Source organism: Rhodoferax ferrireducens (assembly GCF_003347515.1).
Classification (GTDB): Bacteria; Pseudomonadota; Gammaproteobacteria; order Burkholderiales; family Burkholderiaceae_C; genus Rhodoferax.
In genome coordinates, this window is record NZ_QEII01000315.1 from 1 (window position 1) to 115,343 (window position 115,343).

Below are 115,343 nucleotides of genomic sequence, written 5' to 3' on the forward strand. Positions count from 1 at the left end.
GGCCGGTCCCTGTTTGCCGCCGTCTTTCCTGAGTTCATCGCCCGCGAAAAACCGGGCCAGCGAGGGACTGGCTGTCAAGGAAGAAGCGCAGGGTTGGTGCGGCCCACAGCACAGCGAGGACTCGGCCCTGCGCGCCTTGACGGCCTGGCACTGCGGGCTACGGTCGCGGGAGAAAGCGATGGACTTGGGGAAAGACGAACAGCGGCCGATGGGCCAGGGAATGCGCCGAAACCAACGCCGCGCGGCGAGCGCCCTTGCGTGCCAGCAGCACGCCTAGATGGATGGCTGTTGGCCGATCAGGCGTAGCCTGTTCGGCGACTGTCAGGGGCGACAAGCAAAGCGCGGCGGGGTGGGCGTCAGCCGACCCCTGGAGGCAAGCGCAGCGCGCAGCGGCATACGGACGAAGCAAAAAAGGGGGCGATGCCCCCTCGGGCTACAGCAGCCCGCGTTCCGCGAAACTCATGACGTCGTTGCCTGCCACGATCAGGTGATCCAACACCCGCACGTCCACCAGCGACAGCGCGGTTTTCAGCGTCTGGGTCAACACCTCGTCCGCCCGTGACGGCTCGGCGACACCCGACGGATGGTTATGACAAAAAATCAATGCCGCAGCATTGAACGCGAGAGATTCCTTGACCACCTCGCGCGGATACACCGATGCCTGACTCACCGTGCCCCGGAACAGCTCGACGTATTCGATCAGGCGGTTCTGCGCATCGAGCATCAGCACCGCGAACACCTCGTGCTCCAAACCACCCAGTTTGACGCGCAGGAAGTCGCGCACCGCCTGCGGCGAAGTCAGAACCTCACGCCCGCGCAGTTGCGCACCCAGTAGCCGCTGAGCGGCCTGCAACACCTCGTCGGCATTGGCCGGACGGTAGTCGCCCGCGACATCGCGAACGAGAAGGGAAGAATCGAGGGAAAGAGAAAGTTGCGACATGGTCTGCTCCGGTCTGTAGCGGGCGGAATTGCCCGAGACCGGCTCCAGCACGCTGCAGCGCAGTTGTCAGGGTTCGCAGACGGCCGCAAGGACGCAAGCGCACACCGTGCGCGCAGACCTTGACAGCGAGAACAGCGTGGTACGTTGAAGGGAACAGCAAGGCCACCCCACCACCACACTCCGTTGCCCTTGGGCAAGCGACGCGCGCAGGCCGGGAACGCAGAGACGGCCGGAGGTGTCAGGGATCAAAGCCGCATGGCCGCGACTCGGCACGAGGCGCGGGGCAACGCCCGCGAGCCCGACGGCGGCACGCCGGGACACCAAGTCGCTTATGACAGAAAGTAAGTGACCCAATGGCATAAATGAGCCACAATGTAGCTACAAACACTTAGAGCATATGCAATGGCGAGTACCGATGTCGTTCGTGCCCGGATTGACGGGCATATCAAAGAGGAAGCGACCAGCGTCCTGGCCGAAATGGGTCTATCCGTTTCGGATGCCATCCGAATGCTGCTAACCCGCATCGCGGCGGACAAAGCGCTGCCATTTGACGTCAATCGTGTGCTCCCCCATTCGGATCGGAAGACACCATGAGGTTGTGCCTGAAGACATTTAACCGTTCTTGGCTCTGAACCGCATGGATCGCGTACAACAGCTCAGCTACGAAAAAGATTTCCGAATCATCTTCCTTGAAGCCAAGGGAGACGGATTTCAGCGCCTATTCGAAAAACTGATGGCGAAGGCCCACCCTAACGATTTCATGGCCTGCCGACCATGGGGCAATGTCGGCGACCGGAAAAACGATGGATACCTGCCATCGGCCCGAATCCTATTTCAGAGCTATGCGCCCAATGAGTTGAGTGCTGCCGAAGCCATCAAGAAGATCAATGAGGATTTCGAGGGCGCACAAGAGCATTGGGAAGAATATTTTGATGAATGGACCTTTGTCCACAATGCACCCGATGGGCGCCTGGGTCCCCACGTCATCGAAGCGCTGGCCAAGCTCGCGCAAGAAAACCCAAAGATCAAGATCGGCCACTGCGGCTGGGAAGAAATGCTGGCGAAGTTTCGCCAGCTCAACCTGCAGGATCTCGAATCCTGGTTCGGCCCATCGCTGACCATGGAAGCAAACGTCAATCTGGGCTATAGCGATTTGATGGCCGTACTCACACATATCAGCGTTGCCCCTGCGCCAGCAACGAGCGAAGTCAAGGACGTATCGCGAGGAAAGATCGAGGCAAACCTTCTGTCTCAGGTGGTCGCCGCTTTTTTGAAGATCGGTATGCAGAAGTCGCCGCTAGTCATGCAGTTCTTCGATAACTGGAAGAACCCCGTGTATGGCGAACAAATTGCCTCGGCCTTCAAGAGCCAATACGTGTCTCTGAGGGATGCGACACCCGCGCTTCATCCCGATGAAATCTTTGGACAACTTGAAACCTGGGCGGGGGGAGTCGTGAACACGACACCCACCCACAAGGCGGCAGTGCTGGCGGTCATGGCTTACCTGTTCGACAAGTGCGAAATATTCGAAGACGCTCAAGCAGTGAGGTCAACATGATCTTGCCGTCCAAGCATCTCCCGCAAGATCGCGCGCTGCTTACTGTGGGAGGTCATGTTCTGACTTTTCTCGCACGTCCCAAGACGGTCTCCGCACTGTGGGAAGAATTGAACCAACAGGACCAAGGGCTGGGTGCCACGCGTCCTCGGCGAATCACCTACGACTGGTTCGTGCTGGCGCTGGACCTGCTGTACTCCCTTGGAACCATTGAACTAGAAAGCGGCCTTGTTGCACGGAGGACAGCTTGATCCATAACCTATTCAGCACGCTGCCCACCTTCAAGAATCTCGGTGACCTGAAGCCGGGTCTGAACGTGCTGCTGGCCCAAAAAACCGAGGGTTCAACCAGTAAGCAAACCCGCAATCGTGCAGGTAAAACCAGTTTTATTGAAGCTATTCATTTCCTGACGGGCTCGGAAGCCGGTCCTGACTCCATCTTCCGCACGCCAGAATTGGCCGAATACACCTTCGGCATGGATTTCGATTTGAAGGATGCGCGCACCGTCGTCGAGCGCAGTGGCAGTGCTAAAGCCAAGATCTACGTGACGACACCACCAGCGGCCAAGCGCAAACTGTCGGCAACCGATTGGGTCACGTTTCTCGGAGAGGAGATGTTCGGTTTGAGCAGCCTCGAAGCGGCAGGCAGCAAGCCCCCTTCATTCCGGTCACTGTTCGCCTACTTTGTGCGTCGCCAGATGAGCGGAGCATTCACCACACCGGAGAAGCAGGCCACTATGCAAGGAACAGGCGACATGCAAATGGCGCTGATGTTCCTCCTCGGGCTGGACTGGCAGATCGCGCGCGACTGGCAGGCCGTTCGCGATCGTGAAAAGACATTGGATGAGCTAAAAAAGGCAGCCGGTACGGGCGCATTCGGTTCGATCATCGGCAAGGCTGCTGACTTGCGCACGCAGTTGACCCTGCAGGAGGCCCGTCTCAAGAAACTTTATGCGGAAACCGAGTCCTTCCAGGTGTTGCCCGAATATCGGGAACTGGAAGTCGAAAGCGCCAAGCTGACACGCCAGCTCAATGAACTGGCCAATGCCAATACCATCGATTTCGCTGCCATCCGGGATCTCGAAGGCGCGCTGGCCTCCGAGATCCCTCCCGATCTGGAAGACCTGCAAGCGGTTTATCAGGAAGCCGGTGTTGCGCTTCCCGGTCTCGTGAAGCGCCGTTATGAGGATGTGAAGAGTTTTCATCAATCGGTGGTGCGCAACCGCAAGGACTACCTGTCTAGCGAACTCGAAGCGGCCAAGCTGCGCATCGAGCTTCGCGACAGCAAGAAGGCGCAACTCGACCAGCGCCGCGCGGAAATCATGGGCATTCTCAGGAGCCATGGCGCGCTGGACCAATTCCTCAAGTTGCAGGGAGAGCTAGGCCGTCTGGAATCAGAAGTGGAATCGCTGCGGCAGCGGTTCGAAGCAGCGGAGCAGCTCGAAGGCACAAAAAACGAACTGGAAATCGAGCGCAACCGACTCACGATCCGACTGCGACGCGACTTTGCCGAACAGAATGACCGACTGGCCGAAGCCATCGTCGCCTTCGAGGAAACATCGCAGCGGCTCTACGAGTCGGCCGGCAGCATGACTGTCGACGAAACCTCCAACGGCCCGATGTTCAAGTTTCCGATGCAGGGCCAGCGCAGCAAGGGCATCAAGAACATGCAGATCTTTTGCTTTGACATGATGCTGATGCGCTTGTGCGCCAAGCGTCAGATCGGTCCGCGTTTCCTGATCCATGACAGCCATCTGTTTGACGGCGTAGACGGTCGGCAAGTGATCAGTGCCTTGCGCCTTGGCTCGGAAATTTCGCAGGAACTTGGTTTTCAGTACATCGTGACGATGAACGAAGACGACGCCTTCAAAGAAACCATTGAGGGCTTCGATCTCAATGACCATGTGCTTACAACGCGCCTGACCGATGCCACGGAAGATGGTGGGATGTTTGGCATTCGGTTTGGTTGAAGAGGAATATCCACTTGAAGCCCCAGCTATTCACGCAAAAAATTATTGTCGCAATCAGCGAATTTCCAAGTTCGATGTCACGTCAATCTACCTTTCTCAAGGGGAACGCCTACCTCCAGGAACAGGACGCGGATATCGAGAGCCCAGGCGATGCGCGTAGCGAGAGTTATCAATGACAGAACCAACAATTATCTGCCCGAATTGTAAGACTGAGATTCGGTTGACCGAGTCGCTCGCAGCTCCGCTGATTGCCGCAACGCGCCAACAGTATGAGCAGCAGCTCCTGCAAAAGGATGAAGAGGTTGCCAAACGCGAACAGAGCATTCGCGAGAAGGAAAAGCAGGTCATAGAGGCAAAACGCACTCTTGATGAACAAGTTGCGGATCAGGTAGCGGCACAATTAATAACTGAACGCACACGCGTAATAGCGGAAGAGGCTAAGAAGGCAAAACTCGCCAGTGCAGCGGAGCTTGACGCGAAGGCGCGTGAGCTTGTGGAACTGCAGGAAGTATTGAAGGTGCGTGACGAGAAGTTGGCCGAGGCTCAGAAAGCGCAGGCCGAGCTGATCAAGAAGCAACGAGAGCTGGACGATGCCAAGCGCGAATTGGAACTCACGGTTGAAAAGCGGGTGCAGGACGGCCTAAGTGAAGTTCGCGCCGCGGCGAAACGAGAAGCTGAGGATGGGTTGAAGCTCAAGGTGATGGAGAAAGACCAGACCATTGCGTCGATGCAGCAGAAGATCGAAGAACTGAAGCAGAAGGCGGAGCAAGGCTCCCAGCAGATGCAAGGTGAAGTCCAGGAAATGGATCTTGAAAATCTGCTGCGCGCGAAGTTTCCGTTCGACTCCATTGAACCCGTCGCGAAAGGCGAATTTGGCGGCGATGTGCTGCAACGGGTGATCAGTCAGGCTGGTCAGCAAAGCGGAGCGATCCTCTGGGAGTCAAAGCGTACAAAAAACTGGAGCGACGGGTGGCTGACCAAGCTGCGTGATGATCAACGAACGGCCAAGGCTGAAATATCGGTTCTCGTGAGCCAAGTTCTTCCGAAGGGCGTCGAAGCCTTTGACGTGATTGATGGTGTCTGGGTGACCAATCCGCGGGCGGCACTGCCGGTGGCAACCGTACTTCGTCATACGTTGCTGCAGGTGAGTATGGCCCGCCAAGTCAACGAAGGACAGCAAACCAAGACGGAGATGGTGTACCAATATTTAACCGGCCCACGGTTTCGCCATCGCGTGGAAGCGATCGTGGAAGCCTTCTCGTCGATGCAGGAAGACTTGGACAAGGAACGCAAAGTCATCATGAAGCAATGGGCCAAACGCGAAGAGCAAATCGAGCGTGTCATGGGTGCCACGGTGGGAATGTATGGTGACCTGCAAGGCATAGCGGGGAAGACGTTGCAGGAAATTGAGGGCTTGAGCTTGGAAGCATTGCCGGGGCCTAGCGAAGAAACTTAAAGGATATGAATATCGTGACAAAAAACCAAAGCGCAAGCACTGCCCCGGTTCCGGTACCCGCCGCTGCCGCTGCACCGACATCGGCAATCCCATTACCTGCGCTCCACGACGCAGCGCAGCAAGCAAGAAATCTGCGGCAGGTGCTTCAAGATGACAAGCAGCGTATCGGCTGTTTCCTTGGTGCAGGTTGCCCGCTTGGAATCTACGATGCGGCAGGAAAAAACAGTGTCGTGCTGATCCCTGCCGTCGTAGAACTTACGAAGCGTGTTGCCGCCGGGCTGCAGGCAAGCGACAGCGCCGTTGGATCAACATCAAAATTCAAGACAAATTGGGATGCATTGTGCGTGGAATGCAAACCAACCGATGGCAAAGATCCAACCGTTGAAGACGTGTTGACAGAACTACGTACTCTGGCCAATCGGCGCGGGAGTGCGGAAATTTTGGGGATGTCGAAGAAGGATTTGAGCGACCTCGACGACGAAGTCTGCGCACTGATCGCAACTGAGATGCGTAAGCCGTTACCCGCCTACCGCAGTTCATACAACCGCTTCGCATCGTGGATCGGTGGCGTTCACCGTGATTCTCCAGCAGAAATATTTACGCCTAACTATGACCTGCTTTTTGAACAGGCGCTTGAACAGCATCCGCTGCCGCACTTCGATGGTTTTGTTGGTTCACGAGAGCCATGGTTCGACCTGGCATCGATAGAGCACGACGTAATTCCTGCCAGGTGGACGAGGCTGTGGAAGCTACACGGCTCCATCAATTGGGAGAAGAGCGAGGAAATCGTGAACGGGGCGAAGATCACGCGTGTTGTTCGCGTCACACGCGAGGCCGCAGCGGGCAAGGTAATGATCTTCCCATCGCATCTCAAGTACGACCAAAGCCGCCGCATGCCATACCTCGCAATGCTCGATCGACTAAGAGCATTTTTCCACGGGAAGGATGCTCCCAGACTAGTTGTGTGCGGCTATTCCTTTCTCGACGATCACCTCAATGAAGTTTTGCTAGATGGACTGCGGGGCAACCGGAACGCTCAATGCTTCGCGCTGATGTATTCGGATCTCGGACAACATTCGAGGGTGGTCGATTACGCAGTAAAACAGAGCAACCTCACGGTTCTTGCTTGGGACGGAGCAGTCGTAGGAACTCGCGTGGGGCTCTACCGGCCCGGAACCATTGGCGGCCACGAGCACACGCCGTGGCTGATGGAAGAAGCGGTGACCGGTGGCGATCCCAAAGAATTACAGCCGCGCAGCCGTCTCGGAGACTTCCACTATTTTGGTCTTTTCCTCGAACAACTTTGCGGTGGGAGCAATCATGATGCGCAGCCCGTCGTCTAATCCCGATCCTTCACGGCTCGGTTCCGTCGAGGATGTAAACGGTTCAAGCGTGAGCGTGAAGCTTGCGGAGAGCACTCCGGGCGGACTTCTATTTGTCAATGGTGAGGCATATCGTGTCGGACAAGTCGGGGGATTTGTCCGTATTCCATCAGGATACGTAGACCTCTATGGGGTGATCTCACAGGTTGGGGCCGGAGCGGCCCCTGGGCCACCGGAACTCGCCCCTCAGTTTGGCAATCGATGGCTCAGGATTGAACTCGTCGGTCAAGGACGCCGCGGCACAAAATTTGAACGCGGTATCGCGCAGTACCCCTCCATCGGCGACTCTGTCCATGTCGTAACCGAATCGGACTTGAAAACTGTCTACGCGCCTGGAGACGAAGATGGCTATGTTGCCGTTGGGCGCGTCGCCAGCGCCGAGTCGATCCGTGCGTACCTCGACATGAACCGCTTGGTTAGCCGTCATTCTGCAGTAGTGGGAAGCACGGGCTCTGGGAAATCGAATGCCGTGGCGAATCTGCTTGGTGCTGTTTCTGATCGAACTCTGTTCAAGTCCGCTCGCGTCGTATTATTTGATCTTCACGGCGAGTACGCGAAGGCGTTTGGTGATCAAGCCCGAGTATTTAGGGTTGGAGCGGATACCGCCGCAGGGGAGCGGGAACTTCATGTTCCATTTTGGGCGCTCACAGCGGAGGAGTTTATTTCGCTAGCCATGGGCCCCGTATCGGGGACGCCTCTGACGTTGCTACAAGAAAGGCTGTTGTCCGGCAAGAGAGCGTCGAAGGCGGGGGGTGTCCCCCATGGTTTGCCTGATCTCACTGTCACGGTGGATACTCCGTTACCATTCTCGGTGTATCAGCTCTGGCACGATTTGTACTCACTGCATTCTTCGACGCACAGTGTCAGTAAAAACCAAAATCAGACCGAAGCGACGCGAGCATATATTCAAGATGGCGCTCCTCCAATAAATGCGGTTGGCGATTCAGACAAGCTTGAGCGTCCTCGATTTCGTCCGCTCAAGGATGTAAAGGAAGATCCTGACAAGGTGTATGCAGGTCTTTATGGTGATCTGCCCCGCGCGCACCTTGATATTTTGGAGAGCAAGCTACGTGACCCCCGCATGCAGTTTCTCTTTCGCCCTGGCGAATGGGCGGTCGCAAAGGATGGCACAACCCAAGCTGATCTAGATGCATTACTTGCGGCGTGGATAGGGGCGGATGCACCCATTTCTGTCTTTGATTTGTCAGGCATTCCCACCGCAATCGTCGACGACCTTGTTGGGGCTGTCTTACGAATTCTGTATGACGCTGTGTTCTGGGGACGGCTGAAGCAGGAAGGCGGTCGGGAAAGGCCTTTACTTATCGTTATGGAAGAAGCGCACGTGTATCTCGGTGCTCAGTCAAAGAGTCGTGCAGCTACTGCGGCCCGGCGCATCGCGAAAGAGGGACGAAAATACGGGGTTGGGCTAATGCTAGTCAGTCAGCGTCCTTCTGAGGTTGACACAACGATCCTTTCACAGTGTGGCACGATCATCGCGTTGCGCCTCACCAATGATTCGGATCGCACTCAAGTCACGTCATGTGCGTCAGACAACCTCAAGGGCCTCTTCTCGATGCTCCCTGTTCTTCGTACTGGCGAAGCGTTGATCGTCGGAGAAGCAGTCAACATGCCGATACGCGCAATCATTGACCGTCCCCCGGAAGGCCGGCGACCTGATAGCGACGATCCGGTGGTCGTTGTACCAAAAGGAAATGATGGGAAGCGTATAAAGAGTGGGGGCTGGACTGAGCCGGTACAGAATGAAGACTACAAGCCTTTAGTTGAAGCTTGGCGTAAACAAGATCCAACCGCCGGCGGTATAAAGCAGCCGGTGAAGCCCAAAGTTTGATTTACAACCGACGGAGACAATACTATGGAACGTACACCAGTTTCTTCAAGCAATCTCAGCGCAGTTGGCTATGACGTAGATAGACAAGCCCTTGAAGTGGAATTTAAGAACGGAGCTGTGTATGAATACTCAGGAGTACCTGATGGCGAACACGATGGGCTGATGAGCGCGGGCTCCAAGGGCACGTACTTTAACGCCAATATTAAAAATCGATATCCGTTTGTGAAGCTTTGATCCTGCGAGGGATTTCATTCGCTAAATTTCTTTTACGCCGTTGGCACTGCGGGCGCAGCCAACGGCTGCACCGCCAGCCGCAGCCCCATCGCCTTGAGGATCGCCAGCAAGCTGTTGAGCGCCGGATTGCCCTTCGGAGAAAGCGTGCGATAAAGCTGGGTCGGGTTCAGATGCGCCTGTTCGGCCACCGCCTGAACGCCACCGAAGGCTTCGGCCATCTGACGCAGCACGATCAACAGTTCGGCCTGGTCGCCGTCTTCCAGAATGCCATTGACCACTTCCAGCGCGAACGTGGGGTCGTTGCGGTACAACTCGGCCATCGCATCGTCATGGGGTCTACTTCTCATCATCTGATCTCCGTTGCCAGTCCTGCCAGTAATCCACTGCCCGAGCAATGTCCGCGTCCTGAGTCCTCTTGTCGCCGCCGCACAGCAGCAACACCGCACGCCGGCCCGACAAGGCGTAGTACACCCGGTAGCCCGGCCCCACATCGATGCGCAGTTCCCAAACGCCCTCGCGACAGAACTTGTGGTCACCGAAGTTGCCTTGCTCGATGCGAATGACGCGCCGTGCTACCGCAACCTTGGCCTGCCCGTCGCGTAACCGCTTCAGCCAGTCGATGTACAAGTCCTTCTGCTCACCGGGGCTCAGGTAGTGCTCAATCTCGTAGAGCGTCATTTTCGTCTATAAACGAATAACAGTCAAGATGCAGAAACCGGCACGGCAACCGTACCTGCCACCACCGACTTGCGCCTGTTCGCCACCAGTTCGGCGGCTTGCCGCACGGGGCCATCCTCGGTGTGGACATAGCGCATGAACATCGCCACCGTCTTGTGCGCGGTGAGCATCATGCCGACCTTCACCGGAATGCCCGAGTTGGCGATGTCCGTGGCTGAACGATGGCGGATGCCGTGTGTGCCGACGTGCGCCACCCCAGCGGTCTTCAAGGCGCGGCTCCAGCCGTTGTAATACTCTCCGGTGGTCAGGTGCTTCATCCGGTCGCGCGGCGAGGGCAGCACGTAGAGCGACCCTTCGTAACGGGGTGCTGTCGAAAGCAGCCGATAGGCTTCCTCGCTTATGGGTTTGGACATGCCTCCGGTCTTGCTGTCGGGCCAGACCACGCGCCGCTGCTCCAAATCGACCCATGCCCATTCGAGCAGAACAATTTCGGAACGGCGGGCGGCGAACTCGAACTGCAAGCGAATCGCCAATGGGATGACGCAGGACTCCAGCCCCTCGGCCTCCAACTGGTCAAGATGCCGGAACAGCTTGCCCATTTCCTCATCGCTGATGAGGTGTGTGGATTTTCCGGCAGGGAACATCGGAACATGGCGGCAGGGATTCGTACCATCAGTCCGATGCCCCCAGACCTCGGCCAGGTTGAACATCTTGCGCATGACGCTGAAGGTGCGGTTTGCATCGGCTGGCTTGTGGGCCATCTTCTTCATCATCGCCGCCACATCGGGCCGCTTCACGTCCTGAACCTTCATCCGCCCCAGGAGCGGGACGATGTTGCGGTCAATCACAGCCTGGTAGCCGTCCTGCGTGCTGGGCTTGTTGCGCTGCTTGGAGTAGTCCTCCATGAACTTCGTGCACAGTTCCTTGACCGTGGGTGCCTGACGCGCCTGTGCCTTGTCGCCGCCAGGGTCTCCGCCCCGGCGAACCTCGGCCAGCCAGTTCTGGGCCAGCGAGCGGGCCTGTTCGACGGTCAGTTCCCCGTACAAGCCCAAAGCGGGCTTGCGCCGCTCACCGGCATTCGTGCGGTACTGGAGCATGAACACCTTGCGACCTGCTGGTGTAATCTTGCACAGGAAGCCGGGCACCAGCGTATCGCGCAGTTCGACGGGCTGCGCCTGGGGTTGTGCCGCATCGACTGCGGACTTGGTGATCTTGATCTTGGCCATGACGAATCCTAGAGAAACCCCGATTTCCAGGTGTCGGCTGGGAGCCAAGCGAAGGAAAAGCGGAGCGGGTTGCGGAATGCACCGGCATATGGTGAACCCGCTTGTTCCCTAGGGAAACTCGCTGTGGCGAGCCTCAGCGAACGTCAGCCAAATTCGGTGCTAACGTCATGGTGAAATAAAAAACCCCGCATGAGCGGGGTTTTTTATTGAAGCGGCCTTTACAGACCGCTTCTTGGCATAAGTGCCTATTACTTGGCAGCGGCGCGGGTACCGACCACTTCGATTTCAACGCGACGGTTTTTCGAGCGACCTTCTTTGGTCTTGTTGTCAGCCACTGGCTGCTTCTCGCCCTTGCCTTCGGTGTAAACGCGGTTCTTTTCGATGCCCTTGGACACCAAGTAAGCCTTCACGGCTTCAGAACGCTTGACCGACAGTTTCTGGTTGTATGCATCCGAGCCAACAGAGTCGGTATGACCCACAGCAATGATGACTTCCAGATTGATGTCCTTGACTTTACCAATCAGGTCATCCAGTTTGGCCTTGCCTTCAGGCTTGAGCACGGACTTGTCGAAGTCAAAGAATGCATCAGCTGCGTAGGTCACCTTGGTCGCTGCGGGTGGCAGGGGTGCGGGCGCTGGTGCAGGCGCTGGTGCAGGTGCTGGTGCGGCTTCAGGGGCTGGTGCAGGAGCTGGAGCAGCGACAGGGGCCACGATGGCACCATCGCAACCGACGGCTGCAGTAGCAGGTGTCCAGTTGGAATCGCGCCAGCACAGTTCATTGGTGCCGTTTTTCCAGGTAATACCATTGGAACTGACCCAGTTGTCAACAGATTGTGCGCCAGCGACGGTTACGAGTGCTGCGGAAGCAATCAGCATTGCCACTTTGTTTAATTTCTTCATGGTTCTCCTTAGGGGGGAAAAAGCCGCAGCAGCGCTGCGATTATTTTTTGGACGCTCTAAATGCCTATCACCTAAAACGTTCATGCAATTGTGCCACAGCCATATTGAGCCTTAAACTCAAAACCAGTCTAAAGCCGATCCCTTGGTATTTCGGATTCAAAAACAGCGGAAATTGCGTTCAGTCGTTGCGGGGACGCCACAAGGCACGCCCTTTAGAATCGGGGGTTGCCTTTGACATTGCCTTAGCCACGATCCCCCATGACCCAATTCGCCAAAGAAACCTTGCCCATCAGCCTTGAAGAGGAAATGCGGCGCAGCTACCTCGATTACGCCATGAGCGTGATTGTGGGTCGCGCCCTGCCCGATGCGCGGGACGGCCTGAAGCCGGTCCATCGTCGCGTGCTGTTTGCCATGCATGAACTCAACAACGACTGGAATAGGCCGTACAAGAAATCGGCCCGTATTGTGGGTGACGTTATTGGTAAGTACCACCCGCACGGCGACAGCGCGGTGTATGAAACCATCGTTCGCATGGCGCAGGACTTCTCTCTGCGCCACATGCTGGTAGATGGCCAGGGCAATTTCGGCTCCGTGGACGGCGACAACGCTGCAGCCATGCGGTACACCGAAATCCGCATGTCCAAGATCGCCCATGAGTTGCTGGCCGATCTGGATAAGGAAACGGTGGATTTCGGCCCCAACTACGACGGCAGCGAGCAAGAGCCACTGGTCATGCCCGCCCGCTTTCCCAATTTGTTGGTGAATGGTTCCTCTGGCATTGCGGTGGGCATGGCCACCAACATTCCACCGCATAACCTGAACGAAGTGGTCGATGGCTGCCTGCATCTGCTACGCAACCCACAGGCCTCCATCGACGAGTTGATGGAAATCATCCCTGCGCCCGACTTCCCGACGGCGGGCATCATTTACGGCATCAACGGCGTCAAAGATGGCTACCGCACAGGGCGCGGGCGCGTTGTCATGCGCGCCAAATGCCACTTTGAAGATATTGACAAGGGCCAGCGGCAAGCCATCATCGTGGACGAGCTGCCCTACCAGTGCAACAAAAAGACCTTGCAAGAACGCATGGCCGAGTTGGTGCACGAGAAAAAAATCGAAGGCATCAGCCACATCCAGGATGAGTCGGACAAATCCGGCATGCGTCTGGTGATTGAACTCAAACGCGGCGAAGTGCCCGAGGTGGTGCTGAACAATCTGTACAAACAGACGCAGCTGCAAGACACATTTGGCATGAACATGGTGGCGCTGATCAACGGCCAACCCAAACTGTGCAACCTCAAAGACCTGATTGAAGTCTTCCTGGAACACCGCCGTGAAGTGATAACGCGGCGCACCATCTTCAACCTGCGCAAGGCCCGCGAGCGCGGTCATGTGCTGGAAGGACTGGCGGTCGCCTTGGCGAACATCGACGAATTCATCCGCATCATCCGCGAATCACCTACGCCACCCGTGGCCAAGGCGGAGTTGATGACCAAGCTGTGGGACAGCAAGCTGGTGCGCGAAATGCTCACTCGGACACGAGCCGATGGTGGCTTGGTGAATGCGGACGACTACCGCCCCGATGGTCTGGAGAAGATGTACGGCATGGGCAGCGATGGCCTGTACCGTCTCTCTGACACGCAAGCCCAGGAAATTCTGCAAATGCGTCTGCAGCGCCTGACCGGGCTGGAGCAGGACAAAATTGTGGCGGAATACAAAGAGGTCATGGCCGAGATTGACGACCTGCTCGACATTCTGGCCCGACCCGAACGTGTCACCATCATCATCAGCGAAGAACTCACCGCCATCAAGACCGAGTTCGGCCAAACCAAGCTGGGCGCGCGTCGCAGCCAGGTCGAGCACAGCTCGTTTGATCTGAGCACCGAAGACCTGATCACCCCGACCGACATGGTGGTCACGCTCTCGCACAGCGGCTACATCAAGAGCCAGCCGCTGAGTGAATACCGGGCGCAAAAGCGTGGCGGACGCGGCAAACAGGCCACCGCCACCAAGGAAGACGACTGGGTCGACCAGCTCTTCATTGCCAACACGCACGATTACATCCTGTGTTTCAGCAACCGCGGCCGCCTCTACTGGCTCAAGGTGTGGGAAGTGCCGCAGGGTTCGCGCGGTTCGCGTGGACGCCCGATTGTCAACATGTTCCCGCTGGCCGAAGGTGAGAAGATCACCGTGGTGCTGCCACTCACTGGCGAGAAGCGCACCTTCCCCGCCGACCAGTATGTGTTCATGGGCACGAGCATGGGCACGGTCAAGAAGACGGCGTTGAATGAGTTCAGCAACCCGCGCAAGGCCGGCATCATTGCCGTGGACCTGGACGAAGGCGACTTTTTGATTGGTGCCTCGCTGACCGATGGCAAGCACGATGTGATGCTGTTCAGCGACGGCGGCAAGGCCGTGCGCTTTGACGAGAACGATGTGCGCCCGATGGGTCGCCAAGCACGCGGCGTGCGCGGCATGATGCTGGAAGAGGGCCAGGGCGTGATCGCCATGCTGGTGGCCGAGGATGAGCTGCAAAGCGTGCTGACGGCGACCGCGAATGGCTTTGGCAAGCGCACCAGCATCACCGAGTACACGCGCCATGGCCGCGGCACCAAGGGCATGATTGCCATCACCCAATCCGAGCGCAATGGCAAAGTGGTGGCCGCCACGCTGGTGCATGCCGATGACGAAATCATGCTGATCACCGACAAGGGCGTTTTGGTGCGCACCCGGGTCAGCGAGATTCGTGAACTGGGTCGTGCCACGCAAGGGGTCACGCTGATCGGTCTGGACGAAGGCTCCAAGCTGAGCGGCCTGCAGCGCATTGTCGAAAATGACGCGAATCCCATCGTTGACGACATCGCGGATGAAGGCGAAGACGACGCTGGCACGACCGCCTGATTACTTCTATTTTTATAGCTACTCACGCTTATTAAACGGGGGCTAGAGCCCAATTTAGCATATAAAGTTACGGATGAACCGACCCTTTAACTTCTCCGCCGGACCGGCGGCCATGCCGCAGGAAGTTCTGACCGAGGCGGCCGCAGAGATGCTGGACTGGCATGGCAGCGGCATGGGCGTGATGGAAATGAGCCACCGCGGCAAAGAGTTCATCGCGATCTACGAGCAGGCGCAGGCGGATCTGCGCGAACTGCTCGCGGTGCCCGACAACTTCAAGATCCTGTTCATGCAGGGTGGCGGCCTGGCGGAAAATGCCATCGTGCCGCTGAATATCTCGCGCGCTGGCACGGTAGACTTTGTCGTCACTGGCAGCTGGAGCCAGAAGTCGCAACTGGAAGCGCGCAAGTACTGCACGGTCAACGTCGCCGCCAGCAGTGCGCCGAATGGGCACACGACATTGCCCGAGCCGGCCAGCTGGCAACTCAGCCAGGACGCCAGTTACGTGCAGGTGTGCACCAACGAAACCATTCATGGCGTTGAATATCACGCGCTGCCGGACCTCAAAGTGCTGGGCAGTAACGCCCCGCTGGTGATTGACTTCTCGTCGCATGTGGCATCCCGTCCGGTGGACTGGTCACGGGTCGGGCTGGCGTTTGGTGGCGCCCAGAAAAACCTGGGGCCAGCGGGCCTGACACTGGTGGTCGTCCGGGAAGATCTGCTGGGCCATGCGCTGGCGGTTTGTCCCAGTGCCTTTGACTACAAAACAGTGGCCGATCACCAGTCGATGTACAACACCCCACCAACCTACGCTATCTATATAGCAGGGCTGGTGTTCCAGTGGCTCAAACGCCAGGGCGGCATGACCGCCATGGAGACGCGCAACAGGGCCAAGGCCGCCTTGCTGTACGACGCCATTGACAATTCGCAGCTGTACCTGAACAAAGTAGCCGCCAACTGCCGCTCGCGCATGAACGTGCCGTTCTTCCTGCGTGATGAAAGCCTGAACGAGACCTTCCTGACGGGTGCCCGCACGCGTGGATTGCTGCAGCTCAAGGGCCACAAATCGGTGGGCGGCATGCGTGCGAGCATCTACAACGCGATTCCGATCGAGGGCGTGCAGGCGCTGGTGGACTACCTGCGAGAATTTGAAAAAACCCAGGCCTGAACCATGACAAACCCCGCCACCCCACTGCCGAGTCTGTCTGACTTGCGCGTCCAGATTGACGCCATCGATCAGCAGTTACTGACGCTTCTCAATGATCGCGCCCTGGTGGCCGAAAAGGTCGGCGAAGTCAAAAAGCGCGAAGGCACGGCGTTTTTCCGGCCCGACCGCGTGGCGCAGGTGATTGAAAAAATCCAACTGGCCAATCCAGGGCCTCTGAAAAATCCACATGTCGCGGCCATCTGGCGCGAAATCATGTCGGCGTGCCTGGCACTTGAAGCGCCGCAGCGAGTGGCCGTTTTGGGGCCCGCCGGCACATTCTGCGAACAAGCCGCGATTGAGTTCTTTGGTGGCGCTGCCGACCTGATTTACTGCGCCAACTTTGATGAAGTGTTTCACGCGACGGCAGCGGGCAGCGCGCAATACGGGGTCGTGGGGGTCGAAAACTCCACCGAGGGCATGGTGACGCGCTCACTCGACCTGTTTTTGCACTCTCCCACGCATGTGATCGGCGAGGTCACGCTGCTGGTTCGTCACAATCTCCTGCGTCTGGAAAATTCACTGGATGGCATTGAAGTCGTCCTGGCCCACCCCCTGGCGCTGGCCCAGTGCCAGGCCTGGTTGTCCAAGCACCTACCCCACGCCGAGCGCCGCCCCGTGTCGAGCAATGCCGAAGGAGCCCGACTGGCCACCACGAATCCCGCTTGGGCGGGCTTGGCCAGTGAGCGCGCGGCAACCCAATTTGGTCTGCACATTGCCGCCCACGCGATCCAGGATGAGGCTTACAACCGCACCCGCTTTGCCATCATCTGCCTGCCGCAAACCGTGGGAACGCCGCCCCCTTCAGGGAACGACTGCACCAGTCTGATTGTTTCAGTCCCCAATAGGCCTGGCGCGGTACATGACTTGTTGATGCCGCTCAAGACACACGGTGTGTCCATGACCCGGTTTGAATCCCGTCCGGCGCGTACGGGCCAATGGGAATACTATTTTTACATCGACATCCAGGGCCATCCGTCACAGCCGCATATCGCCCTGGCGCTCAAGGAACTTCAGGGATTGAGTGCGTTCTACAAAGTGCTTGGCACCTACCCGGTGGGCGAATGATGTTTGAACAACTTGGCATTATTGGTTGTGGCCTGATGGGCGGCTCGTTTGCGCTGGCGCTCAAGCGCGCCGGATTGGTGAAACGGGTGGTCGGCTACAGCAAGTCGCCCTCGACCACCGAGCGTGCCCGCAAGCTGGGGGTGATTGACGTGGAGGCCCCCTCCGCCTTGCTGGCCGTGTCCGGCGCCGACATTGTCCTGATCGCGGTCCCCGTGGCGGCCACCGAAGCCACCTTCAAGTCCATCAAACACCTGGTGACCCCGCAGATGCTGGTGATGGACGTCGGCTCGACCAAGCGCGACGTGGTTGATGCCTCTCGCCGGGCTCTGCGCGAGCAAGTCGGGTCCTTCGTACCCGCCCACCCCATTGCGGGCAAGGAAGTCTCGGGGGTAGAACACGCGGACGCGGACCTGTACACGGGCAAGCAGGTCATTCTCACGCCGATTGAACGCACCCTGACGGTGCAACTGCAAAAAGCGGTCGATGTCTGGACAGCGCTGGGCTGCCGCGTGGTCAAGATGTCGCCCGAGTCGCATGACGCGGCGTTTGCCGCCGTCAGCCACCTGCCGCACCTGATTTCATTTGCGCTGATGAACGCCATCTCGGGCCAGCCCCACGGCAAAGACTATCTGTCGCTGGCGGGCCCCGGTTTTCGCGACTTCACCCGCATTGCCGCCAGCGACCCCAAAATGTGGCGCGACATCATGCTTGCCAATCGCGAAGAACTGTTGGCCCAAGCCAAAATATTCCAGCACAACCTCCAGGCGCTGGAACTCATGATCTCCAGTGGCAACAGCGACGCCCTTGAAGGCTTGATTGAGCAGGCCAGTCAAACCCGTGCCCACTGGAGCATGGCCAAACACCAAAAATAATGTTTTCCACCGCGTTTCTTGATATTCCACCGCTGGCAAGTGCCGGCGGCACCATCGTTCTGCCCGGCTCCAAGAGCATTTCCAACCGCGTGCTGCTGCTGTCGGCCCTGAGTCAGGGCACGACCACGCTGCACGATCTGCTGGACTCCGACGACACGCGCGTCATGCTGGATGCCTTGCGCCTGCTCGGCTGTGGCGTGCGGCAAAGCGGCAGCACGGTCGAGATCGACGGACTGGGCGGACAACTTGGCAAGCGCCAAACCGAGCTCTTCATGGGCAACGCCGGCACCGCCATCCGCCCGCTCACCGCTGCGCTGGCGGTGATGGGAGGCAACTTCGAATTGCGCGGGGTGCCGCGCATGCACGAACGCCCGATTGGTGACCTGGTGGATGCACTGCGCCAGCTCGGCTGCCACATTGACTACCTGGGAGAGGACGGCTACCCCCCGCTGAAAATCGGCGAACCGACCCTGAAGCTGGACGCACCGATCCAGGTCCGTGGCGATGTGTCGAGCCAGTTTCTCACCGCGCTGTTAATGGCACTGCCTCTGGTGGCCCGGCAGGACATCGTTATTGAGGTGGTGGGCGAGCTGATCTCCCGACCCTATATTGAAATCACGCTCAATCTGCTGGCGCGCTTTGGCATTGCGGTGGTGCGTGACGGCTGGCAAAAATTCACCATTCCGGCGGGCAGCCAATTCACATCACCCGGCGTTCTGCACGTCGAGGCCGACGCCTCATCCGCTAGCTATTTCATAGCGCTTGGCGCCCTAGCGACGGGGACTACAGGCCAAAAAAGCATAAGAGTCGAGGGTGTGGGCGCAGACTCCATCCAAGGCGACATCCGCTTTATCGAGGCCGCACAACTGATGGGCGCGCAAGTGGTGAGCGGCCCGAGCTGGCTGGAAGTGTCACGCGGCAGCTGGCCGCTCAAGGCCATCGACCTGGACTGCAACCACATCCCCGATGCGGCCATGACGCTGGCCGTGATGGCCCTGTACGCCCAAGGCACGACCACGCTGCGCAATATTGCCAGTTGGCGCGTCAAGGAAACCGACCGCATTGCCGCCATGGCCACGGAGCTGCGCAAGCTCGGCGCGACAGTGGAAGAAGGCGCCGATTTCATTTGCGTTACACCACCGGCCAGCCCCGCCGACTGGCGGGCTGCCAGCATCCACACCTACGATGATCACCGCGTCGCCATGTGTTTTTCGCTCGCCGCCTTCAACCCGGCCGGACTTCCGGTGCGCATCGAAGACCCGAAGTGCGTGGCCAAGACCTTTCCCGACTACTTTGAAGCGCTATTTTCCCTGGTGCAGACGCCGGACAGCGCCATTCCCGTCATTTGCGTGGACGGCCCGACCGCCTCCGGCAAAGGCACGCTGGCAGCCGTTTTGGCAACGAAGCTGGGCTACCACTTCCTGGATTCGGGCTCGCTCTACCGCATCACCGCCCTGGCCGCCATGCAGGCCGGCATGACATTGGATGCAGCGCATGAACAAGCGATCGCGGACATGGTTCAAACACTGTCCATCCAGTTTATCGAAGGCCGGGTCCGGCTCAACGGCACCGATGTCAGCGACACCATCCGCACTGAAGAGGCCGGCATGAACGCGTCCCGCGTCTCGGCATTGCCCAAGGTCCGGTTGGCACTGGTTGACTTGCAGCACGGTTTTCGGCAACTGCCCGGACTGGTGGCCGATGGACGCGACATGGGAACCATCATCTTCCCGGGGGCCCCACTCAAGGTGTTTTTGACCGCCAGCACCGAGAAGCGGGCCCAGAGACGCTATAAACAATTGATTTCAAAGGGAATTTCAACTACACTCCCATCTCTTCGCGCCGATCTGGAAGCACGCGATGCGCGGGACTCATCCCGCAGCGTCGCACCTCTCAGGCCAGCAGAAGATGCCCGGTTGCTGGACAACTCGGATTTAACGGTTGAAGAATCGGTTGATCTGGTGTTGAAATGGTGGCAGGACATACAGCCTTTCAAATCAGTTTGAGAGGCTGAAAAGCAAAGTCTCCTGGATTTTGCGTCGGTCCACACAGGCCTTCTCGCGCTGCTTTGGCGCCCTCCTTGTGTGGTTCAACAAACTAACCCGCGGATAAAACCGCAAATTACCCTGCGGTTAATGCCGCATCAAAAAATGTCAGAATCTTTTGCCGCCCTATTTGAAGAGTCCTTGACACGCACAGAAATGCGTCCAGGCGAAGTTATCACTGCTGAAGTGGTACGTATCGAGCACAGCTTTGTGGTTGTCAACGCTGGCCTCAAGTCTGAAGCCTACGTGCCGCTCGAAGAATTCAAGAGTGACAAGGGCGAAATCGAAGTTCAGGTTGGCGACTTTGTGTCGGTGGCCATTGGTTCCATCGAAAACGGCTATGGCGACACCATTCTGTCGCGCGACACCGCCAAGCGTCTCGCTTCGTGGATGAGCCTGGAAAAAGCCCTGGAAACCGGCGAGTTCGTCACCGGCACCACCAGTGGCAAAGTCAAGGGCGGCCTGACCGTGCTGGTCAATGGCATCCGCGCCTTCCTGCCAGGCTCGTTGGTGGACACACGTCCTACCAAAGACCTGTCCCCGTACGAAAACAAGACCCTGGAATTCAAGGTCATCAAGCTCGATCGCAAGCGCAACAACGTCGTGCTGTCACGCCGCGCCGTGGTCGAAGCCAGCATGGGCGAAGAACGCGCCAAGCTGATGCAAACCCTGAAAGAAGGCTCCGTGGTTCAAGGTGTTGTCAAGAACATCACCGAATACGGCGCATTCGTGGACCTGGGCGGTATCGACGGCCTGTTGCACATCACCGACATGGCATGGCGCCGCGTCCGTCACCCCTCTGAAGTGGTGACCGCTGGTCAAGAAATAACCGCCAAGATCCTGAAATTCGACACCGAGAAAAACCGCGTGTCACTGGGTCTGAAACAAATGGGCGACGATCCCTGGATGGGCGTCAACCGCCGCTACCCCCAAGGTACGCGCATGTTCGGCAAGATCACGAACATTGCCGACTACGGCGCATTTGTGGAACTCGAACCCGGAATCGAAGGCCTGGTCCACGTGTCCGAAATGGACTGGACCAACAAGAATGTGGCTCCTTCGAAGATCGTTGCTTTGGGCGACGAAGTCGAAGTCATGGTTCTGGAAATCGACGAAGACAAACGCCGCATCTCCCTGGGCATGAAGCAATGCAAGGCCAACCCTTGGCAAGAATTTGCGCAGAACACCAAGCGCGGCGACCGCGTGAAGGGCCCGATCAAGTCGATCACCGACTTCGGCGTGTTTGTGGGTCTGGCTGCCGGCATCGACGGTCTGGTTCACCTCTCCGACCTGTCCTGGAACGAGCCCGGCGAAACCGCTGTGCGCGAATACAAAAAGGGCCAGGAAGTCGAAGCCCTGGTGTTGGCCGTGGACGTGGACCGCGAACGCATCTCCCTGGGCATCAAGCAGCTGGATTCCGATCCATTCACCACCTTTGCCACGATCAATGACAAGGGCCAGGTTGTGACCGGCAAGGTCAAGACCGTGGACGCCAAGGGCGCTGAAATCGATCTGGGCGACGACATCATCGGCTACCTGCGCGCCAGCGAAATCTCCCGCGACCGCGTGGAAGATGCACGCAACGTGCTCAAGGAAGGCGACGAAGTCACTGCTGTGGTTGTCAACGTGGATCGCAAGACTCGCAACATCCAGTTGTCCATCAAGGCCAAGGATGCAGCTGATCAGAACGAAGCCATGTCCACCTTGAGCCAGCAATCGGCTCGTGAAAATGCTGGCACCACCAGCCTGGGCGCATTGTTGCGTGCCAAACTCGATAACAACAATTAATTGTTGATTCGCCATTAAAAGAACGACCGGCTGCGTAAAGCGCCGGTCGTTTTTTTGTCCGGATTTATTTATCTCATGACTCGCTCCGACCTTGTCGAAGAACTGGCCGCCCGGTTCAGCCAGCTCACCCACCGCGATGCCGAATTCGCCGTCAAGGCCATTCTTGACGCCATGAACGACGCATTGGTACGCGGACATCGCATTGAAATTCGGGGGTTCGGCAGTTTTTCCGTCAACCACAGACCGCCCCGCATGGGACGTAATCCACGCAGCGGCGAAAGCGTGGCCATCCCGGAAAAACGCGTGCCTCACTTCAAACCCGGCAAAGCCCTGCGTGAAGCAGTCGACCTGCGCACGGCCGAACTGGAAGCCAAGACCCAGGTCTGACGCAAGGCATTGAGCGCGGGGACATGACGCCAGGACGTTAGAATCGTTACGTCACTGGGGAGATCGATGAAACACCTCATGTGGCTGCTTAAGTGGATACTTAAAGCAGCCATTTTTTTTACCCTGTTTGCCTTCGCGCTGAACAACCAGCAGGACACCACTGTGCATTTTTTCTTTGGTACGCAGTGGCGTGCGCCCCAGGTCCTGGTCGTCCTGACCGCTTTTGCGACCGGGGTGGCCGTTGGCGTGCTGGGCATGGTACCTCGTTGGTGGAAGCATCGCCGCGCCAGCGCCCTGACGACATCGACCACGGCAGACGTCCACAAAACGCAGGCCACGCCACCGCCCATCCCGCATGGACTTTGACCTGAGTTGGATACTTCTTGGCCTGCCTTTTGCATTTGTGCTGGGCTGGGTCGCCTCCCGGCTTGATCTTCGCCAGTTGCGCATTGAAAACCATCAAGCGCCCAAAGCCTATTTCAAGGGCTTGAACTTCTTGCTCAATGAGCAGCAGGACCAGGCGATTGATGCTTTTATCGAAGCCGTACAGAACGACCCGGACACGTCGGAGCTGCATTTCGCGCTGGGCAATCTGTTTCGTCGACGGGGCGAATACGAACGCGCCGTGCGCGTCCACGAGCACCTGCTGTCGCGCGGCGATTTGAGCCTGGCCGACCGTCAGCGCGCGCAGCATGCACTGGCACTGGACTACCTCAAGGCAGGTCTGCTCGACCGCGCTGAAGCGGCCTTGCTCAAGCTGGAAGGAACGCCGTTTGAGGCCCAGGCGCGCTTGGCCTTGCTCGCCAACTATGAGCGCAGCCGGGACTGGACCCAGGCAGCCCAAATTGCGCAAAAACTGGCCCACGCGAATCAGGGCAGTTTCAGCGGCCGTCTGGCGCATTACTTGTGTGAGCAGGCTGCTTCTTGTATTGCCAATCAGGAACCCGAGCAAGCCCTCTCCCTGCTTCAGGAATCAATCGAAACGGCGCCAGATGCGCCGCGACCCCGCATAGATCTCGCCAAGCTACTGAATAGCCAAGGCAAGCCGGGAGAAGCTTATGCAGCACTTCAGAAGTCTCTTGAATCCTCACCCGCTGCCACGCCCCTGATCGCCGGACCTTTCGCCGAATATGCGCTTGCATCCGGGCATTCATTCGAAGCACTTGAATTGCTCAAAACAAATTACGACCTGGCCCCCTCACTGGATGTTCTGGATGCCATCGTGGCGCTGGAGGCCACCGTGCAGGGCCCCTCGCCCAGCGCACGCGACTGGTACGTGCGACATCTGGAACGAGAGCCATCGCTGGTCGCCGCAGCCAAATGGATTGCGGGCGAAAAGCTCGAACACGAGCAGTTTCATCCGCAGGTACAACGGGCCTTGGACCATGCCGTCAAACCGCTGACACGCTACCGCTGTGCTGCCTGCGGCTTCGAGGCCAAACAACATTTCTGGCATTGTCCGGGCTGCCAGGCGTGGGACAGTTACCCGACCCGACGGGTTGAAGAGCTATGACAGACACATCTAATTTCATGACCGTTTCAAGAGAAAAATTATCGAAGGCGCGCGTGCTCGTGGTTGGCGACGTGATGCTGGACCGCTACTGGTTCGGCGCCGTCGACCGTATCTCACCCGAAGCACCGGTGCCCATTGTGCGCATCACGCGCGAAGAAGAACGCAATGGCGGGGCGGCCAACGTAGCCTACAACGTGGTTACGCTAGGTGCCCAATCCTCGCTGCTTACCGTCGTGGGCGATGATGAAGCCAGCCACAAGCTCGAAGCCCTGGTTGCCGGCACCGGCATCCGCACGCATTTTGGCCGCGATGCCGAACTGAAGACCACCGTCAAACTGCGGGTCATTGGCCGCCAGCAGCAACTGCTGCGCCTGGATTTCGAAAACACGCCCAAGACGGAAGTGCTGGCCTCGCAGACAACAACCTTCGCCACGCTGCTGCCCGAACACGATGCCGTCCTCTTTTCGGATTACGGCAAGGGCGGCCTGGCCCACGTGAGCAACATGATTGCGCGTGCCCGGGCGGCCGGCAAACCGATCCTGATCGACCCCAAAGGCACCGACTTTTCCCGCTACAAAAATGCCAGCGTCATTACACCGAATCGCGCCGAGTTGCAGCAGGTCATCGGTCCCTGGCTGGACGAAGCTGACCTCCAGACCAAATGTCAAAACCTGCGCGAACAACTCGGCCTGGACGCCGTGCTGTTGACCCGCAGCGAAGAAGGCATGACACTGTTCGACGCGCAGGGGCAGCTCAGTGTGAGTGCCCAGGCCCTTGAAGTGTTTGACGTGACCGGCGCTGGCGATACGGTCATTGCCACCATGGCAGCGATGGTGGCTGCCGGTTTGAGTATGCGGGAGGCCCTGCCGTTGGCGAATCGGGCCGGCGGGCTGGTGGTGGGCAAGTTTGGTACGGCCACGGTTTCTTATGAGGAGTTGTTCGCATGACCCGAATCGTTGTTACGGGTGCTGCCGGCTTTATTGGCAGCAACCTGATTAAGGGCCTGAATGCGCGCGGCTTCGACGACATCATTGCCGTCGATGACCTGACGCAGGGCGACAAGTTTCGCAATCTCGCCGATCTGCAGATTGCAGACTATGTGGATGCCGGCGTGTTTTATGACATGTTCGCCCACGGTGCCTTCGGCCAGATCGAGGCTGTGTTTCATGAAGGTGCCTGCAGCGACACCATGGAAAGCAACGGCAAGTACATGATGGACAACAACTACGTGACCTCCGTCAGTTTGTTCCAGGCGTGTCAAAAACGCGGCGCGCGGCTCTTGTATGCGTCCAGCGCCGCCACTTACGGCGGTTCCAACACCTTCAGGGAAGAGCCCGCCTTTGAGCGGCCTCTCAATGTGTACGGCTACTCCAAACTATTGTTTGACCAGCGCATGCGGCGCGAGTGCGGTGTCGATTTCCAACGCTCCATCGTCGGCAAAACCGGGCAGGTGGTGGGTTTTCGTTACTTCAATGTGTATGGTCCACATGAGCAGCACAAAGGCCGCATGGCCAGCGTCGCCTTCCACCAGTTCAAGCAGTTTCAGCTTGAGGGCAAGGTCAAGCTGTTCGGTGACTACGGTGGCTACGCCCCGGGGGCGCAGATGCGTGATTTCGTTTTTATTGACGATGTGGTGGCGGTCAATCTCTGGTTCTTTGACCACCCCGGTGTGTCTGGCATCTTCAATCTGGGCACCGGCCGGGCCCAGCCCTTCAACGACGTCGCCAGCTCCGTGGTGAACGCGATGCGGGCCATCCAGGGCGAGGCCGCATTGCCACTTGAAGCGATTGCTGCAGCGGGTCTGATTGAATACGTTCCCTTCCCTGACGCCCTGCGTGGCAAGTACCAGTGTTACACCCAGGCCGACCTGACTGCCTTGCGGGCCACGGGCTGCGACCACAGCTTCGCTGACGTGCAGAGCGGCGTGTCGAAATACGTTCAATGGATGGCCAGTCAGGCCTGAGTTCAACTATTTGTCCTACCTGCAACAGGATTTTCTGACGGCGCGTCAACGCATCCTGTCTTGTGCTCGTTGTGTTGCTGGCCTTGTTACAAATACGGGGCCCACATTTTTGTGTGTTTCTCATTCACCTTCAGGAGTTGATTCATGTTGAAGAAAATTCTGGCCATCGTGGCCATGTTGTATGCCGCAGCCTGCTTTGCCGCCGTGGACGTCAACAAGGCCGGCGCAGCCGAACTGGACAGCATCAAGGGCATCGGGCCAGCCATGTCCACCAAGATTCTGGACGAGCGCAAGAAAGGGAACTTCAAGGATTGGAATGACTTCATCGAGCGCGTCAAGGGTGTGGGCGAAGGCAATGCGGCCAAGTTTTCCACAGAAGGCCTGACCGTGAACGGGTCCGCGTTCAAGGGCGCTGCGGCGGCACCCGCTGCCAAGGAAGAAAAGAAAGACCTCAAGGCTGAAGCGAAAACCAAGACAGACGCCAACAAGGTATCCAAGGCGGATGAAAAGCAGAAAAAAGCTGGAGCGACCACACCCGCCGCCAGTGCAGCCAGTGCTGCCAAGAAGTAATTCAGAGTTGATCAATAAAAAACCCGCTTCGGCGGGTTTTTTATTGATCAGCGCCCGCTCAAGCCGTACTACTGCAGACTCATCTGCCCAGTTGACTTGCACTCGTACATGGCGCGGTCGGCAACACACAGCAAATTACCCATATCAGCACCGTGATCCGGGTACAGACCCAGACCTAAGCTGGCACTGACACGCACAAACACACCGGGGTCCAGTGTGATCGGATCGGATAGTGTCTCAATCAGTTTCATACCAATTTGAACAAGCTCCTGCGGATCGTCAAAGGATTCAACAAGCAGGACAAACTCGTCCCCGCCCAACCGGGCAACCGTATCGGACGCCCGAACCGCGCCCACGAGGCGCCGTGCCATGGTGATCAGAACCGCGTCCCCGGCAGCATGGCCATAGTCATCGTTAATGGTTTTGAAATCATTCAAGTCAATCATCAACAGCGCAAAAGATTTGCCGCCGCGTTTGGCCCGTTCCACCGCAGAATGGAAACGATCTGCCAGGAGTATTCGGTTGGCCAGGCCGGTCAGATTATCGTGATGGGCCTGAATTCTCAGCGTCATCTCACTGGCGCGAAGGTCCGAAATCTCGCGCTGCAAAGCTTGCACCCGTTGTGCCACACACTGCTCCACGCGAAGATCCTGGCTAAGCAACAGTTCGGATACCTGCCGGCGCATCGCGCTCGCCCGGGCCAATGCCCGGTCTCGTTGAGCACGTACCAGCTGCAATCGGCGACTCAACATGAGGACGATAGCGACCATCATCAACACACCAAGCACCAGCGATGCCGACATGGCGGCGTCGGTCAGTTCATGACCGATCCACGCCAACCCACCCAGGCCCAACACCAGCGCAACACTGCGCCCCAGCCAGAGCCGCTGAGGTCGATGGATATACCCTGCGTGATTACCAAGGCCAGACATGATCTTTTCCAGAATTTGGCAAGAACAACAATGTGACATCCTGCCTACCCGAGTCGAGCGGGTTGCACAGATGCGTTGAGGGTCACATTTTGCCGAGCGATCCTGCCAGCGTCCATCCCCCAAATGGGGGATATGCATCACGTCATTGGCTTGGCGCGTGCCAAGGGATCAATCGATGGACAACAATGCCATCTGTGTCACGCCAGCAAGCGATGCAGGCCGCTCAGCTTCGCGATCAAGCTTGAAGGTGCTGACCGTCGCCGCGAGTTGTGCCGCCTGGTCTCGCAAGCTCTCTGCGGCGGCGGCACTCTGCTCCACCAGGGCGGAGTTCTGCTGTGTCATCTGGTCAAGTGAGGCAATGGCGGTGTTGATCCGGGAGATGCCCTCGCATTGCGCCGACGCGGCGACGGTGATCTCGCCCAGTGTGTCCGTCACCCGCTGAACCGAGTTCACGATGTCATTCATGGTGTCACCGGCATCGGCCACCAGTCGCGTGCCACGGGCCACCCGATCAACGCTCGCCGCGATCAAAATCTTGATCTCCTTGGCCGCCTGCGCCGAACGCCCGGCCAGAGTGCGCACTTCGGCCGCCACCACCGCAAAACCCCGTCCCTGCTCACCTGCGCGCGCGGCTTCCACGGCCGCATTGAGTGCCAGGATGTTGGTCTGGAAGGCGATGCCGTCGATCACGGTGATGATGTCGGCGATCCGGGCCGAACTGGTGTTGATCTCGCCCATGGTGCTGACGACTTCCGCAACCACCGTGCCCCCGCGCGCCGCCGCGCTGGCCGCCGATGCGGCGAGCTGACTGGCCAGCCGGGCGGAATCGGCACTGTTCATCACGATGCCGGTGAGATGGTCCATGGACGACGCCGTCTGCTGCAGGTTCGATGCGGCGTCCTCGGTACGCTGGCTCAAATCCTGATTGCCTGCGGCCACCTCGCTGCTCGCCACCTGAATCGAATCGGCCGCATGGCGAATCCCGCCCACCAGAGTCTTTAACTTGTCCTGCATGGCCGCGATGCCCTGCAACAGTCGCCCGGTTTCGTCAAAAATCCGGACCTCGACCTGTGACGACAAATCACCCGTGGCGATTCGCTCCGCCACCACCACGGCGCGGCTGATCGGGGCCGTCACACTGACCGTGATGCGCCAGGCGATCAGGCCGCCCATGACGAGAGCCATCAGCACCAGAGCGCCCACGACGACAAACATGTTGTGCTGCAAGGCCGCCACCTCGACGCTGGCGGACTCACTTTGATGGCGCTGCAGTTCTATCAATTCCACCACATGGCCGCGCAACACGATTTCCGCCGGCCGCACCCGGTTCATCAGGGTCAGCACCGCCGCCACCGTGTCACCGTCCACGGCCTGCTTCAGGGAATCCCTGAACTCCGGCAGCACCTTCTCGCCGGCGCGGGAAATGTCGGCCATCAGTTGGCGCTCCTGATCGCTGGCCTTGTCGCCAGCCAGCAAAGCGGTGAGATCGCGCTGTGTCTTGACATACGACGTCTCTGCAGCCCGCGTACCCTGGGCTTCAACTTCCAGCTGCTTGCGGTCCAGGTCGGCAAACAAGGCGGCCGAACGTGTGTGAACCGCCAGGTCGTTGAGACTGCCCATCAATTCATTGGCCAGCGCCGTTTTCAGGTTGTTCACCTGAACGATGCGCTGCACTTGCGCCCCGAGCAACCGTAACGCGTACGAGCTGGTGATTGCGACCGCCAGCAGCAGCACCAGGATGCTGACAAAGCCCAGCGCCAGTCGGCGCGCCAGGGACATCGACCGGAATAAGTGCCTGGACATAGCGGATGCCAATCTTTATGCGCTTAGGCGCCGAAGCCGCCACCACCCGGCGTGCAAATCTCAAACACATCGCCGGCTTGCATCTCGGCCTGGCCGATGTGGCCCAGCGCTTCCACCCGTCCATCCGTCCGCAACACCCGATTCACGCCGACTTGCCCCGGCTGGCCGCCCGCCATGCCAAAGGCACCATGCAGGCGACCGTTGGACAGAATGCTGGCGGTCATGGCTTCCAGGAACCGGACGCGCCGCACGCCGCCGTTGCCGCCGTGCCAGTGCCCGGACCCGCCCGAGCCCGGGCGGATCTCATAACTTTCCAACCGCACCGGAAAACGGAACTCGAACACTTCCGGGTCGGTCAGGCGGGAATTGGTCATATGGGTTTGCACCACGTCGGTGCCGTTGAAGCCCCCGACGAGAGCCCCGTCGGCGCTCGTCATGCCACCGGCACCCGAGCCGCCCGAGATCGTCTCGTAGTACTGGTAGTGGGCGTTGCCAAAGGTGAAGTTGTTCATGGTGCACTGGCTGCCGGCCATCACCCCCAGCGCGCCGTACAAGGCGTTGGTGATGCAAGTCGAGGTTTCCACATTGCCCGCCACCACCGAAGCCGGCGGATTCGGATTCAGCATGGAGCCCAGCGGAATGATGACCTGAAGCGGCTTGAGGCAGCCCGCGTTGAGCGGAATGTCGTCGTCCACCAGGGTTCGGAACACATACAAGACCGCGGCCATGCACACCGCCGTCGGTGCGTTGAAGTTGTTGGTCTGCTGTGGCGAGGTGCCGCTGAAGTCGATCACCGCGCTGCGCTCGGCCGCATTGACACGAATCGCCACCTGGATCTGCGCCCCGTTGTCCAGCGGCAAGGTGAAGGCGCCATCTTTCAGACGCGTGATGACCCGGCGTACCGATTCTTCGGCGTTGTCCTGCACATGGCGCATATAAGCCTGCACCACCTCCAGGCCGAAGTGATCCACCATCTTGCCCAGCTCCTGCACGCCTTTTTCGTTGGCGGCGATCTGCGCCCGGAGATCGGCCATGTTCTGCTGCGGGTTGCGGCTCGGGTATTCGCCACTCTGCAGCAGCGCCACCATCTCGGCCTCGCGCAGCACGCCGCGGTCCACCAGCTTGAAGTTGTTGATCTGCACGCCCTCCTCTTCAATGCGCGTGGAGAACGGGGGCATGGAACCCGGCGTGATGCCGCCGACATCGGCATGGTGGCCGCGGGAACCCACGTAAAACGTGGGTTGGTCATTCAGGTAGACCGGCGTGATGACCGTGATGTCGGGCAAATGCGTGCCGCCATGGTAGGGGTCGTTCAGCACGTACACATCACCGGGCTGCATGCTGGTGGCGTTCTCGCGCACCACGGTCTTGATGCTTTCACCCATGGAGCCCAGATGCACCGGCATGTGCGGCGCGTTGGCAATCAGGTTGCCGCTAGCGTCGAACAGCGCACAGCTGAAGTCCAGCCGCTCCTTGATGTTGACCGAGTAGGCGGTGTTCTGCAGTTGCAGGCCCATCTGCTCGGCGATGTTCATGAACAGGTTGTTGAACACCTCCAGCAGCACCGGGTCCACGGTCGTACCAACTGCAAATTTGATAGCACGCTGCGCCCGTCGAATCAGGGCCAGGTGGTCAAACTCTGTCAAAGTAGCTTCCCAACCGGGCTCCACCACGGTGGTGGCGTTCTTCTCGGCGATGATGGCCGGGCCGGGGATGATGTCCCCCGGGCGCAGGTCCTCGCGCACCACCAGCGCCGCCTCCACCCACTGGCCGCCCGAATACATGCGCACTGTCTCGCGCACGGCACCGCTGGCCCGCAGATCACGCGGCGCATGCAGGGTGTGGCGCGGTTCGGCCGGGGCGTCGCCGGCAATCACCGCCTCCACCGACACGGCCTCGACGATCAGGCCCTTGCCCTCCATCAAAAAGGAGAAACGCTGGCGATAGGCGGCTTCAAAACCGGCTTCGATATGCGCCACGACCAGCGCCGGCGTGGCGTCGCCCATCTGCGGATACACCACCACCAGCGCCGAGTCGCTGCCCTCGTAGCGCACATGCACGCGCCGGTGCGTGGTGATGTGGCCCTGGCTGACCTGCTGGCGCGTCAACTCTTCCTCGGCCACCGTGGCCAGCGCATCAAGTTGGGCGGCGATGCCGGACAGGGCTTCGGCCCTGAGTTTGACCTCCACCGCCTGCTCGCGAATCACGGTCTGGTCGGCCAGCCCCATGCCATAAGCGCTGAGCACGCCCGCCAGCGGGTGCACAAAGATACGCGTCATGCCCAGCGCATCAGCCACCAGACAGGCATGCTGGCCGCCGGCGCCGCCAAAACACTGCAGGGTGTAGCGCGTGACGTCATAACCCCGCGCCACGGAAATCTTCTTGATCGCGTTGGCCATTTGCTGCACCGCGATGTTGATGAAGCCCTCGGCCACGTCCTCGGACGCCAGCTGGGTCTGGCCGGCGAGTGCCTCGAATTTCTCCTGCACCACTTCCAGGCTCAGCGCCTCATTGGCATGCGGACCGAACACCTTGGGGAAATAGCGCGGCTGGATTTTGCCCAGCATCACATTCGCGTCGGTCACCGCCAGCGGGCCGCCACGGCGGTAGCTGGCCGGGCCGGGGTTGGCGCCGGCGCTCTGTGGCCCGACCCGAAAGCGCGACCCGTCAAACGCCAGCAGCGAACCGCCGCCGGCCGCCACCGTGTGAATGCTCATCATCGGTGCCCGCATGCGCACGCCGGCCACCTGGGTTTCGAACTCGCGCTCGAACTCACCGGCGTAATGCGACACGTCGGTCGAGGTGCCGCCCATGTCAAAGCCGATGACCTTCTCGATGCCGGCAATCGCCGCGGTGCGGGCCATGCCCACAATGCCGCCGGCCGGGCCGCTCAGAATCGCGTCCTTGCCCTGGAACACATGCGCGTCGGTCAAGCCACCGCTGGATTGCATGAAAAACAGCTTCACGCCCGGCATGTCGCCGGCCACCTGCTCCACATAACGCCGCAGAATCGGCGACAGATAGGCATCCACCACCGTGGTGTCGCCGCGGCTGACGAACTTCATCATCGGGCTGGTTTCATGCGAGGTGCTGATCTGAGTAAAGCCCACCTCGGTCGCGATGCGTTTGGCCGCCAGTTCATGCTCGGTGTAACGGTAACCGTGCATGAATACGATGGAAACAGAGCGCAGACCCCGTGCATATTGCGCAGATAGCTCTTCTTTTAATAGCAATTCGTCAAGCGGCTGAATCACGTCGCCATGCGCGCCGACGCGCTCCTGGGCCTCGACGACAGCGCTGTACAAGAGCTCGGGCAGCTGGATGTTGCGGTCAAAAATGCGCGGACGGTTCTGGTAGGCAATGCGCAGCGCATCGCGGAAACCGCGCGTGGTCACCAGCAGGGTCGGTTCGCCCTTGCGCTCCAGCAGCGCATTGGTGGCGACCGTGGTGCCCATCTTGACGCAGGCCACGCGCTCGGGCGTGACCGGCTCGCCGGCTTTGAGCCCCAGCAGATGACGAATGCCGGCCACGGCGGCGTCCTTGTATTGCTCGGGGTTTTCGCTCAGCAGCTTGTGCGTGACCAACGTGCCGTCGGGGCGTTTACCCACCACGTCGGTGAACGTGCCACCGCGGTCAATCCAGAATTGCCAGAGTTTGCTGTCCAGTGTGTTGTTGAGGTCTTGCATGATGATGTTGCGTCGATTCTTGCGAACGACGATCCGGTTTAGTTGAAGTAATAAGGGACAAAAATGGCATTGGCCTCGTGGCCGACCGAGCGAACCCATTCACGCGAAAAGCGCTCGCCCATGCGTTTGATTTCCAGCTCCAGCTCTGGCGACAGGCGCTCAACCTTGATGCCGTTGCGCTGCAACTCCTGGGTCGAACTCCGGGCCACGGTTTCACTGGTCAGCCAGCCCCGGCCTTCTGCTTCGCTGGCGGCTTTCAATACCGCCGCGCGCGCGTCGGGCGCGAGCAAGTCGAAGCTTTTTGCGTTGACGAACACGATGTTCTTGGGGAACCAGGCATTGATCTCGTAGTAATACTTGATAGGGCCCCAAACCTTGTTCTCCACACCGGTCACGGCCGACGTGATCATGGTGTCCAGCCGACCTTCGCCGAGTGCCCGTCCGACATCGCCCATGGCGATATCCACGGGATCGGCGCCCAATATCTCGGCAATGCGAACCGTGGTCTGGTTGTAGGTGCGCATTTTCATATGTCTGAAGTCAGCCGCCGTCTTGATCGGCCGGGTCGCATACAGGCCTTGCGGTGGCCAGGGCACGGCATACAAAATCTTGAGCCCGCGCCGGGCAAACTCCCGCGCCATGCCAGGACGCTGCAACTGCCACAGGCGTTGGGCGGCTGGGTAGGAACCGACGACAAACGGAATGGAATCGGCGCCCGCGATCGGCATGTCCGTGACCAGGCTGGTCATGATGGTCTCGCCGGCCTGCACTTTGCCATCCTGCACCGCCTGACGAATGTCGTTGAGCTTGAACAGGCTGCCGTTGGGCGCCAACTCAATCTTGAGCTGGCCTTGGGTGGCCGCCTCCACTTCACGCCCAAATTGGGCGATGTTTTCGCCGTGAAACGATTCCGCCCGATAGCCGGTGGCCAATTTCCAGGTGGTTTGAGCGTGCGCCACCGTGGCCGCGCAGAGCGCAGCAATCAGGAACAGTTTCATGAGAATCTCCGAAGAGCTTGAAGGGAGTCGGGTTGTGCCTGAAAGGCTAGACAATCACGTCATGTTGCGCGGCATCCACAGCACGATGTCCGGCACAAAGTAGGTCAGCAAAACCATGAACACCATCACCAGAAAGAAAGGCAGCGCCACCCGGGCCAGGTAGGTCAACTGCTTTTTGGTCAGGCCTTGCAGCACGAAGAGGTTGAAGCCCACCGGCGGCGTAATCTGCGCCATCTCGACCACCAGCACAATGAAGATGCCGAACCAGATCAAATCAAACCCGGCTTTCTCCACCGTGGGCAACAGGATCGACATGGTCAGCACCACCATCGAGATGCCGTCCAGAAAACAGCCCAGCACGATGAAGAAGCCCACCAGCATCACGATCAACATGAACGGCGACAGATGCAGCGCGCCAATGAATTCAGCCAGGTGACGCGGCAGGCCGATAAAGCCCATGGCCAGCGTCAGGAACGCAGCCCCGGCCAGAATCAAACCGATCATGCAATACACCCGGCAGGCCGCCATCACCCCGCTCTTGAAGGTGGCCCAGGTCAGGGTGCGCTCCAACCCGGACAGAATCAGCGAGCCACCTACCCCTAGCGCCGCCGCCTCCGTGGCGGTGGCGACACCGGAGTAGATCGAGCCTAAAACCAGAGCAATCAAGGACACCACCGGGATCAGATGGCGCGAGGCATACACCTTTTGCCCGAAGCTCATGGACACATCGGCCGGGGGCACTTTGTCCTTGTTGAACAAGGCCCAGACAATGATGTAACCGCTGAACAAGGCGGCCAACACCAGCCCCGGTATCACCCCGGCAATAAAGAGTTTGGCAATCGACACATTGGCGGCCACGCCGTACACAATCATGATGATGGACGGCGGAATCAGCAGCCCCAGCGTGCTGGCACCGGCCAGGGTGCCGATGGAGATGTCGTCCGGGTAACCGCGTTTTTTCAGCTCCGGCAACGAGATCTTGCCAATGGTGGCGCAGGTCGCCGCCGACGAGCCCGAGACCGCCGCGAAGATGGTGCTGCCAATCACATTGACATGCAGCAGGCGGCCGGGCAAGCGGTCCAGCCAGGGCGCCAGGCCTTTGAACAGGCCCTCGGAGAGCTTGCTGCGAAACAGGATTTCACCCATCCACAAAAACAGCGGCAGCGCGGTCAGCGTCCAGCTCGAGGTCGTGCCCCAGATGGTGAGCAACATGGCGTCGCCCACGGGCCGCTGGGTGAACATTTCCATGGCGATCACCGCCACGCCCAGCAGCGACAGGCCGATCCACAAGCCGGAGCCCAGGACGATAAAGAGCATCAGGATCAATGCGCCCGCAATTAAGATGTCCATGACATTTTTCCAGTTAGATGAGTCGGGGTTTATTCAGCGCGGGCGGATTCGCCATCGGATTCTTCAAAGAAGGTCCGGCCTTGGATGCGGCTGATCAGGGCGTCGGCAAAAGCCACCGCGAAACCGATGCTGCCCAGCACCATCATGGTTTGCGGTAGCCAGAGCGGGGTCGCATCAGCCGCTGCCGACACGTCATGAAAGGTATAGGAAATCCAGGCCATGCGGGCAGCGAACCATGCAAAATAAGCGCTCAAAGCCACTGCGGCGCCAAGACACCAGTACTCAAAAACAAGCTTGGCGCGCGCCGGCAGTTTCTGCAACACCATGGTGACCCGGATGTGATCGCCGTGCCGGAGCGTCTCCGGCAATGCCAGGAACAGGGTCGCAGCAATCGCATAGCCGGCATAGGCGTCCAGACCGGGAATGTCCCACAGGAACTCCCGGGCCGCAACCCCCAACAGGATCACGCCAAACGTCATCACCATCGAGATGCAGGCGAGGAGCAGCAGGAATTTATAGAAATTTTTGACAAGTTTGTTCATGGCATGCTCCTGGAGGACAAGACAAATTGATACTAAAAACACCGGGTGCGTGGCGCGCCCGGTCCGGCTATCTACAGCTTGTGATAAGCGTCAATGATGGCTTTGCCTTCAGGGCCAGCCGTCTTGAGCCACTCTTCGGTCATGGTCGCGCCAATCTTGTTCAGGCCGTCGCGAATCTCATCCGTGGGCAGGCCGGTGACCATGCCGTTCTTGCCCAGGTCCTTGATGTAGGCCGCGTCTTTGGTGCGGCTTGCGGCCCAACCGCGCTCTTCAGCGGCGTTGGCGGCGCCCACGATAGCGTCCTGGGTGGCTTTGTCCAGCGCGTCAAAAGCCTTCTTGTTGACCACCGTGGCATTGCGCGGCAACCAGGCGCTGACGATGTAGAAATGCTTGGTCTGCTCGTACAGTTTGCTGTCGATCCCGCTGGCGCTGGAGGTCAGGAAATTATCGACCGCGCCGGTCGCCAGCGCCTGACCCAACTCGGCCAGTTGAATCGTGACCGGCTGGGCTTTGACCAGTTGCGCGATCCGGGTGGTGGCCGGGTTGTAGGCGCGCATCTTGGTGCCTTTGAAATCGTCCATCGTCTTCATGGGCTTGGTCGAATACAGCGACTGTCCTGGCCAGGGCACCGAGAACAAGAGCTTCAGGCCTTGCTCCGCCAGCAGTTTTTCGGTCGCGGGCTTTGAAGCGATATAGAGCTTCTTGGCCGCGCCGTAGCTGGTCGCCAGAAAGGGAATCGAATCGACGCCGAACAGGGCGTTCTCGTTGGACGCGCTGGAGAGAATGAACTCGCCTATTTGCGCCTGGCCAGTTTGCACGGCACGCTTGATCTCCGGCATTTTGTACAGGGAGGCGCCAGCATGCACGGTGATCTTGAGCTTGCCGGCCGTGGCCTTGCCCACGTCATCGGCAAACTGCTGCACGTTTTCCGTCTGAAAGGTGTTGGTGGCATAGCCCGTGGGCAAATCCCATTTCGCTTGCGCAAAGGCCAGCGGTGCCGTCAGGGTGGAAGCGCAGGCCAGGACGAGGACAAGTTTTTTCATTTCAGTTCCTAAGTGAGTCGCGGTTAAAAAGAGGCAAGTTGTTGATTGAACAAGTCAGTGATCAGCATCGCCCCCGGAGCATGGGTGATGCAGAACGCGGGGCGGGCCTGGACCAGTGCGGCTTGGGGCGTGACGCCGCAGGCCCAGAACACCGGAATTTCATCAGCCATCACCTCGACCGCGTCGCCATAGTCGGGCGCGTCCAGATCGGTGATGCCGATCAGGGCAGGATCACCCAGATGCACCGGCGCGCCATGCACATTGGGGAAACGCGAGGTCACCTGGATGGCGCGAATAGCGGCGGCCGCCTTCATGGGGCGCATCGACACCACCATCGGGCCGTGGAAGACGCCAGCGGCTTGGGTTTGAATATTGGTGCGGTACATGGCCACATTCTTGCCCTGGGCGATATGCCGCAAGGACAGGCCGGCTTCCAGCAAGGCCTGCTCGAACGAGAACGAGCAGCCCAGCACAAAGGTCACCAGGTCAGCACGCCACAAGGACGAGATGTCGGTCGGTTCAGCAACCACTTCACCCTGGCGCCACACGCGGTAGCGCGGCAGGTCGGAGCAGATGTCGATGTCCGCACCCAGACTCGGCAACATGGCCTCGCCCGGCTCCGACACGGCGAGCAGCGGACAGGGCTTGGGGTTGCGCTGACAGTAAAGCAGAAAGTCATTGGCCTGGGCTTGCGGAAGAATGACCACATTGCCCTGCACATGATCGCTGGCCAGACCGCTGGTGTGCGACTGCCAGACACCCTGGCGAATCAGCTTGCGCACATGCGGCGCCTGCTTCGCTCCCTCAGGGCCAAAAACCGACAGGATGGATTCCGAAAGAATGTTCACTTGAATACCCCAATTCACATGTCATGTTGATGACGATGGGCGGATTGTGGAAGCTCAAATGATGTTGCGCAAATTCAAAATTTTTTGCTTGCAGCATCGATTTTTTCGATGTTCAGGGTATACCCTTGGACGCCCGTTTTGGTGCATTTGAAGTCCCTTGCACGAAGGCGATGGCGGACTTGACCAAGGCTTCAACGGCTTGGGAGCTGGGGTCCGTGCGGTAACTCGCGTGGATCGGCAAGGCCTGCAGCCGGGCATCACAGCTCAGCAGTTTCAGACTGGCAAACCCCGTCAGGCGCTGCACGGCAACACGGGGCAACGAGGCCACGCCAAAGCCACCCTGCACCAGTTGCACCATCGCAGAAATAGACGAAATCGCGTGCACCCTTTTGGGTTCCATCTGGTGTTGGCGGAACAAATCCAGCAGGGTGACGTGGGGCTGCGAGCCTTTTTGAAAGGTCAACAACTCCATTTCAGCCAGTTCATCAAGCCGGTATTTTCTTTTTTTGTGCAGTGCCGGATGACCGACAAAGGCCATTTCCATCGGCGGCAAGGCATGGTTTCGGACCCCATCGGCTGATGCAGGCAAAACGGCAAAGACCAGGTCCAGCGTGCCGCGCTGAACCTGCTCTATCAGAAGCGGCGTGGTCTCCACGGTCAGCTCCAGCGCCAGCCCCGGTTGATCCTTGCGCAGCTTCTCCAGCCAGGGAATCAGCCAGGAATGGAGTACCGACTCGATTGCCCCAATGCGCATCGACACGGCCAGCGGCGCACCGGACCCCATTTCCGCCTTGACTTCGCGCTGCAGTTCCAGCAACTTCTGGGCGTACACCAGAAACCGCGCGCCGGCGGTGGTGAGCTTGAACTGCTTGTCGCGCCGGTCCAGCAGCAACACCCCCAGCTCGTCCTCCAGCGTGGAAATACGACTCGACATGGCGGACTGGGTCAGAAACAGTTTGTCGGCGGCCCGCGAGATGCTCTTGAGCGAGGCGACCCAATAGAAGGCTTCAACAAAACGTAGATTCATGACGAATTATGATGTTGCCACCATGATCTCTGTCCTCGCAATCTGCATCGGCGCCAGCATTGGCGCACTGGCCCGCTGGCGCTTGGGGCTGTGGCTCAACCCGGGTGCAGCCATCCCCTTCGGCACCCTCGCCGCCAACCTCATTGGCGGCTACCTGGTCGGCGTCTGCGTCGCCTTCTTTCAGGCCCTGCCTAACCTCGACCCGGTTTGGCGCCTGGCCCTGGTCACCGGCTTTCTGGGCGCGCTCACCACCTTCTCCAGCTTCTCGGCCGAGGTGGTCGGCATGCTGGGGCAACAGCGCTACGCCCTGGCTTTCGGCACGACTGCCGTGCACCTGTTCGGTTCGCTGCTGCTGACCGTGGCCGGGATTCAAACTGTTACATTTTTTGTAGCGTCTCGCGCTTGACGGACGCGGGCTGGCGGCCGATTAACTTACACGCCAGCGATTTGACGAACTTGTTGTTACCGCTGTTACATCTGTAGCCGTAAGCAGTGTGGGGGCTTCTTTTGAAGTCCGCAAGGGTGTCCCATAATGAAAAAAACAGACTTCCGGATGCGCAATGCATCTGGAGGTCCAGAAGACTGGAAGGAAAATCTCATGCGTCTGTCTTTACGCTTCATTCTGCCCTTGTTACTCGTTCTGGCGGGCATTGCCTACGCGATCGCCCCCCTGGTCGACAAGCTGACGCTGGGCTGGTTCATGCGCGATATCGAAATCCGCTCCTCGCTGATCGCCAGCACCATCCAGGAGCCGCTGCAGGAACAGCTCGCCGCCAACAAGAACGCCAAGATCGCGGAATTTTTCAACCGCATCACCCAGAACGAGCGGATCTATGCCGTCGGCTACTGTCCTGACCCGACCGGTACCGTTCTGGCCAGCCGCTGGCTGCCGGCCGAGATCCGTTGCGCCAGTCTCGGTCGCTGGGAAGGGCCCGGTCACCACCTGTTGCCGAGCGCGCAAGGCCCCTTGCAAGTGGCCGTGTTGCCCATGGTCAGCGAGGCCATGCCGGCCGGCCGCCTGATCGTCGTGCATGACATGAGTTTCATCAGCCGGCGCAGCGAGGAAACCAATCGCTACCTGTTCTACGCCTTCATGGGACTGGCGGCGGTGATCTCGCTGATCACGGTGGTCATCGCCCAGCTGTCGTGGCGCGGCTGGATGGCCGGCATGCGCTCGCTGCTGCGCGGCGAGGGACTGCTGCGGCGGCCCGAGTTCGATGCACAACCAGCGAACCCGCCCAGCCCACCCGGCTTCAAGCCCATTGCGCGCGACCTGCAGCGTCTGATTCAGGAGCTGGAAGCCGACACACGGGCCCGGGACGAGAGCCAGGTCACCTGGACGCCGGAAGCCCTGCGCGGCATCCTGCGCGGTGAATTGAGCGGCGAGGACGTGATCGTCGTCTCCAACCGCGAACCCTACAGCCACCAGCGCCGCGGCGAGCGCATCGAGGTTCAGCGGCCGGCCAGTGGACTGGTCACCGCGCTGGAGCCCATCATGCGCGCCTGTTCCGGCACCTGGATCGCCCACGGCAGCGGCTCGGCCGACCGCGACTTCGTTGACAAGAACGACTGCGTCGGCGTACCGCCGGACAAGCCCGCCTACCAGCTGCGCCGCGTCTGGCTGAGCGCTGAAGAAGAGGCTGGCTACTACTACGGATTCTCCAATGAGGGACTCTGGCCGCTGTGCCATATCGCCCATGTGCGACCGACCTTCCGCTCCAGCGACTGGGCGCAGTACGTCGCCGTCAACCGCAAATTTGCCAAGGCGGTGGTGAGCGAGGCCAAGACCAAGGACCCCATCGTTCTGGTGCAGGACTACCACATGGCGCTGTTGCCGAAGATGATCCGCGACGAGCTGCCGAATGCCACCATCATCACCTTCTGGCACATCCCATGGCCGAACCCGGAATCCTTCGCCATCTGCCCGTGGCGCGAAGAGGTGCTGGAGGGGCTGCTGGGCAGCAGCATTCTGGGCTTTCATACCCAGTTTCACTGCAATAATTTTGTCGACACGGTGGACCGCTTCATCGAGGCGCGCGTGGACCGGGCCTCTTTCAATGTCACCTTTGGCGGCAAGTCCACCGCCGTGCGTCGTTACCCAATCTCCATTGCCTGGCCACCGGAAGCGGAGATGATGGAAAAGTCCGTGGCGGACTGTCGCAGCAGCATCCGCCAGTTGAACGACCTGCCGCAAGAACACAAGCTCGGCGTGGGCGTCGACCGGCTGGACTACACCAAAGGCATCGTGGAACGCTTTCGTGCGATTGAGCGCCTGCTGGAGCTGAATCCGGACTGGATCGGTCGCTTTACCTTTGTCCAGATCGCGGCGCCGACGCGCTCGGGCATCGACGAGTACCAGCATCACGAGGAACAGGTACGAGCCATGGCCGCGCGCATCAACACCCGGTTTGGGCGCCAGGGGCCGCCGCCCATCGTGCTCAAGATCGAGCACCACGAACCGCGCGAGGTGTATGGCTATTTCCGCGCCGCCGATCTCTGCTTCGTCAGCAGCCTGCATGACGGCATGAACCTGGTGGCCAAGGAATTTGTCGGCGCCCGCGACGACGAGCGCGGCGTCCTCATCCTCTCCGAGTTCACGGGCGCCGCCCGGGAACTGCCCGAGGCCCTGGTCGTCAACCCCTACGATGCCGATCAGTGTGCCGCGGCGCTGCACCTGGCGCTGACCATGTCGCCCAACGAGCAGCGCGACCGCATGCGCCTGATGCGGGGTCTGGTGGCTGAGTACAACGTCTTCCGCTGGGCTGGCCGCATGCTGCTCGATGCGGCCGCCATGCGCCGGCGCAGCCGGCTCACGGATAAACCAGGAACATCGACCTTATGACAACATCGCGCTCCCGCATTCCGCCAGCGCCCAAGCTGACTTGGGCCTATTTTCTCGACGTCGACGGCACCCTGATCAACATCGCCGACACACCCGAGGCGGTCCTGGTGGACGAAGCGCTGCTCGACCTGATCGGGAATCTGCATCGGGCCAGTGGCGGCGCCACGGCTTTGGTGAGCGGACGCATGATCGCGGATTTACAGAGCCGCATCGGCCTGCCCCAGCTGCCGCTGGCCGGACTGCACGGACTGGAGCGGCGCGATAGCACGGGGCGGCTGTGGATTCACGCCGCGCCGCCCGCCGCCAAGAGCGCGATCAAGCAAGCACTGGTACCGGTGCTGGCGCGTCACCCGGGTCTGCTGCTGGAGGACAAGGGACTGACACTGGCCCTGCACTATCGCAAGGCCCCCACGCTTGCCAGCTATGTCCACAAGCTCATGGGCGACTTCGCCAATGCGCCAGGGCAAGGGCTGGAGCTGCAGCGCGGCAAATGCGTGGTGGAGATCAAGCCGGCCGGCATCGGCAAGGGCACGGCGGTGGCCGAGTACCTGGCGGAGTCCCCGTTCAAGGGACGCCGTCCGGTGTTCATCGGCGACGACCTCAACGACGAGCATGGCTTCGCCGAAGTGAACAGGCTGGACGGGGTATCCATCAAGGTCGGCAAGGGCGCCAGCTGCGCGCACTTTCGCCTGCCTGACGTGGCGGCGGTACACCACTGGCTGGGCACGGCCCTGAAAGAAATAACTTGAGACACGCGATCTCGCCATGACCCATGCGCGGCGCTGCCATCGGCAGGCGCTGCTTTGTGCGATTCGCTGCCGAGCGGGCGATTTGGAGTAGCCATGTCTATAGCTATCTTATTGATAGCTTCTTGCGCTTTATCCATGCGGGCTAGAGAGGTATTTTGTTTATAAAATTGCCAAAAATTGTCAATACGGATTGCTCATGCAGGGGCAATGTGCTAGGGTAAAAAAGCTATGACAAACGATCACGACATCTATCTTTTTCGCGAGGGAACGCATGCGCATCTGGCCGATCGGCTGGGCTGCCACCTGCGTTCCAGCGGCGGTGCAGACTTCGCGGTTTGGGCGCCCAACGCCGAATCCGTCTCGGTGGTGGGGGACTGGAACGCCTGGTCCGGCGACGCGGACCCGCTCCAGGTGCGCGAGGATGGCTCCGGCATCTGGCAGGGCTTCGCCGCGGGCGCCGAGCATGGCCAGACCTACAAATACCGCATCCACTCGCGCCACGCGGGCTATGTCGTGGACAAGGCCGATCCGTTCGCGTTTTATGCCGAGGCACCGCCGGCCACGGCCTCGCGAATCTGGAGTCTTGAGCACACCTGGAACGACCAGACCTGGATGGGCGCACGCGGCCCGAAGAACGCGCTGGATGCGCCGATGGCGGTGTACGAGGTCCACCTGGGTTCCTGGCGACGCCAGGACGGCCAGTTTTACGGCTACCGTGAGCTCGCGCATCTGCTGGCCGACTACGTGCTTCAAATGGGGTTCACCCACGTCGAGCTGATGCCGGTAACCGAGCACCCGTTTTACGGTTCCTGGGGCTACCAGACGACGGGCTACTTCGCGCCCACGTCGCGCTATGGCACGCCCCAGGACTTCATGTATTTCGTTGACCACCTGCACCAGCAGGGCATTGGCGTGCTGCTGGACTGGGTGCCATCGCATTTTCCGACCGACGAGCACGGGCTGGGTTATTTCGACGGCACGCATCTCTTCGAACACGCCGATCCCCGCCAGGGTTTTCACCCGGAATGGAATTCGAGCATCTTCAACTATGGGCGCAACGAGGTTCGCAGCTTCCTGATCTCGTCGGGCCTGTTCTGGCTGGACAAATACCACCTGGACGGCCTGCGCGTAGATGCCGTGGCGTCAATGCTCTACCTCGACTATGCGCGCGAACCCGGCGAGTGGATTCCCAATCCCCACGGCGGGCGGGAAAACCTGGCCGCCATCGAGTTCCTGCGGACCCTGAATCAGGCGGTGTACCGGGAACACCCTGACACCCTCACCATCGCCGAGGAATCGACCGCTTGGCCCCGGGTGTCGCGCCCCACCGATATGGACGGTCTGGGCTTCGGCATGAAGTGGAACATGGGCTGGATGCACGACAGCCTGTCCTACATGAAGGAGGACCCGATCCATCGCCAATACCATCATCACCATCTGACCTTCTCGCTGATCTACGCCTTCAACGAGAATTTCGTCCTCCCGCTATCGCACGACGAAGTGGTGCATGGCAAAGGGTCGCTGCTCAACAAGATGCCCGGCGACGCGTGGCAGCAGTTCGCTAACCTGCGCGCGCTGTTCGGTTTCATGTGGGGGCATCCCGGCAAGAAGCTGCTCTTCATGGGCGCTGAATTCGGGCAGCGGCGCGAGTGGACACACGACGGTGAGCTGGAATGGTGGGTGGCGGCGCTGGACGGCCATGCCGGCCTGCAGCGCTTCGTCGCGCAGCTGAACCGCGTCTACAAGGAAACGCCAGCGCTCTATCAACTGGACTTTTCCGCCGCCGGATTTGAATGGGTGCTCGCTGACGACACCCGCAACAGTGTTTTCGCCTTTCTGCGCAAGCCACGCAATGAGGGGGGGAGTGAGAGCGCGCCCGTGCTGGTGGTCAGCAACATGACGCCGGTGCCGCGCACCAACTACCTGCTCGGCGTGCCCCTCCCCGGCTACTGGCGCGAAGTGATCAATAGCGACGCCAAGGAATTTGGCGGCGCGGGCTGGGGCAATCTGGGTGGCGTCGAAGCCGCGCCCGTGCCTTCCAATGGCCGGGCCCATTCGCTGTGCCTGACCCTGCCACCTCTTTCCACCCTCATCCTTGAGTACGTTGCCCATGCCTAAGACCCCCGCATCGAAGCAGGACCTGCTTCACGCCCCTGCCCAGGACGGACGCATTCGCGCTGTCATTGACGCCGTGCTGCCTACCGTGGATGGTGGACGCTTCGCGGTGAAACGGGTGGCGGGCGACAGCATGCAGGTCACTGCCCACTGCTTCACCGATGGCCACGACGTGCTGCGCGTCATGCTGTGCTGGCGCCAGGACGATCAGGCCGAACTGCGCGAAGTGCCCATGAAGCCCTTGGGCAACGATGTGTGGTCAGCCGAATTTGCACTGGCGGCGGTCGGGCGCTACCACTACACCGTGATCGCCTGGGTCGATCCGTTCGAGTCCTGGCGGCACGAGATGGCGCGCCGCATCGACAACGATGACATCCGCATCGCCTCACAAGTCGGTGCGCTGGAGATCACAACAGCAGCGCAGCGCGCGCGCAGCGAAGACCGCAAGACGCTGTCGCGCTGGGCCAAGGCCCTGGAGCGCGCGGCGGCCGACCCCGGGTTTGACACCAAGGCGCTCAAGGCGCTGGCGCTGGACGAGGTGCTGGCCGCGCTGGCCGCGCGCTATCCGGACCGGCAACTGGCAACCCAGTATCCAGTGGAGTTGCCCGTGATCGCCGACCGCGAGCGGGCTCGTTTCAGTGCCTGGTACGAGCTATTTCCGCGCTCCGCCGCCAGCGACCCGAGCACGCACGGCAGCTTCAAGGATGTGGAGGCCCGTCTGCCGGGCATCGCGGCCATGGGTTTCGACGTGCTGTACTTCCCACCGATTCACCCGATCGGCCGGGAGCAGCGCAAGGGTCCCAACAATGCGCTGATCGCCGGCCCGGCGGACGTTGGCAGCCCGTGGGCGATTGGTGCTGCGGAAGGGGGTCACAAATCCATTTTGCCGGCGCTGGGCACGGCCGAAGACTTCAGGCACCTGGTGGCAGAGGCCGCCAGTCTCGGCCTCGAAGTGGCGCTGGACATTGCCTTTCAGTGCGCGCCAGACCATCCCTACGTCAAGGAGCACCCGAGCTGGTTCCGCTGGCGGCCCGACGGGCTGGTGCAGTACGCGGAAAACCCGCCCAAGAAGTACCAGGACATCTATCCGTTCAACTTCGAGAGCGAGGACTGGCGCGCGCTGTGGGTGGAACTCAAGAGCGTGTTCGACCACTGGATCGGCGAGGGTGTGAAGATCTTCCGCGTGGACAATCCGCACACCAAGTCCTTCGCGTTCTGGGAGTGGGCCATCACGGAAATCAAACGCGCACACCCCGAAGTCATCTTCCTGGCCGAAGCCTTCACACGGCCGAAGGTCATGCACCGGCTGGCGAAGCTGGGCTTTTCCCAGTCCTACACCTACTTCACCTGGCGCAACAGCAAGCAGGAGCTGATCGCATACTTCAGCGAGCTGTCAAGCGGGCCGGGTGTGGAATACTTTCGCCCCAATGCCTGGCCCAACACGCCCGACATCCTGCACGAACAACTGCAGACGGGCGAGCCCGCCGTCTACATGGCGCGCCTGGTGCTGGCGGCCACGCTGGCGGCCAACTATGGCATCTACGGCCCGGCCTACGAGTTGCGCGATCACCTGCCCCGAGAGTCCAGCAGCGAGGAATACCTGAACTCCGAGAAGTACCAGTTGCGCCACTGGAACCACGACGATCCGGCCAGCCTGGCCCCCTTCATCGCCCGCATCAACCGCATCCGACGCGACAACCCTGCCCTCCACGGCGACCACGGCCTGCGCTTCCTGCCGATCGACAACGACCAGCTCCTGGCCTACGCCAAGAGTTCTGACGATGGTGACAACGTGGTGGTCACGGTGGTGAACCTCGACCCGCACCATGTTCAGTCCGGTTGGGTCCATCTGGACCCCGAGTCGATCAACGTCGCGCCATCCCAGTCCTTCCAGATGCATGACCAGCTGAGCAACCAGCGCTTTCTCTGGCACGGACAGCACCACTTCATTCAACTTGATCCGCACACCGTGCCGGCCCATGTTTTTCTGGTACGCCGCCGCGTTCTGGATGAACGCGACTTCGACTACTTCCTCTAAGGCCGCCCATGAATCCACCTGAGCCCAGCCTGGACCTGGATACCGTCGCCATCGACACCAGCGATGACCCGCTGTGGTACCGCGACGCCGTCATCTACCAGCTCAACGTCAAGGCTTTCTTCGACAGCAATGACGACGGCATGGGCGACTTCAAGGGCGTCACCGCCAAGCTGGACTACGTGAAAGACCTGGGCGTCAACACCATCTGGTTGATGCCCTTCTATCCCTCGCCCCTGCGCGACGACGGCTACGATATTGCCGAGTACGAGGACGTGCATCCGCAATACGGCACGCTGGACGACTTCCGCGAGATGCTGGCCGAGGCGCACAAGCGCGGCCTGCGGGTGATCACCGAACTGGTCATCAACCACACGTCCGACGCCCACCCCTGGTTCCAGGCCGCGCGGCTGTCGCCGCCGGGCTCGCCGGAGCGCGACTTCTACGTCTGGAACGACAGTGACCAAAAGTACCTCGGCACGCGCATCATATTCACCGACACTGAGACCTCCAACTGGACTTGGGACCCGGTAGCCAAGGCCTATTACTGGCACCGCTTTTTCAGCCACCAGCCGGATCTCAATTTCGACAATCCAAAAGTTCTCGAAGCCATCCTCAAAACGATGCGCTTTTGGCTTGACCTGGGCGTTGACGGCTTCCGTCTCGATGCCATCCCCTACCTGGTCGAGCGCGACGGCACCAGCAACGAGAATCTGCCAGAGACGCATGCGGTGATCAAACAACTGCGCGCGGCCATTGACGCGCAGTACAAAAACCGCTTCCTGCTGGCCGAAGCCAATATGTGGCCCGAGGATGTGCGCGAGTATTTCGGCGACGGCGACGAGTGCCACATGGCCTACCACTTCCCGCTGATGCCGCGCATGTACATGGCGATCGCCCAGGAAGACCGCCATCCGATTGTCGAGATCATGCAGCAGACCCCGGATATCCCCGACGGCTGCCAGTGGGCGATCTTCCTGCGCAACCACGACGAGCTGACCCTGGAGATGGTGACCAGCAAGGAGCGCGACTACATGTACCTGATGTATGCCGCCGATCTGCGCGCGCGCATCAACCTCGGCATCCGCCGGCGCCTGGCGCCGCTGATGGAGAACGATCCAGACCGCGTCAAGCTGATGAACGGCATGCTGCTGTCCATGCCGGGCTCGCCCATCATCTACTACGGCGACGAGATCGGCATGGGCGACAACGTGTTCGTCGGCGACCGCAACGGCGTGCGCACGCCGATGCAGTGGAGCCCCGACCGCAACGCCGGTTTTTCGCGCGCCGACCCCCAGCGCCTGTACCTGCAGCCGATCATGGACCCGATGTACGGCTTTGAGGCGCTCAATGTCGAGACCCAGGCACGCGACAGCAGCTCGCTGCTGAACTGGACCAAGCGCATGCTCGCCGTGCGCAAGACCAGCCGGGCCTTCGGGCGCGGCAAACGCATCTTCCTCAAACCCGGCAATCGCAAGATCCTCGCCTATCTGAGCGAATATGAGGAAGACACCATCCTGGCCGTGTTCAACCTGTCACGCGCCGCGCAGCCGGTCGAACTCGACCTGTCGGCCTACAAGGGCCGGGTGCCGGTCGAGATGCTGGGCCGTACCTCGTTCCCGCCCGTCGGCGAGTTGCCCTATCTGCTGACCTTGCCCTCGTTCGGCTTCTACTGGTTCCGGCTCGCCACCGACGCCGCAAGTCCGAGCTGGCACCAGGAATATGTGGCGCTGCAGGATCGCCCGATGCTGGTGCTGTTCGACAGCTGGACCAGTTTCTTCCGCGACCGCGTGATGCCCTGGCGCATCGGCATGGCAGAGCGCATGCGCACGCAGTTCGAGACCGACACACTCCCGCGTCACATCGAAATCCAGCGCTGGTACGCATCCAAGGGCAGCACCATCGAGCGCGCCCGCCTGATGGATCATGCGGTGTGGGAGATGGGCGAACTCAGCTGGATGCTGCCCATCCTGAAACTCGATGGGCCCGCCGAGGAATCGACCTACTTCATGCCCCTGGCACTGGCCTGGGAGGAACGCGACGAAGAGCGCATTGCCAAACTCACCCCGGCAGCGCTGGCCAAGGTGCGGCAACAGGCCAACGTCGGGATCATGGGCGACGCCTTCTACGACCCGGCCTTTTGCCGCGCCATGGTCCAGGCCATCGGCGCCGGCATGGAACTCGCCACCGCGGTCGGTCGCCTGCTGTTCAAACCCACCACCCTATTCAAGAGCTTGACGGTGGATATCGCGGCGCTGCCGGTGTCACACCCGAGCGCGACGAGCAGCAACACCGTCGTGACCCTGGATGAAACGCTGTTTCTCAAGGGCTACCGCCGCCTGCGCGAGGGCCTGAATCCGGAGCTTGAGATGGGGCGCTTCCTGACCGACGTCGTGCACTACCCGAACTGCGTGCCGGTGTTGGGCGCACTCGAATACTTCACGAACGAGGGCCGGGTCATGACGCTGGCCCTGGTCCAGGCTTATGTGGCCAATCAAGGGGACGGCTGGGATTACACCTTGCGCTACCTCGAACGTTATCTGGAGGAGCTGCGCACGACCGCGGATCTTGCGGTGACGGCGACCGCGGCGCATGGCGGTTTCCTGGCCCTGGCCGCCACCCTGGGCAAGCGCACGGCCGAGCTGCATGTGGCACTGGCCAAACGCACGGGCGACCCCGCTTTTGACCCTGAGCCCATCACAGCCAGCGACATCGTGGCGTTCAGGGAACACGCATCCAGTGAAGCCCATGCCACGCTTTCGCTGCTGCAAGCACGCCTGTCGCAGCTGCCCGTCGCGGCGCAGGGCGACGCGCAGACCGTGCTCGCGCTGCGGGACACGCTGCAATCACTTCTTGCAGCCGGGGCGGCTCCAGGCAACCCAGGTATCAAGACCCGCACCCATGGCGACTACCACCTGGGCCAGGTGCTCGTCACCGCCAACGATTTCGTGATCATCGACTTCGAGGGCGAGCCCGGCCGCAGTTTCGATGAGCGCCGCGCCAAGCACTCGCCCTTGCGCGACGTGGCCAGCATGCTGCGATCCTTCAATTACGCACGCTGGTCGGCGCTCAAACGGGTGGCCCAGAATGCTGACGAACTGGAGCGGCTGGCGCCCGCGGCACTGGCCTGGGAACTCGCCACCCGCGACGCCTTTCTGGCGGCCTATGTCGACACGACGGCCTTGTCCCCCCCCGCGCTGCCAGTCGACGCGGGACTGCTAGGCCTTTTCGAACTTGAAAAGGCGCTCTACGAACTGCGCTACGAAATCAACAACCGTACCGACTGGGCCCAGGTTCCGCTGCGCGGCATCCTGGCCCTGATCGACACGGGCACGGCCCGCTGAGCCGCCCTAGCACCTGCAACTTTCAAAGGAGAAAACATCATGGAAAGTCTGGACATTCAGCTTGAGCCCTTGAGGGCCGTTCTTTTTCAGATCGGCGCCTTCCTGCCGCGCCTGCTGATCGCCGTGGTGGTGGTGGCCGCCGGCTGGCTACTCGCCAAGATCGCGCGTGTCGCGGTGACCAAGGCCTTGCGCGCGATCAATTTCAACGTGCTCACGGAGCGCTCGGGCCTGGACGGTTTCCTGCGCCAGGGCGGCATGGCCGGCGACACGACAACGCTCTTCGGCATGCTGCTGTACTGGCTGGTCATCCTGACAGCCCTGCTGGTTGCCTTCAACGGGCTCGGCCTGACCTACATCACCGACCTGCTGTCGCGCGTGGTGTGGTTTGTGCCGAACGTCTTCGTCGCTCTGCTGGTGCTGGCGTTCGGCTCTTACTTCGCGCGTTTCGTCGGCAACAGCGTGGTCAGCAGCGTCAAACTGGCGGATGCGCGCCTGCTGGGCAAGCTCGCGCAGTACGCCATCATGGCCTTTGTGGTCATGATTGCGCTGGACCAGGTCAAGGTCGGCGGCGACATCATTCGCGAAAGCTTTCTGGTGATCCTCGCTGGCGTCGTGTTTGCGCTGGCACTCGCCTTTGGGCTGGGCGGCAAGGACTGGGCCGCCGAACGCATCGAGCACTGGTGGCCGCGTGAGAAGAAAAACAAGGATGAAATTTGAATAGTCAGACCATGGCAACCAGCAATTTGATCACAGCCATCTGGCCCGGCCAGGCTTATCCGCGCGGTGCGCACTGGGACGGCGAAGGCGTCAACTTCGCGCTGTTCTCGCAGTATGCCGAAAAGGTCGAGCTTTGCCTGTTCGACGAGAACGGGCGCCATGAACGCCAGCGCATCGTGATCCGCGAACGCACCGACGACATCTGGCACTGCTACCTGCCCGAAGCCCGGCCCGGACTCGCCTACGGCTACCGCGTGTACGGGCCGTACCGGCCCGAAGACGGCCATCGCTTCAATCCCCACAAGCTGCTGCTCGACCCCTACGCGAAAGACATGGTCGGCCAGCTGCGCTGGGGCGATGCGCTGTATGGCTACACGGTCGGCAGCAAGCGTGCAGACCTGTCTTTTGACCGCCGCGACAGTGCGCCCCTGATGCCCAAGAGCCGCGTGCTTGAACCAGCCTTCACCTGGGGCGATGATCGCCGGCCCTCGGTGCCGTGGCAGGACATGGTCATTTATGAGTTGCATGTGCGCGGCTTCACGATGACCCATCCGGCGGTACCCGAACGCCTGCGCGGCACCTATGCCGGGCTCGGTTGCGGGCCCGTGGTCGACTACCTGAAGCGTCTCGGCGTGACCACGATCGAATTGCTGCCGGTGCACAGCTTCATCAACGACCGGCATCTGGCAGACAAAGGGCTGCAGAACTACTGGGGCTACAACACCCTGGGCTTCTTCGCGCCGGAGATGCGCTACAGCGCCTCGGGCAAGGTGAAGGAATTCAAGACCATGGTCAAGACACTGCACTCCGCAGGCATTGAGGTCATCCTCGACGTGGTCTACAACCACACCTGCGAAGGCAACCAGCTTGGACCCACACTCTCGATGCGGGGCCTGGACAACACGTCCTACTACATCACCAACACGGACAACCGCCGCTACTACGACGACTTCACGGGTTGCGGCAACACCGTGAACCTCGAACATCCGCGCGCACTGCAGCTGGTGATGGACTCCTTGCGTTACTGGGTCGAAGAGATGCACATCGACGGTTTTCGCTTTGACCTCGCATCGGCGCTGGCGCGCGAATCCGGCAAGGTGGAGAACCTGGGTGGATTCTTCGACGCCATCCGCCAGGACCCGACGCTCAATCGCGTGAAGCTGATCGCCGAGCCCTGGGACCTGGGCCACGGCGGCTACCAGGTGGGCAACTTTCCGCTCGGCTGGGCCGAATGGAATGACCGCTACCGCGACGGCATGCGCGGCTACTGGAAGGGCGACGGCGGCGTCATCGGCGAGTTCGCGCAGCGCCTCACCGGCTCACGGGACCTCTACAGCTGGTCGGGCAAGCGCCCGCCTGCAAGCATCAACTTCGTCACGGCGCATGACGGCTTCACCCTGCATGACCTGCTCTCCTACAACGAGAAGCACAACGAGGCCAATGAAGAAGAAAACCGCGACGGCAGCAGCAACAACCTGTCGTGGAATTGCGGTGTGGAAGGACCGACCGAGGACCCCGAGATTCTCACGCTGCGCGATCGCCAGAAGCGCAATCTGCTCGCCACGCTGCTGCTGTCGCAGGGCGTGCCGATGCTGCTGGCGGGCGATGAATGCGGCCACACCCAGCTGGGCAATAACAACGCCTATTGCCAGGACAACGAGCTGGGTTGGCTCGACTGGACCTCAACGCCCGAGCGCGAGGCGCTGACCACCTTCGTGCAGCGCGTGATCGCCCTGCGTCGCGCGCACCCCTCGTTTCGGCGGCGCAATTTCTTCGAGGGCAAACCCTTCGACGGCGACACCGCCAAGGACGTCTGCTGGTTCAAGCCCGACGGCACCGAGATGACGCCGGAAGAATGGAACGACGGCAATGCGCGATGTCTCGCGATGCTGATATCGGGCCACGGCATCCCGGACCGGGGCGCCCGCGGAGAAACGCTGCTGGATGACGACTTTCTGCTGTTGTTCAACGCCCACCACGACACAATCCCGTTCACGTTGCCGCAAGCCAAAAATGGCGCCTGGCGGCTGTTGCTGGACACCGCGACTGAAGCTCTGCCGCCCGCACAGCACGAGACCGTTGCCGTTGCCGTTGCCGCTTTGACAGCCGATTGGACCGATGCCATCTATCTGCTGCAAGGGCGGTCCTTTGTCCTGCTGAGCTCCTCGGAGAAGCCCGCATGAAGCGCGCCCATGCGATGCCCTTCGGATCCTGCGTGTTGCCAAGCGGCGGTGTGCGCTTTGCGCTATGGGCGCCAGCCGTCGAGGCCGTCGTGCTCGAAGTCGGACCCGACAATAATGCGCAGCCCTACCCGATGGTGCGCGACGCCCAGGGCTGGCACCACGTGGAACTGATGCAGGCCGGCGCTGGCGACCGCTACCGCTATCGCCTGCCCGACGGCCTGCGCGTGCCCGACCCGGCCTCCCGCTTCAATCCCGACGACGTGCATGGCGCCAGCGAAGTGATCGATCCGCGCGCCTATGCCTGGCGAGACGGCAGCTGGCGTGGCCGCCCGTGGCACGAGGCCGTGATCTATGAGCTGCACGTGGGCACCTTCACGCCCGAGGGCACTTTCGCCGCGGCACAAGACCGGCTCGCGGACCTGGTCAAACTGGGCGTCACCGCCGTGGAGTTGATGCCGCTGGCGGATTTTCCGGGCCGGCGCGGTTGGGGCTACGACGGCGTGCTGCCGTTCGCGCCCGACGCCTCCTACGGCACGCCGGACGAACTAAAAGCGCTGGTTGACTCGGCCCATGGGCTCGGTCTCATGATGCTGATCGACGTGGTCTACAACCACTTCGGGCCCGAGGGCAACTACCTGCACGCCTACTGCCCGCAATTCTTCAACCCGGCCCACCAGACGCCCTGGGGCGCGGCCATCAACTACGACGGTCCGGACGCGCGCGCGGTGCGCGACTTCTTCATCCACAACGCGTTGTACTGGGTGGAAGAATTCCATTTTGACGGCCTGCGCATGGACGCGATCCATGCCATCCGAAACGACTCCGACCCGCACATCGTGCGCGAGATCTGTGAGGCGCTGCGGAGCGGGCCGGGCCGCGAGCGCCAGGTGCATGTGGTGCTGGAGAACGAGGCCAACCAGGCCTCCCTGCTGGCGCGCGATGCGCACGCTGTGCCGCGCACAGGCACGGCGCAATGGAATGACGATTTGCACCATGCGGTCCATGTGCTCGCCACCGGCGACACCGACGGCTATTACATGGACTACGCCGAAGCTCCGGTCGCGCAGTTCGGGCGCGCGCTGGCGCAGGGCTTCATCTACCAGGGACAGCCCTCAGCGTTTAAACATGGCTCGCCGCGCGGCGAGCCGAGCATCGGACTGCCGCTGGGCGCTTTTGTCTCCTTTCTGCAGTCACACGACCAGGTCGGCAACCGGGCCTTCGGTGAACGCATCCACGCCCTGGGCGACCCGGTGCTTTTGCGCGCGGCCTGCGCCTGCGTGCTGCTGTCACCGCATACCCCCATGCTGTTCATGGGCGAGGAATACGCCGCGTCCACGCCCTTCCAGTATTTCTGCGACTTCGGGCCGGAGCTGGCAGACGCCGTGTCGCAGGGGCGGCGCGCGGAGTTTGGCCGCTTCGCGGCCTTCGCGGATGAAGCCGCGCGCGCGCGCATTCCCGATCCCAACCAGGAGTCGACTTTCCTCGCCTCCAAGCTGCGCTGGGAAGAACGCGACACACCGCCGCACCGTGCCTGGCTGGCCGGCGTGCAGCAGTTGCTGGCGCTGCGCCAACGCTGGCTGGTGCCACTGCTGGCCAGTCCGTGTGGGCTGGGACAATTTCGCTGCGAGGGCGACACGCTGTGGGTTGAATGGACGCTGGGGGCACAGGGAGAGGTTCCCGGCGGACTGCCCGGTGTGCGCCTGCATCTGCTCGCGTATTTTGGCGCCACGTCGGTGGACGGTATCGCCACGCCCGCTGGCGAACTGATTTATGCCATGGGAACGCAAGTCGACGATGCGTCGATGCTGCGGCTCGCCCACGGCGCGGTGTATGTGACGCTGCAGGAAGCCGGCCATGTCTGAGCACGACACGCAGGATGACGCCCAGGCCTTGAGCCGGCTCTGCGCCTACTTCGGCATTGCCTCAGAGTACGACGACATCTGGGGCACACGCCACCCGGTGGCGCGCGAAGGGCTGCTGGCCCTGTTGGGCGAGTTCGACGTCCGGATTGATGCCACTTCAAGCGCACAAGACGCGCTCGACACCGCGCGCCGTGCGGCCTGGCGCCAGGCGCTGCCGCCGGTGGTGGCGATTGCCGCCTCGGCGTTGGAATGGGACGTGTCGCTGCGCCTGCCCGCCTCGTTGCACCTTATCCGCTGGCAACTGCGCGACGAAACCGGCGCCCTGCACCAGGGCGAGGTCGCAGCCGATGCGCTGCCCGAGATGGATCGCACCGAACTCGACGGCGTCGCCTGGTGCGAGCGAAAGCTGTCGTTCAGTGTGCGACTGGCTGCTGGCTACCATCGCTTGAGCGTGGCCGACCTGGCCGGCGAAACCCTGGTGATCAGCGCACCCGAGCATTGCTACCGTCCGGCGGCCCTGCAAAATGGCGGCAAGGTCTGGGGACCCACCGTGCAGCTGTATGCGCTGCGCTCCCGGCGCAACTGGGGCATGGGCGATTTCAGCGACCTGGCGCAACTGGTTGCCCAGATGGCCGAGCGCGGTGCCGACATCGTGGGGCTCAACCCCTTGCACGCGCTGTTCGCGCACAACCCGGCCCATGCCAGCCCTTACAGCCCCTCGTCACGCCTGCAACTCAACGTGCTGTACATCGATGTCGAGGCGGTCGATGACTGCACTGGCTGCGAGCCGGTCCAGCGGCTGGTGCGATCGCCCGAATTCCAGGCCCGGCTAGCACACTTGCGCGCCGCGCCACTGGTCGACTATGCCGGCGTGGCGGCGGTCAAATTCGAGGCGCTTGAATTGCTGTTTGGCCACTTCCGTGAACGCCACCTGATGCCGGATGGCGCGCAGGCACGCGACGACAGCGGGCGCGCCTTCCTCGCCTTTGTGGCGCAAGGCGGCGAGGCGCTGTATCGCCACGCCCTGTTTGAGACGCTGCAGGCCCATTTTCATGCCAGCGACGCCGCCATCTGGGGCTGGCCGGTGTGGCCGCAGGCCTACCGAGATCCGAGCAGCAGCGAGGTCGCGCAGTTCGCTGAGCAATGCAGCGAGCGTGTGCAATACCACCAGTACCTGCAGTGGCTGGCGGCAGGCCAGCTGGCACGCGCGAGCGACTACTGCCAGACGCTGGGCATGGGGGTGGGCCTGTATGTCGACCTCGCGGTCTCGGTCGATCGCGCGGGCAGCGATGTGTGGAGCGAACGCGCGAGCTTTGCCGCAGATGCCAGCATCGGTGCCCCGCCCGACGAATTCAATCCGAATGGCCAGGGCTGGGGCTTGCCACCGCTGCGGCCGGACCGCCTGCGCGCCAGCCACTACCGCTACTTCATTGCCACCTTGCGCGTCACCATGCGCGGTGCAGGTGCGCTGCGCATCGACCATGTGATGGGCCTGATGCGCCTGTTCTGGATACCCCCTGGGCAGAGCGCACGCGAGGGCACTTATGTGCATTACGCGCTGGACGAAATGCTGGCCATCGTGGCACTGGAGAGTCAGCGCAACCGCTGCATGGTCATCGGCGAAGACCTGGGCACCGTGGCCGACGAGGTGCGTGCGGCCCTGGCACGGTTTGACGTGCTGTCCTATCGCCTGCTGTATTTCGAACGCCAGGCCAATGGCGAATTCAAGCCAGCGGCCGACTACCCGGCGAATGCGCTGGTCGCCGTCAGCACTCACGATCTGGCCACACTGGCCGGCTGGTGGCGCGGTCTGGATTTGCGCCTGCGCCTGCAGCTCGGCCTGTTCCCCGATCTGCAGGTGTTCGAGAACCAACTGCTCGACCGCGCGCAGGAGCGCGTGCGACTGTTGTCGGCGCTGCAACATGCCGGCCTGTTGGCGGCGACCGACGTGGCCGATGCGCTGGCCGGACCCGACCTGTCTGCGCACGCCGTGCAGGCGGTGCACGCGTTTCTGGCGGCCACGCCGTGCGCCATCATGACGCTCCAGCTGGAGGACGCGCTCGGCGTGGCCGAGCAAATCAACATGCCCGGCACGACCGAGGAACAACCCAACTGGCGGCGCAAGCTGCCACTGGACCTGGCAGCCCTGGCCACTGACGAGGCAATGGTAGGCCTGAGCCGCACGCTGGCCGGGCTGCGGCCACGCGGCTCCGGTGCGGCCTTCAAGCACAGCCGTGCCCAGGCGATCGTGCCGCGTGCCACCTACCGGCTTCAGTTCCACAAGGGCTTCACTTTCATGGATGCCCTGCGCATCCTGCCCTACCTCGCACGTCTGGGTGTGAGCCACGTCTACTGCTCGCCGATCCAGCGGGCACGCGCCGGCAGCCTGCACGGCTACGACGTGGTCGATCACAAGGAGGTCAACCCCGAGCTGGGCGGACGCGAAGGCTTCGAGCGCTTCGCCGCTGCGTTGCGTGAACGCGGCATGGGCATGCTGCTCGACATGGTGCCCAACCACATGGGCGTCATGGGCGGCGACAACGCCTGGTGGATGGACGTGCTGGAGAACGGGCCGGCCTCGCTGTTTGCCCAGCACTTCGATATCGACTGGCAACCGCTCAACCCCGAACTCACCGGCAAGGTGCTGCTCCCGGTACTGGGCGACCATTATGGCGATGTGCTCATGAGCGGCAACATCGTGCTGCACTTTGAAGCCAGCACCGGCAGCCTGGCGCTGCGCTATTTTGACCATCGTTTTCCGCTGGCGCCCGAGAGCTATCCGCAGGTCTTGATGCTGGCGCAGGCGCGGCTGGGCGATGTGGATCTGGCCGCCAGCCTGGCCAGCACGGCCACCGCCTTCGGTCACCTGCCCGCCCGCGACGCCAGCGACCCCGACGCGCGGGCCGAGCGCGCGCGTGACAAGGAACTGCTCAAGACCCGCCTGGCGCGGCTGGCGGCGCGCCAGGCGAGCGTGACGCAGGCCATCGCCAGCGTGGTGGCAGAACTCAATCTGGCGGACGCACGCGACGCGCTGCATGCGCTGATCGAAGCCCAGGCCTACCGGCTCGCCTACTGGCGCGTCGCCGCCGACGACATCAACTACCGGCGCTTCTTCGACATCAACGAACTCGCCGCCCTGCGCATGGAGCGCGAAGAAGTGTTCGAAGCCACGCAGTCATTCGCGCTGGACCTGGCTGGCGCCGGCCTGGTCGACGGGCTGCGCATCGATCATCCGGACGGGCTGTACGATCCGGCCCGCTATTTTCAGCAGTTGCAGGAGGGTTACGCGCGACGCGCCGGCCTGTTGCTGGAGGGGCCGGACGCGCAAGGCCGGCCAGCGCGACCGCTGTATGTGGTGGCCGAAAAAATCGCCGCACCCCACGAGGAGATTCCGCTGAGCTGGCAGATCCACGGCATGACCGGCTACCGTTTCACCAACTCGGTCAACGGGCTGCTGGTTGACGCGTCAGCATCGGCCAAATTCGCGCTGATCTGGCGCAACTTCACCGCCGTCAGCGAGAGTTTCGACGAGCTGGCCTATGCTGGCAAGCGCGACATCATCCGCACGACGCTGGCCAGCGAGCTCAATGTGCTGTCAACTGAATTGCTGCGCATCGCACGCTCGGACCGGCGCACCCGCGACTACACACTCAATGCCCTGCGCCGCGCCTTGACCGAGGTGGCCGCCTGCCTGCCGGTCTATCGCACCTATTTCATCGACCAGGCTTCCGCGCAGGACCAGCGCTACGTCGACTGGGCCGTGCGCGATGGCGAGCACCACAGCCAGGATGCCGACCTGTCGATTTTCGGCTTCGTGCGCCAGACCCTGCTTGGGCAGGCGCTGCCCGATGCCCCTGACAGCCTGTGCCAGCGCGTGCGCCGCTTTGCCATCCGGTTCCAGCAATTCAGCGCGCCAGTGGCGGCCAAGGGCGTCGAGGACACGGCTTTTTACCGCTACTTTCCCCTGAGTTCGCTCAACGAGGTCGGCGGTGACCCGAGCATTTTCGGCGTCACGGTGGCCGCCTTTCACGCCGCCAATGCGGCCAGGGCCGAGCACTGGCCGCACAACATGCTGGCCACCTCCACCCACGACAACAAGCGCTCGGAGGATGTGCGCAATCGCATCAACGTGCTCTCTGAAATGCCGGCCCGCTGGCGCCTGGCCTTGCGCCGCTGGCGCGACCAGCACCGCGGCTTGCGCGACAAGTTGGAGGCGGCCGGTGCAGCGGCGGGAGAACCGTCGCACGCCGATGAGTACCTGCTGTACCAGACGCTTTTGGGCACGCTGCCCGTGGGCGACTTGACCGAAGCGACACTGGCGCCCTACCGCGAACGCATAGTGCTTTACATGCAAAAGGCCGCGCGCGAGGCCAAGCTTCATACCCGCTGGACCCATCCGCAGGAAGGCTATGAGGGCGCGCTCGAAAGCTTCGTGCGGGCACTGCTGGGGCACACCGAGAACAACAGCTTCCTCACCGAACTGCAGGCGCTCGGCGCCACGCTGACGTGGTTCGGCGCGCTCAACAGTCTGAGCACGACGCTGCTCAAATTGAGCACCCCGGGTGTGCCGGATTTCTACCAGGGCCACGAGGTCATCGGCCTGACGCTGGTGGACCCGGACAATCGCCGGCCTGTTGACTATGAGGCGCTTGATGAAAGCCTGAGCGCACTGGAGTCGCTCGATCCAGCGCAGCTGCCAACGCTGATGGCCACACCGCAGGATGGCCGCGCCAAGCTGTGGATCACCTGGCGCCTGCTGGCGCTGCGGCGCGAGCGGCCGGCGCTGTTTCGCGATGGCGACTACACCGCGCTCAAGGTCAGCGGCGCGCATGCGCAGCATGTGGTCGCGTTCACGCGTCGCTTCGAGGGCACAACGCTGGTGGTCATTGCCGGGCGCTTGTTCGCCCGGCTGCTCGGTGAGGCCCTTGTGCCGCCGCTGGGCGAGGCGACATGGGCCGACACGGCCGTCTTGGTCGACCTGCCCGACGGCACCCGGCTGACCGATGCGCTCAGTGGCGAGACGCTCTTGGTCGCACGCGGACGCATCACCCTGGGCGCCGCCTTCGCCTGCCTGCCGGGCGCCGCCCTGCTCGCGCTAACGTGAAAGAACAAACTTTCATGACTCCGGGTGCTCCGCATTCCGAAGCATGAAAGTTAGCTTGAGACCGTCAGCGCGTGGAACACGCGAACGGCGGCGTAGGCGTCGTTCGCGGCATAAATCAGTTGTGCCTGGCTGAGGCTGGGCAAGGCCCAGTTGGAGGTGGTCGCCTTTTTCGACTTGATGAAGCGCTGCTTGAACAGCACCGCCACCGCCCCTTTGACGCCCATGTCCTTGCGGTAACCGCGCTCGCGAAAAACGGTGTTGAGCTCCAGCATGCCGACCACGTCCACACCCAGCTTGGACTGGATGCGCTTGCGGTCGTCGCCCAGGCCAAAACCGGCCTTGGTGAATCCCGGCAGCGCCAGCAGTTGCGCCACCACGTCGCGGCACGCCGGGTCGTGCAGCTGAAACACCCAGGCCTTGTCCACGGTCGCCAGTTGCACGATGTGCGGCCCATCGGACAGCTGGTCCTTAAAAAACGTGGGTTTGGACTCGGTATCAAAACCCCAGACCGTCGCGGCGCTGAGTTCCGCCTGCGCCTGCTGCGCTTGCGCGGCCGTGGTCACGAGCGCAATCCGGTTCGGCCCCAGGCGGTCGAATTCCGGGAGCAACGCAATCTGTTCTTTGCTGGGGGTGGTGTGTTGGGTGTGCATGGGGCGATGACGGTGTGGGGCCTGAGCTTAACGGGTTGCGGGGGTCGCCAGCAGCAGGACGCCTTCAGCGCGAACAACAAGGTGTCCATAAAATGGGGGGAACTTCACTTGGGCAGCTGATGGCACATCCTACTGACGAACCGCTTGAAGGCGACACGAACTCTGCAGTGGCGAAAGAGTTGGTGCGCGTCAACCGCGCCCTCCTCACCTTGAGCGCCGGCAACCGTACCCTGCTGCGGGCATCGAACGAGCAGGAACTGCTGCACGACATGTGCCGGGTCATCGTGGAAACCGGCGGCTACCGAATGGCTTGCGTCGCTTATGCCGAACACGATGAACCCAAGAGCATCCGCTGGATGGTGTGCGACGGGATGGAAACAGAGTTACTCGAAACGTTTCATTTTACCTGGGCCGATACCGAATTCGGCCGCAGCGCGACCGGCACCGCGATCCGCACCGGTGAACCCGTCGTGGGCCGGCACATCCTTACCGATCCCGCTATGGCGGGCTCAGTCTACGTCCGGTTGCGCGAGCAAGCGATCCTGAAGGGCTTCGCCGCCGCGACCGCCTTTCCGCTGCGCGTGGAGGGCGAGGTGCTCGGCGCCCTGGTCATGACGGCGGTGGAGCCCGATGCCTTCAATGCCCAAGAAGTCAAGCTGCTCCAAGAGATGGCCGATGATCTGGCGTACGGCATTGCCAATTTGCGCACGCGGGTCCAGCATCGCGCAGCGCAAGCCACCATCGCGCGCCTGGCGTATTACGATGCGCTGACCGGCTTGCCCAATCGCACGCTATTGCTGGAACAACTGGAAGAAGCGATGCAAGCGGCGAAACAGCAGCACCGCTCGCTGGCCCTGTTGCACCTCGAAGTCGGCCGCTTTCATGAAATCAACAAGGTCTTGGGCTACCGCGCGGGCGATGAACTGCTGCAGGAACTCGGCCGGCGTCTGACGGGCGCGGTCCAGGACAAGGAAACGCTGGCGCGGGTGGGGGAAGCCGAATTCGCCCTGCTGCTGCCGACCGGTGGCGCCGAGTATGCGATCCAGGTGGCGCAAGGGCTGGTGAATACCTTGCGCGAGCCGGTGATGGTTTCCGGCCTCACGCTCGATGCGCGGGTGGGCATCGGCATAGCCCTGTTTCCCGGCCATGCCAGCGATGCCGATGCCCTGATCCGGCGCGCCAACGCCGCCATGCACCAGACCAAGCCGGTGCGCGGCGGCTATGCCATGTACACCGGCGGGCAGGAGCAGGAAAACACCCGGCGGCTGGCGCTGATGGGCGATTTGCACCGGGCCATCGAGCACAACGAACTGCGCCTGTATTGCCAGCCCAAGGTGGCGATCGCCTCGCGGCGCGTGTGCGGCGCCGAAGCCTTGGTGCGCTGGCAGCATCCGCAGCACGGCATGGTGTCAACGGCGGAGTTCATCCAGCTGGCCGAACAGGCGGGAACGATCACGCCGCTGACCAACTGGATGCTGGACGCCGCCTTCAGCCAGAGTTACGCCTGGCAGGAAGCGGGGCTGGCGCGGGCGCTGGCGGTCAATCTGTCGGCACACGATCTCTACGATCCCGGGCTGATCGACCGGATCCGCGGCTTGTTTTCGACCTGGGGTCTTGACCCGGCGCTGATCCAGTTCGAACTGACCGAAAGCGCCTTGATGGCGGACCCGACTGTGGCCCTGGAGACGCTCAGCCGCCTGAAGCAATTGGAGGTCGAATTGTTCGTCGACGACTACGGCACCGGTTATTCCAGCCTGAGCTATTTACAGAAGTTGCCGGTGGATGGGGTCAAGATCGACCAATCGTTCGTGATGCCGATGGTGGGAAGCGCCGATTCGACGGTGATTGTTCGTTCCACGATCGAACTGGGTCATAACCTGGGCCTGAAAGTCGTCGCGGAAGGGGTGGAAAGCCAGGCGATCTGGGAGCGTCTGGCGGGGCTGGGCTGCGATGTGGCGCAAGGCTATCTGCTCAGCAAGCCGATGCCGGCAGAGCAATTCCAGGGGTGGGAAAGCCAATGGGCGCAGCAGTCGGGTTAGTGCCCGCATCGTGCCCCGGCCAGTTCAACATCGGCACTGCGACCAATGGCGCGTCGGCGCCAGCATACGCAACCCTTTATTTGCAGCGAACAATGGAATATTGACCGCGGCCTACACCTCGAACTTGATCCCCTGCGCCAGCGGCAAAGATGTTCCGTAGTTGATCGTGTTGGTGGCCCGGCGCATGTACGCCTTCCACGCATCCGAGCCGGATTCACGGCCGCCGCCGGTTTCCTTTTCGCCGCCAAACGCGCCGCCGATCTCGGCCCCGCTGGTGCCGATGTTGACGTTGGCAATGCCGCAGTCCGACCCGCGCGCCGACGTGAAAACTTCGGCTTCGCGCAGATCCTGCGTGAAGACAGCCGACGACAAGCCATGGGCGACCGCGTTGTTGAGGGCGATGGCTTCGTCAAATGTGTCGTAGGGCACCACATACAGAATCGGCGCGAACGTCTCTTGCAGCATGGGGCCGCTCTGCTCGTTCAATTCCACCAGGGCCGGGCGCACATAGAACGCGGACGCTTCGCCCACGGTTTCACGCTCGCCAAAGTGGACCTTTGCACCGGCGGCCCGTGCCTGCTCCAGCGCACGCTGCATGGCCTCAAAAGCGCGCTCATCAATCAAGGGCCCGACCAGCGTGCCGGCTTCCAGCGGGTCGCCGACCGGCAGGCATTCAAACACCCGAAGCAGCGAGGCCACCAGGCTGTCATAAATCGAGCGGTGCACGATCAGCCGGCGCAAGCTGGTGCAGCGCTGGCCGGCCGTGCCTGCGGCCGAAAACGCCACACCGCGCACCACCAGTTCCAGATTGGCCGACGGGCAGACGATGGCAGCGTTGTTGCCGCCCAGTTCCAGCAGCGAGCGCTTGAACAGCGTGGCACAGCTGGCGCCCACCGCCCGGCCCATGGCGGTTGATCCGGTCGCGCTGACCAGCTTGACGTGCGGATGCGCCACCAGGGCCTCACCGACTGCGCGCTCGCCAATCAACAACTCGCTCAAGCCTACGGCGTCGAGCCCCTGTGCCCGGGCCGTCTGCAGGAGCAGGCCGTTGAGCGCCAGGGCCGACAACGGCGTCTTCTCGGACGGCTTCCACACCAGGGTGTTGCCGCACACCAGGGCCAAGGCGGCGTTCCAGGCGAACACGGCCATGGGAAAGTTGAAGGCCGAGATGATGCCCACCACGCCCAGCGGATGCCAGGTTTCCAGCAACTTGTGATCGGGCCGCTCGCTGGCAATGGTCAGGCCATAGAGTTGACGCGACAGGCCCACGGCGAATTCGCAAATGTCCACCACTTCCTGCACCTCGCCCAGCCCCTCCTGCACGATCTTGCCGGTCTCCAGCGTGATCAAGCGGCCCAGCGGTTCCTTGTGCCGGCGCACGGCTTCGCCAAAAGCCCGCACCAGCTCGCCGCGCTTGGGCGCCGGCACATCGCGCCAGCTCACGTAACGGGCATGGGCACGCGCGATGGCGGCACTGGCCTGCGCCTCCGGAGTGACGGCGACGCGCGCCAGCAGGCTGCCGTCAATCGGCGTGTGGACGGCCAGCCCGGTCGGCTGTCGCTCTCGAACACAAGGCCCATGGCCTTGAAGAGGGTTTGAACATCGGTGGTGTGGGTCATCTCGGGCTTTCTATTTTCTATCGTTCAATGCTGCGGTTCCAGCGCGCGTTCCAGGCCGGGCGGTTTTCGTTGATGGCATCCCAGTCGACGACAACCGCGGTCTTCATGTAGTCGCCAAACTGCTTGAGCCGGGCCTTGGCGTCATCCCCGACGGCCGGGGCCTTGGGGTTGGATGGAATCTGGTTGCCGTGCTGCAAACCGGCCGCCTGCGCCTCGGCGCTGAGCAGATGCTCGGCCAGTTTCTGCGCCAGCGCCGGTTCGCTGTTGTTGGCGATCACGCATTCGGCCACCATCAGCACCACCGAGCCTTCCTTGGGCTGGGCGTATTCCACCGCGATGCCTTTTTCCTGCAGCGTGGCCACGGCGGTGGGGGTCAGCGGTGCAATCGCAGCCTCGCCGGTTTGCAGCATCTCGGACAGCTTGGCCGAGCTCGGAATGTATTCGAGTACGTTGGGGCCAATGCTGCTCTTCCAGGCGGCAAATCCTGGCTCGACGTTCTTGTCGTTGCCGCCCTTGATGCGGTTGAACATCAGGAAGCCATGCAGCCCGAACGTGGAGGAAGACAGGGACTGGAACACCACTTTGCCCTTGAACTTCGGGTCCGCCATGTCCATCCACGAGGTCGGTGGGGCCCAACCTTTTTCGCTGAACATCTTTTTGTTATAGGCCAGGCCGGTCATGCCCATGGTCACGCCGGTCGCCATGTCACCCTTGAAGCGCGCGGTCGGGAAAACTTCATTGAGCGCCGGGCTGGGTTTCATCTTTTCGCACAAGCCCATGCCGATGGCGCGCACCATCACGCCGTCATCGAGAAACATGACGTGCATCTGCGGTTTGTCCTTGTTCGCCTGCGCTTTAGCCAGGATGTCGGACGAGGTGCCCGGCACCACCACCACCTTGACGTTATTGGCTTTCTCAAAGGCCGGAAACACGTGCTCGGTCCAGGTCTTTTCCATGACGCCACCGTTCATGCCGATGTACAGCGTTTTGGTTTGCGCGCTGGCCGCACCGGCCGACAGGGCGAGGGCCGCGGCGGCCAGCGACAACAGCGAACGGCGCGCCGTATAGGTATTTGAACAGCTGAGTTTCATGGTGAGTCTCCTTCAGGTTGCGGGGGGGATTGAGGCGCCGGAGCGGCGTAGCGGGAAATCGAAAACGCGGTGATCGGTGTAGACGTGGCGCCATCGCGCACCAGTTCGGCCAGCACTTCACCGACGGCTGGTCCGATCTGGAAACCGGCGCCGGCAAAGCCAAAGCCGTGGATCAGTCCGGGCGTGGTGGTGCTGAAGCCGACGACCGGCTGGCGGTCCGGCAGATAGCCTTCGGTGCCGCTCCAGGAGCGAATGATGTGGGCATGGCGTAGCGCGGGCAGCAGCTCCACGGTTCGCGCCAGCACCAGGGAGATCGCTTCACGGCTGGGCCGGGCTCGGTCGGCATCGAGCGCATAGCCTTGCGAGCCGCCGATGACGCAATTGCCGCGCGGGGCCTGGCGGGCGTAGATGCCGCCGCCCTCCACGCCCAGGCTCAGGTTCATGAACACGCCCAGGGGCTCGGTCACCGCCATCACCGGATGCGACGACACCATGGGCACGGTTTCGCCAAAATTCGCGGCGATGCTGCCGGCCCAGGCCCCGGCGCAGTTGAGCAGGAAGCGCGAACGCACCTCCAGACTCGTGCCCGAACGCAGCACAAACTGCTGGCCGTCATGCGCCATCTCGTCGACCCGGCATTGCTCGCGAATATCGGCCCCAAGCCTGGCGGCGGCGCGCGCGAAGGCGGGCGACACCAGGCGCGGGTTGGCATGCCCGTCTTGCGGACAGAAGGAGCCGCCGATGGCGCGCTCGCCCAGCCACGGGTATTGCGCCCGCAGTGTTTTGCCACTGAGCATTTGCAGCTCCATGCCAAAGCCCCGACTGCGTTCCCGGTAGGCTTCGAGCGCGGCCAGATCCGCCTCGCTGCGTGCGATTTTGAGGTGGCCCGAGCGGATGTATTCACCGTCGATGCCAATCAGTTCCGGCAGGCGGCCCCAGATGCCATGGGCCCGCTGCGACAGTGCCAACTGCGTGAGCGGACGGCCTTGCCGACGCACGCCGCCATAGTTGATGCCACTGGAGCGCGAGCCGCAAAAGTCGCGTTCCAGCAGCGTGACGGACAAGCCCATCTGGCGCAAGGCCAGCGCGGCCGATGCGCCCACGATGCCGCCGCCGATGATGGCGACGTCGGTAGTCCGCTTCTCTTTCATGCCGGCTCCTTGTAAACAAGAGGCGTCGCCGGCTGGATCAGGGTGAAGGGAATCGGCTTGATCGGCGCCTGGCCGCGCAGGCGGCCCACCTCCTCGGGTGAGCGGCCGGTGCAATGCGCCAGGATTTCCGTCGCCGCCAGTGCGCACATGCGGCCCTGGCAACGCCCCATGCCGACACGGGTCAGCGCCTTGAGCCGGTTCATCTCGACCGTCCCCGTCGCCTGGGCCGTGCGCCGCAAATCCCCGGCCGTGATTTCTTCACAGCGGCAGATCACCAGCTCGTCCGGCGCCTGCGCCGCCCAGTCAGAGGGGAAGGGAAAGGCGCGCGCCAGGCCGGCGCGAAACCGCCCGGTGCGCGCCAACTGGCTTTCCAGCGTGGCGGCGCGCGCCAAGCCGGTGGCGTCAACGCCGATCCCCGCATCGGTCAGCAGCGCCAGCGCGGCGCGCTCACCGGCCCACTCGGCCGCATCGGCCCCCATGATGCCGGCACCATCGCCGGCCAGGTACACCCCGGCCACGCTGGCGCGCCCGGCCGCGTCGCGTTCGGGCAACCAGGCCCGTTGCGCCGCATCGAAGCTGAAGCGGCAACCCAGAATGTCGGCCAGCTGGGTCTCGGACCGCAGCGCATAGCCCAAGCCGATGGCGTCACAGTCCAACGTGTGTTCACCCTGTGCATCGCGCCACACGACGCCGCTGACACGGTCGTCGCCGAGCACCCGGACCGGCCGCACACCACCTTGCAGCCGCACACCATGCGCGCGCAACCAGGCCACGTAATACAAGCCTTTGGCCAGCACGGCCGGCTGAACCAGCAGGCCGGGCAGCGCCGCGACTTGGTCGCCCAAGGTGGCGGTATCGAGCACGGCGGCCACCTCGGCCCCGGCCTTGGCATATTGGTAGGCCACGAGGTAGAGCAAGGGGCCGCTGCCCATCAGCACCACGCGGCTGCCGATGGCGCAGCCCTGGAACTTGAGCGCCACTTGCGCGCCGCCCAGGGTGTAGACCCCGGGGGTGGTCCAGCCGGCAAACGGCAAGACCCGGTCAGTCGCACCGGTGGCCACGATCAGATGAGAGTAGGCCACGGTCGCGGTTTGCCCCTGGTGCAGCACATCCAGCTGGCCGCCCTCAGCGTTCCACACCAGCGTGTTGGGCCGGTAGTCAACATGCGGCAGCAGGTCGGCCATTGCGGTGTGCACCGCCTCGGCGCGCCCAGCCTCGAAACCGTAAAGCGTCTTTTTGGAACGCTGGAAATGCGCCGGCGGCTGGCGGTAGATCTGGCCGCCCCAGCGCGGCGCCTCGTCCAGCACGATCGGGCGCAAGCCATGCTGGACCAGCGTCTGCGCCGCGCGAATACCGGCCGGCCCGGCGCCCACAATGACGGCTTGCAGTGCGGCCGTCATGCGGCACCGCCCGGCTGCGTCACCAGCCGCATGCCGGCCGTGATGAAGGTGGAACAAGCCTGGTAGCGCTCACCGCTCTCGGTGCTGACCCAGCAATCCTGGCAGGCCCCCATCAGGCAAAACCCGGCGCGCGCCTCGCCGCTGAATTCGCTGTGGCGCAGCCTCGCGCGGTGCGTCAACACGGCCGTCAGTACGGTGTCCCCCACCAGCGCGTCCAGCGGCTGGCCGTCCAGCGTGAAGCTCACGCGCTCGCGCTGTGTCTCGGCCAAACGCTTGAAAAGGGGTTTGGGTACGGTTTCGTTCATTTGCCCCCCACCAGAATCTTGTCCAGGCCATAGAGCCGGTCCAGCAACACCATGACGCCAGCCGTGAAGGCCACCATCAAGGCCGAGGCCGCTGCCATCAGCGGGTCGATCGACTCGGTGGCGTACATGTACATGCGCACCGGCAAGGTCACGGTCGCCGGCGCCGTGACAAAAATCGACATCGTCACTTCGTCAAAACTGTTGATGAAGGCCAGCAGCCAGCCGCCACTGACGCCCGGCAAAATCATCGGCAAGGTGATGCGCCTGAACACCGTCATGTCGCTGGCACCGAGCGAGAGCGCCGCCTGCTCACAACTGCGGTCCGCCCCGGTGGATGCCGCCACCACCAACCGCAGCACATAAGGCGTGACCACCACCACATGGGCCAGCACCAGCCAGAAAAAACTGCCGGTGGCACCGATCAGCGAGAACAGCCGCAGCAAGGCCACGCCCAGAACCAGGTGCGGGATGATCAATGGCGACAGAAACAGCGCGTTGAGCGCATCGCGCCCGGCAAAGTGGTAGCGCGTGATGGCCAGCCCGGCCGGCACGGCAATCAGGGTCGCCAGGGTGGCCGACGACAAGGCCAGCCACAGGCTGTTCCAGAACGAGGTCACGAAGTCCGGGTGGGCGAACACCGCCTTGAACCAGCGCAGGGAAAAGTGGCTGGTCGGCAGCGTCAAGGTGTTCTCGGGCGTGAACGCCACGATGCACACGATCAGCAGCGGCGCCAGCATGAAGCTGATGACGAGGGCGTTGAAGGCGAGCGCCAGGGGGCCATTTTTTGCCATGGTGTCAGCCCAGCGCTTTCTTGTAGCTGCGCTCCAGCACGCGGTTGTAGCTCAGCATCACCACCAGATTCGCCAGCAGCAGGACCAGCGCCAGCGCCGCGCCCAGCGGCCAGTTCAGCTCATGCAGGTACTCGTCATAGACCACCGTGGACACCATCTTGAGCCGCCGCCCGCCCAGCAAACCGGGGATGGCGAATGCGCTGGCACTCAGGCCAAACACGATCAGGCTGCCCGACAGAATGCCCGGCATCACCTGCGGCAACACGATGCGCCGTAGCGTGGTGAAGTGCGAGGCCGAGAGCGACAGCGCGGCGTCTTCCACCCCGGCGTCGAGTTTTTGCAGCGAGGTCCAGACCGGGATCACCATGAAGGGCAGCATCACATGCACCAGGGCGATGATGACGGCTGCCTCGGTATAGAGAATACGCACCGGCCCCAGGCCGACGGTTTGCAGCGCCTGGTTGAGGACGCCCTGGGGGCCGAGCAGCATGCTCCAGCCGAAGGCCCGCACCACCACCGACACCAGCAGGGGCGCCAGCACCACCAGCAGGAAGATCGAGCGCCACGGATTGCCCATGCGGCTCAGCACATAGGCCTCGGGCGCGCCGATGGCCAGACAGATCAGCGTGGTGAGGCCGGCGATCCAGAAGGTGCGCCAGAAGATGCCGTAGTAGTACTCGTCGCCCAGCACCGCCGCGTAGTGCGCCAGCGTGAATTCGTTCTTGACCCCGGTGACGTGATCGAACACATTGAACGACAGCACCGCGGTCAGCGCCAGCGGCACCAGCAGCAGGCAACCGAACAAGACCAGCGCCGGCGTGGACAGCGCCCAGGGGGTGGTGACCGCGCGCGCGTTCATGGCAACACCCGCAGCGAGCCGGCGGCCCAGGTCAGGCCGGTGCGGCCCTGCTCCTCCAGCGGCACGGCGTCGCCATTCGGGCAGCTCACCGTCAGGTCACCGACCGGGGTGCTGAGGTGGTAGAGCCACTGGCTGCCCAGAAAAAAGCGCTCGCTGACCACGCCGTCAAGCTGCCCTTGCCCGGCGGGTACGAAGCTGATTTTTTCCGGCCGCAGACTCAAAGTCACCTCGCCACCCGACGCCAGGCCCGCGCCGTCCACCTCGACCTGCAGCCGGCCCAGATCAATTTGCGCTCGGGCGCCGGTGCGGCTCACCCGGCCCGAGATCAGATTCGCCTTGCCGACAAAGGTGGAGATGAATTTCGTCTGCGGCTGCTCGTACAACTTGTAGGGCGCATCAATCTGCGTCGCCCGGCCGGCCTGCATCACCACGACCCGGTCGCTGATGGACATGGCCTCGGTCTGGTCGTGCGTGACCATGATGGTGGTGGTGCCGACCTTGCGCTGGATTTGGCGCAACTCGAATTGCATTTCTTCGCGCAGCTTGGCGTCCAGGTTGGACAGCGGCTCATCGAGCAGCAGCACCGGCGGCTCGATCACCAGCGCCCGTGCCAGCGCCACCCGTTGGCGTTGGCCGCCCGACAACTCACGCGGATAGCGCCCGCTGTGCTGCTCCAGATGCACCAGGGCCAGCGCGGCGTCAACACGCTCGCGCCGCTCGGCTTTGGGCATGCGCCGCATCTCCAGCCCAAAGCTCACGTTGTCAAACACCGTCATGTGCGGAAACAGCGCGTAGCTCTGGAATACGATGCCCAAGCCGCGTGAGTTGGGTTTGGCGTGGGTGATGTCGCGCCCGTCCAGCAGGATCTGGCCGCTGCTGACCTCGGCGAAGCCGGCAATCATTTGCAGCGTCGTCGTCTTGCCGCAGCCCGAGGGGCCGAGCAGCGACACGAATTCGCCCTTCTGCACACTCAGGCTCATGCTGTCCACAGCACAGGTCGGGCCATAGAACTTGGACACATCGGCAAGCGTCAGGAAAGACATTGAAAACTCCTTTTCATCACACTCGCCAACAGGCCAGGCACTTGCACTGTGTCGCGATGATGTCAGGCAAATGATGTTTTAAAGGAAACTTGGCGTCAACGGGGTATTCCACTAAACGACATTTATTTGTAATTTATTCCGATTAATGGAATAACTGTAGTAAATTACAAAAAATGATTTCATCAAAAGATACATTAAAACCAGAAAGACCTGGCGTAGGCGGGCTGGAGCGCGCTTTTGCGATCATCCGCCTGCTCGCGCAAGCCAGCGCCGAAGGCATGCGCGTGACCCAAATCGCCAAGTCGGTGGGACTGACCCAAGCCACAGTTCACCGCACGCTGCAGGCCTTGATCGCCCAAAACATGGTTGAGCAGGACGAGCGCAGCAAACACTATCGCCTGAGCATCGGATTTTTTGTCTTGGCCGCGCGCGCCGGCAACCCGATGAACTTGCGCGAGCTGTGCCGCCCGACCCTGTTGCGCTTGTGCGCCAGTCTCGGTGACACCATTTTTTTGCTGGCGCGCAGCGGCTTTGACGCCGTCTGCCTGGACCGCAGCGAAGGGCCGTTTCCGATCCGCTCCTTCACCGGCGACATCGGCGGGCGCGTGGCTTTGGGCATTGGGCAAGGCAGCCTGGCGATACTGGCTTTTCTGCCCGAGGCCGAGCGCGAAGAAATCATCCGCTTCAACCTGCCGCGCGTTCGCGAATTGGGTGTGTTTGACGAGGTCTATCTGCGCACCGAGATCGACCGCGTGCGCGAGCTCGGTTACGCCGGGCGCAACACCGGCTTGCTGGAAGGCATGGCCGGCGTCGCCGTGCCGGTCTGCGACCACGAGGGGCGCGCCGTGGCCGCCTTGAGCGTGGGCACCATCGCCGCCCGCCTGAACCCCGAGCGCCTGCCCACCGTGGTGGCCTTGCTCAAGCGCGAGGCGCAGGCAATCAGTCCGAAAATCAATCCATTTGATCCGACACTGCGGCGGCCGGTGCAGAGTTTGGCGGCTTTAGCGCCCAACTAAGGGGGCGGTGAATGGCGACATGCACTCGAAGTATGACTCGCTACGTTATTTATAGCTATATGCGCTTATATGACAGGCGCTAGAGGCTGATTTACCATTTAGACTCACCCTCCTCCCCGCTGCATATACAAATCAAACCGTTTCATGAACGCATAGCGCTGGGCCTCGTCCAGCCCGACAAAGCGGAAACTCACCAGCAGGCGGGGCATGCGCATGAGCGCGATCACGCGCGGCTGGCCGGTGGTCCAACTCAGGCCGAGGGCGCCATCCCCAATGCGCACACCGGCCGAATGTGTCTGCAACTTCCAGTGGTGATCGCCAATGGCGTCAGGCAGCCAGCGCAGCCACTCGTCCTCGGTACAACCCATCTCGCGCTCAAACCTCACAGCGTAGAAGGATTGCATTCACGCGCCCACCTCAGCCACCCGCAATCGGCGGCCAGATGGCCAAGACATCGCCTTCGTTCAGCGTCTGCGTCAGGCGCTTTTCCGGCTCGATATATTTACCGTTGATCAGCACCAGATGCACGAGCTTGGGCGGCAGTCCGTAGGGTTCGACGATCTGGCTGATGCTGGCCTCCGGCGCAACGTCAAGCTCCAGCACGTTGGTGTAGCGGGCTTGCACCGGCAGGTAATCCGTGAGCGAGGCAAAGAGCTTGAAGGTGATTTTCATGGTCAAAAATTCTAGCGCCGCCGCGCGTCCTGCGCACCGGACCAGGTGCCTTGCGCCTGGGCGCTGGCGAGGTAGGCCTCCATCAGCTTGGTCGGGTCGGCCTTCAAGGTTTCTTTCCAGGCGCCGAGTTTCACCTGGCCCTCGACCAGCCCACGCATCACGCCGACATGTTCGGTCCAGCCCACGCTGTTGCAACCCACCAGCACGTCGTCCTTGAACTGCAAGCTGAGATGGCGACCAGCAGCATGATCGGTCAGCTCCACATGCTCGCCGCCGGGGCGGCCCTGCCAGTCACCAAAGCTGGCGGAGATCAGCCCCAGCGTATCCAGCACGTTGATTTGTGTCACGCCCTTGAGTTCGGCGGCCGGCGCCGCGCCACGGGCAAAGGCCACCATGTTCATGGCCGCCACGCGGGCCTGCTCCGCCGCGTTGGGCTGGATGGCGCTGACGATCATTTTTCCGCTGATCTTGTCAAAGGCCTCGCAACAGTCGCCAGCGGCGTAAATGCCGGGCACATTGGTTTGCAGGTGCTCGTCGGTCAGCACACCCAGCAGGCAGGTGATGCCGGATTTTTCCAGAAAACCGATGGCTGGCCGGACACCGGCGGCGCTGATCACCAGATCGCAATCGAGGTGTTTTCCATTGGACAGTCGCACCCGCAGGGCGGGCTGTTGGGTTGCTTCTATCTTGAACCCAATGGCGCTGGCGAGCTTATCTACCAGACCGAGTTGCGCTGCGCCTTGCGGTTCAATGGATTCCACCCGCGTGCCGGTAAAAACCTCGACGCCCTTGGCCTCGCACCAGTCGCGAATCATGCCGCCGGCGGTCGGGCCCATCATGCGCGGCACCATGCGGTCGCCCATCTCGACCACGCTCAAATGCACACCGCGCGACGCCAGCGCTTCCATGATGATGCAGCCGATAAAGCCGGCGCCCAGCTGCAGCACGCGTGCACCTTGGGTGGCCAGCGCCATGATCGCCCTGGCGTCTTCCAGCGTCCAGCAGGTGTGAACGCCGGCCGAGTCGATGCCGGGGATGGGCGGGTGCACGGGGTGCGAGCCGGTGGCGATCAACAAAGTGTCGAAGGCGAGCGTTTCATCATCGTCAAATACGATTGTTTTTGCAGCTGCATCCACATGACTAACGGTGGCTTGAAGCAGATGTACCTTTAAATCCGAAAAATGTGTCGAACTCTTGCGCAGGTAGGTGCCGTGCTCGTCCACATTGCCCATCAGCAGGTAGGGAATGGCCATGCGGGAGTACGGCGGCTCGGGCTCATCGCCGACGATGGTGATGGCATCCAGCGGCGCCAGCTTGCGGATGGTTTCAGCGGCAATGACACCGGCGGGGCCGGCACCGAGGATGACGTGATGAGTCATGGTGATTTCTCCAAAAAAGAAAAGCGGCCACCGGGGACCGCTACTTCGTTGCTTCAGCGCGGCGCTACAGTGCCAGGCGCTCGCGGGTGGCTTCGGTGGGTCGGCCTTCCGGGTCCCAGCCGCGCACGGCGTAATACTTGGGCATCATCTCGGCCAGCATGTTGACCTTGCCTGTGGAGGGGCCGGTCTTGCAGGCTTCAGTCAGCAGGCGTTTGGGCAGGCTGTCGTCCTTGGCGGTGAAGCCGGCGCGGTTGTTGAACTCGCGCTCCATGTTCCAGATGCGTTCACCGACTTTCTCCAGCTCTTCGGTGGTGTACTGGTCGCCACAGGCGGCCGCGAGTTGCGGTGCCAGATCGGCCAGGCCCCAGGCGAAGCTGGTGAAGATGCACAAGCCGGAGGAATCAAAAGCCGCAGTGGCGTCCTGGAAGGCCTTGACCAGTTCAGGCTTGCCCTCGTGTTCCAGCGGATCGGTCTTGACCGGAATGCCCAGCACTTCGGAGGCAATGGTGTAGCCGCGCAAATGGCAGCCGCCGCGATTGGACGTGGCATACGCCAAGCCAATACCCTGAATGGCCCGGCCATCGTAAGCGGGGAACTCCTGGCCCTTGCTGGTCATGCTCAGGTCGGGCTGGCCGAACTTGGCGGTCAGGCGCTTGGAGCCCTGGCCGATTTCCTTGCCAAAGCCTCGTCCGTAAACGGTTTCCTCGGTCAAAAACGCCAGGGCTTCGGCCGAGCCAAACGGCGCCTCGATGCCAATCTGCTCCTTGGTCAACACGCCCATTTCATACATTTCCATCACCGCGCCCACGGTGGCGCCAAAGCTGATCGGGTCAATGCCTTCTTCGTTGCACAGCATGGTGGCGTATTGCAGCGCCTCCAGGTCTTTCACCCCATTGGCCGCACCCAGCGCCCAGGCCGCTTCGTATTCCAGGCCGCCCGACGCGCCCCAGTACTGCGGCTTGTTGGCCACCGTGAAATGAGTCTCGTCAATTTTGCTGATGCGCCCGCAGGCAATGGTGCAGCCAAAGCAGGCCTGGTTGGTGACCAGCTGCTTTTTGCCGTCGGTCTTGCGCGGCGTGGCCATGGCTTCGGCCGAGATGTCCTTGGCGCCCTCGAACGCGTTGTCGCGGTGATTGCGCGTCGGCAGCGCGCCCATCTCGTTGATGACATTCATCAGCACCTGCGTGCCGTAGGTGGGCAGGCCCTGGCCGGTGACGGAGTTCTCGGCGAGGATTTTTTTCTTCTCGGCAATCACCTTCATGAAGGCTTTCGGGTTGTGGATATTGCCCACACCCTTGGTGCCGCGCACTGCAATCGCCTTCAGGTTTTTGCTGCCCATGACGGTACCCACACCCGAGCGGCCGGCGGCGCGGTGCAAGTCATTCACCACACTGGCATAGAGCACGCCGTTTTCACCCGCCTTGCCGATGCTCGACACACGCGTGAGCGGGTCTTGCAGGCTTTTCTTGAGCATCTCTTCGGTCTGCCAGATGCTCTTGCCCCACAGGTGGGCGGCGTCGCGCAGCTCTGCGATGTCGTCGTTGATGTAGAGGTAGACCGGCTTGTCACTTTTACCTTCAAAAATCACCATGTCCCAGCCCGCCATCTTCAGCTCGGCACCCCAGTAGCCGCCCGAGTTGGAGCAGGCAATGGCCCCCGTCAGCGGGCTCTTGGTGATGACGGTGTAGCGGCCGCCGGTAGAGGCCATGGTGCCGGTCAGCGGGCCGGTGGCCCAGATGATCTTGTTGGCTGGTGACAGCGGATCGACGGTGGCGTCAATCTCTTCCACCAGGTATTTGGAGCCCAGACCGCGCGAGCCGATGTAGGCGCGCGCCCAGTCCATATTGAGGGGTTCGGACTTGGCGGTGCCGGCGCCTAAGTCAACGCGAAGAATTTTTCCTGCCCATGACATGATGGTCTCTCCTTAAACAGCGGTGGGTTGGTTGCCAAGCTTGTCGGCCCACTGCGCCATCCGGCCCAGACCGGTCCAGTTGGCATCGATGAAGGTGATGGCCCCGGTGGGGCAGGCGTCGGCGCAAGCCGGCTCGCCGCCGCAGAGGTCGCACTTTTGCACCTTGCCGGTTTCCTGGACGTAATTGATGGTGCCAAACGGGCAGGCAATGGTGCAGACCTTGCAGCCGACGCAGGTGGAGTCGTTCACCACTTTGGCGCCAGTGAGCAGGTCCACCGTGATCGCCTCGACCGGGCAGGCGTGCAGACACCAGGCCTCATCGCACTGGGTACAGGTGTAGGGCACTTTTTTGCCGGTATGGTGAAAGTCAAACACCTTGATGCGGGATTTAGCGGTGGCGAAGGTGCCGTAGTTCTCGAACGAACAGGCCATTTCGCACTGCAGACAACCGGTGCACTTGTCTGGATTGATGTGCAACACTTTTTGCATGTGTCTCTCCTCTGGGTAGCGGCATGCAACGTATGCAATGCCTTGCCTATGAATTTGAATACATAGCCATTGTTGGACCTCCGGGGGACTAAATCTCTAGGGATAACCCTAGCTTGCGGTACGCGTTACCATGAAATTCTCAATATGAAACACCGTAGCGCAAGCCCGTTGTGGACGAAAATTGCCATCGCGGTGAAAAACGGCACCTCTCCAACCATGCGACCCACCTCGTCAAACCCGCCCATGGCCAGCCCCAACTTCGCCAGCCCGTCCCAACGGCTGACAGACATTGAGCGTGCGCGCCAGCTCGTTCTGCAGGAACATGCCACGCTACCCGCCGGATGGATTTCGCCCTGGATTGAACGCTCCTGGCGGCGCTGCATGAACTTGGGGCTGCAAGCCCACGAGCCGGTTACCTTTGACGTGGTGAGCCCTCAGCAGATGCGCCGCACGGCGGAGGGCAATCAGCGGCTGGTGCAGTCGGCGAAACCCATTTTGAACGCCCTCGGGCGCGCGATTGTGAACACGCGCTACTTTGCGATTCTCACCAACGCCGCGGGCGTGGTGGTGGATGTCAGTGGCCCGATCGATCACTCCGACCCACGCGCCCATAGCATCACTCGCATAGGCACCGATTTATCGGAGCACAGCGTCGGCACCACAGCCATTGGCGCGGCCCTGACCGAATTGCAGCCAGTGTGGTTGCACCGGGGGGAACACTTCTTTACCAGCGCATCCATGTACAGCTGCGCCGGCGCGCCCCTGTTCGGCCCGGACGGCGGCTGCGTCGGCATGCTGGACTTGACCGGCATTGATGTTGTAGAGCGCCCCGAACTCAAGCATCTGGTCACCCAATCCGCCCAGAAGATAGAAAACGCGCTGGTCCTGGCGCAAACACACCATCTGATGGTGCGCCTGAACTGGCCGGGCTACGCCATGGGTAGTGAAGCGGATGGCCTCGTCTGCCTGGACGCGGATGGCTGGATCACCGGGGCCAACCAGATTGCACGCCAGATGCTGCCCAAGCTGGCCACACCCGGGCAGCCCCCTGTGCACACGGGTGAGGTCTTCGGCATTCCGTACGAATTGCTGTTCGATGCCGCTCGCCGGCGTGACGCCCGGCTTGAAATTCCCCTGTGGACCGGCCTGCGGCTGCAAGCCCTGCCGATAGAGCGTTCAAGTGAAGGGCGGCCTGTTGAGGCCGGGCTGCGCACAAGCACCGGCGACCGCTTGCCTTTGAGAGACATTGAAACCGCCCTGATTCGCGAGGCCGTTGACCAGGCCCGGGGCAATGTGGCCCAGGCCGCCCGCGCCTTGGGCATCAGCCGCGCCACGGTGTACCGCAAACTAGGGCACAAAAAGCCCCACTGATGCCGCCGCGTTATCAACGCACGCCCAACACAACCTGGCTGGCCTTGATCAAAGCCGTGGCCGCCGCACCGGGCTTCAAACCCAGTTCAAGAACGGCCTGATGGGTGATCACGGCGTAAACCACCATGCCACTGGGTAGCTCGATGGCAACCTCGGCATTGATGGCGCCTTTGCTCACGCTCGTCACCTTGCCGGCGAATTGGTTGCGTGCGGAAAACCGGACATTGGCGTCACCGGTCAGCACCATGACCCAGGGCGCCTTGACATAAGCGATGGCGTCCTGGCCAACTACGAGGCCGAGGGACTTGACGCTGCCCTCAGTCACGATGGCAATTATTCTGTCGCCACCCGCCGTGGTCAGTTCGACTTCCGCATTCACCGCGCCATCGGTGAGGCTGGTGATCTTGCCCGTAAAAACATTGCGTGCACTGACCTTCATGTTGATTTCCTTAAAATTTTTTGAACTGGCCCAATTCTCGCTATAGCTATTTAAATATAGAGCTTTTTGTGAAAAAATTTACTCTGGGTTGCCTCGATGTACGATTACAACCATAGAGAAAGCGAGTTTTTAAGGCTTCCTGGTTTGAATTGAGATTTTGTCGCTATCGTTATATACCTTACAAGATTGCGTTAAATATGGAACAAAACCTACATCGCCTGCGCGGCAAGCTTCAGGTCGATACCGAATCCGGTACCTTTCTCGGTGACACTCGCATCCGTCTGCTGGAAGCGATTGATGTCCACGGCTCCATCTCCCAGGCCGCAAAAGCCGTTCCCCTGTCGTACAAGGCGGCCTGGGACGCCATCGATGCCATGAACAACCTGGCCGACCATGCCCTGGTGATCCGCTCGACCGGCGGGCGCAACGGCGGCGGCACCTTGTTGACCGACTACGGACGCAAGGTGGTGGTGATGTATCGGGCGCTGGAATCCGAATACCAGGCGGCGCTGGACCGCATGGCGGCGAGCATGAACAGCGACCAGAGCGGGGATTTGCAGCAATTTCGTCAACTGTTAAAGCGCATGTCGATGAAGACCAGCGCGCGCAACCAGTTTGCCGGCACCATCATCGGCCTGCGCGAAGGCGATGTGGATTTTGAAGTGCGGCTGCGCATTGATGCAGAGAATGAACTGGTTGCCATCATCACGCAGGAGTCGGCGGAAAACCTCGGCCTGCGAATGGGCATGGAACTGAATGCCCTGGTGAAATCCTCGTCCGTGCTGCTGCTCACCGACCCGAATGTGCGAACGTCCGCCCGCAACCACCTGTGGGGCGAGGTGACGCGCATTTTTAACGGGCCGGTCAACGCCGAAATCACCTTGCTCACGCCCGGCGGCAAGACCGTCTGCGCCGTGGTCACCCACGACAGCGTGGAAAAGCTCGGTCTCGCCGTTGGCGGGCAGGCCTGCGCCGTGTTCAAAGCTTCGGCCGTCATTCTTTGTCTTTACGCCTGATTTCCAAATCACCCAAGTAACCCCAGGAAAAATTTCATGCGCCACCTCACCCCCCTTCTTGCAGCCCTCGTCCTCACTGCGGCCGCCCATGCCGACGACGTGCAGGTCGCCGTGGCCGCCAATTTCACGGCCCCCATGAAGCAGATCGCCGCCGAATTCGAGAAAGACACCGGCCACAAGGCCTTGCTCGCCTTTGGCGCTACTGGCAAGTTTTACGCCCAGATCAGCAACGGCGCGCCGTTTGAGGTTCTGCTCACGGCCGATGAAGAAACCCCGGTCAAGCTGGAGAAGGAATTGCTGGCGGCGCCGGGTACCCACTTCACCTATGCCATCGGCAAGCTGGTTCTGTGGTCGGCGAAGGCGGGCTACGTTGATGATCAAGGCGATGTCTTGAAAAAAGGAGACTTCAAACACCTCGCACTGGCCAATCCAAAGACGGCCCCTTACGGCGCTACGGCCATGGGAGTCATGAAACAGCTCGGCGTGTTGGACAGCATCCAACCCAAGATCGTGCAGGGCGAAAACATTGCCCAGACCCATCAATTTGTCGCCACCGGCAATGCTGAACTCGGTTTTGTCGCGCTTTCGCAGGTATTCAAGGACGGCAAGGTCACCTCCGGCTCGGCTTGGATCGTGCCCGCCAAGCTCTACGCGCCGATCCGCCAGGATGCGGTAGTGCTCGCCAAGGGACGCAACAATCCGGCCGCTAGCGCACTGGTGAAATATCTCAAGACGGACAAGGCCCGCAGCATCATCAAGTCCTATGGCTACGAACTGTGAACCGCACTCTCAACCTCCACTGCAGCCGAACACCCCGCGCTTTAACACCTGATTGATATGGACAATGCCGACCTGGGCGCCATCTGGCTGACCCTCAAACTCGCCAGCGTGGTCACACTGCTGCTGCTCCTGATCGGCACACCGATCGCCTGGTGGCTGGCGCGCACGCGTTCACGCCTGAAAGGTGTCATCGGCGCCGTCGTCGCTTTGCCGCTGGTGTTGCCGCCGACCGTGCTCGGCTTCTACCTGCTCATCGCCCTGGGGCCGAATGGACCGGGCGGGCGCTTGACCGAAGCGCTTGGGCTGGGCCTGTTGCCCTTCACCTTTCCCGGTCTCGTTATCGCCTCGGTGTTTTACTCCCTGCCCTTCATGGTGCAGCCGGTGCAGAACGCCTTCGAGGCCATTGGCGAGCGCCCGCTTGAAGTGGCCGCCACCCTGCGCGCCAGCCCTTGGGACACCTTCTGGTCGGTGGCCGTGCCGCTGGCCCGGCCGGGCTTCATATCCGGCGCCATCCTGGGCTTCGCCCACACGGTCGGTGAGTTCGGTGTGGTGCTGATGATTGGCGGCAACATCCCGGACAAGACCCGGGTCGTCTCGGTGCAGATTTACGACCACGTTGAAGCGCTTGAATACGCCCAGGCGCACTGGTTGGCTGGCGGCATGGTGGTCTTCACCTTCCTCGTTTTGTTGACGCTGTACACCCTCAATCCACGCGCTGCGAGGGTCGCCCCATGAGCACCGACATTCACGCCCGCTTTCGCCTTGACCGGGGCGACTTCAGCCTCGATATCGATCTGGTGCTACCCGGCCGCGGCGTCACGGCGCTCTTCGGCCATTCCGGCTCCGGCAAGACCACATGCCTGCGCGCAATGGCCGGACTGGAACGCGCGCCGGGCGGCTTGTTCACCCTCGGTGACGAAGTCTGGCAGGACGAATCCCATGGTGTTTTTGTTCCAACCCATCACAGGGCGCTGGGCTACGTTTTTCAGGAGGCCAGCCTCTTTGCGCACCTGTCGGTGCGGCGCAACATGGAATTTGGGCAGAAGCGTGGGAAAAAACATGACGCACCTGCCGAACAGCGTTTCGATCTCGCCAGCGTCGCCGAACTGCTGGGCATCGGCAGCCTGCTGGAACGCATGCCGGCCAGCCTGTCCGGCGGCGAACGCCAACGCGTGGCCATTGCCCGCGCCCTGCTGACGGCGCCGCGTCTGCTGCTGCTGGACGAACCCCTGGCGGCGCTCGACCTGAAACGCAAGCAGGAAATCCTGCCCTACCTGGAGCGCCTGCACGACGAGCTGTCAATCCCGGTCATCTACGTGAGCCACGCGCCCGATGAAGTCGCGCGCCTGGCCGACCACCTGGTCCTGCTCGACGCTGGCCGGGTAGTCGCCAGCGGGCCCTTGAGCGAAACGCTGGCCCGCGCCGACTTGCCGCCAGCCTTCGCCGATGACGCGGGCGTGGTGCTCGACACTACACTGCGCGGGCCGGAGCCCGACAACCTCTCGCAACTTGATTTCGCTGACGGCTGTATTCATGTCGGCCGCCGTCCTGAGACCACGGGCAGCCGCCTGCGCTGCCGCATCCACGCCCGCGACGTCAGCCTGGCGTTGGAGCGGCCGCATGCATCCAGCATCCTCAACATCCTGCACGCCACCGTCACCGCCGTCGTGGCCACCGACACGCCCGGCCATGTGCTGGTGCAGATGCGCGTCGGCACCACCCCCCTGCTCGCCCGCATCACCGAGCGCTCGCGGCGCGAACTGGGCATCGCGCCCGGCCTGCCGGTCTGGGCGCAGATTAAAGCCGTCGCCCTGCTCGCCTGAAAGGAAACACCATGCATCTCCAGTGCCCAGGCGCCACAGCGCGCCGCCACGACAGCCACAACCCCGACTGGCAGCAGGCCCTGCCCGCCGAATGGCGCGCTGAAGCCGTTGCGCCGCTCAGATTCACCATCCACCACGACTACGAGATGCCGGCCTCGCGCACCCTGGGTTACGACCAGCACGGTCAGACTTGTTACTACCAACACGTTTTTACTCTGGGCGAACCGCGTTCGGACGATGACGAGGAGTTCTACGAAGCCATCGTCCACGGCGAGGAAGTGCATGCCTGGCGCCTGCGCGACCAGCGCTGGCTGGTCTGGAGTGTCATCCGTAAAGAAGGCGACTGCCGGGGCAATCGAGGTCGCTACAGCTTTTCGCAGAGCATGCCGCGATGAGTCCGTTCGCCCTCCCCGACAAATGCCGGCTATTGCGGGCGTGCTGCAATTTCCTCGAAAAACATCGCAACGCTGCAACAACGGTGACCAAAAGTAAGCAAATCGCCTGAAATGACCGAACATTAAGCCCGCCTTAAGCAAGCTTTTTTAAGATTCCGGCTTCTTCAACATCAGGAGTTAGCTTATGAATTTCAAAAAAACGATAGATCGATATCACCTGGCCTCCATTTCTCTGCACTGGCTGATGCTGGCCTTGTTCATCGGTGTGTACGGCAGCATTGAGTTGCGCGAACTGTTTGACAAGGGCAGCGTGCCCCGCGAGTCCCTGAAAAGCCTGCACTTCATGCTGGGTCTTCTCATGTTTGCGCTGGTTTGGCTGCGCATCGCCATGCGCGCGATCTACCCCGCGCCCCGCCTGCAACCCGCCCCACCCTCCTGGCAAGCGATCGCGGGCAAACTGGCCCACCTGGTGTTGTACGTCATCATGATTGGCATGCCGCTGCTGGGCTGGCTCATGCTGAGCGCGGCCGGCAAACCCATTCCATTTTTCGGCCTGGAACTGCCCGCACTGATCGGGCCAGACAAGCCTTTGGCGGGTCAGCTCAAGGAAATCCATGAATTCGTGGGGACTGCCGGTTATTTCCTGATCGGCGCCCACGCGGCAGCGGCCTTGGTCCATCACTACATCCAGCGCGACAACACCTTGCGCAGCATGTGGCCGGGGTCCAGAAAACTGACCTCGTGAAGTGAAAGTGCGGCAGCTGCCCTACTGGCCAGCGTTGGGGAAAAACAGCTGCTCACCCGCACTCCTTGCAGTCACTGCCTTTGCTGTCGGGCAAACCGGCCAGTTCCCAAAGGCGCAACTCCGCTGCGTGCGGGCCGCTCTTGTCACCGCGCGAGAAAAACGCGGTGCCGGAAACCGCCAGCTTCTTGAGCGCTTCTACGATGACCAGGAACGGGGTCCGGCATGAAGAATCATGCCTTGACTGTCGCGCTGCTGTGAAACGGACAATCCGAAAGTCTCCGACAGGTTCAGCACTTAGCCAGAGCCTGCCGTTTGCAGGCAAGGTCCAGGCCTCGCCGGCTTGTAACCAGACGTCCTCTGGAAACCCCTCCAAGGTAAGCCACAGGCGCCCGGTCACCACACGAATTTCACTGCAGGCCTGCAGCTGAAAGGCAAACACGCCGGGTGTTCTCAATTCATGGTTTTCGATCTGGTGCATGGGTGACTCCTTGTTTGCTTCCGTGCAAGCAATGTAGGCGCTTAACCAATACAGTTAGGGTACAGTTAGTCAGATAGTTAGTGAAACTGGCCTGATTAAATGACCAATACAATTCCTGATTTATGACGCCATCTACATCCCCGGACCTGCAAAATAACCCTCAGGCTTTACTTGACCGCAGCGTTACCCTTGGCAGCCAAATGACCTTGGTTGAACAACTCGTTCACTGGGCCGAACACCGCATTCAAGAGCAGGTATTTCGCCCTGGCATGCGCATGCCTTCCGTACGGCAATTGGCGACCGATCGCGGTGTGTCACGCTCTACAGTGGTGGAGGCCTATGAACGATTGGTTGTGCGTGGGCACTTGCAGGCGCGACGCGGTTCCGGTTTTTTTGTGCGCGAACCCACGGCCAGTCCGGCGAAGAGGGCCAGGACGGCAACGGTGCGCACTCAAACCATCGACATGGGCTGGTTGATCCGAAATATGCAAAGTGGCATCCCCGCCGATATGTCGCCCGGTTTTGGCTATCTGCCCCCCGCCCTTTGCGGGGGCGATTTGATCAAGGCCGGCTTGCGCTCGGTCGCCGCCACGTCCGGCATGCAGCTCTCCCATGCCGCACTCGCGCAAGGCTACGCGCCGTTGCGTGAGCAAATCACGCGCAAACTGGCAGAGATTGAAATCGCGGCCACCCCAGCGCAAGTTCTCACCACCTCCGGCGCCACGCAAGCCATTGATCTCATTGTGCGCAAATATCTGCGCCCCGGCGACAGTGTGATTGTGGGCAACCCGGCGTGGTCGGCGCAACTGGGCACGCTCTCGATGATGGGGATCAACCTGATTAGCCTGCCCTACACACAGCAGGGGCCCGATGTGCAGGCCTTGGCCGATCTTGCTGCAACTTGCAAGCCCAAAATGCTGATCCTCAATACGGTGCTGCACAACCCGACCAGTACGGTGCTGAGCAGTGCTGCGGCTTATCAAATTTTGCGCATTGCCGAAGCGCATGACATGATTATTGTTGAAGACGATATCTATGCCGATTTTTTGCCCGCTGGTGTTCCGGCCGCCCGTCTGGCCAGTCTTGACCAGCTGAAGCGGGTCATTTACCTAGGCAGTTTTTCCAAGATGCTGGTGCCCAATATCCGCGTCGGTTTTCTGGCCACCACGGCCGACATTGCCGAATCCCTGGGCAATCAAAAATTGCTCACTTCTCTTGCAACGCCTGAAATCAATGAGCGCATTGTTTACCGCGCACTGACCGAAGGCAGCTACCGCAAGCATTGCCAGCGCGTTCAGTCAGCACTTGACGAGTTGCGCGAACCTGTATTCAAACGCATGGAATCGCTGGGTATGAAGGCCTTTTGTCGACCACAAGCCGGTTATCAAGGTTGGTTTGATGCCGGCGTGGACACCATCCAACTGGCCGCCCTGGCATTGGAGGCGGGTTACTTGCTGGCCCCTGGCGCGCTTTTCTCGCCGATGCAAACGCCAAGCACCTGGTTGCGCATGAATATTGCCACCAGCCAGAACCCCGAGATGCTCATATGGCTCGACAAGACGCTGGTGAAATTACGCCAGCGTGGCTCGGACTGTTGATGGCTTGCAACCCTCGCTTGAGCGTTCTTTACTATCTGTCGTTACTGGCCGGCATTCGAAAAGAACAGCTGCTCGCCCGCAATCTTGTAACTGGCAATCACCGCCTGCCCCGGCGCTGACACCACCCAGTCGACAAACTTCTGGCCGTCCGCCGCCTTGACGTGCGGGTGTTTGGCCGGGTTGACCAGCATCACGCCGTACTGGTTGAAAAGCCGGGTGTCGCCCTCAACCAGCACCGCCAAATCGCCCCGGTTCTTGAAACTCAGCCAGGTGCCGCGGTCCGCCAGCACATAGGCGCCGCTGCTGGACGCGATGTTGAGCGCCGGGCCCATGCCGCAGCCGCATTCCTTGTAGCCACTGCCCTTGTTGTCGGGCAGACCGGCGAGTTTCCAGAAACGCAACTCGGCCGCGTGCGTGCCGCTCTTGTCGCCACGCGAGATGAACGGCGCGCCGGCTACCGACAGCTTCTTGAGCGCTTCCACGATGTCTTTACCCCGGGTCTTGGCCGGGTCGGCGGCAGGGCCAATCAACACAAAGTCGTTGTACATCACGGGATAACGCTTGACGGCAAAACCGTCGGCGACGATTTTTTCCTCCGCCACCTGGTCATGTACAAACAGCACGTCGGCGTCACCGCGGCGGCCCATGTCCAGCGCCTGGCCGGTGCCCAGCGCCACCACTTTCACGTCAATGCCGCTGGCTTTTTTGAACTCAGGCAGCAAATGGGCAAACAGGCCCGACTGCTCAGTGGAGGTGGTGGAGGCCACCACGATGGACTGCGCGTGCGCACTGACGGATGCTATTAAAATAATAGCTGCTTGCGCATACTGAACGAGGGCTAGAGGCCTAAAACATATAAATTTCTTCAAACCAGTTCTCCTTTGACAAACAAATGGGCTGCCGGGTATTGCAGTTGCAGCAGCGGCCCGCTGAAAAATTCATGCACCGGCAAGTCGGCCAGCACGCGCCCCTGCTCCAGGTAAATCACCCGGCTGGCCAGGCGCTTGACCTGACCCAGGTTGTGACTGGCGAACACCAGCGTCATCGCCGCGGGTTGCTGGGCGAACTCTTCAATCAGCGCTTCAACTTCGCGCTTGGCGTGCGGGTCCAGGCTGGCGGTGGGTTCGTCCAGCAGCAGCACCTGGGCACCCAGCGCCCAGGCCCGCGCCAGCGCCACGCGCTGCTGCTGGCCACCGGACAGCTTGCGGCCGTTGCGCTGGGCCAGCTCCACCAGGCCCACCCGCTCCAAGGCTGCCAAAGCCAGCACTTTGGCCTCGCCCCAGCGCGTGCCGCGCAGCCACAGCCCGAGCGCGATATTGCTCTGCACCGACATGCGCAGCAGATGCGGCCGCTGAAACAACATGGCCTGGCGCGCCTCGGAATCCAGCGCGACCTGACCGGCCGTTGGCGTGGCCAGGCCGTGCAGCAGGCGCAAGAGCGTGCTCTTGCCGCAGCCATTGGCGCCCACCAGGGCGACGCGCTCGCCGGGCTGGATGGTCAGCGTGACCTCCGAGAGGGCGCGCACGGCGGTGGCCGGACGTCCAAAATGCAGGCTCGCTGAGGACAGCCGAAACACCGGCTTCATGACGAGACCTCCACGGCGCGTGCCGGACTTTTGTCAACCCTGTCGTGCTGCCCTTCGTCGTGCCATTCGCGGCTGCCTCCGCCCAACTCGGAGCGCTCGCGCCAGCGCCGCAGCAGGGCAATCAGCACATTGAGCAAGAGCACCACGCTCAGCAGGATCAGGCCCAGCCCCAGGGCCAGCGGCAAATCGCCCCTGCTGGTCTCCAGCGCAATGGCCGTGGTCATGACGCGGGTGAAGCCGTCAATATTGCCACCCACGATCATCACCGCGCCCACTTCCGACACCGCCCGACCAAACGAGGCAATCATCACCGTCAGCAGCGCGTAGCGCTCGTCCCAGGCCAGCAGCAGACTGCGCATCAAGGATCGCGCGCCCAGCGAGCGCAACTGCTCGCCATGAATGTCTTCCGCATCCTCCACCGCCTGGCGGGTCAGGGCCGTGACCACCGGCAGCACCAGCACGGCCTGCGCCAACACCATCGCCTTGAAACTGAAAAGCCAGCCCAAATAACCCAGAGGCCCCGAACGCGACAGCAGCAAATAAATCAGCAGCCCCACCACCACCGAGGGGATCGCCAGAAAGGTGTTGAGCAAGGTCAGCACCGCGCCGCGTCCGGCAAAACGCGCCACCCCCAACCAGGCGCCCAACACCAGCCCCAGCGCACAGGCCAGCGCGCAAGCCGTGGCGCTGACCGACAGGGAACGGCCCACAATCGCCAGCAAGCCAGGATCAAAGCCTGCAATCAGTTGCAGCGCGGTGAGGGAGCTGTCGGTAAGAGAGGCCATAAGGTGGGTTATCGTAGCCACCGACACAATTTCTTACGATATGAACTGCTGTGCATAGGCTCCAACTCCACTACACCCTCTCGCGTGACAGCAGCCCGGCGCTGGTGCGCAACCCGCTGATTGATTTGCTGCAGGCCGTCAGCACGCAGGGCTCGATCTCCGCAGGTGCGCGGGCGCTGGGCCTGTCGTACCGCCACGTCTGGGGCGAACTCAAGCGCTGGGAAAAAGAACTCGGTCATGAACTGGTGGTGTGGGAAAAAGGCCAGTCGGCGCGCCTGACCGAATTTGGCGCCAAGCTGATGTGGGCCGAGCGGCAGGCGCAGGCGCGGCTGGCGCCGCAGATCGAAGCCCTGCGCGCGGAGTTGGAACGCAGCTTTGCAGTGGCCTTTGACGACACCACGCATGTGGTGACGCTGTACGCCAGCCATGACGATGCGCTGAGCGCCCTGCGCGAACATGTATTGACCGAAGGGCAAGGCCAACTGCACCTTGACATTCGATTCACCGGCAGCGTGGACGCCATTCGCGCCCTGAATGAAGGCCGCTGCGTAATGGCCGGTTTTCACACCTTGCAAAACACGGGCCGCCACACGCTGACGGAGCGCACCTACAAGCCCCTGCTGCAGCCCGGCCTGCACAAGATCATCGGTTTTGCCCAGCGCACGCAGGGCCTGATGGTGGCCCGGGGCAATCCGCTTGGCTTAAGCAGCCTGCAGGACCTTGCCACGCGCCACGCCCGCTTTGCCAATCGGGCCTTGGGCACCGGCACGCGCGTGGTGCTGGATGAATTACTCACCCAGGCCGGGCTGCTCCCAAGCGACATCTCGGGCTATGCGCACACTGAACCCTCGCACGCCGCCGTGGCCCATGCGGTGGCGGCCGGTCAGGCGGACGCTGGGCTGGGCATTGCGGCGGCAGCGCAACAGGCGGGGCTGGATTTTGTGCCCCTGGCCCACGAGCGCTATCACCTCGTTTGCCTCAAGTCAGCGCTGGCGCAGCCCGGCATTCAGGCGCTGCTGCAACAGCTGCAAACACCGGCCTGGCAGGAGGCGGTGGCGGGCATTCCAGGTTACACCGCGCTCCAGAGCGGCGAAGTGCTGTCCATGCGCCGGGTCTTGCCGTGGTGGGATTACCGCCAACAAAAAGTCCATCTCATTCCCTCTTGAGCAAGTCTGCGTCCAGAGCAAGTGCCCGATGGCGCCCTATGCGGCGGTAAGTTCCAAGCGCGATGGCGAGTGCGAGGACGATCAGCATCGCCGCGACGGCGAACGTGATCCGCATACCGCTGGCAACAGCCTCGGGACGCGCCGTGGTGATGTCGAGCGTCGCCGATGCGAGCGCGAACACCGCGCCCATCGCGGATGCTCCGGTGATGAGTCCGAGATTGCGCGACAGGCTGAGCAGCCCGGAAATGACACCCCGCTGGTCCGGACGGATATCCGTCATGACGGCGGTGTTGTTGGCCGTCATGAACAGCGCATAGCCGACGGTGATGACAACGATGGGAGCGATGTAGCCGGGGATGCCAAGCGTTGCCGGCAGCATGGACAGAATGAAGCAACCCGCCGCCATGCCGATGAGCCCAACAAGCGTCATGCGTTGTGCGCCAAAACGGTCCGCCAGGCGACCGGCCGGCACACCGGTCAGCGCGGCGGCCAGCGGACCGACCGACAAGACCAGTCCAACCCTGGCCGCATCGAGTCCGAGCGCACGCGACAGATAGAACGGCCCGACCACCAGCGTCGCCATCATCACCGTCGAGACGAGCGCGCTCATGGCGAGGCTCGCACGCAAGCCTGGATCACGGAACATCGCCAATCGGATCAAAGGCGATGCGGCTCTCGACTCGGCGAGCACGAAGAGGCCGACACCGAAGGCCGCAGCCAACAGCAGCGCCAGGTTGAGCGGACCGAAACTGCCGCTCCCTAGCGTCATGGCGAGTGCATAAGCCGCGAGCGTCAGAGCCAGCAGCAGCGTGCCCACTTTGTCGAAGCTGGCACTATCGGTCTTCGGCCCCTGGCGATCAACCGGCAGGAACCGACGCGCGAGAAAAAAAGCCAGAAGTCCCAGCGGTATGTTGACGAGGAAGATGGCCCGCCAACCGAGTCCAGCGATCAGAACGCCGCCAAGCGATGGACCCAGCGCGGTGCCCATCGCGGACATGGTTGCTAGCAGTCCCATGGCGCTACCGGTCTTGGCCTTCGGCACTATCTCACCGACAAAAGCCATGGTGAGGGCCATCATGATGGCCGCGCCCAAGCCCTGCGCCGCCCGGGCGGCAATCAGTAGCCAAAGCGTGGGCGCAGCGCCGCACAGGATCGAGGCCACCGTGAACAGGAGGATGCCGGCCAGTAGCAGCCGGCGGCGGCCAATGAGGTCACCGAGCCGTCCGACGCTGACGATGAGGGTGGTGATGGCGAGCAGATAAGCGAGGACGATCCACTGGACTTGCTGGAAGGAGGCATTGAATGCCTGCGCCAGGGTCGGTAGCCCCACGTTGGCGATGCTGGTACCGAGCGAGGACAGCAGCATGGATAACGAAAGACTGACCAGCGCCCAACGAACCAAAGGTGACCCTTTCACACTTCCAGCACTTCCTGCAACGGCCTCATCCCGTCCCGCAATGATTGACTTCAACATGACTTCCTTCCTCTGACGACGCCCGAAATGGAGCTGATAGGCAAGCGTAGTTCTTTGCCGGGCATAGCGGAAGGCGCCGCGTTTGCACTTTATTCGTGCGTTTGACGCCATGTCACGATCAAACTGCGCTATGGTCGATGCATGGCTACACCCGATCTCAACTTGCTGGTCACCCTGGATGTGCTGCTCGCGGAAGGCAGCGTGGCGCGCGCCGCCCAGCGCTTGCGACTGAGCCCGTCGGCGATGAGCCGCGCGCTGGCGCGATTGCGTGAGACCACGGGCGATCCGCTGTTGGTGAGGGCCGGACGCGGTCTCGTTCCCACGCCTCGGGCGCTCGAACTCCGCGAGCAGGTCAGTCGGCTCGTGCAGGACGCAGAAGCGGTTCTGCGGCCGGCCGAGAAACTCAAGCTCCAACAGCTGGTCCGAACGTTCACGCTGCGGACCAGCGAAGGCTTTGTGGAGAACTTCGGACCAGACCTCATTGCGCGCGTCAGCGCAGAAGCGCCCGGCGTGCGGCTGCGCTTCGTGCAGAAATTGGACAAGGACAGCGCGCCACTGCGTGACGGAAGCGTCGATCTGGATACGGGCGTTGTCGGTGACACGACGGGTCCGGAAGTGCGCACGCGGGCCTTGTTCCAGGACCGTTTCATTGGCGTCGTGCGCATGGGGCACGCGCTGAGCCAGGGCGAGATCACGCCCGCCCGTTATGCGGCGGGTAGGCACATCCTTGTCTCACGGCGGGGTCTGGACAAGGGGCCGATGGATGACGCCTTGAATGCACTGGGGCTGCAGAGGGAGATCGTCACGATCGTCGGTGGCTTTGCAGGCGCACTGGCGCTTGCCCAGGCCTCCGACCTGATTGCCACGGTTCCCGAACGACATACCGGAAACCTGCGCGCCGCAATGCACAGTTTCCCCCTTCCGGTCCCCGCACCGGAGTTCACGGTTTCCATGCTCTGGCACCCGCGAATGGACGCCGATACCGCGCATCGCTGGCTGCGCGGATGCGTACTGGATACCACTCAAGGCAATCTCGTCAACCCTGTCGAGGGCGCCGATGTTGCGTCCGATGTCTCTCGTCTCAAAATTGACATCAAAGTTAACAATTGATATCATTAACTGCAAAAATAAGGAGTGATATCAATGTCTTCCGTCACCGTTAGAAACCTGCCCGATGCCACGCACCGAGCCCTCAAACTGCGCGCAGCACAGCACGGGCGCAGTACCGAAGCCGAGATTCGGTTCATTCTGGAAGGTGCTGTCGCGCCCAAAGTGGGTTTGGGCTCAGCTTTGGCGGCGATTGGTCGCAGCGTAGGGGGCCTAGAGTTGGCGTTCCAACGAGACCAACGCCCCATCGAACCTGCGAGCTTTGAATGATCATTCTTGACACGAACGTGGTGTCGGAGCCGCTCAAGCCCGAACCCAATCAGGCCGTGCTGGATTGGCTCAACGCGCAAGAGCCCGCAACGCTTTACATCACCACGATCAACCTGGCAGAACTGTTGGCGGGTGTGGAAGTGCTCCCGCCGGGCCGTCGCCGCGCGGCTTTGGGGCAGGCGCTTTCCAGTCAAGTCCTTGGCTTGTTCGAACGACGCGTTCTGGACTTTGATGCCAAGGCCGCCGAAACCTTTGTCCCAACCTATGCCAGTGCGCAGGCCCAAGGCAACCCCATCGGGTTTGCGGATTGCGCCATCGCCGCCATCGCTAGAGCGAAAGGCTTCACTGTTGCCACACGCAACGTACGGGACTTCCGGGGAACCGGCGTAGAGGTCATCGACCCCTGGACTTTCGTCTAACCGATCAAGGTGCGATGGGCACGAACGGCCGCCAGCACAATCTCACGGATGTCTTGATGACTTGAGCCATCCACCTGCGCCAGAAACGCCTGGCGCATGCGCGGGTCCCAAAATTTCTTCAAGTGAGTGGCAATGCCTTCCAGCGCCTCCTGGCGGTCTGGCATGCTTTCAAAAAAAGTGCCGATCTGGTTGGCCATCCGAATCAGGTTGTCGTCATGCGTCATTGCGTATCCAGTTTGAATCGTTCGGGGTGGCTGTAAATGGAAACGTCGTCGCCGCGGGCGAACCCGAGCAGGGTCAGGCCCGCGCTCTGGGCCACGTCCACCGCCAAGCCGGTGACACCCGAGACGGCGGCCAGCAAGCCGACACCGACCGCCGCAGTTTTTTGCACCATCTCATAACTCGCGCGGCTGGTGATGGTGACGAATCCCGTGCCCGCGGACCGGCCCGACCGGATCAGTGCCCCGACCAGCTTGTCCAGCGCATTGTGTCGCCCCACGTCTTCGCGAATCAGTTCGACGTCGCCATCGGCCGTGCACCAGGCGGCGGCATGGGTGGCGCCAGTCACCGCCAACAACAACTGGCGCGTCCGCATAATGGCCAGCGCTTTGGACACGGCACCGGCGTCGAAACTCTGCGCGAGCTGCAAAGGCGCGGGATGGCGCACCGCCTGCGTCAGGCTCTCGGTGCCGCACAGACCGCAGCCGGTGCGCCCGGTCAGATTGCGGCGTTTTTCCTTCAGCCGGGCAAAGCACAAGGCCGCAATCGTGAGCTGTACCGTGTAGCCCTGAACCGACGACGACCACTCGCAGTCGTGGATTTGCGAGGCGCTGTCAACAATACCTTCCGTCAGCGAAAATCCATAGGCAAAGTCTTCCAGGTCCGCCGGCGTTGCCATCATCACCGCATGCGAGATGCCGTTGAACTCCAGGGCCACCGGCACTTCTTCGGCGACGCAGTCCTGCCCCGCGAGCCGCGAGCCAGCGCGAATGCCGCGGACCTCCAGCGTGCGGTAGGCTTGTGCGGCGGGTAGTGGCAATTCAGACATGTCCATGGTGGCCTTTCATCGGGCCACGGCTGCGTTCGCCGCTTCGGGCTGGTACGCGGCTTGTGCCAGGGCCAGCTGCTCGCTGTTGAATCGGGAATAAGACTTTTGCCATTCCGAGGGCTGCGCCACCGGCATCACCTGCACCGCCGTCACCTTGTATTCCGGGCAGTTGGTAGCCCAATCGGAGTTGTCGGTGGTGATCACATTGGCACCCGATTCAGGGAAGTGGAAAGTGGTGTAGACCACGCCCGGCTGCATGCGCTCGGTGACCACGGCGCGCAGCACGGTTTGTCCGGCCCGGCTCTCGATGCCGACCCAGTCATCCTGATTGATGCCGCGCTCCTCGGCGTCATGCGGATGAATCTCCAGCCGGTCCTCGCTGTGCCACTGGCTGTTCTCGGTGCGCCGGGTTTGCGCACCCACGTTGTACTGCGAGAGGATGCGCCCGGTGGTCAAGATCAGGGGGAATTTGCGCGTCACTTTTTCATCGGTGGCCACGTATTGCGTGATGATGAAGCGGCCCTTGCCGCGCACGAACTTGTCGACGTGCATGATCTCCGTGCCCAGCTCGTCCGTGTCCTCGTTGCAAGGCCATTGCACGCTGCCATGTTTCTCAATCTTGGCGTAAGTAACACCCTGGAAACTGGGCGTGAGCGAAGCGATTTCGGCCATGATGTCGCGCGGGTGGGCGTAGTGCATCGGGTAGCCCATGGCGTTGGCTAATCTGACGGTCACCTCCCAATCGGCCAGGCCGGCTTTGGCCGGCATGACCTTGCGCACACGCGAGATGCGGCGCTCGGCATTGGTGAAGGTGCCGTCTTTTTCCAGAAAGGACGAACCCGGCAAGAACACATGGGCGTATTTGGCGGTTTCGTTCAGAAACAGGTCCTGCACCACGATGCATTCCATCGCCATCAGTGACGCGGTGACGTGCTGCGTGTTGGGGTCGGACTGGACAATGTCTTCGCCTTCGCAATACAAGCCCATGAAGCTGCCGGCCTGGGCCGCGTCAAACATATTGGGAATGCGCAGACCCGGCTCGGGGTTCAGTGTCACGCCCCAGGCGGCTTCGAACTGGGTACGCACTGTGGTGTCGGAAATATGGCGGTAGCCCGGCAACTCATGCGGGAACGAGCCCATGTCGCAGGCGCCCTGTACATTGTTCTGGCCGCGCAAGGGGTTCACGCCCACGCCTTCGCGACCCACATTGCCGGTCGCCATGGCCAGATTGGCAATGCCCATGACCATGGTGGAACCCTGCGCATGCTCGGTCACACCGAGGCCGTAGTAGATCGCGGCATTGCCGCCGGTGGCGTACAGGCGCGCGGCAGCACGGGCATTCTCAGCCGGCACGCCGGTGACCTCTTCAAAAGCTTCCGGCGAGTTCTCGGGCCGCGCCACAAACTCGCGCCATTGCTGGAACGACTTGTCATCGCAGCGCTCGGCAATGTAGGCCTCGGCCAGCAAGCCCTCGGTCACCACCACATGGGCCAGCGAGGTGATCACCGCCACATTGGTGCCGGGCTTGAGTTGCAGGTGGTAGTCGGCCTTGATGTGCGGCGCATCCACCAGGTCGATCTGGCGCGGGTCGATCACGATCAGGCGCGCGCCCTCGCGCAGGCGCTTTTTCATGCGCGAGGCAAACACCGGGTGCGCAGCCGAGGGGTTGGCGCCAATGACCAGGATCACATCGGCTTTTTCCACCGACTTGAAGGTTTGGGTACCAGCGGACGTGCCAAAGGTCTGGCCCAGACCGTAGCCGGTTGGCGAATGGCATACGCGAGCGCAGGTGTCCACGTTGTTGTTGCCAAAGGCGGCGCGCACCAGCTTTTGCACCAGGTAGGTTTCTTCGTTGGTGCAGCGCGAGGAGGTGATGCCGCCGATCGAATCCTTGCCATGCTTGGCCTGGATGCGCCGGAATTCGCTGGCGGCGTAGTTGATGGCTTCGTCCCAGCTCACGACCTGCCACGGGTCCGTGATGCTCTTGCGGATCATGGGCTCGGTCATGCGGTCCTTGTGGGTCGCGTAGCCCCAGGCGAAGCGGCCCTTGATACAGGCATGGCCTTCGTTGGCCTTGCCGTCTTTCCACGGCACCATGCGCACGACCTCGTTGCCCTTCATCTCGGCCTTGAAGGCGCAACCAACGCCGCAATAAGCACAGGTGGTGATCTTGCTGTGCTCGGGCTGGCCCAGCAGGATGACGGTTTTTTCCTGCAAGGTGGCGGTCGGGCAGGCTTCGACACAGGCGCCGCAACTCACGCATTCGGAGTCCATGAAGGGCTGGTCTTGCCCCGGCGACACGCGGGACTCGAAACCGCGTCCGCTGATCGAGAGCGCAAACGTGCCCTGCGTTTCTTCACAGGCGCGCACGCAGCGGTTGCACACGATGCACTTGGAGGCGTCATAGGTGAAGTAAGGGTTGGATTCATCCTTCTTGCTCTTGAGGTGGTTGGCCCCGTCGAGGCCGTAACGCACTTCGCGCAGGCCGGTGACACCGGCCATGTCCTGCAGCTCGCAGTTGCCGTTGGCCGAACAGGTCAGGCAGTCCAGCGGGTGGTCGGAGATGTACAGTTCCATCACGCCCTTGCGCAAGTCCTGCAACTTGGGCGTCTGGGTGCGCACCTTCATGCCATTCTCAGCCGGCGTGGTGCACGAAGCCGGAAAGCCTTTGCGGCCTTCAATTTCGACCAGACACAAACGACAGGAACCGAAGGGCTCCAGGCTGTCGGTGGCGCAGAGCTTGGGGACCTTGATGCCCGCATCGACGGCCGCCCGCATCAGCGAGGTGCCAGCCGCGACGGTGACCATTTCGCCGTCAATTTCCAGCGTGACTTCTTGTGCCGACACGCGACGCGGCGTGCCATAGTCTATTTCCTTGAGGTGTTCAAGCATGGGATTCTCCTGAGGCAATTCTTTTAGGCGGCAAGGGCTTCTGGCACGGCCAGGCCAAAATCCTGCGGGTAGTGGTTCAGTGCCGACAGCACCGGGTTCGGCGTCATGCCCCCCAGCGCACACAGTGAGCCGTGCAGCATGGTGTCGCACAGATCGCGCAGCAGCTTGACCTGTTGGGGTTGGTTTTCGCCCTGCGTGATGCGGTCAATCACCTCGACACCGCGGGTCGAACCAATGCGGCAAGGTGTGCATTTGCCACAGGATTCGATCGCACAAAATTCCATCGCATAACGCGCCAGTTTCGACAGGTCGGCCGTGTCGTCGTGCACCACGATGCCGCCGTGCCCGACGGTCGCACCAACGGCTGCGTAGGCTTCATAGTCCAGCGGCACGTCCCAATGCGCTTCGGGCACATAAGAGCCCAGCGGACCCCCGACCTGCACCGCCTTGATGGGTCGGCCCGATGCGCTGCCGCCGCCAAAATCAAACATGAGTTGGCGCAGCGTGATGCCAAAGGCCGTTTCAATCAGACCGCCGTGCTTGATGTTGCCGGTCAGTTGAATCGGCAAGGTGCCGTGCGATCGGCCGACACCATAGTTTTTGTAGAAGGCCGCGCCACGGGCCAGGATGATGGGCACCGAAGCAAAGGTGATCACGTTGTTGATGACGGTGGGTTGCCCGAACAAGCCCTTCAAGGCCGGAATCGGCGGCTTGGCGCGCACCACACCGCGCTTGCCTTCGATGCTCTCCAGCATGGCAGTTTCTTCGCCGCAGACATAAGCGCCGGCGGCCTTGCGGACTTCGAGATGAAAGACGTGGCCCGAGCCCAAAACATCAGAGCCCAAGAACCCGGCCGCCGTCGCAATGTCGATCGCCTCGCGCATGGTGGCGACCGCATGCGGGTACTCGGAGCGGATGTAGATATAACCCTGCGTTGCCCCGGTGGCCAGGGCGGCAATGGTCATGCCCTCGATCAGCATGAAGGGGTCGCCCTCCATCGTCATGCGGTCGGAGTACGTACCGGAGTCGCCTTCGTCGGCATTGCAGACAACGTACTTTTGAGCGGCCTGAACGGCGGCCACGGTTCGCCACTTGATGCCGGCCGGAAACGCGGCACCGCCGCGACCACGCAAGCCGGAGTCCAGCACCTGCTGCACCACCTCTGTCGCACTCAAGCTCAGCGCGTGGCGCAAGCCGGCAAAACCGCCATGGGCTTCAAAATCGGCCAGCGACAAGGGATCGGTGATGCCCATGCGGGCAAAAGTCAGGCGCTCCTGATGGCGCAAATAAATATGTTCTTCGATCAACCCCTGGTTCAGCCGATGCGCCGCGCCCGTATGAAACTGCGCGTCGAACAAGCCGGCCACGTCCTCCGGCGCGACCGGGCCATACGCCACGCGCCCGGCGTCGGTCACCACCTCAACCATAGGCTCCAGCCAGAACAAACCGCGCGAGCCATTGCGCACCAACTCGATCGTCAGACCGCGCCGCGCCGCCTCCGACACGATGCCAGCGGCGACTTCATCCGCCCCCAGCGCCAGCGCAGCCGAGTCACGTGGCACATAAATCTTGATGCTCATGCCGCGCTCCTTGCGGCCGCCACCAGCCGGTCAAATTTCTCCACATCCACACGGGCATGGACCTTGTCATTCAGCGCCATCGCCGGGGAAGAGGAGCACAAGCCCAGACAGTAAACCGGCTCCAGCGTGAACATGCCATCCGCCGTTGTGTGGCCGTGCGCTGCATGAGCCGCATCAACGGCGAGTTGACTGCAGGCATGCGCCCACAGGCGCTCCGCGCCCATGGACTGGCACGCCTCGGCCCGGCAAATCTGCACTACCGTGTCGCCCGCCGGCTCAGACCGGAAGTGGTGATAAAAAGTCACAACTCCATGCACCTCGGCGCGCGACAGATTCAACTCCTGTGCGATGAGGCTCACGGCCTCGGCGGGCACATGGCCCAGCGCCTCCTGGATGTCATGAAGAATGGGCAGCAGCGCCCCGGGCAATTGCTTCTTGGCGGCCACCAGGGTCTGGAGGGTCTGGCGAGTGGTTTCGGTCAACATGGTGATTTGGTCTGCATTGAAATTGAAAGTCAGGCCGCCTGCTTGATACCGGATGGCCTGTAAAACACGCTGGCTAAAAGAACTTGGCGACCGTCAGCGAAGTGCGGTAAACGCCCCAGGCCAAGGGAATGCCCACGGCCGCCCAAGCCAACACCAGGAAGACCGGATTGCTAGGCTTGTCATGCGCATGCGTGCCATCACCATGCACTTCCGACGCCTTTACTTTTTCATGCGCCAGGCGCTTCTCAACGGCCAGCTCGTCCGGTGTCATGAACCATTTGGGATTCAGGGGCCGCACCAGCAGATTGCAGATCAAGCCCACCACCAGCATGCCGACCAGGATGTACATGGTCTGGTTGTAGACCTGCTCACGCGGCAGGCCCAAGCCCAGTTGGTATTCGCGCATGTAGTTCACCACAACCGGCCCAACGATGCCGGCCGTGGCCCAGGCGGTGAGCAGGCGACCGTGAATGGCGCCCACCATCTGGGTACCGAAGATGTCGGCTAGGTAAGCCGGCACGGTGGCAAAGCCACCGCCGTACATGCTCAGGATCACGCAAAACGCGGCCACAAACAGCACTTTCGAGCCCGCCGCGGCGCTGCCGGGAATGCTGAAGTACAGGATGCCACCGAGGATGAAAAACACCGCGTAGGTGAGCCGGCGACCCAGTTTGTCGGAGATGGTGGCCCAGAAAAAGCGACCGCCAATATTGAACAGGCTCAGCAGTGCGGTGAAGCCGGCAGCCACACCGGCGATGGCGGCCAATTGCGCTTTGTCGAGTTCACCAAACTTCTTGGCCACGCCGATCAGCGAGCCGCCAAACACTTCCTGCAGCATGGGCGAGGCCATGCCGATCACGCCAATGCCGGCGCTCACGTTCATGCACAAGACCATCCAAATCAGCCAGAACTGGGGAATGCCCCAGACCTTGCTCACATGCACATGGTGCGGGGTGATCATGGCGTTGTTGACCTGCGCCGGCTTGGGCGTCCAGCCCTTGGGCTTCCAGCCGGTCTCCGGAATGCGGTAGCCGAAGGCACCGGCCATCATGAACACAAAGTACACCAGGGACATCACGGCCAGGGTCTGCGCCACACCAACATCGGTGGCGGAAGCGAAATATTTCATCAGGTCGGCGGCCAGGGGGGAGCCAATCATGGCGCCGCCGCCAAAGCCCATGATGGCCATGCCGGCCGCCATGCCGCGACGGTCAGGAAACCACTTGATCAGGGTGGAGACGGGCGAGATGTAGCCCAGCCCGAGCCCAACACCGCCGATCACCCCTGAGCCCACAATCATCATCCAGAATTGGTGGAAGTAAACGCCCAGCGCCGAGATCAGCATGCCGCCGCTCCAGCACAGGGCCGACACCACGCCCACTTTGCGTGGACCAACCCGCTCCAGCCAGCCGCCCCAGATCGAGGCCGAGGAGCCGAGCAGCACAAAGAACAGCGTGAACATCCAGCCCAGGGTGGAAATCTTCCAGTCACAACTGGTGGTGAAAAGCTCCTGGAAAAAGCCGACCTCCGGGCCGCACTTGATGGCTTCCTTGATACCCAGCGCCTTGGACAGCGGCAGCCAGAACACCGAGAAACCGTAGGCCATGCCGATGCACAGATGAATCGCGAGGGCCGCCGGGGGCACGAGCCAGCGGTTGAAGCCGGGGCCGGCGACGATGTGCTCTTTGTCGAGCACCCCTAGTCTGCCTTTAGGAATCGGGAACGTGGTCGCTCCGTCCATTACTGATGACATGCTGTCTCCTTTTATTAACGCCCACTTGATGTGAGCTGGGGACAGTGTCAAGGAGAGCTCAGCTAGTGGTCAAATTTATTCTGCACATGGGCCCATACAGGTTTTGAATGTAGCGACGCTTCGGCCCGGCAGACCCGCTTGCAGCAAGCCGGTATGGGATGTGACATGTTGCTGCCACGCCGGATCGCTGGCCATGTCGAGGGCGGCACGCAGCGTGTGCGACGGTCGATCCGTGCCGGCGCACATGAAGCCAATCGGCGTCAGCACTTCCGGACCCGTTAGCGGTACGGCCTCCAGCTCAGAGTAGCCACGCAGGACACCCACAAGAGCGCCCGGCAAGATGCTGCTGACCTCGCCCACCAGCACACTCAAGCCCAGCGTCAGAATTGAATTTGTTTCAATGACGGGTTTGACTTTTGCACCGGCTTGCTTGAAAGCGGCATCCACAATCGCGCGGTTGTGCATCTCCGGTGTCAACAGACACAGCGGCAATCGCGACACCGCTTCCCATGACACGGGCCGATCCACGATGCGCAAGCCAGCCTTGGCGGGTTTGGTGGCACGCCGCAGCAGAAAATAGCGTTCGGTGTACTGCTCAATCGTCGTGATTTTGGCGGCCCGCGTCTTGAGTCGGTCGGTGTATCCCAGCGCCATGTCCACAGAGAGGTTCTCCAGGCCGGCCTCGATGTCGGGCGAACTCATCGAGCGCAGCACAAGGGAAAGGCCGGGGTGACGCCCTTGCAACAGGCCCGCAAAGCGGGCGGCAATCGGCATCACGGAAGGCACGGCACCCAGAGTCAACGCACCCACCGGCTGTTCCGCCGCGCTTTTTAGATCTTGCTGCAGAAGTTCCTGTTCATGCAGCACCCGCTGCGCCGTGGCAAATATTCGCTCCCCCTCGGGCGTGAAGCTCTGAAACGAACGGCCCCGCTTGACGATGGCCGTGCCAAACTCTTCCTCCAGCGCGCGAATCGCGTTGGACAAGGCCGGCTGTGTGATGTGGCAGGCCTCGGCGGCGCGTCCGAAATGCTTGTGCTGATGCAGGGCAACAAGGTAATGCAGTGAGGTGAATAGGCTCATAGGCGCCGATCATAGAGCCCGCCTTGCCCTTCATCATGGGTATGAAACTTTATGCATAGATGCACCTTCCTCCGACTGTCCCGTTTTGCAACAGCTGTTGCGCATCGCCACACGTCAGCATGGGCAAAACACCGCGTTAGTCCTTAGAAAAATCACCCAAATCGACCCTCTTCTGCCTTTCTGCGAGGTGGCACGGGACTTGATAGATACAGATACCCGCAAGGGACAACCCTTCAATTTTTCGACGATACGAGGACACACCATGATCTACGCAGCTCCCGGCACCGCTGGTGCCAAGATTGCCTTCAAGGCCCATTACGACAACTTCATTGGCGGCAAATTCGTCGCGCCGGTCGAGGGCACTTACTTTGACGTCATCACGCCCATCACGGGCAAGCCCTACACCCAGGCAGCGCGCTCTGGCGCCAAAGATGTCGAACTGGCCCTGGATGCCGCCCACGCCGCCGCCGACAAATGGGGCAAGACGTCGCCCACCGAGCGTTCCAACATCCTGCTGAAAATTGCCGACCGCCTGGAAGCCAACCTCGAACTGCTGGCCTACGCCGAAACCGTGGACAACGGCAAGCCGATCCGCGAAACACTGAACGCCGACATCCCGCTCACCGTTGACCACTTCCGCTACTTTGCTGGCTGCGTCCGTGCGCAAGAAGGCGGCCTCTCCGATATCGACGGCGACACCGTGGCCTATCACTTCCACGAACCCCTCGGCGTCGTCGGCCAGATCATTCCCTGGAACTTCCCGATCCTGATGGCCGCCTGGAAGCTGGCCCCCGCCATTGGCGCCGGCAACTGCGTCGTGCTCAAGCCCGCTGAATCGACCCCCATCAGCATCCTGATCATGGCCGAGCTGATCGCCGATCTGCTGCCACCGGGCGTGCTCAACATCGTCAACGGTTTTGGCCGCGAAGCCGGCATGCCGCTGGCCAATAGCAAGCGCATCGCCAAGATCGCCTTCACCGGCTCCACCACCACCGGCCGCGTGATTGCCCAAGCCGCGGCCAACAACCTGATTCCAGCCACGCTGGAACTCGGCGGCAAGTCGCCCAACATCTTCTTTGCCGATGTGATGGACAAGGACGACGGTTTCCTGGACAAAGCCATCGAAGGCATGGTGCTGTTTGCCTTCAACCAGGGCGAGGTCTGCACCTGCCCATCACGCGCGCTGATTCACGAATCGATCTATGACAAGTTCATGGAGCGCGTGCTCAAGCGCGTCGCCGCCATCGTCCAGGGTAACCCGCTGGACACCGACACCATGATGGGTGCACAGGCGTCCAAAGAGCAAATGGCCAAAATCATGAGCTACATGGATGTCGGCAAGCAGGAAGGTGCTGAACTGCTCATCGGTGGCAAGCAAGCCCACCTGGGTGGCGATCTGGAAAGCGGCTACTACGTGCAGCCCACCCTGTTCAAGGGCAACAACAAAATGCGCATTTTCCAGGAAGAAATTTTTGGACCGGTGCTGGCCGTGACCACCTTCAAGGACGAAGCCGAAGCGCTGGAACTGGCCAACGACACACTGTACGGCCTGGGTGCCGGTGTCTGGAGCCGTGACGGCAATGTGGCCTACCGCATGGGCCGCGCCATCAAGGCCGGTCGCGTCTGGACCAACTGCTACCACGCCTACCCGGCGCATGCCTCTTTCGGCGGCTACAAGGAATCCGGCATCGGCCGCGAAACCCACAAGGTCATGCTTGACCACTACCAGCAAACCAAGAACCTCTTGGTCAGCTACAGCGAAAGCAAGCTGGGTTTCTTCTGATCCAGAGATTTTCCAAAGGGTGATGTACTTTCAAGGGGCAGGCAACTGCCCCTTTTTTTTATCTGGAGATTGGCGTGGTAGACAAAGTCATTGCGACCGAAGCGGCCCTTGAACTCGTTGAGTTCCTGAAGCAAAAACATGGGATGCTGATGTTCCACCAATCCGGCGGCTGTTGCGATGGCAGCGCCGCCAACTGCTACCTGCCCGGTGAAATCACGATGGGTGCGGGTGACGTGCACCTGGGTGACATCGGCGGCTGCCCGTTCTACATCGGCAAGTCGCAATACGAATATTGGAAACACACGCAACTCATCATCGACGTAATCGAGACCCAGGGCGGTGGCACCTTCTCGCTCGAAGGGCCGGAGGGCAAGGCGTTTCACACACGCTCGCGGGTGTTCAGCGACTCAGAACTCCGTGAATTGATATTGCAGAACTGAACTGCAAACCAGGAATTTGGCATTTTTTTAAAATGAAATGGGCCTCTAGCCCCCGCAATATATCCGTATTCGGCTATTAATTGCATAGCGAATTGATACAACCCCATGAAGGCCTGTGGCACGCCATGGGCATGCAAAAAAAGCAAGTTTTCTTATCCCTCATCAAAAGCATTGAAGATTACTTCAGGGCTTCTTAATGGACCATAGGTTCCTGACATTTTTTCTCATTCCTTCAAATAGGAAGTGCTAATATTTTTAACAGAACGGTAGCCTGGAAGCTACCGTTCGGCGATCACGGGTCTCCGTTGGCATCGTCACCTTCCTTGCCTAAATTCATGGGCAAGGTTTTTCATCGATTCCATTCCCAGGAGACTCATCATGTCCACCACTTTTTTCATGCCTTCCGTCAACATCATGGGGGCAGGCTGTCTGCAAGAAGCCGTTCTGGCCATTCGCGGCCACGGCTTTCGCAAGGCACTCATCGTCACCGACACGGTCCTCAGCAAACTGGGGGTTGCGGCCCGAATTCAGTCCTTGCTGGAAGCGCAGGATATCCAGTCGGTGGTGTTCGACGGCACCCAGCCCAACCCGACCGTGGCCAACGTCAAAGCCGGCCTGACCCAGTTGAAGGAACACCGGTGCGATTTCGTCATTTCGCTGGGCGGAGGCTCGCCGCACGACTGCGCCAAGGGCATTGCACTGTGCGCGGCCAATGGTGGCGAGATTGCCGATTACGAAGGAGTAGACCGCTCGGCCAAACCGCAGCTGCCGCTGGTCGCTATCAACACCACCGCCGGTACGGCCAGCGAAATGACCCGCTTTTGCATCATCACCGATGAAGCGCGCCACATCAAAATGGCCATCGTGGACCGCAACGTCACCCCCATCATGTCGGTCAACGATCCGGAACTGATGCTGGCCAAACCGAAGGGCCTGACAGCCGCCACCGGCATGGATGCCCTCACCCACGCTGTGGAAGCCTATGTTTCCACCGCCGCCACCCCGATCACCGACGCCTGCGCCCTGAAGGCCGTGGAACTCATCTCGCAAAACCTGCGCACCGCCGTGACGCACGGCGACAACCTGCCGGCGCGCGAGCAAATGGCGTACGCCCAGTTCCTGGCCGGCATGGCGTTCAACAACGCATCGCTGGGCTACGTGCACGCGATGGCGCACCAGTTGGGCGGCTTCTACGACCTGCCGCATGGCGTGTGCAACGCCCTGCTGCTGCCGCATGTGGAAGCGTTCAATGTGCAAACCTCGGCCGCCCGCCTCAGCGACGTGGCGCGCGCCATGGGCGTGGCCGTCGAGGGGATGGATGCCACGGCCGGGGCTCAGGCGTGCATTGCCGCCATCCGCCGGCTTTCGGTGGACGTCGGCATTCCCGCCTGCCTGGCCGACCTGGGCGTGAAGGAAAATGACATTCCCATGCTGGCCGCGAACGCGCTCAAGGATGCCTGCGGCCTGACCAATCCGCGCAAGGCCAGCCAGGCCGAGATTGAAGGCATCTTCCGGGGTGCCATGACTGCATCGGCAGACGCTGGACGTTCCGCAAGCCAGGCCACGCGCGACACCGTGCCAGCCTGACGCCATGGGCACGACACCGCCACGCGTGTCGGCCACCGCTGCTGCGCTGGAACTCATCGAATTTCTCAAACAAAAACATGGTTCGCTGATGTTCCACCAGTCCGGCGGCTGCTGCGATGGCAGCGCCGCCAACTGCTACCTGCCGGGTGAAATCACCATCGGTGGTGGTGATGTCTACCTCGGCGACATTGGGGGTTGCCCGTTTTACATCGGCAAGTCGCAATACGAATATTGGAAACACACCCAGCTCATCATTGACGTGATCGATGCCCAGGGCGGTGGCACCTTCTCGCTCGTAGGGCCGGAGGGCAAGGCGTTTCACACACGCTCAAGGGTGTTCAGCGAAGCGGAGTTGGTCGAATTGAACCTGGCGGGCTAAGGTTGCGTTGCGACCACGGCTGGCTGAAAAACGCGGATGCGCGGTGCGATCTTGTCGCGGCTCTCGCGCGTAACGATGCGCATGTCGTACTCGGTTTGAAGGTTCAGCCAGTAACGCGGCTCCATGCTAAAAAACAGACCCAAACGCAAGGCCGTGTCCGCCGTGATGGGCCGTGCCCCATTCACGATATCGCTAATGCGGCTGGGCGGCACATCCATGTCGGCCGCAAGTTGCCGGGCCGTAATGCCCAGCGGCTTCATGAACTCCTCCAGCAGGATTTCGCCAGGGTGACTTTCGTCAAGTAATTTTTGTGTCATTTTGGCCCCAAGACTCAGGGCACCAAACGTGACTGCCCGTTCTCAAACCATGCAGCATCGAACCCGTCTCGTAGCAAGATCACTCTGGTACTGGCCAAACCGGTCTCGCGGGCGCGATCAAGATACTTGGCAAGGGTACTGGCATCTTCACTGATCAAATGGCTGACTGCCTCGCAGTCACACTGTGCCAAGAGCTTGAAGTCATCCTTGACACGCACCCGGTCATCTTCCGGGTCTCGCGACATATTTCGAATGATCAAGCCACAACGCATGGCGTGATCTACATTGAATGGCAAGACAATGAAACTGCGCAAGGGCAAATCGTTGATGGCTTGCTTGACCTGAAACTCCGATATCACAATCGTAGACAAGTACATCGGCACCTGCCTGTGCACACATTCCTTGTAGTACTGAACCGCTGCCGCATGATGGGCACGGGTCGGATCGCTCAAGCTGATCAAGAAACTGGTATCCAGCAACACGCTGTTCAATGGGGGCCTCCACGCAACTCATCGACCCAGGCCGTTGCGTCGGGCACATCTTTCCAGGCATTCGCACCTCGACGGTTCAGGCGCGCAAGCTCATCCTCATCCACTCTGGGGGCGTATTCCACAAACTCGATCAACCTGGCGTTGCGCAAATCGCGCGTCAGCACGTTGTATTCAGCCTTGATACGCAACATGGCCACCTTGTAAAGACGGTTAACGGTGTCATCTTTCAACACATCGCGCTCAGCTGTCACCTTCAAGGTGCGTCCGTCCGGTAACTTCACATGCGCATTTGCTTTCGTTGCGCCCCCGAGATCCTGAATCTCGCCGCGAATGTACCGCTCAACCTGCACCCACTGATCGGCATCGTCGGCGTGATAGTCGGACTCCGAATTGATCAAAATGGGCCGCTCCAGAAAAGGAGCCGTGATGCGGTAGGCCAGTTGACGCGTCTGTCGCGCAGCTTTCTGCCAGCGCTCCATCACTTCACGACGCTTGGCATCCACGCTGTCCAGCAACTCACTTGCCAGAAAACCGCGCAAATCGCTGAACAATCGCGGAGCCGCCAGGAGTGGCGATGTCTCAATGGCCAACGAACCTTTGCGAATGGCGATTTCAAGTGTTTTGGTATCAACTTCCTTGCCGTCACCTCGCAAAAAAGTGACGACATCGGACGAAAAATCGGCCAAATCACCCAAACGCACCCGCTCGGGACTGGTTTCAAAGCCAGCCGAGTGGTCAATTAGTGCGACAGTGATGCGCTGGGCGTCCATAGATCAGGTCATTTTAGACACCGTGGCGTGTCTGTGCAAAGGGTTTGGAATTTTTGAATAAAAGTACCTCTTGCGCTTACAGCGCATGCACAAGCAACTATTTATTTTGTAGTAACCAACTGACTCCGGGCTGTGGTTTGCCCGATTGCACTTCGGCGTCTGCGTGCACCTTGGCGAAGGTCAGGATCACTTCCCGGATGATCTTGCGTTGGGGCGCTGGCAGCTTGAGGAAGGCATCGAAAGTTTCACGCTCCAAGTAGCCAACGCCTCCGTCCCAGCGCTTACAACGGCTTGAGCGTCGTGCAGCGTGGCGGCGCACCCTGGCATTACGTGCTGCTGGCAGAAAACGTGGTTTACGAGTGGCAGGGCCAAGGCGCGCGCTTGGCAGAGCTGCTGGACTACGCCCGAGTGAGACCACTGGCAAACGCCTCGCTACAACAGCAACTGATCTGAGCACCACAACGACCGGAACAAATTTAAAACAAATCAGCCTCTAGCCCTCGTCCTATATGCGCAAGAAGCTACCATTTCAGTAGCATCTCACAAACCCGCCTGCTCTGCTGGCTCACAACGCACACGACCGAAATCCCACAAAAATATCATCCCGCCCGGGCAGGTAGAAGTTGCGGTACTTGCGGTTTTTCATGCGGGCGCGGGTCGCAAACGAGGCCCCGCGCAGCACCTTGTGCGTGCCAAACCAGGGTTCGGAATAGTCCCGGTACGGGTCTGCCACAAAGCCGGGATAGCCGCGGAAAGTGGTGCCCGTCCATTCCCAGACCTCGCCCCAGCGGAAACCGCGTCGCGCGGCATTGAACGCTGCGGCTTCCCATTCCACCTCGGCGGGCAGGCGCCGGCCGGCCCAGCGGCACCAGGCGTCGGCCTCCCACCAACTCACATGCATGACGGGCTGGCCACCCAGCATGCGCTTGGGCGTGCCGAAACGGGTCTGCATCACCGCGCCGCTGGCCACGCCGATCTGGTCCACATAGCGCGGCGCCCGCCGGCCCGCGCCCGCCGCTTTATCCTGCACCCATTGCCAGCCTTGCGGCTGCCACAGCTCGGATCGGTCGTAGCCGCCGTCATCCACAAACTCGACAAACTGCGCCCAACTCACCACCTGCGCATCAATCTCGAACTCGGGCACCTGCACCTCATACGCTGGCCGTTCGTTGTCAAAGCTGAAGCCGCCCTGCCCGGCGCCATGGCCCAACTGCCAGCGCGTGGCAGGCACCAGCAAAGGTTCGCGCACCGGGCTCGGGCCGGGCATGCTCAAACCCATTGGAAAGCCCAAGGTCTGCGCCATGTAAATCAGCGCCTCACCGTGCATATCCTCATGTAACAGGGCCAGACGGTAAAAATACAGCGCCTCGTCGTCCTCGGGCGCCTTCTCCAGCAACTCCAGCGTGATTTCGAACGTATCCAGCAGGTAGCTCTTGATGCCACCCAGATCCGGCAAGTCCAGCGCCCATCGGTTGTCGTGCGCGACATGACCTGAATCCCACCAACGGTCCGCGTGCGGCGCCAGGGACGCCAGACGGGCCGCGGACGGCTCACAAGCCGTTCCGAGATGGCGTTGCAGATTGCGGCCTAGCCACCACTCCTGGAACCAGCCAATGTGCCCCAGCTCCCACAAGGGCGGGTTGAGTTCGGGCAGACAGGGCACTTCGAAATGGGATGCCGCGAGGGCTTTTTCGTACTGCCCCATCAAATGCAAGGTGTGGTTGCGCGCGTCCATCAGGGCGAGCGACAGAAGGTCGCGCCCTGCCCGTCGCATGTCGGGCGAGTCGATGGAAAGAGGTGATTTATTGAGCATGGAATGTGGCCTGGATGATTGAGTCAATGCACCTTTGCCGATATCTTGGCATGAGAACACGCACCCGTGTTTACCCTAGGCCGAAAACACGTGGTCGTCAGCTTTTTCTCAGTCGCAACACGTTACGCTCTGACGTCCGTGACCGTACACCTGCAGCGCATTAATTTGATCGCTGCAATCCGCATTTCTACAATTTTCTAACAATGGAGACACCATGCATGCGCTTCTAAAATTCTCACGAGCTGTCGACTGGCTGAATAGCCAGATTGGCAAACATGTCATCTGGCTGATTCTGGCTTCCACCGTCATCAGCGCCGTGAACGCCATTGTGCGCAAGACATTCAATGTGAGCTCCAATGCCTACCTTGAAGTGCAGTGGTATCTGTTTGCCGCGACATTTTTGTTGTGCGCGGGCTATACGTTGCTCAATAGCGAACACGTCAAGATTGACGTCATCTACACCCACTTCTCCAAACGCAAGCAAATGTGGATCGATATTTTCGGTTTCGCCTGCTTCCTGACGCCGTTTTGCCTGGCCATTCTCTGGTACGGCGTTCCCTTCTTCCTGCGGGGCTATCAGTCGGGTGAAATGTCGTCGAATGCAGGGGGTCTGATCCGCTGGCCGGTGTACGCCATGATTCCCCTGGGCTTCGGCCTGCTGCTGCTGCAGGGTTGGTCTGAATTGATCAAGCGCCTGGCGTTTCTGCAGGGTCTGATTGAAGACCCTACAAACAAAAAAGTCGAAAAGACACCAGAAGAAGAATTGGCTGAAGCGATTCAAAAGCTGGCTGAAGAAAAAGCTGCCAAAGCCAACAAGGCCTGACCCCGGAGACACACATGGAATTTCTAACCAACAACCTTGCACCCATCATGTTCGGGGGACTCATTGTCTTCCTGCTGATGGGTTTTCCGGTGGCATTCAGCCTGGGTGCCTGCGGCTTGTTCTTTGGCTTCGTCGGCATTGAATTGGGCCTCTTGCCCGAGTCGCTGCTGCAGGCCCTGCCGCTGCGCCTCTTCGGCATCATGCAAAACGACACGCTGCTGGCCATTCCGTTCTTCACGCTGATGGGATTGATCCTGGAGCGAAGCGGCATGGCCGAGGATTTGCTCGACACCATTGGCCAGTTGTTTGGCCCCTTGCGCGGTGGCCTGGCCATTGCCGTGATTCTGGTGGGGGCCCTGCTGGCGGCAACCACCGGCGTGGTGGCGGCGTCCGTGATTTCGATGGGCCTGATCTCCTTGCCCATCATGTTGCGTTATGGCTATGACCGCCGCGTTGCCTCGGGCGTGATTGCCGCCTCCGGCACCTTGGCGCAGATTATTCCGCCCTCGCTGGTGCTGATTATTCTGGCCGACCAGTTGGGTCGCAGCGTCGGCGAAATGTACAAAGGCGCGTTCATCCCCGGCTTTGCCTTGACTGGCCTGTACCTTGCCTACATCATTCTGCTGACCTACATCCGCCCAACCTGGGTGCCGGCCTTGCCGGCCGAAGCCCGCACGATTCGGGAAGACAACGGCACCAGTGGCCTGCGCTCCCTCGGAGTATTGACGGTTCTCACCACGGCCATTGCGGTTTACTTCGGCGAACACTACGCCCAGGTCACCAGCTGGTTCAAGGGTGAACAAGTACTGACTGTGGCCACCGATGAAACCATCGTGGTGACGCTGTGCGCCGGCGTGATGCTGGCGTTTGCCATCGCGCTGATCAACAAGGTTACCCGCCTGGGCCTGCTGTCACGCATGGCAGAGCGCGTGACGTTTGTGCTGATTCCGCCGCTGCTGCTGATCTTTCTGGTGCTGGGCACGATCTTCCTGGGTGTGGCTACGCCGACCGAGGGCGGCGCGATGGGGGCCATGGGTGCCATGATCATGGCCATGAGTCGTGGACGCTTGAACATGCCGCTCCTCAAGCAGGCACTGACGTCCACCGCCAAGCTGTCCAGCTTTGTTGTGTTCATTCTGGTGGGCTCGACTGTCTTCAGTCTGGTCTTCCAGGGCGTTGACGGCGGCAAATGGGTCGAACACCTGTTGAGCACGGTGCCGGGCGGCCAGGTCGGCTTCCTGATTGTGGTCAATCTGCTGATTTTCTTCCTGGCGTTCTTCCTGGACTTCTTTGAACTCGCGTTCATCGTGGTGCCCTTGCTGGCGCCGGTGGCCGAGAAGATGGGCATTGACCTGATCTGGTTCGGAGTGTTGCTGGGCGTGAACATGCAGACTTCCTTCATGCATCCGCCGTTTGGCTTCGCCCTGTTCTTCCTGCGCAGCGTGGCGCCAAGCCGGGAATACACCGACAAGCTCACCAAGAAGGTGATCCAGCCTGTGACCACCATGCAGATTTACTGGGGCGCCGTGCCTTACGTGATCATCCAGGTCATCATGGTCGGCCTGATCATTGCCTTCCCCGGCATCGTGTCGAGCGGCCTGGACAAGAAAGAGGTCATCGATCTGGACAAGGTGGTACTTGAGGTGCAGGCAGAGGTGCCCACCATGCCCGCTTCGGGCGCTGGCGGCGACATGCCGCCCGCTGTCGATGAAAGTCAAAGCGATGCAGACCCCATGAAGGCCATGCAGGAGTCCATGGAGAAGAAGTAAATTCTTGCTCGCCGCAGTCAGTCATGATTGCGGCAGTTCAAAAAAGCCTCGGGGAATTCCCCGGGGCTTTTTTACTTGTCCTCCCGGTGCAAAGTCTGGGCGGCGCCGGCTGCATCGGCGTGAACAGGGGGTAGTTCCTGCCACTCATCGACGGCAAATATTCAACGAATCACACAGGCGAAAAAAAGCCCCGCTGAGCGGGGCCTTGTTGAGTGCTGGCAAAGAAACTGATTACAGCTTTTGCGCCTGCATGAAGCTGTCAAATCGTGCTTCTGTAAAACGGAACCACAGATTCTGATCTCGACGGAAAGAAGCCATATCGTCGTACACCTTTTTCCAGTTCGGGTTCTTGGCGCCGATTTCAGCATACAGGGCCATGGACTCCTTGAAAGCCAGGTCCAGCACGTCTTTCGGGAAAGGCAGAACCTTGGTCTTGTTGCCTACCAGCTGTTTGAGTGCCGTAGGGTTCCTGGCATCGTACTTGGCCTGCATTTCCACGTGTGCGAAGGCAGCCGCAGATTCCACAATTGCCTTGTTTTCGGCCGACAGAGCGTCATACGCCTTGTTGTTGATGAACACGTCAAGCTGGGGACCGCCCTCCCACCAGCCGGGATAGTAGTAAAACGGCGCCACCTTGTTGAAGCCCAGCTTCTGGTCGTCATACGGACCCACCCACTCGGCCGCATCGATCGTGCCTTTTTCCAGCGACTGATAGATCTCACCGCCCGGAATATTTTGTGGCACACCGCCCATGCGCTCGAACACTTTGCCAGCAAAGCCGCCGATGCGCATCTTCAGGCCATTGATATCTTTGGCCGATTTGATTTCCTTGCGATACCAACCACCCATCTGGGCACCGGTGTTGCCGGCCGGGAAGTTGACGATGTTGTAACCCTTGTAGAAGTCGCGCATCAGCTTGCCACCATTGCCTTCATACATCCACGCCGTCATCTGGCGGCTGTTCAAGCCAAAAGGAATCGCACAACCCAGGGCGAAGGTTTCGTCCTTGCCGAAGAAGTAGTAGGGCGCCGTGTGGCAGCACTCAACCGTCCCGTTTTGCACACCGTCGACCACGCCGAAAGCCGGCATCAGTTCACCGGCAGCATGCGTGGAAATGGTGAACTTGCCGCCACTCATTTCGCCAACTTTCTTGGCAAAAGTCTCAGCGCCACCAAAAATGGTGTCAAGGGACTTTGGGAAGCTGGAAGCCAGGCGCCAACGAATAGCCGCTTGGGCATGCACCGCAGGCGCAGCGCCAGCAGCCAGCACGCCGGCAATGCCAGCGTTTTTAATTACGGAACGACGATCCATGAATTCACTCCTGATGAGTTGTTGATTAGATAGCTCGCCATGCGGGTAAGCACGACGAAGACCGATGAGAGTCGTTCTGGATTGTAAGAAGCCGCATCGACCGTTTGATGGGGGTTTTCCCTCGCGGAGCTGACGGCAGGCTGTCACCAGCAACCAATTTCAAATCAACTCACAAGCCATGTGAAATTATTTCAGGCCACGGCTTTGAGCGCGGGCCTATGGCCCTGCAGCAAGGCCTCGAAGCGACCGCGAATCGAGACCTCGATGCCGCCCGCATCGAGCCCCTGCAAGGCCAGCAATTTGCTCGGATCGCCGTGTTCGATGAATTCATCGCGCAGACCCAGTTGCAGCAGTGGTTTCAGCACCCCGGCCGCCTGCAGCGCTTCGCTGACGGCGCTGCCAGCACCCCCCATGATGGCGCCCTCCTCCACGGTGACCAGGCCCTCGTGATCGGCGGCCACGCTCAATAGCAGCGCCACATCCAGCGGCTTGACCCAGCGCATATTGACCACGGTGGCATTGAGCGCCTGGGCAGCTTCCAGCACTGGGTATAAAAGCGTGCCGAAAGCCAGAATGGCAACGCCTTTGCCCGCACGCCTCACTTCTCCCTTGCCAAAAGGCAAGGCGCCCAAACCAGCCTGCATCGGCACGCCTGCACCGGCGCCACGCGGGTACCGCACCGCCACCGGATGGTCCTGCTCAAAAGCGCTTGAGAGCAATTGACGGCACTCGTTCTCATCAGCCGGACAGGCCACGCTGACATTGGGAATGCAGCGCAAAAAGGGAATGTCGTAGGCACCGGCATGGGTGGCACCATCGGCACCCACCAGCCCGGCCCGGTCCAGCGCAAATACGACGGGCAGGTTTTGAATGGCAACGTCGTGAATCAACTGGTCGTAGGCACGCTGCAGGAAAGTGGAGTAAATCGCCACCACCGGTTTCAGGCCCTCGCAGGCCAATCCTGCGGCAAAAGTCACGGCGTGCTGCTCGGCAATGCCAACATCGAAATAGCGGTCAGGAAAACGTTTTTCAAACTCCACCATGCCCGAGCCCTCGCGCATGGCGGGAGTGATGCCCACCAAACGCGGGTCATGCGCTGCCATGTCGCATAGCCACTGACCAAACACCTGAGTGAAGGTCTGCTTGGGCGGCGTGCTGGGTTTTTGCAGACCGATGGCCGGATCAAACTTGCCGGGGCCGTGGTAGGCCACCGGGTCGGCTTCAGCCAGCTTGTAGCCCTGACCTTTTTTGGTCACCACATGCAGAAACTGCGGACCCTTGAGGTGCTTGATGTTTTCCAGCGTGGGGATCAGCGAGTCCAGGTCGTGCCCGTCGATGGGGCCGATGTAGTTGAAACCGAACTTCTCGAACAAGGTAGCGGGTACCACCATGCCTTTGGCCGTTTCTTCGATGCGCTTGGCCAACTCGAACAGGGGCGGCGCGCCTTTCAGCACCGTCTTGCCGGCATGCTTGGCGGCCGCATAAAACTGCCCGCTCATGAGCTTGGCCAGGTAGCGATTGAGCGCGCCCACCGGCGGGCTGATGCTCATGTCGTTGTCGTTCAGGATGACCAGCAGATTGCAGTCGGCGACACCGGCGTTATTGAGCGCCTCAAAAGCCATGCCGGCGGTCAACGCACCGTCGCCGATCACCGCAATGGCGTGGCGTTCTTCACCCTTGATTTTGGCCGCCAGCGCCATGCCCAGGGCGGCGGAAATCGAGGTGCTGGAATGCGCTGTGCCAAAGGCGTCATAGTCGCTCTCGAAACGTTGCGGGAAACCGCTCAAGCCCCCCATCTGGCGCAGGGAGTCCATGCGTTCGCGTCGCCCGGTCAGGATTTTGTGCGGGTAGGTCTGGTGGCCCACATCCCACACCACCCGGTCATGCGGGGTGTTGAAGACGTAGTGCAAGGCGACGGTGAGCTCCACCGTGCCGAGGTTGGAGCTCAGGTGGCCCCCGGTTTTGGAGACGCTATCGATCACATAAGCGCGCAACTCGGCAGCCAGCGCATTCAGGCGCTCGCGAGGCAGCAGCCGCAAATGTTCGGGGTCATTGATGCTTTGCAGCAACGGATACAACTTTTTCGACATATGCTATGTTTTTTATAGCTATCAGCGCTTATTTAACAAGGGCTGAAGGGCTATTTCCCTAATATTTTGATTGCCGGGCCAGTTTGGCTTCGGAGGTACTTTTTAGCACGAACGGTTTACCACCATATTGGCCAAGCCTTGCAGCGCCTGGGTATTGCGCAAACCACTCTGCGCCAGGGCCGCCAGCGCCTGCCCCAGTAACTCCTGGGCATGCGCGGCGGAGCGTTCCAGCCCCAGCAGTGAGACATAAGTGGGCTTGTCCTGATCGGCATCCTTGCCCGCCGTCTTGCCCAGTGTGGCAGAGTCCGCGGTCACATCCAGAATATCGTCCACCACCTGGAATGCCAGGCCAATAGCCGCGCCATAAACATTGAGTGCCGCCTGCGCCGCGGTGGACGCATCGCCGCAAGCGGCCCCCATCATCACGCTAGCCTGCAACAGGGCGCCGGTTTTGAGGCGATGCATGTCACGCAACTGGCTCTCGGTCAGGGTCGAGCCCACGCTGGCCAGGTCAATCGCCTGGCCACCGGCCATGCCGGCACTGCCGGCGGCCCGAGCCAGCAGACGGCAAAGCCGGGCCTGCCGCTGGGTCGGCATTTTTTCATCGTCAGGCGTCAACAGCTCAAACGCCAGTGCCTGCAAAGCGTCACCCGCGAGCAGGGCACTGGCCTCGCCAAATTTCACATGCACCGTCGGCTTGCCGCGGCGCAGCACATCGTTGTCCATGCACGGCATGTCGTCATGCACCAGTGAATAGGCGTGAATCAGTTCAACGGCGCACGCGGCGCGCAGCGCCGCTTCGTTGGGAGCAGCGCGCAGGGCCGCTTCGTCGGGGGCAGCGCGGAGCGCGGCATCCTGAAGCTCGCCCATCGGTGTCTCTGCGTTCACGGCCTCCCAAGCCGCCAGCACCAGCAGCGGGCGCAGGCGCTTGCCACCGTCCAGTACCGCGTAACGCATGGCTTCCACGAGTTCGGCAGGTGCGCCATGGTCTACGCCGGCGGGTGCATCGGCGGTGACCCAGCGCTCAAGGGCATGCTCCACCCCATCAAGATGCGCGGCGCTCCAGGCCCCCAAATCAAAGGCGACTTCGGTTGTCACTCGGGTGTCCACGTTTTGAGCGCCCCCTGATCCAGCACCTTGATCTGACCTTCGACAGCTTCCAGCCGGTCACGACAAAATTTGAGCAATTCGGCCCCGCGCTGATACCCGCTCAGCAGTTGCTCCAGGGGCAAATCGCCCGACTCCAGCCGGGCGACCAGCTGCTCAAGCTCTTCCAGAGCGGCTTCATAACTGACCGGGGCAGCTAAAACAGGTTTGGGGGCAGTGGCCATAGGGCGGGAAATTCCGTGGGGCTAAAAAAACATGATTTTAGGCGCTGAGGTGTTGGGG

The 115,343-nt window shown here is 61.3% G+C and carries 100 protein-coding genes and 2 pseudogenes; 52 read left to right on the forward strand and 50 right to left on the reverse strand.

From position 1 onward, the window contains the following. A pseudogene (locus C5P05_RS34745) lies at nucleotides 1-277 on the forward strand (hypothetical protein); the annotation flags it as partial. 156 nt (nucleotides 278-433) lie between these two features. Here C5P05_RS34745 and radC read toward each other — a convergent pair. After that, on the reverse strand, nucleotides 434-940 hold the full coding sequence (gene radC, locus C5P05_RS27065; protein ID WP_114973201.1) for a RadC family protein: 507 nt from the start codon (nucleotides 938-940) through the stop codon (nucleotides 434-436). A gap of 402 nt (nucleotides 941-1,342) precedes the next feature. Between radC and C5P05_RS27075 the strand changes: the two genes are divergently transcribed. From C5P05_RS27075 to C5P05_RS27110, 8 genes are all read left to right on the forward strand, one after another. Then, a complete protein-coding gene (locus tag C5P05_RS27075; RefSeq protein WP_114972975.1) occupies nucleotides 1,343-1,534 on the forward strand; it encodes a type II toxin-antitoxin system RelB/DinJ family antitoxin in 192 nt (63 codons plus the stop codon). A 43-nt stretch (nucleotides 1,535-1,577) separates the two neighbouring features. Further along, the gene (locus tag C5P05_RS27080; protein WP_114972976.1) at nucleotides 1,578-2,498 is read left to right on the forward strand and encodes an ABC-three component system protein; all 921 of its coding nucleotides are present in this window, start codon (nucleotides 1,578-1,580) and stop codon (nucleotides 2,496-2,498) included. Then, entirely contained in the window at nucleotides 2,495-2,746 is a 252-nt protein-coding gene (locus C5P05_RS27085) for an ABC-three component system middle component 6 (RefSeq protein WP_114972977.1), read from the forward strand. The genes C5P05_RS27080 and C5P05_RS27085 overlap by 4 nt, the downstream gene beginning before the upstream one ends. Beyond that, nucleotides 2,743-4,464: an ABC-three component system protein gene (locus C5P05_RS27090; RefSeq protein WP_114972978.1), complete on the forward strand. Its 1,722-nt coding sequence runs from the start codon at nucleotides 2,743-2,745 to the stop codon at nucleotides 4,462-4,464. Before C5P05_RS27085 ends, C5P05_RS27090 begins: the two co-directional genes overlap by 4 nt. Before the next feature lie 220 nt (nucleotides 4,465-4,684). Beyond that, on the forward strand, nucleotides 4,685-5,920 hold the full coding sequence (locus C5P05_RS27095; RefSeq protein WP_232834680.1) for a DUF2130 domain-containing protein: 1,236 nt from the start codon (nucleotides 4,685-4,687) through the stop codon (nucleotides 5,918-5,920). A 5-nt stretch (nucleotides 5,921-5,925) separates the two neighbouring features. Next, complete coding sequence (locus C5P05_RS27100) at nucleotides 5,926-7,263, forward strand: SIR2 family protein (RefSeq protein WP_198674887.1); 1,338 nt, start codon at nucleotides 5,926-5,928, stop codon at nucleotides 7,261-7,263. Then, entirely contained in the window at nucleotides 7,241-9,151 is a 1,911-nt protein-coding gene (locus tag C5P05_RS27105; protein ID WP_198674888.1) for an ATP-binding protein, read from the forward strand. The genes C5P05_RS27100 and C5P05_RS27105 overlap by 23 nt, the downstream gene beginning before the upstream one ends. A gap of 24 nt (nucleotides 9,152-9,175) precedes the next feature. Next, a complete protein-coding gene (locus C5P05_RS27110; RefSeq protein WP_114972981.1) occupies nucleotides 9,176-9,385 on the forward strand; it encodes a KTSC domain-containing protein in 210 nt (69 codons plus the stop codon). A 32-nt stretch (nucleotides 9,386-9,417) separates the two neighbouring features. On the opposite strand, the gene C5P05_RS27115 is transcribed toward C5P05_RS27110, so the two are convergent. The 4 genes from C5P05_RS27115 to ompA form a co-directional block, all read right to left on the reverse strand. Further along, nucleotides 9,418-9,732: a DNA-binding protein gene (locus C5P05_RS27115; protein WP_114972982.1), complete on the reverse strand. Its 315-nt coding sequence runs from the start codon at nucleotides 9,730-9,732 to the stop codon at nucleotides 9,418-9,420. Then, nucleotides 9,722-10,063 (reverse strand): type II toxin-antitoxin system RelE/ParE family toxin, encoded by a 342-nt coding sequence (locus C5P05_RS27120; RefSeq protein ID WP_114972983.1) that lies wholly within the window; start codon nucleotides 10,061-10,063, stop codon nucleotides 9,722-9,724. The genes C5P05_RS27115 and C5P05_RS27120 overlap by 11 nt, the downstream gene beginning before the upstream one ends. 23 nt (nucleotides 10,064-10,086) lie before the next feature. Then, entirely contained in the window at nucleotides 10,087-11,289 is a 1,203-nt protein-coding gene (locus C5P05_RS27125) for a tyrosine-type recombinase/integrase (protein ID WP_114972984.1), read from the reverse strand. A gap of 248 nt (nucleotides 11,290-11,537) precedes the next feature. Then, nucleotides 11,538-12,188 carry an outer membrane protein OmpA gene (ompA, locus tag C5P05_RS27130; protein ID WP_114972985.1) on the reverse strand — a complete coding sequence of 217 codons (651 nt, stop codon included), beginning with the start codon at nucleotides 12,186-12,188 and terminating at the stop codon, nucleotides 11,538-11,540. 258 nt (nucleotides 12,189-12,446) lie between these two features. On the opposite strand from ompA, the gene gyrA reads away from it, so the two are divergent. The 12 genes from gyrA to C5P05_RS27190 all read left to right on the forward strand — a co-directional run bounded on the left by gyrA (nucleotide 12,447) and on the right by C5P05_RS27190 (nucleotide 26,496). Continuing rightward, on the forward strand, nucleotides 12,447-15,089 hold the full coding sequence (gyrA, locus tag C5P05_RS27135) for a DNA gyrase subunit A (protein ID WP_114972986.1): 2,643 nt from the start codon (nucleotides 12,447-12,449) through the stop codon (nucleotides 15,087-15,089). 73 nt (nucleotides 15,090-15,162) lie between these two features. Next, nucleotides 15,163-16,254, forward strand: a complete 1,092-nt coding sequence (gene serC / locus C5P05_RS27140) for a 3-phosphoserine/phosphohydroxythreonine transaminase (RefSeq protein WP_114972987.1) — start codon at nucleotides 15,163-15,165, stop codon at nucleotides 16,252-16,254. Between the two features lie 3 nt (nucleotides 16,255-16,257). Continuing rightward, nucleotides 16,258-17,358, forward strand: coding sequence for a prephenate dehydratase (pheA, locus tag C5P05_RS27145; protein ID WP_114972988.1), 1,101 nt, complete (start codon nucleotides 16,258-16,260; stop codon nucleotides 17,356-17,358). Continuing rightward, entirely contained in the window at nucleotides 17,358-18,230 is an 873-nt protein-coding gene (locus C5P05_RS27150) for a prephenate dehydrogenase (RefSeq protein ID WP_114972989.1), read from the forward strand. The genes pheA and C5P05_RS27150 overlap by 1 nt, the downstream gene beginning before the upstream one ends. Beyond that, nucleotides 18,230-20,236, forward strand: coding sequence for a bifunctional 3-phosphoshikimate 1-carboxyvinyltransferase/cytidylate kinase (locus C5P05_RS27155; RefSeq protein ID WP_114972990.1), 2,007 nt, complete (start codon nucleotides 18,230-18,232; stop codon nucleotides 20,234-20,236). The genes C5P05_RS27150 and C5P05_RS27155 overlap by 1 nt, the downstream gene beginning before the upstream one ends. Before the next feature lie 114 nt (nucleotides 20,237-20,350). Continuing rightward, nucleotides 20,351-22,063 carry a 30S ribosomal protein S1 gene (rpsA, locus tag C5P05_RS27160; protein WP_269813971.1) on the forward strand — a complete coding sequence of 571 codons (1,713 nt, stop codon included), beginning with the start codon at nucleotides 20,351-20,353 and terminating at the stop codon, nucleotides 22,061-22,063. A gap of 75 nt (nucleotides 22,064-22,138) precedes the next feature. After that, entirely contained in the window at nucleotides 22,139-22,450 is a 312-nt protein-coding gene (locus C5P05_RS27165; RefSeq protein ID WP_114972992.1) for an integration host factor subunit beta, read from the forward strand. A 78-nt stretch (nucleotides 22,451-22,528) separates the two neighbouring features. Next, nucleotides 22,529-22,816 carry a LapA family protein gene (locus C5P05_RS27170; RefSeq protein WP_420130786.1) on the forward strand — a complete coding sequence of 96 codons (288 nt, stop codon included), beginning with the start codon at nucleotides 22,529-22,531 and terminating at the stop codon, nucleotides 22,814-22,816. Further along, the gene (gene lapB / locus C5P05_RS27175; RefSeq protein WP_114972994.1) at nucleotides 22,806-23,963 is read left to right on the forward strand and encodes a lipopolysaccharide assembly protein LapB; all 1,158 of its coding nucleotides are present in this window, start codon (nucleotides 22,806-22,808) and stop codon (nucleotides 23,961-23,963) included. Before C5P05_RS27170 ends, lapB begins: the two co-directional genes overlap by 11 nt. Beyond that, a complete protein-coding gene (rfaE1, locus tag C5P05_RS27180; protein ID WP_114972995.1) occupies nucleotides 23,960-24,910 on the forward strand; it encodes a D-glycero-beta-D-manno-heptose-7-phosphate kinase in 951 nt (316 codons plus the stop codon). Before lapB ends, rfaE1 begins: the two co-directional genes overlap by 4 nt. After that, nucleotides 24,907-25,926: an ADP-glyceromanno-heptose 6-epimerase gene (gene rfaD, locus C5P05_RS27185; RefSeq protein ID WP_114972996.1), complete on the forward strand. Its 1,020-nt coding sequence runs from the start codon at nucleotides 24,907-24,909 to the stop codon at nucleotides 25,924-25,926. Before rfaE1 ends, rfaD begins: the two co-directional genes overlap by 4 nt. A gap of 144 nt (nucleotides 25,927-26,070) precedes the next feature. Beyond that, on the forward strand, nucleotides 26,071-26,496 hold the full coding sequence (locus C5P05_RS27190; RefSeq protein ID WP_114972997.1) for a ComEA family DNA-binding protein: 426 nt from the start codon (nucleotides 26,071-26,073) through the stop codon (nucleotides 26,494-26,496). A gap of 68 nt (nucleotides 26,497-26,564) precedes the next feature. Here the strand turns inward: C5P05_RS27190 and C5P05_RS27195 are convergent, their stop codons facing one another. From C5P05_RS27195 to C5P05_RS27235, 9 genes are all read right to left on the reverse strand, one after another. Beyond that, a complete protein-coding gene (locus tag C5P05_RS27195; protein ID WP_157979468.1) occupies nucleotides 26,565-27,428 on the reverse strand; it encodes a GGDEF domain-containing protein in 864 nt (287 codons plus the stop codon). A gap of 168 nt (nucleotides 27,429-27,596) precedes the next feature. Further along, a complete protein-coding gene (locus C5P05_RS35060; RefSeq protein ID WP_114972999.1) occupies nucleotides 27,597-29,231 on the reverse strand; it encodes a methyl-accepting chemotaxis protein in 1,635 nt (544 codons plus the stop codon). A gap of 23 nt (nucleotides 29,232-29,254) precedes the next feature. Further along, nucleotides 29,255-32,917, reverse strand: coding sequence for a hydantoinase B/oxoprolinase family protein (locus tag C5P05_RS27205; protein ID WP_114973000.1), 3,663 nt, complete (start codon nucleotides 32,915-32,917; stop codon nucleotides 29,255-29,257). Between the two features lie 38 nt (nucleotides 32,918-32,955). Then, nucleotides 32,956-33,915: a TRAP transporter substrate-binding protein gene (locus tag C5P05_RS27210; protein WP_114973001.1), complete on the reverse strand. Its 960-nt coding sequence runs from the start codon at nucleotides 33,913-33,915 to the stop codon at nucleotides 32,956-32,958. Nucleotides 33,916-33,969: 54 nt separating this feature from the next. Then, nucleotides 33,970-35,265 carry a TRAP transporter large permease gene (locus C5P05_RS27215; RefSeq protein WP_114973002.1) on the reverse strand — a complete coding sequence of 432 codons (1,296 nt, stop codon included), beginning with the start codon at nucleotides 35,263-35,265 and terminating at the stop codon, nucleotides 33,970-33,972. A gap of 29 nt (nucleotides 35,266-35,294) precedes the next feature. Continuing rightward, the gene (locus C5P05_RS27220) at nucleotides 35,295-35,807 is read right to left on the reverse strand and encodes a TRAP transporter small permease (protein ID WP_114973003.1); all 513 of its coding nucleotides are present in this window, start codon (nucleotides 35,805-35,807) and stop codon (nucleotides 35,295-35,297) included. 71 nt (nucleotides 35,808-35,878) lie between these two features. Continuing rightward, a complete protein-coding gene (locus tag C5P05_RS27225; RefSeq protein ID WP_114973004.1) occupies nucleotides 35,879-36,850 on the reverse strand; it encodes a TRAP transporter substrate-binding protein in 972 nt (323 codons plus the stop codon). 23 nt (nucleotides 36,851-36,873) lie between these two features. Further along, complete coding sequence (locus C5P05_RS27230; RefSeq protein ID WP_114973005.1) at nucleotides 36,874-37,698, reverse strand: putative hydro-lyase; 825 nt, start codon at nucleotides 37,696-37,698, stop codon at nucleotides 36,874-36,876. A gap of 112 nt (nucleotides 37,699-37,810) precedes the next feature. Beyond that, the gene (locus C5P05_RS27235) at nucleotides 37,811-38,725 is read right to left on the reverse strand and encodes a LysR family transcriptional regulator (protein WP_114973006.1); all 915 of its coding nucleotides are present in this window, start codon (nucleotides 38,723-38,725) and stop codon (nucleotides 37,811-37,813) included. A 22-nt stretch (nucleotides 38,726-38,747) separates the two neighbouring features. On the opposite strand from C5P05_RS27235, the gene crcB reads away from it, so the two are divergent. The 10 genes from crcB to C5P05_RS27285 all read left to right on the forward strand — a co-directional run bounded on the left by crcB (nucleotide 38,748) and on the right by C5P05_RS27285 (nucleotide 59,676). Further along, entirely contained in the window at nucleotides 38,748-39,131 is a 384-nt protein-coding gene (gene crcB, locus C5P05_RS27240; RefSeq protein WP_114973203.1) for a fluoride efflux transporter CrcB, read from the forward strand. A 192-nt stretch (nucleotides 39,132-39,323) separates the two neighbouring features. After that, nucleotides 39,324-41,567, forward strand: a complete 2,244-nt coding sequence (locus C5P05_RS27245) for an alpha,alpha-trehalose-phosphate synthase (UDP-forming) (protein WP_114973007.1) — start codon at nucleotides 39,324-39,326, stop codon at nucleotides 41,565-41,567. Beyond that, nucleotides 41,564-42,316 carry a trehalose-phosphatase gene (gene otsB / locus C5P05_RS27250; RefSeq protein WP_114973008.1) on the forward strand — a complete coding sequence of 251 codons (753 nt, stop codon included), beginning with the start codon at nucleotides 41,564-41,566 and terminating at the stop codon, nucleotides 42,314-42,316. The genes C5P05_RS27245 and otsB overlap by 4 nt, the downstream gene beginning before the upstream one ends. A 228-nt stretch (nucleotides 42,317-42,544) precedes the next feature. Continuing rightward, nucleotides 42,545-44,434 (forward strand): 1,4-alpha-glucan branching protein GlgB, encoded by a 1,890-nt coding sequence (gene glgB / locus C5P05_RS27255; RefSeq protein ID WP_114973009.1) that lies wholly within the window; start codon nucleotides 42,545-42,547, stop codon nucleotides 44,432-44,434. Further along, a complete protein-coding gene (locus tag C5P05_RS27260; RefSeq protein ID WP_114973010.1) occupies nucleotides 44,427-46,469 on the forward strand; it encodes an alpha-1,4-glucan--maltose-1-phosphate maltosyltransferase in 2,043 nt (680 codons plus the stop codon). Before glgB ends, C5P05_RS27260 begins: the two co-directional genes overlap by 8 nt. A gap of 8 nt (nucleotides 46,470-46,477) precedes the next feature. Then, a complete protein-coding gene (gene treS, locus C5P05_RS27265; protein WP_114973011.1) occupies nucleotides 46,478-49,810 on the forward strand; it encodes a maltose alpha-D-glucosyltransferase in 3,333 nt (1,110 codons plus the stop codon). A gap of 39 nt (nucleotides 49,811-49,849) precedes the next feature. Next, nucleotides 49,850-50,527: a mechanosensitive ion channel family protein gene (locus tag C5P05_RS27270; protein ID WP_114973012.1), complete on the forward strand. Its 678-nt coding sequence runs from the start codon at nucleotides 49,850-49,852 to the stop codon at nucleotides 50,525-50,527. 11 nt (nucleotides 50,528-50,538) lie between these two features. Next, nucleotides 50,539-52,710, forward strand: coding sequence for a glycogen debranching protein GlgX (gene glgX / locus C5P05_RS27275; protein ID WP_114973013.1), 2,172 nt, complete (start codon nucleotides 50,539-50,541; stop codon nucleotides 52,708-52,710). Then, nucleotides 52,707-54,572 (forward strand): malto-oligosyltrehalose trehalohydrolase, encoded by a 1,866-nt coding sequence (gene treZ / locus C5P05_RS27280; protein ID WP_114973014.1) that lies wholly within the window; start codon nucleotides 52,707-52,709, stop codon nucleotides 54,570-54,572. The genes glgX and treZ overlap by 4 nt, the downstream gene beginning before the upstream one ends. After that, nucleotides 54,565-59,676, forward strand: a complete 5,112-nt coding sequence (locus tag C5P05_RS27285; RefSeq protein ID WP_114973015.1) for a malto-oligosyltrehalose synthase — start codon at nucleotides 54,565-54,567, stop codon at nucleotides 59,674-59,676. Before treZ ends, C5P05_RS27285 begins: the two co-directional genes overlap by 8 nt. A 50-nt stretch (nucleotides 59,677-59,726) precedes the next feature. Here C5P05_RS27285 and C5P05_RS27290 read toward each other — a convergent pair whose 3' ends face one another. Further along, on the reverse strand, nucleotides 59,727-60,326 hold the full coding sequence (locus C5P05_RS27290; protein ID WP_114973016.1) for a 3'-5' exonuclease: 600 nt from the start codon (nucleotides 60,324-60,326) through the stop codon (nucleotides 59,727-59,729). Nucleotides 60,327-60,445: 119 nt separating this feature from the next. Here C5P05_RS27290 and C5P05_RS27295 point away from each other — a divergent pair, with 119 nt between their 5' ends. Further along, nucleotides 60,446-62,365 carry a putative bifunctional diguanylate cyclase/phosphodiesterase gene (locus tag C5P05_RS27295; protein WP_114973017.1) on the forward strand — a complete coding sequence of 640 codons (1,920 nt, stop codon included), beginning with the start codon at nucleotides 60,446-60,448 and terminating at the stop codon, nucleotides 62,363-62,365. Between the two features lie 111 nt (nucleotides 62,366-62,476). On the opposite strand, the pseudogene C5P05_RS27300 reads toward C5P05_RS27295, so the two are convergent. The 8 genes and pseudogenes from C5P05_RS27300 to C5P05_RS27335 all read right to left on the reverse strand — a co-directional run. Continuing rightward, nucleotides 62,477-63,910: pseudogene (locus C5P05_RS27300) on the reverse strand (aldehyde dehydrogenase family protein); the annotation flags it as partial. 91 nt (nucleotides 63,911-64,001) lie between these two features. Next, complete coding sequence (locus C5P05_RS27305; RefSeq protein WP_114973019.1) at nucleotides 64,002-65,075, reverse strand: ABC transporter substrate-binding protein; 1,074 nt, start codon at nucleotides 65,073-65,075, stop codon at nucleotides 64,002-64,004. Next, a complete protein-coding gene (locus C5P05_RS27310; protein ID WP_114973020.1) occupies nucleotides 65,072-66,226 on the reverse strand; it encodes an NAD(P)/FAD-dependent oxidoreductase in 1,155 nt (384 codons plus the stop codon). Before C5P05_RS27310 ends, C5P05_RS27305 begins: the two co-directional genes overlap by 4 nt. Then, on the reverse strand, nucleotides 66,223-67,626 hold the full coding sequence (locus C5P05_RS27315; RefSeq protein WP_114973021.1) for an NAD(P)/FAD-dependent oxidoreductase: 1,404 nt from the start codon (nucleotides 67,624-67,626) through the stop codon (nucleotides 66,223-66,225). Before C5P05_RS27315 ends, C5P05_RS27310 begins: the two co-directional genes overlap by 4 nt. After that, nucleotides 67,623-67,931 (reverse strand): (2Fe-2S)-binding protein, encoded by a 309-nt coding sequence (locus C5P05_RS27320; protein WP_114973022.1) that lies wholly within the window; start codon nucleotides 67,929-67,931, stop codon nucleotides 67,623-67,625. Before C5P05_RS27320 ends, C5P05_RS27315 begins: the two co-directional genes overlap by 4 nt. After that, complete coding sequence (locus tag C5P05_RS27325) at nucleotides 67,928-68,722, reverse strand: ABC transporter permease (RefSeq protein WP_114973023.1); 795 nt, start codon at nucleotides 68,720-68,722, stop codon at nucleotides 67,928-67,930. Before C5P05_RS27325 ends, C5P05_RS27320 begins: the two co-directional genes overlap by 4 nt. 4 nt (nucleotides 68,723-68,726) lie before the next feature. Beyond that, nucleotides 68,727-69,581, reverse strand: coding sequence for an ABC transporter permease (locus tag C5P05_RS27330; protein ID WP_114973024.1), 855 nt, complete (start codon nucleotides 69,579-69,581; stop codon nucleotides 68,727-68,729). Then, entirely contained in the window at nucleotides 69,578-70,624 is a 1,047-nt protein-coding gene (locus C5P05_RS27335) for an ABC transporter ATP-binding protein (protein ID WP_114973025.1), read from the reverse strand. The genes C5P05_RS27330 and C5P05_RS27335 overlap by 4 nt, the downstream gene beginning before the upstream one ends. Nucleotides 70,625-70,797: 173 nt before the next feature. Between C5P05_RS27335 and C5P05_RS27340 the strand changes: the two genes are divergently transcribed. Continuing rightward, nucleotides 70,798-71,640, forward strand: a complete 843-nt coding sequence (locus tag C5P05_RS27340; RefSeq protein ID WP_114973026.1) for an IclR family transcriptional regulator — start codon at nucleotides 70,798-70,800, stop codon at nucleotides 71,638-71,640. 104 nt (nucleotides 71,641-71,744) lie between these two features. Here the strand turns inward: C5P05_RS27340 and C5P05_RS27345 are convergent, their stop codons facing one another. The 5 genes from C5P05_RS27345 to C5P05_RS27365 all read right to left on the reverse strand — a co-directional run bounded on the left by C5P05_RS27345 (nucleotide 71,745) and on the right by C5P05_RS27365 (nucleotide 76,092). Further along, nucleotides 71,745-72,044 (reverse strand): hypothetical protein, encoded by a 300-nt coding sequence (locus C5P05_RS27345; protein ID WP_114973027.1) that lies wholly within the window; start codon nucleotides 72,042-72,044, stop codon nucleotides 71,745-71,747. A 13-nt stretch (nucleotides 72,045-72,057) separates the two neighbouring features. Beyond that, nucleotides 72,058-72,312: a MoaD/ThiS family protein gene (locus tag C5P05_RS27350; RefSeq protein ID WP_114973028.1), complete on the reverse strand. Its 255-nt coding sequence runs from the start codon at nucleotides 72,310-72,312 to the stop codon at nucleotides 72,058-72,060. A gap of 11 nt (nucleotides 72,313-72,323) precedes the next feature. Beyond that, nucleotides 72,324-73,691 carry an NAD(P)/FAD-dependent oxidoreductase gene (locus tag C5P05_RS27355; RefSeq protein WP_114973029.1) on the reverse strand — a complete coding sequence of 456 codons (1,368 nt, stop codon included), beginning with the start codon at nucleotides 73,689-73,691 and terminating at the stop codon, nucleotides 72,324-72,326. A 64-nt stretch (nucleotides 73,692-73,755) separates the two neighbouring features. Then, nucleotides 73,756-75,603, reverse strand: a complete 1,848-nt coding sequence (locus C5P05_RS27360) for an aldehyde ferredoxin oxidoreductase family protein (RefSeq protein ID WP_114973030.1) — start codon at nucleotides 75,601-75,603, stop codon at nucleotides 73,756-73,758. Nucleotides 75,604-75,615: 12 nt separating this feature from the next. Next, nucleotides 75,616-76,092, reverse strand: a complete 477-nt coding sequence (locus C5P05_RS27365; protein WP_114973031.1) for a 4Fe-4S dicluster domain-containing protein — start codon at nucleotides 76,090-76,092, stop codon at nucleotides 75,616-75,618. 243 nt (nucleotides 76,093-76,335) lie between these two features. On the opposite strand from C5P05_RS27365, the gene C5P05_RS27370 reads away from it, so the two are divergent. Continuing rightward, the gene (locus C5P05_RS27370) at nucleotides 76,336-77,463 is read left to right on the forward strand and encodes a helix-turn-helix domain-containing protein (RefSeq protein ID WP_114973204.1); all 1,128 of its coding nucleotides are present in this window, start codon (nucleotides 76,336-76,338) and stop codon (nucleotides 77,461-77,463) included. A gap of 13 nt (nucleotides 77,464-77,476) precedes the next feature. Here C5P05_RS27370 and C5P05_RS27375 read toward each other — a convergent pair whose 3' ends face one another. Beyond that, on the reverse strand, nucleotides 77,477-77,902 hold the full coding sequence (locus C5P05_RS27375) for a TOBE domain-containing protein (RefSeq protein WP_114973032.1): 426 nt from the start codon (nucleotides 77,900-77,902) through the stop codon (nucleotides 77,477-77,479). Nucleotides 77,903-78,099: 197 nt separating this feature from the next. Between C5P05_RS27375 and C5P05_RS27380 the strand changes: the two genes are divergently transcribed. The 6 genes from C5P05_RS27380 (at nucleotide 78,100) to C5P05_RS27405 (ending at nucleotide 82,661) form a co-directional block, all read left to right on the forward strand. Next, a complete protein-coding gene (locus tag C5P05_RS27380) occupies nucleotides 78,100-78,918 on the forward strand; it encodes a TOBE domain-containing protein (RefSeq protein ID WP_114973033.1) in 819 nt (272 codons plus the stop codon). A gap of 36 nt (nucleotides 78,919-78,954) precedes the next feature. Continuing rightward, nucleotides 78,955-79,698 (forward strand): molybdate ABC transporter substrate-binding protein, encoded by a 744-nt coding sequence (gene modA / locus C5P05_RS27385; protein WP_114973034.1) that lies wholly within the window; start codon nucleotides 78,955-78,957, stop codon nucleotides 79,696-79,698. Between the two features lie 57 nt (nucleotides 79,699-79,755). Then, on the forward strand, nucleotides 79,756-80,433 hold the full coding sequence (gene modB / locus C5P05_RS27390) for a molybdate ABC transporter permease subunit (protein ID WP_420130782.1): 678 nt from the start codon (nucleotides 79,756-79,758) through the stop codon (nucleotides 80,431-80,433). After that, nucleotides 80,430-81,521, forward strand: a complete 1,092-nt coding sequence (gene modC / locus C5P05_RS27395) for a molybdenum ABC transporter ATP-binding protein (protein WP_114973036.1) — start codon at nucleotides 80,430-80,432, stop codon at nucleotides 81,519-81,521. Before modB ends, modC begins: the two co-directional genes overlap by 4 nt. Before the next feature lie 11 nt (nucleotides 81,522-81,532). Then, nucleotides 81,533-81,916 carry a hypothetical protein gene (locus C5P05_RS27400; protein ID WP_114973037.1) on the forward strand — a complete coding sequence of 128 codons (384 nt, stop codon included), beginning with the start codon at nucleotides 81,533-81,535 and terminating at the stop codon, nucleotides 81,914-81,916. A gap of 184 nt (nucleotides 81,917-82,100) precedes the next feature. Beyond that, complete coding sequence (locus tag C5P05_RS27405) at nucleotides 82,101-82,661, forward strand: cytochrome b (RefSeq protein WP_114973038.1); 561 nt, start codon at nucleotides 82,101-82,103, stop codon at nucleotides 82,659-82,661. A 52-nt stretch (nucleotides 82,662-82,713) separates the two neighbouring features. Here the strand turns inward: C5P05_RS27405 and C5P05_RS35345 are convergent, their stop codons facing one another. Continuing rightward, on the reverse strand, nucleotides 82,714-83,139 hold the full coding sequence (locus tag C5P05_RS35345) for a DUF2917 domain-containing protein (RefSeq protein WP_114973039.1): 426 nt from the start codon (nucleotides 83,137-83,139) through the stop codon (nucleotides 82,714-82,716). A 200-nt stretch (nucleotides 83,140-83,339) separates the two neighbouring features. Here C5P05_RS35345 and C5P05_RS27415 point away from each other — a divergent pair, with 200 nt between their 5' ends. Then, complete coding sequence (locus C5P05_RS27415) at nucleotides 83,340-84,737, forward strand: PLP-dependent aminotransferase family protein (protein WP_114973040.1); 1,398 nt, start codon at nucleotides 83,340-83,342, stop codon at nucleotides 84,735-84,737. Nucleotides 84,738-84,778: 41 nt separating this feature from the next. Here C5P05_RS27415 and C5P05_RS27420 read toward each other — a convergent pair whose 3' ends face one another. The 3 genes from C5P05_RS27420 to C5P05_RS27430 are packed head-to-tail and all read right to left on the reverse strand — an operon-like array spanning nucleotide 84,779 to nucleotide 87,107. Next, complete coding sequence (locus tag C5P05_RS27420) at nucleotides 84,779-85,606, reverse strand: substrate-binding domain-containing protein (protein ID WP_114973041.1); 828 nt, start codon at nucleotides 85,604-85,606, stop codon at nucleotides 84,779-84,781. Next, a complete protein-coding gene (locus tag C5P05_RS27425; protein ID WP_114973042.1) occupies nucleotides 85,603-86,322 on the reverse strand; it encodes a phosphate ABC transporter ATP-binding protein in 720 nt (239 codons plus the stop codon). The genes C5P05_RS27420 and C5P05_RS27425 overlap by 4 nt, the downstream gene beginning before the upstream one ends. After that, the gene (locus tag C5P05_RS27430; protein ID WP_114973043.1) at nucleotides 86,319-87,107 is read right to left on the reverse strand and encodes an ABC transporter permease; all 789 of its coding nucleotides are present in this window, start codon (nucleotides 87,105-87,107) and stop codon (nucleotides 86,319-86,321) included. The genes C5P05_RS27425 and C5P05_RS27430 overlap by 4 nt, the downstream gene beginning before the upstream one ends. 50 nt (nucleotides 87,108-87,157) lie before the next feature. Here C5P05_RS27430 and C5P05_RS27435 point away from each other — a divergent pair, with 50 nt between their 5' ends. Then, nucleotides 87,158-88,273 (forward strand): substrate-binding domain-containing protein, encoded by a 1,116-nt coding sequence (locus C5P05_RS27435; RefSeq protein ID WP_114973044.1) that lies wholly within the window; start codon nucleotides 87,158-87,160, stop codon nucleotides 88,271-88,273. On the opposite strand, the gene C5P05_RS27440 is transcribed toward C5P05_RS27435, so the two are convergent. Beyond that, a complete protein-coding gene (locus tag C5P05_RS27440; RefSeq protein ID WP_114973045.1) occupies nucleotides 88,260-89,747 on the reverse strand; it encodes an MFS transporter in 1,488 nt (495 codons plus the stop codon). The two genes, C5P05_RS27435 and C5P05_RS27440, sit on opposite strands and share 14 nt — an antisense overlap. 141 nt (nucleotides 89,748-89,888) lie before the next feature. Between C5P05_RS27440 and C5P05_RS27445 the strand changes: the two genes are divergently transcribed. From C5P05_RS27445 to C5P05_RS27455, 3 genes are read left to right on the forward strand one after another with little or no spacing between them, the layout of a single operon-like run. Further along, nucleotides 89,889-90,857, forward strand: a complete 969-nt coding sequence (locus C5P05_RS27445; RefSeq protein WP_114973046.1) for a LysR family transcriptional regulator — start codon at nucleotides 89,889-89,891, stop codon at nucleotides 90,855-90,857. Between the two features lie 33 nt (nucleotides 90,858-90,890). Beyond that, a complete protein-coding gene (locus tag C5P05_RS27450) occupies nucleotides 90,891-91,124 on the forward strand; it encodes a FitA-like ribbon-helix-helix domain-containing protein (protein ID WP_114973047.1) in 234 nt (77 codons plus the stop codon). After that, nucleotides 91,121-91,543 carry a type II toxin-antitoxin system VapC family toxin gene (locus tag C5P05_RS27455; RefSeq protein WP_114973048.1) on the forward strand — a complete coding sequence of 141 codons (423 nt, stop codon included), beginning with the start codon at nucleotides 91,121-91,123 and terminating at the stop codon, nucleotides 91,541-91,543. The genes C5P05_RS27450 and C5P05_RS27455 overlap by 4 nt, the downstream gene beginning before the upstream one ends. On the opposite strand, the gene C5P05_RS27460 is transcribed toward C5P05_RS27455, so the two are convergent. The 7 genes from C5P05_RS27460 to C5P05_RS27490 form a co-directional block, all read right to left on the reverse strand. After that, entirely contained in the window at nucleotides 91,540-91,767 is a 228-nt protein-coding gene (locus C5P05_RS27460) for a formate dehydrogenase subunit delta (protein WP_114973049.1), read from the reverse strand. The genes C5P05_RS27455 and C5P05_RS27460 overlap by 4 nt on opposite strands. Further along, the gene (gene fdhD, locus C5P05_RS27465; RefSeq protein WP_114973050.1) at nucleotides 91,764-92,597 is read right to left on the reverse strand and encodes a formate dehydrogenase accessory sulfurtransferase FdhD; all 834 of its coding nucleotides are present in this window, start codon (nucleotides 92,595-92,597) and stop codon (nucleotides 91,764-91,766) included. Before fdhD ends, C5P05_RS27460 begins: the two co-directional genes overlap by 4 nt. A gap of 9 nt (nucleotides 92,598-92,606) precedes the next feature. Beyond that, complete coding sequence (fdhF, locus tag C5P05_RS27470) at nucleotides 92,607-95,483, reverse strand: formate dehydrogenase subunit alpha (RefSeq protein WP_114973051.1); 2,877 nt, start codon at nucleotides 95,481-95,483, stop codon at nucleotides 92,607-92,609. 23 nt (nucleotides 95,484-95,506) lie between these two features. Beyond that, the gene (locus C5P05_RS27475; protein ID WP_114973052.1) at nucleotides 95,507-97,063 is read right to left on the reverse strand and encodes a formate dehydrogenase beta subunit; all 1,557 of its coding nucleotides are present in this window, start codon (nucleotides 97,061-97,063) and stop codon (nucleotides 95,507-95,509) included. Further along, complete coding sequence (locus C5P05_RS27480) at nucleotides 97,060-97,548, reverse strand: formate dehydrogenase subunit gamma (protein WP_114973053.1); 489 nt, start codon at nucleotides 97,546-97,548, stop codon at nucleotides 97,060-97,062. The genes C5P05_RS27475 and C5P05_RS27480 overlap by 4 nt, the downstream gene beginning before the upstream one ends. Before the next feature lie 73 nt (nucleotides 97,549-97,621). Further along, a complete protein-coding gene (locus C5P05_RS27485) occupies nucleotides 97,622-99,301 on the reverse strand; it encodes an OFA family MFS transporter (protein ID WP_114973054.1) in 1,680 nt (559 codons plus the stop codon). A 75-nt stretch (nucleotides 99,302-99,376) separates the two neighbouring features. Continuing rightward, entirely contained in the window at nucleotides 99,377-100,381 is a 1,005-nt protein-coding gene (locus tag C5P05_RS27490; protein WP_114973055.1) for a LysR substrate-binding domain-containing protein, read from the reverse strand. A 262-nt stretch (nucleotides 100,382-100,643) separates the two neighbouring features. Between C5P05_RS27490 and adh the strand changes: the two genes are divergently transcribed. From adh to C5P05_RS27510, 4 genes are all read left to right on the forward strand, one after another. Then, nucleotides 100,644-102,164 carry an aldehyde dehydrogenase gene (gene adh / locus C5P05_RS27495; protein ID WP_114973056.1) on the forward strand — a complete coding sequence of 507 codons (1,521 nt, stop codon included), beginning with the start codon at nucleotides 100,644-100,646 and terminating at the stop codon, nucleotides 102,162-102,164. Nucleotides 102,165-102,238: 74 nt separating this feature from the next. Beyond that, nucleotides 102,239-102,604 carry a DUF779 domain-containing protein gene (locus tag C5P05_RS27500; protein WP_114973057.1) on the forward strand — a complete coding sequence of 122 codons (366 nt, stop codon included), beginning with the start codon at nucleotides 102,239-102,241 and terminating at the stop codon, nucleotides 102,602-102,604. Between the two features lie 375 nt (nucleotides 102,605-102,979). Then, nucleotides 102,980-104,191 (forward strand): L-threonine dehydrogenase, encoded by a 1,212-nt coding sequence (yiaY, locus tag C5P05_RS27505; RefSeq protein WP_198674895.1) that lies wholly within the window; start codon nucleotides 102,980-102,982, stop codon nucleotides 104,189-104,191. 4 nt (nucleotides 104,192-104,195) lie between these two features. Continuing rightward, nucleotides 104,196-104,570, forward strand: a complete 375-nt coding sequence (locus C5P05_RS27510) for a DUF779 domain-containing protein (RefSeq protein WP_114973059.1) — start codon at nucleotides 104,196-104,198, stop codon at nucleotides 104,568-104,570. Here the strand turns inward: C5P05_RS27510 and C5P05_RS27515 are convergent. The 4 genes from C5P05_RS27515 to C5P05_RS27530 form a co-directional block, all read right to left on the reverse strand. Continuing rightward, on the reverse strand, nucleotides 104,567-104,887 hold the full coding sequence (locus tag C5P05_RS27515) for a HigA family addiction module antitoxin (RefSeq protein WP_114973060.1): 321 nt from the start codon (nucleotides 104,885-104,887) through the stop codon (nucleotides 104,567-104,569). The genes C5P05_RS27510 and C5P05_RS27515 overlap by 4 nt on opposite strands. A 14-nt stretch (nucleotides 104,888-104,901) precedes the next feature. Continuing rightward, on the reverse strand, nucleotides 104,902-105,378 hold the full coding sequence (locus C5P05_RS27520) for a hypothetical protein (protein WP_114973061.1): 477 nt from the start codon (nucleotides 105,376-105,378) through the stop codon (nucleotides 104,902-104,904). Further along, nucleotides 105,375-106,148: a hypothetical protein gene (locus C5P05_RS27525; protein WP_114973062.1), complete on the reverse strand. Its 774-nt coding sequence runs from the start codon at nucleotides 106,146-106,148 to the stop codon at nucleotides 105,375-105,377. The genes C5P05_RS27520 and C5P05_RS27525 overlap by 4 nt, the downstream gene beginning before the upstream one ends. 97 nt (nucleotides 106,149-106,245) lie before the next feature. Next, a complete protein-coding gene (locus tag C5P05_RS27530) occupies nucleotides 106,246-106,404 on the reverse strand; it encodes a hypothetical protein (RefSeq protein WP_198674898.1) in 159 nt (52 codons plus the stop codon). A gap of 35 nt (nucleotides 106,405-106,439) precedes the next feature. Between C5P05_RS27530 and C5P05_RS34095 the strand changes: the two genes are divergently transcribed. Beyond that, nucleotides 106,440-106,601: a hypothetical protein gene (locus C5P05_RS34095; RefSeq protein ID WP_198674899.1), complete on the forward strand. Its 162-nt coding sequence runs from the start codon at nucleotides 106,440-106,442 to the stop codon at nucleotides 106,599-106,601. A gap of 112 nt (nucleotides 106,602-106,713) precedes the next feature. Here the strand turns inward: C5P05_RS34095 and senA are convergent, their stop codons facing one another. After that, nucleotides 106,714-107,961, reverse strand: coding sequence for a selenoneine synthase SenA (gene senA / locus C5P05_RS27535; RefSeq protein WP_232834683.1), 1,248 nt, complete (start codon nucleotides 107,959-107,961; stop codon nucleotides 106,714-106,716). Nucleotides 107,962-108,175: 214 nt separating this feature from the next. Between senA and C5P05_RS27540 the strand changes: the two genes are divergently transcribed. Both C5P05_RS27540 and C5P05_RS27545 read left to right on the forward strand, forming a co-directional pair. Then, nucleotides 108,176-108,784, forward strand: coding sequence for a TRAP transporter small permease subunit (locus C5P05_RS27540; RefSeq protein ID WP_114973064.1), 609 nt, complete (start codon nucleotides 108,176-108,178; stop codon nucleotides 108,782-108,784). Nucleotides 108,785-108,798: 14 nt separating this feature from the next. Continuing rightward, the gene (locus tag C5P05_RS27545; protein WP_114973065.1) at nucleotides 108,799-110,553 is read left to right on the forward strand and encodes a TRAP transporter large permease; all 1,755 of its coding nucleotides are present in this window, start codon (nucleotides 108,799-108,801) and stop codon (nucleotides 110,551-110,553) included. A gap of 231 nt (nucleotides 110,554-110,784) precedes the next feature. Here C5P05_RS27545 and C5P05_RS27550 read toward each other — a convergent pair whose 3' ends face one another. The 4 genes from C5P05_RS27550 to xseB all read right to left on the reverse strand — a co-directional run bounded on the left by C5P05_RS27550 (nucleotide 110,785) and on the right by xseB (nucleotide 115,285). Beyond that, a complete protein-coding gene (locus C5P05_RS27550; protein ID WP_114973066.1) occupies nucleotides 110,785-111,864 on the reverse strand; it encodes a TRAP transporter substrate-binding protein in 1,080 nt (359 codons plus the stop codon). 191 nt (nucleotides 111,865-112,055) lie between these two features. Beyond that, the gene (gene dxs / locus C5P05_RS27555) at nucleotides 112,056-113,954 is read right to left on the reverse strand and encodes a 1-deoxy-D-xylulose-5-phosphate synthase (protein WP_114973067.1); all 1,899 of its coding nucleotides are present in this window, start codon (nucleotides 113,952-113,954) and stop codon (nucleotides 112,056-112,058) included. Between the two features lie 102 nt (nucleotides 113,955-114,056). After that, nucleotides 114,057-115,052 (reverse strand): polyprenyl synthetase family protein, encoded by a 996-nt coding sequence (locus tag C5P05_RS27560; protein WP_114973068.1) that lies wholly within the window; start codon nucleotides 115,050-115,052, stop codon nucleotides 114,057-114,059. Continuing rightward, nucleotides 115,049-115,285 (reverse strand): exodeoxyribonuclease VII small subunit, encoded by a 237-nt coding sequence (xseB, locus tag C5P05_RS27565; protein ID WP_114973069.1) that lies wholly within the window; start codon nucleotides 115,283-115,285, stop codon nucleotides 115,049-115,051. The genes C5P05_RS27560 and xseB overlap by 4 nt, the downstream gene beginning before the upstream one ends. Nucleotides 115,286-115,343: the final 58 nt, after the last annotated feature.

Bases quoted from the DNA above. Each gene is read 5' to 3' on its own strand.
- C5P05_RS27400 (WP_114973037.1), top strand. From the start codon at position 81,533: ATGCATCTCCAGTGCCCAGGCGCCACAGCGCGCCGCCACGACAGCCAC.
- C5P05_RS27245 (WP_114973007.1), top strand. From the start codon at position 39,324: ATGCGTCTGTCTTTACGCTTCATTCTGCCCTTGTTACTCGTTCTGGCG.
- C5P05_RS27525 (WP_114973062.1), bottom strand. From the start codon at position 106,148: ATGGACGCCCAGCGCATCACTGTCGCACTAATTGACCACTCGGCTGGC.
- C5P05_RS27405 (WP_114973038.1), top strand. From the start codon at position 82,101: ATGAATTTCAAAAAAACGATAGATCGATATCACCTGGCCTCCATTTCT.
- C5P05_RS27460 (WP_114973049.1), bottom strand. From the start codon at position 91,767: ATGACGCATGACGACAACCTGATTCGGATGGCCAACCAGATCGGCACT.
- C5P05_RS27105 (WP_198674888.1), top strand. From the start codon at position 7,241: ATGATGCGCAGCCCGTCGTCTAATCCCGATCCTTCACGGCTCGGTTCC.
- serC (WP_114972987.1), top strand. From the start codon at position 15,163: ATGAACCGACCCTTTAACTTCTCCGCCGGACCGGCGGCCATGCCGCAG.
- pheA (WP_114972988.1), top strand. From the start codon at position 16,258: ATGACAAACCCCGCCACCCCACTGCCGAGTCTGTCTGACTTGCGCGTC.
- treZ (WP_114973014.1), top strand. From the start codon at position 52,707: ATGAAGCGCGCCCATGCGATGCCCTTCGGATCCTGCGTGTTGCCAAGC.
- C5P05_RS27205 (WP_114973000.1), bottom strand. From the start codon at position 32,917: ATGCAAGACCTCAACAACACACTGGACAGCAAACTCTGGCAATTCTGG.
- C5P05_RS27335 (WP_114973025.1), bottom strand. From the start codon at position 70,624: ATGTCTTTCCTGACGCTTGCCGATGTGTCCAAGTTCTATGGCCCGACC.
- C5P05_RS27075 (WP_114972975.1), top strand. From the start codon at position 1,343: ATGGCGAGTACCGATGTCGTTCGTGCCCGGATTGACGGGCATATCAAA.
- crcB (WP_114973203.1), top strand. From the start codon at position 38,748: ATGATCTCTGTCCTCGCAATCTGCATCGGCGCCAGCATTGGCGCACTG.
- C5P05_RS27330 (WP_114973024.1), bottom strand. From the start codon at position 69,581: ATGAACGCGCGCGCGGTCACCACCCCCTGGGCGCTGTCCACGCCGGCG.
- C5P05_RS27320 (WP_114973022.1), bottom strand. From the start codon at position 67,931: ATGAACGAAACCGTACCCAAACCCCTTTTCAAGCGTTTGGCCGAGACA.
- modA (WP_114973034.1), top strand. From the start codon at position 78,955: ATGCGCCACCTCACCCCCCTTCTTGCAGCCCTCGTCCTCACTGCGGCC.
- C5P05_RS27425 (WP_114973042.1), bottom strand. From the start codon at position 86,322: ATGAAGCCGGTGTTTCGGCTGTCCTCAGCGAGCCTGCATTTTGGACGT.
- C5P05_RS27220 (WP_114973003.1), bottom strand. From the start codon at position 35,807: ATGAACAAACTTGTCAAAAATTTCTATAAATTCCTGCTGCTCCTCGCC.
- C5P05_RS27455 (WP_114973048.1), top strand. From the start codon at position 91,121: ATGATCATTCTTGACACGAACGTGGTGTCGGAGCCGCTCAAGCCCGAA.
- C5P05_RS27195 (WP_157979468.1), bottom strand. From the start codon at position 27,428: ATGTCTGGCCTTGGTAATCACGCAGGGTATATCCATCGACCTCAGCGG.
- adh (WP_114973056.1), top strand. From the start codon at position 100,644: ATGATCTACGCAGCTCCCGGCACCGCTGGTGCCAAGATTGCCTTCAAG.
- C5P05_RS27350 (WP_114973028.1), bottom strand. From the start codon at position 72,312: ATGAAAATCACCTTCAAGCTCTTTGCCTCGCTCACGGATTACCTGCCG.
- C5P05_RS27480 (WP_114973053.1), bottom strand. From the start codon at position 97,548: ATGTTGACCGAAACCACTCGCCAGACCCTCCAGACCCTGGTGGCCGCC.
- C5P05_RS27430 (WP_114973043.1), bottom strand. From the start codon at position 87,107: ATGGCCTCTCTTACCGACAGCTCCCTCACCGCGCTGCAACTGATTGCA.
- C5P05_RS27440 (WP_114973045.1), bottom strand. From the start codon at position 89,747: ATGTTGAAGTCAATCATTGCGGGACGGGATGAGGCCGTTGCAGGAAGT.
- C5P05_RS27375 (WP_114973032.1), bottom strand. From the start codon at position 77,902: ATGAAGGTCAGTGCACGCAATGTTTTTACGGGCAAGATCACCAGCCTC.
- glgB (WP_114973009.1), top strand. From the start codon at position 42,545: ATGACAAACGATCACGACATCTATCTTTTTCGCGAGGGAACGCATGCG.
- C5P05_RS27170 (WP_420130786.1), top strand. From the start codon at position 22,529: ATGTGGCTGCTTAAGTGGATACTTAAAGCAGCCATTTTTTTTACCCTG.
- C5P05_RS27325 (WP_114973023.1), bottom strand. From the start codon at position 68,722: ATGGCAAAAAATGGCCCCCTGGCGCTCGCCTTCAACGCCCTCGTCATC.
- rfaD (WP_114972996.1), top strand. From the start codon at position 24,907: ATGACCCGAATCGTTGTTACGGGTGCTGCCGGCTTTATTGGCAGCAAC.
- C5P05_RS27190 (WP_114972997.1), top strand. From the start codon at position 26,071: ATGTTGAAGAAAATTCTGGCCATCGTGGCCATGTTGTATGCCGCAGCC.
- C5P05_RS27510 (WP_114973059.1), top strand. From the start codon at position 104,196: ATGGGCACGACACCGCCACGCGTGTCGGCCACCGCTGCTGCGCTGGAA.
- C5P05_RS27485 (WP_114973054.1), bottom strand. From the start codon at position 99,301: ATGTCATCAGTAATGGACGGAGCGACCACGTTCCCGATTCCTAAAGGC.
- C5P05_RS35060 (WP_114972999.1), bottom strand. From the start codon at position 29,231: ATGTCCAGGCACTTATTCCGGTCGATGTCCCTGGCGCGCCGACTGGCG.
- C5P05_RS27315 (WP_114973021.1), bottom strand. From the start codon at position 67,626: ATGACGGCCGCACTGCAAGCCGTCATTGTGGGCGCCGGGCCGGCCGGT.
- C5P05_RS27545 (WP_114973065.1), top strand. From the start codon at position 108,799: ATGGAATTTCTAACCAACAACCTTGCACCCATCATGTTCGGGGGACTC.
- otsB (WP_114973008.1), top strand. From the start codon at position 41,564: ATGACAACATCGCGCTCCCGCATTCCGCCAGCGCCCAAGCTGACTTGG.
- C5P05_RS27080 (WP_114972976.1), top strand. From the start codon at position 1,578: ATGGATCGCGTACAACAGCTCAGCTACGAAAAAGATTTCCGAATCATC.
- rfaE1 (WP_114972995.1), top strand. From the start codon at position 23,960: ATGACAGACACATCTAATTTCATGACCGTTTCAAGAGAAAAATTATCG.
- C5P05_RS27085 (WP_114972977.1), top strand. From the start codon at position 2,495: ATGATCTTGCCGTCCAAGCATCTCCCGCAAGATCGCGCGCTGCTTACT.
- C5P05_RS27165 (WP_114972992.1), top strand. From the start codon at position 22,139: ATGACTCGCTCCGACCTTGTCGAAGAACTGGCCGCCCGGTTCAGCCAG.
- C5P05_RS27355 (WP_114973029.1), bottom strand. From the start codon at position 73,691: ATGACTCATCACGTCATCCTCGGTGCCGGCCCCGCCGGTGTCATTGCC.
- C5P05_RS27215 (WP_114973002.1), bottom strand. From the start codon at position 35,265: ATGGACATCTTAATTGCGGGCGCATTGATCCTGATGCTCTTTATCGTC.
- C5P05_RS27120 (WP_114972983.1), bottom strand. From the start codon at position 10,063: ATGACGCTCTACGAGATTGAGCACTACCTGAGCCCCGGTGAGCAGAAG.
- lapB (WP_114972994.1), top strand. From the start codon at position 22,806: ATGGACTTTGACCTGAGTTGGATACTTCTTGGCCTGCCTTTTGCATTT.
- C5P05_RS27290 (WP_114973016.1), bottom strand. From the start codon at position 60,326: ATGCACACCCAACACACCACCCCCAGCAAAGAACAGATTGCGTTGCTC.
- C5P05_RS27380 (WP_114973033.1), top strand. From the start codon at position 78,100: ATGGAACAAAACCTACATCGCCTGCGCGGCAAGCTTCAGGTCGATACC.
- radC (WP_114973201.1), bottom strand. From the start codon at position 940: ATGTCGCAACTTTCTCTTTCCCTCGATTCTTCCCTTCTCGTTCGCGAT.
- C5P05_RS27235 (WP_114973006.1), bottom strand. From the start codon at position 38,725: ATGAATCTACGTTTTGTTGAAGCCTTCTATTGGGTCGCCTCGCTCAAG.
- C5P05_RS27125 (WP_114972984.1), bottom strand. From the start codon at position 11,289: ATGGCCAAGATCAAGATCACCAAGTCCGCAGTCGATGCGGCACAACCC.
- modC (WP_114973036.1), top strand. From the start codon at position 80,430: ATGAGCACCGACATTCACGCCCGCTTTCGCCTTGACCGGGGCGACTTC.
- C5P05_RS27310 (WP_114973020.1), bottom strand. From the start codon at position 66,226: ATGAAAGAGAAGCGGACTACCGACGTCGCCATCATCGGCGGCGGCATC.
- C5P05_RS27345 (WP_114973027.1), bottom strand. From the start codon at position 72,044: ATGCAATCCTTCTACGCTGTGAGGTTTGAGCGCGAGATGGGTTGTACC.
- C5P05_RS27225 (WP_114973004.1), bottom strand. From the start codon at position 36,850: ATGAAAAAACTTGTCCTCGTCCTGGCCTGCGCTTCCACCCTGACGGCA.
- ompA (WP_114972985.1), bottom strand. From the start codon at position 12,188: ATGAAGAAATTAAACAAAGTGGCAATGCTGATTGCTTCCGCAGCACTC.
- xseB (WP_114973069.1), bottom strand. From the start codon at position 115,285: ATGGCCACTGCCCCCAAACCTGTTTTAGCTGCCCCGGTCAGTTATGAA.
- C5P05_RS27515 (WP_114973060.1), bottom strand. From the start codon at position 104,887: ATGACACAAAAATTACTTGACGAAAGTCACCCTGGCGAAATCCTGCTG.
- C5P05_RS27100 (WP_198674887.1), top strand. From the start codon at position 5,926: ATGAATATCGTGACAAAAAACCAAAGCGCAAGCACTGCCCCGGTTCCG.
- dxs (WP_114973067.1), bottom strand. From the start codon at position 113,954: ATGTCGAAAAAGTTGTATCCGTTGCTGCAAAGCATCAATGACCCCGAA.
- C5P05_RS27150 (WP_114972989.1), top strand. From the start codon at position 17,358: ATGTTTGAACAACTTGGCATTATTGGTTGTGGCCTGATGGGCGGCTCG.
- C5P05_RS27210 (WP_114973001.1), bottom strand. From the start codon at position 33,915: ATGAAACTGTTCCTGATTGCTGCGCTCTGCGCGGCCACGGTGGCGCAC.
- gyrA (WP_114972986.1), top strand. From the start codon at position 12,447: ATGACCCAATTCGCCAAAGAAACCTTGCCCATCAGCCTTGAAGAGGAA.
- C5P05_RS27445 (WP_114973046.1), top strand. From the start codon at position 89,889: ATGGCTACACCCGATCTCAACTTGCTGGTCACCCTGGATGTGCTGCTC.
- C5P05_RS27490 (WP_114973055.1), bottom strand. From the start codon at position 100,381: ATGAGCCTATTCACCTCACTGCATTACCTTGTTGCCCTGCATCAGCAC.
- C5P05_RS27110 (WP_114972981.1), top strand. From the start codon at position 9,176: ATGGAACGTACACCAGTTTCTTCAAGCAATCTCAGCGCAGTTGGCTAT.
- C5P05_RS27340 (WP_114973026.1), top strand. From the start codon at position 70,798: ATGATTTCATCAAAAGATACATTAAAACCAGAAAGACCTGGCGTAGGC.
- C5P05_RS27285 (WP_114973015.1), top strand. From the start codon at position 54,565: ATGTCTGAGCACGACACGCAGGATGACGCCCAGGCCTTGAGCCGGCTC.
- treS (WP_114973011.1), top strand. From the start codon at position 46,478: ATGAATCCACCTGAGCCCAGCCTGGACCTGGATACCGTCGCCATCGAC.
- C5P05_RS27370 (WP_114973204.1), top strand. From the start codon at position 76,336: ATGGCCAGCCCCAACTTCGCCAGCCCGTCCCAACGGCTGACAGACATT.
- C5P05_RS27260 (WP_114973010.1), top strand. From the start codon at position 44,427: ATGCCTAAGACCCCCGCATCGAAGCAGGACCTGCTTCACGCCCCTGCC.
- C5P05_RS27115 (WP_114972982.1), bottom strand. From the start codon at position 9,732: ATGAGAAGTAGACCCCATGACGATGCGATGGCCGAGTTGTACCGCAAC.
- C5P05_RS27450 (WP_114973047.1), top strand. From the start codon at position 90,891: ATGTCTTCCGTCACCGTTAGAAACCTGCCCGATGCCACGCACCGAGCC.
- glgX (WP_114973013.1), top strand. From the start codon at position 50,539: ATGGCAACCAGCAATTTGATCACAGCCATCTGGCCCGGCCAGGCTTAT.
- C5P05_RS27365 (WP_114973031.1), bottom strand. From the start codon at position 76,092: ATGCAAAAAGTGTTGCACATCAATCCAGACAAGTGCACCGGTTGTCTG.
- C5P05_RS27305 (WP_114973019.1), bottom strand. From the start codon at position 65,075: ATGAAACTCAGCTGTTCAAATACCTATACGGCGCGCCGTTCGCTGTTG.
- fdhF (WP_114973051.1), bottom strand. From the start codon at position 95,483: ATGCTTGAACACCTCAAGGAAATAGACTATGGCACGCCGCGTCGCGTG.
- modB (WP_420130782.1), top strand. From the start codon at position 79,756: ATGGACAATGCCGACCTGGGCGCCATCTGGCTGACCCTCAAACTCGCC.
- C5P05_RS35345 (WP_114973039.1), bottom strand. From the start codon at position 83,139: ATGCACCAGATCGAAAACCATGAATTGAGAACACCCGGCGTGTTTGCC.
- senA (WP_232834683.1), bottom strand. From the start codon at position 107,961: ATGCTCAATAAATCACCTCTTTCCATCGACTCGCCCGACATGCGACGG.
- C5P05_RS27155 (WP_114972990.1), top strand. From the start codon at position 18,230: ATGTTTTCCACCGCGTTTCTTGATATTCCACCGCTGGCAAGTGCCGGC.
- C5P05_RS27295 (WP_114973017.1), top strand. From the start codon at position 60,446: ATGGCACATCCTACTGACGAACCGCTTGAAGGCGACACGAACTCTGCA.
- C5P05_RS27360 (WP_114973030.1), bottom strand. From the start codon at position 75,603: ATGTCATGGGCAGGAAAAATTCTTCGCGTTGACTTAGGCGCCGGCACC.
- C5P05_RS27540 (WP_114973064.1), top strand. From the start codon at position 108,176: ATGCATGCGCTTCTAAAATTCTCACGAGCTGTCGACTGGCTGAATAGC.
- fdhD (WP_114973050.1), bottom strand. From the start codon at position 92,597: ATGGACATGTCTGAATTGCCACTACCCGCCGCACAAGCCTACCGCACG.
- C5P05_RS27550 (WP_114973066.1), bottom strand. From the start codon at position 111,864: ATGGATCGTCGTTCCGTAATTAAAAACGCTGGCATTGCCGGCGTGCTG.
- C5P05_RS27415 (WP_114973040.1), top strand. From the start codon at position 83,340: ATGACCTTGGTTGAACAACTCGTTCACTGGGCCGAACACCGCATTCAA.
- C5P05_RS27475 (WP_114973052.1), bottom strand. From the start codon at position 97,063: ATGAGCATCAAGATTTATGTGCCACGTGACTCGGCTGCGCTGGCGCTG.
- C5P05_RS27270 (WP_114973012.1), top strand. From the start codon at position 49,850: ATGGAAAGTCTGGACATTCAGCTTGAGCCCTTGAGGGCCGTTCTTTTT.